This is a genomic window from Paenibacillus sp. J31P13 (assembly GCF_056269295.1).
This window is the reverse complement of record NZ_JBWDNR010000003.1, coordinates 288,358-403,700: the sequence shown is the minus strand read 5'-3', so window position 1 is coordinate 403,700 and position 115,343 is coordinate 288,358. Positions and strand designations below refer to the sequence as shown.

Here is a 115,343-nt window from a genome sequence, read left to right as displayed (position 1 = left end):
CTTCCATAATTGCAACGACAGTGACGAGCGTTAATCCGATTGTGCTTTCCATTTTTAATTGAATACTTAAAAGGATTACGATTATACATACAAGCCCTACAGCAATCGGGGTATGCCCGAAAATTCTCACAGCAGCTATAGCAATGAGAGCACCTACCAAATTTGCCTGTACCTGATCAGCTACATTTTGCCAAGAGCGATAGATAGATGGCTGTATGGTGAATATCGCAGCTACTGCAGCCATTAGCGGAGAAGCGAAGCCAAAAATACCGCTCAAATAGATGGCTAGTGCGACTGCCATACCTGTTTTCAAAACCCTTGCACCTATTGTCATTATAATTCAGTCTCCAATCTAAACCCTCTACGCCTACAACAACGATTATAAAGATAATGGCTAAGGACCCTTTGGACATATTCTAAAACATGCACTCCTGCAAAGCAATTATTAGACAATAATCCCGTGCAGCAACGAGACAGTGAATAAGAAAAAGGGTGTTCCCCATCTCTTAATCTTCCGCTATTATAATAGAATAGACCTGATAGAGCCGGGCAATACTAGAGGTTATAAGCTTAAGCTTAGGAGGAATCATATTGAAAATTGTTCAAGAGTTTAAAGAGTTTGCAATGAAAGGCAACGTCATCGATCTGGCAGTCGGGGTCATTATCGGGGGAGCATTTGGCAAAATCGTCAGTTCCCTAGTGAACGATATTATAATGCCGCCTATCGGCAGAATTTTAGGAAAAGTAGACTTTAAGGATTTGAAAATCTACTTGGTGCATAAAGATGAGTGGCTTGCTAGTAATGCTGATCTAAGCGCAGCACCCGCCATTGCCTATGGTCAATTCATTAACGTTATGCTGGACTTCTTGATTGTTGCTTTCTGTATATTCATGCTTGTTAAGGTCATTAATATTCTACGTCGCAATGAGAAAAAAACAGAGGCGCCTGTCGAAGTGACAGAAAAGGATTGCCCTTACTGCTTGTCCAAGGTGCCCATCAAAGCGACACGCTGCAAGCACTGCACTTCACAGCTAGAGGCTGCAGCGCATGGCTGAGGAACTGTTCGACATCTATGACGAACAGCTCCATCCGCTAGGCACCGCAACGCGCGCGCAAACACATGCGAACGGCTACTGGCATCGCTCCTTTCACTGCTGGCTGACGCGCCGCGATGGAGATCTTCGTTTTGTGAGCTTCCAGCTGCGTCAGACATGCAAGGACACCAATCCCGGCTGCTACGATATCACCGCTGCCGGACATTTGACAGCTGGCGAGACCATTCAAGAAGCGGTTCGGGAGCTTGAAGAGGAGTTGGGCATAGCAGTCGATTTCGAGCAGCTAATCCCGCTGGGACAAATCCGCGAAGATGTCAGCGGCGTTGTGAAAGGCGTTCCCTTCATTGACCGTGAGGTCAGCGATGTCTTCGGCCTCGTCTGTTCAGTACCGCTCGACGAGCTGCGACTGCAGCCAGAAGAAGTGGCCGGTGTGTACGAGGCTGACCTTGATGAGCTGATCGCGATGTTTGAAGGCCAGAGGGTCCAGGTCGCTGCAATTGGCGTTGAGCTTTCGGAGAAACCCGGCGAGCTGCAGCAAGTCCAGCGTTTCGTACAGGCGAACCAATTCGTGCCGCGCGACCCTTCTTATTACGTGAAGATACTGCGGGCTTTGCACGAGTGTACTTAATCTGGACGCCGTTACTAGTTGATGGCTCTCGCACTCCCCAAGCCTGTTCCCAATTGGTATACCATTGATCAATAAGTCCATGAATGTTATAGAACTGCGTATGTCGCGGCGCGAGATCAAAGTCATTCAGCTCCGGCTGATTATAGATCCGCGCCGCCATTTCGTGGAAGCAGCCATGAAGATTCATTTCAATAAAGCTCCCAAGCTCATCTCTCGTAGCAAATGAACGTGGATTATACATCACTCTCTGCTCCGCAGCAGGATTAAAGCAATACGATCTCCGAATACCATCCGGAATCTGAGTCCAAGGCGCGATTAATCCCCTATCCATTCCCTGACTGTCATACCAGTTATATACACGATTGATAAAGTCACGATGAAATCGCAGGAAACGTTCTCCGTATCCCGGCGGCGGCATCGTCCCTGGTGTCAAATGATACGTATGATGCCAAATACGATGCTCATCTAATAGCGCTTGTGGAAAATTCGGTATATACGACATCCTCGACCCCTCCATGCTTAGTCCATTTTCACTCCAACTCCTTTAGCTTATGCAATAAACAGTAGGAAGGAACCTATTCCTGAAATAGAAGAGCAAGCCCTTTCGACAATAGGCTGTCCCTTTTGACAATCATCGGTCTACGTCTGCAAATCCTGTCATACATATGGATAAAATGATTTCCGTTGAAAGAGGTGAGCCGACTCGTGATTGAACGATTGAATCGACTTCAAATAGAGCTCCCCCCATCCCCGTATGCAGATGCGAATGCTGCGGCGGCTGTTCAAGAGCTGCTTGGAGGAAAATTCGGTGAAATGTCGACGTTAAACAATTATATGTATCAGTCTTTTAACTTTAGGGAGAAAAAAAAGCTTAAACCCTTTTATGATCTTGTATCGAGCATAACAGCTGAGGAATTCGGCCATGTCGAGCTTGTTTCCACAGCTATCAATATGGTATTGACCGGTACGACAACCCCTGGCGATCCGAATTCGGCCCCGCTTCAGGAAGGAGTAAACAAGCGAAACAGCTATTTCTTCATCAAAACAGCTCAAACGTCTATGCCTGGTGATTCCATGGGACGCGCTTGGACAGGTGATAATGTATTCAGCAGCGGCAACCTTGTGCTCGATCTGCTGCATAACTTTTTCTTAGAGTGCGGCGCAAGAACACATAAGATGCGTGTCTACGAAATGACGGATCATCCGACTGCACGCGCAATGATCGGTTACCTGCTCGTACGAGGCGGCGTGCATGTATTGGCTTATGCAAAAGCACTGGAGATTGCGACAGGCGTTGATGTGAAGAAGATGATTCCCATACCGGACCTTAGCAACAATAGCTTTGAAACAGCACGAAAATACGAAGCAATGGGACTTGGAAACAAACTGTATACGTTCAGCCCTAATGACTACAAAGATATTGTCCTCATCTGGAATGGCCAGAATCCGCTGACCGGAGCTCCGCTTGAGGTCATTCAAGGAGCACCGCAAGGTGCGCCTATGCCCGACTTAGGCGAACTGCCAGAAGAGTTCGCTCCCGGCATCTCACAAGAGGATTTCATGGAAATCGCGCGCCGTCTTCAGAAGAATGCCGGCCTATAGCAAAATAATTAGCAACGGAGACCTCCTAATTCGCATAAAGCGATTTGGAGGTCTTTGTTGTCCATAACATCTATTGGGCAGGCAACTGCTTGTTTCACATTTTGATAAGCGTGGTAAGAGCTTTTATGAAGAAAAGATTATATACCACTCCTATCCTCAATATGTTAGGAAATTGTAAGCAATATAAACAATATCCTTACGAGGGTTTCATAAGGGGCTAAAGGATTTACGTTAGAATGGGGGAAATCGATCGGAGGTGTTATAGGAAATGATGAAAATCGTTACCTTCAAAAGTCGTTCAGTCCCTGTCTACTACCCTAGCGAACAATCTGCATCTTTAGAATTGCTTAATCATAAATTGTACGAAATGGAATTAGATTTTGATTTCCGTAAAAAATGGAGACGTATTAAATCAGTCGAAATGGTGCGTGATGTCGCTATTTTCCAATATAACGACGGTACAAAGCTTTATCTGGAAGTATCCTAATGACTCGACACAGACACAAAAAGATCTGAGTTCACATGCAGCATGTGAACTCAGATCTTTTTCATTTAAGCATATATGTGAATCGGGCTGAGCCCGCATTGCAGCTACATCCACTACCTGCACACTGTCATGGTATACTCGGGTTGGCTAATTAACGTTAAATCAAGTATGTCTTCAGCTTTAGGCTCACCGCATAGGAAGCCTTGCACAAAGTCACAACCCCATTCCTTCAATAACCTATATTGCTCCTTATTTTCCACACCTTCTGCTATAACCTCAAGACCGAGCTTGTGTACCAGCTTAATAACATCCTCTACGATGATGCGCTCACTGCTCTTTAAATGAATCCTTTTGATAAATGATCGATCAATCTTCAAGCATTGCATCGGCAATCGTTTCAAATTCACAAGGGACGAGTAGCCTGTGCCAAAATCATCAATGACAATTCGCACACCCGCCGCATGCAGCCAGTTAAGCGTCGAAATCGCTACACTAGAGTTGTAGATCAAGCTATTCTCTGTAATTTCAAGCTCAAGAGCGCTAGGCTCAAGCCCAAACTCCTCCAATACATGAAGGACCGTACGTGAAAATGATGAGTCCTGTAATTGCAGCGGCGAGATATTAATGGACATGATCAGACCGCTTAATCCGTCTTCCCCCATACTCGATAGCATTCTGCACGCTTCACGCAGCACCCATTCCCCAATAGGAATGATCAGACCATTTTGCTCAGCAACAGTAAGGAATTCAGAGGGCTTGACCTCCCCAAGTTTCGGGTGATTCCATCGAATCAATGCTTCAAAGCCTCTCAGTTTGCCTTCCTCCATCCTGTAGATAGGCTGATAGCTAAGATGGAATTGACGCAAGTATAAAGCTGGCCTAAGCTCCGCTTCAATATCAATACGACGGTTAAGGCGAAGGGTATCTTCTGTATTATAAAAAAGCGCTCGATTGCCGCCTTGTGACTTTGACAGATGAAGAGCAGATTCCGCACGGCATATAAGCTGTTCACTCGTTCTTCCATCCTGCGGGTATAGTGTTGCGCCTATGCTTGAGGTCAAATAAAGCTCAGTTCCTTCAACGTCAATGGGGCGCTCAATAGTATTTTTGATGACTTCTACCGCTTGAAAGCCGCTGTTATCGCTGTGTTCGACAGGCATGGCCACCAAGAACCTATTTCCTCCAATTCGACTCACTGTCGAGGCAGCGGTTCTTGCAGCTGCTAGTCTCTCATTCATGATGTGGAGCACGTGATTTCCGAAGTCAGTGCCCATTTTTTCATTTACGCGATAGAAACGATCCAAATCGACCAAAGCTACTACCATCCGCTTACCCGTGGCACGTACAACATTTACCGCTACTTCAAGCTGTGCAAAAGCTTCCATGCGTCCAGGCATACCGGTCAACGCATCCATTTTGTTGGATCACCATCCCAATCTTTGTTTATTTAAATTAATTTTCCCATATAAGTATTAGATAAATTAAGAAAATATGTTTAGATCATTGTTAGATATCTTAATAAGGAGTTTTATATACTTACATTTGCAAAAAAATCCACTTCAGCAATGGAGTGGACCTACGCTTGTTAATGAGCTTTAGCAGCTGTAATATACATGTGATTAATAAAAAAGACGTACAAACTGTTGTCAGTTTGTACGTCTTTTTCATTATTCCATAACCTCTTGCCCTTAGCTTTGGCTCGCGCTCGTATGCTGGGCTGTGTACTTGTAACCAAAGCCCCAAACCGTACGAATCAGGCGCGGCTCCTTCGGGTTCTGTTCAATCTTCTTGCGAAGATTGACAATATGCACGTCGATCGCGCGATCTGTAACAAAGGAATCAAACCCGCGTATCGCATTTATAAGCTCTTCTCTACTAAATACCTTTCCGGGATAAGCAAGAAATAGCTTCATAAGTTCATACTCTGAAAATGTTGTTTCAACAAATTGACCACGAACAAGTAATAGCCGTCTCTCAAAATCAAGCTGGATCGGCTCTCGTTCGTCAGCCGTTTCGACCGTCACCGCAATCTGCTGCGCCGTCTCTGCCTGCATCGTATTCGAACGGCGTATTAAAGCCTCCACTCGAGCTGTCATCTCATGCATGCTGAAAGGCTTGCACATATAATCATCCGCTCCAGCTTTCAAGGCTTGCACACGTTCGGATACCTCACTCTTCATCGACAGAATCATAATCGGCACATTAGAGCGCTTACGAATGAGCGCACATACTTCCATCCCATCTAAATCAGGCAATATTAAATCCAGCAGCACTAAATCAGGATTGAATTCGGCAGCCAGCCGCAAGCCATCGTCAGCACGATTCGCTTGCATGACAGAATAGCCCTCTTCCGATAAATACATGGAAAGCATATCACTCATCATGACGTCATCTTCGATTACCAGCACTTTGTACATTGTCGTCACCCTTTTTGAGGATTGAAGATTGCTGTCGGATTTTGACTCTAACTCTTTCTCTACTATACAATAACGACTTCAAAGGGACAACAATTTGTTAGAAAATTGTTAGGAATATTTGTCAAACATATTTTGAACGCTGCGGATCCCATTCAACAGATTCTTTAATACTCTCTCCAGTTGAATATTTGCCGTCATTAGCTCATCGAGATCAAGATCTGGCTTCTTCACGATTCGCTCTACTTCGCATACCGCCTCTAGCAATTCATAAGCCGATAGATAGCCGGCTGCACCTTTAATGGTATGAACCGCACGCTTAATGGTTGATAGCTCCGCTTGCTCTGTCAGCTTCCTTAAATGGTCGCCAAACATGTCGTAATCAAGCATGAACTGCTCCATCATATGCAGCAGAATGGGCAGCTTCCCATTCACACGCGCAAGAGCGCTCTCCACATCCATACCCTCTATCCCCGGCAATAATGGCTGCTTTGCAGCTTCTTCCTCAGAAGACTTACCATCCGTTTGGATAGTATCGAGATTAGCTGCTAGATTTATTGTCGTATTCTTCATAGTCTCTTGCTTCAACCAGTAAGAAATGACGGTATGAAGCCTCTCTGATGAAATCGGCTTCGTCACTACATCATTCATTCCAAGCTTGAGATAGCGCTCATGATCATTACGCAGCACATTCGCAGTAACTGCGATAATAGGAATATCATTATAATGTGATTGACTGCGTATGATTCGAACAGCTTCGGAGCCATCCATCACGGGCATATGAATATCCATTAGAATAAGATCCCACTTCTCTTCCATTAGCTTTTGCAGCACCTCTTGACCATTCTCAGCCAAGCCAACCTCATAGCCTCGCTCCTTCAAGATTTCGATAGCGACGAGCTGGTTAATCTTATTATCCTCCGCAAGTAAAATACGCGTACTTACATCGGATTGAGGCATTTTCGTAATCAGAACCACACTCTCCTGTCCCGTTCCATCGATCGACCTTTGATGGAGTGCGCTATCAAGAGCTCTAAGCATTCCCGAACGCATAATCGGCTTAATTAACAACGTTAACGGCCTTTGCTCAGCCGTTAGCTGCATCATTTCATCACGGCCGTAGGAAGTTGTCATAGCAATGGTTTTCACACCTGCTGCTTCAGCTACTTGGTGGAAATCCATCCAGGTTTCCGCGCCGTACATATCCGGCATCTCCATATCAAGCACAATCAGCTTCGGCAATGCCCCTTCACCAATTCGACGAAGGCGGTCCCTTGCCATTTTCCAAGAGGAGAACACAATAGGAGTTAGGCCAAAGTCCTCAATAATACCGCTCCAATGCTCGCGCATATCCTTATCGTCTTCCACGATCCATACGGGCAGCTCTCTCCATTCCTGCTTTACCTGAAGCAGCTGCTCACTGTATTTATGAAGGACAGCAAACGGAAGCGTGAAATAAAATTGACTGCCTACAAGCGCCTCACTCTTCACCTCGAGCTTCCCGCCCATAATTTCAACAAGCGATTTCGAAATAACGAGTCCAAGTCCGGTACCTCCGAATTTACGTGTTGTAGAACCGTCTGCTTGAGTGAATGGCTTAAATAGCTTCTGAACCTGCTCCTCGTTCATACCGATTCCCGTATCTGATACGAGGAAGCGAATACTGACCGTATGATCCGACTCCTCGACAAGTTCCAGTTGGAGCTTCACGCGACCTCTATTTGTAAACTTAATGGCATTCATACATAGGTTAAGCAGCACTTGCTCCAGTCTCATGGCATCCCCAATAATGGTTTGCGGCAAATGAAGAGGCGTATCAATAATGAACTCAAACTGCTCCTTGCCGCCCATAAATACGCTTAATTGATCGGTTACGCGATGCAAGAGCTCGCCCGGCTGGAAAGGCAGCCGTTCAACATCAACTTTACCCGCTTCAATTTTGGAGAAGTCCAAAATATCATTAATAATCCGCAGCAAAGATTCAGATGAAGTGTGCATCTTGTCCATATAATCCTTTTGTGATGCAGATAGACCTGTCTTGCGCATAAGCTGTGCCAATCCAATAATGCCATTGAGCGGCGTCCGTATCTCATGGCTCATCAGCGCAAGGAAACGGCTCTTCGCTTGATTCGCTTCCTCAGCTTCAAGCGTTGCTCGGACCAGCTCCTCTTGCACCAACTTTTGTTCGGTAATGTCACGCGCTATACAGGAGTAAAATTGCTCCCCGGTATCCTCATCTTGATGCGCAACGACAACCATAGAGACATGCACCGGCTCGCCATTGCTTTTAAGAAGCTGTGTGTCACTTTCCCAAAATCCTGATTTCCGAGCCTCTACTGCCCCTCTCACTAGCTCTGCATACATCTGCGGATGTGCATGCTCCTCAACCGTATGCATATCATTGTCCTTGCTTTCAAGGCCTAACATCTCTCTGCCTGCCCGATTCATGTAGACGACCTTGCCGACGGAATTAACAGAAGCGATTAAGTCTTTAGCCGACTCTAAAATATCAAGCAGCCGATTGCGTGTCTTCTCCATTTGCTTTCGATCAGAAATATCGAGAACCATGCCGACCACGCCCGAGAAGCGTCCGTTGCGATCTCGTAAACCGTTCGAGCTATGCAAGGTTGGAATACGTGTGCCGTCCTTATGGATAAAGGTCCATTCCCGTTCATAGGCAAAGCTCTCGCTTCGGAGCTCCTTGAAAACCTCAAGCCCAGGAGGCACTGTCCGCCCAAGCTTGATAGACAGCTGCCTTGCCTCTTCCTCATTCTCATCCAAATCCATAAACAAGAGCGGAGTTGCTACTCCTGCCAGCTCCTCCGTTTTGTATCCGAGCATATCCTCTGCAGTTTTGTTCAGATAGGATACTTTATACTCATCATCCAACACGATAAAAGCGTACTGATTCTGATTAATTATTGCCTCAAGCCTATCAAACATGTCTTGCAGGTGCAGCATCATCCCATTTACGGAATGCGCCAGCTGCCCGACCTCATCATGTGGCTCAACCGCCAAATGCTCCGCTTCGAAGCGTCCAGCAGCTGCTTGCTCCGTAACCGCAAGAATCCTTACTAGACGCTGTATGATCCTCTCAAAATACAGAAAGAAGAAAATGACAATGATAATCTCAGACAGCGCAATCGTCGAAAATATACGCCAAAAAATAGGGGTTAGCCTCTCTTCGAGCATTTCCGCTGACATTTGAAGGGCAAATCGCCAAGGCGTCCCTGACACCTTCGTATGGAAGATGGCAAATTCATCTCCGTCTACCTTTATGCGGTTCATGCCGCTTTCCGTTTCCAGCATCTTCACTGCAATCATGTTGAGTGAAGAGTCGTCGTCCTTGATATTCGCAGTTTCCAAGCCCGCCGAAAGCCCATTTGACGCTGTGCTCGAATCTGCAAAAGTATCGCCATCCGTTCCCAAGTGGGATTTCGTCCCACCAGCATAAGTAGACTTAGAGCTATAGATCAAACCACCGCTATCATTAAATAAGCGCTGAATGACTCGATCATCATGCAACTCAATATTCGTCTGCAATTCCGAGAATAGGATGGACGCGTAAACGACTCCGATTACTTCTGTCTCTGCCCCATAAACAGGAACAACAATTAGCATTTGACGCTTGTCAGAGAACGACGGCGTATAGGGATCAGTGATGACGACTTCGCCATGGATTGCTTTTTGGAAAAAAAGCTCATTGGTCATATCCATCCTCGGCCCGTCCGTACGCATGACTTGTCCATTCTTATCGATGTATCCAATAGAATTGTAAATGTAGTTGCTGCGGACAAGCTCTCTTCCAAAATAGAATAGGCGCTCCTGATCCGACCCAAATCGGACCAATTCCGTTCGGCTTATAACAAGCACCTCAGCCTTACGTATACTCACCCAATTCTCCAAAATATTAGCACGATTCTTCTGGAAGCTCGTTGTCTCCTTAATAGCAGATTGAACTATGGCTTTCTTTACTGCGGTATAATTGCCAATTCCAGCAATAAGCAACGGAATAAACGAAATAAGAACAATGAATACCAAGCCTTTTGTTCGTAGCGACATCCTATTCAAGCTGCTTTCCCCTTTCAAAACGCATTGACTGTTAATGTCGAACTTTGACAATATTATACTCCTTCATCGTAAATAGGAATAGCAAAAAACGCTAGAGCCGGCTGCTTTCTAGCAGTTCCTTGCTCTAGCGTCTAATAAGTTTAAAGTGAAGCCCCGCTTATCGCTTATTTAGCCCCAAGAATAGCTTCTATCCGGTTAAGCTCCTCGTCCGAAAAATCAAGTCGGCTCAGCGCAGCAACATTATCATCAATTTGATCTACACGGCTTGCACCGATCAAAGCAGAAGTTACTTTTCCGCCTCTCAGTACCCAAGCCAGAGACATTTGGGCCAGCGATTGTCCCCGTTCCTGCGCAAGCTTATTCAGTTCATTGATCTTGTTAAGCTTGTCCTCGGTAATTTGATCGGTCTTCAAAAATACGCTTGGACCAGCTGCGCGTGAGTCAGAAGGCACACCATTCAAGTAGCGATTAGTCAACAAGCCGCCAGCAAGCGGCGAGAATACGATCGAGCCGATCCCTTCCTCTTCCAGCACATCCTGCAAACCATCCTCAATCCAACGGTTGAACATGGAGTACGAGGGCTGGTGAATGAGACATGGCGTACCAAGCCCCTTCAAAATTCGGGACGCTTCTGCTGTTTGTTCTGCTGAATAGTTCGAGAGCGCGATGTATAGCGCCTTTCCTTGACGAACAATATGATCAAGCGCACCCATTGTTTCCTCAAGCGGCGTCTGTGGATCGGGACGGTGATGGTAAAAAATATCGACATAGTCCAAATTCATACGCTTCAGGCTTTGATCAAGGCTTGAGATCAAATATTTGCGTGAGCCGTAATCCCCATAAGGACCATCCCACATTGTATAGCCTGCTTTGGTGGAGATGATCATTTCATCACGATGCGCTCCGAAATCCTGTCTCATAATTTGACCGAAGGTTTCCTCAGCCGAGCCTGGAGGCGGTCCATAGTTATTGGCAAGATCGAAGTGAGTGATACCCAGATCAAATGCTCTGCGCACCATTGCACGTCCGTTCTCAAGCCGATCAACGCCGCCAAAATTATGCCATAAACCAAGGGATATCGCGGGCAGCTTCAATCCGCTGCGTCCTACACGGTTATACTTCATATTCTCATAACGATTATCAGCTGCTAAATAAGTCATATTCTTGTTCCACCAGCCTTCTATTTAATGGATTCCCTCTACCTTGCCAGCTTGCGCTCTAATTTTAGATGCGGGCTGTTACGCACCGTCTCCGCAAAAAACTCAGGCTGTTCAAAGACTAACTGCTTCCAGGCTTGTACGCAAAGCGGATCAAAGTGGCGACCGCTCTCATTCAAAATGATCTCCATCGCTGATTCATGCGACATCGCTTTGCGATAAGAACGAGATGATGTCAGTGCGTCGTAGACATCCGCTACAGCTGTCACTCGCGCTAACAACGGTATTTCTTCTCCCCGAAGCTTATCGGGGTACCCCGTACCATCCCATTTCTCATGATGAGACCGAATAACCGACAGTTCCTCTGGCATAAAGCCAAGCCGCTTGCACAAATCATAGCCCGAAACAGGATGAACCTCAATCACTTTTCGTTCTTCTTGCGTAAGCTTATCTGGCTTGTTCAGGATTTGATCAGGAATGCGCAGCTTGCCAACATCATGTACGAGACCGCCTTGCGCAATAGCTCTAAGCTCATTTGAAGATAAGGAGAGCTCCTCGCCTAATTTTAATGCATATAAGGCTACTCGGTAGTTATGCCCAGCTGTGTAAGAATCACGTGCTTCCGTTGTCATAACCAGCTCACGAACGCTGTTTGACATATAGGTGTTAATCCAATCCATCGGATTTGCGCGAAACATCAGCTTGATCGAAGAAGTTATCGATCTTGAGCTGACATACTGATTTATGATGCCTGCAACCATTACAATCGTAGAAGCCAGCAACAGGAAATGGTACATCCACCAGCTGATGTTCCAGGTTTCTCCACTCACAATAATAAACTGTGCAAGAATCATCCACCCTGAGCTATAAACAATAGAGAGCTGCAGCGGGAAACGAGAGGATAGATAGGTCTGCATATAACGGTACATGGTCCATCCATTCATACCTACGATAAACAAAGTCGCGATCCATTTCATCGGGTTTTCTTTCAAGTGAAAGAAATGAGTTAACTCGGGGTATTGCCATAGTGTGCCGCAAATGACTAGCAAGATGAGCACCCATACTGGAAGAAGCAGGCGCTGCCACATTGCGAACCATTTAATCAACGGCCTATCTACGGAAACGGATGAAAGACATAGCCATATGACAGCCACCAAGAGGCTAAGCTGAGCGGCATTGCTCGCAATACCGACATGGTCCATCAAAAAACCGGGGGTTGATAAACCATGAAGAATAAATAGCATGGCGAGTGATACATAAGATAACGATAGAAAACTAATCTTAATATTACGAAGCTGAATCGCCACAAAACCTACAGATATAGCGAGTATGAGTGCTAGTACAGACACGGCACTTACAATATAAAAATGCTCATGCGGCGCATTTATACTTCTGTCGAATGACGATCCTCGAAGCAGCAGGTAGCCAAGAAACGGCAGAATCATAACTAAAGCTAGACGTATGAAAACACCTGTATTTTTATGCAAGCCCGGATTCCTCCTAAAAAAATCAATCATAGTTATAGATAGTTAGCCTACTGCCTACTGGCAGATTGAAGTGTGTCAAGCTATGGCGAGGAATATGTAAATGTTTGTATTTACCAGGTTTCTTCGTAATTGATTGGATAAGAAACATGTAGGATAATGTTGGAATATGTACTTCCTATATAATAACATTCCACGCGTATTCAATAAATAGTGAAGTATTTTTATTTTAGATTAAGGTTTTTTCAATTCCGATTTGTTATAGTAGTTGAAGATATACAAAACCGAAGGGAGTTTATTTAATGAATAACAATGAATCGCAGTCCAAAAAAGACGCGGAAAACGAACTGACTGCGAACGAGGAGCTTAACACGCAGGACGAGCTATCTCAGCAGGATGCTGCAATTGAAGAGGAGCTTTCACAGGATTCTTCGCATGACAGCACTACAGAAGTAAGTCAAAACCATTCAAATAACGGTTATGTTCCTCCCGCTGCACCCGCATCTAAAGGCGGAAGCAGTATGGCATGGATCGCCATTTCCGCAGTTCTAGCTATTGCATTAATTATCGTGCTGATTAAACCGCCATTTGGAGGCAGCAATGAATCAGTAGCAACTGTAAATGGTGAGAAAATTAGCAAAAACGAGCTTTATGACGCATTAGTTACAGCAGGCGGCGCCGCTACAGTTGATAACTTGATCACTGAAAAGCTTATTCAACAAGAAGCTGACGCAGGTGGCGTTAAAGTAACGGATGCTGATGTAGATGCAGAGATTGCTTTAATTAAAGAGAACTTTGGTTCGGATGAGGCGTTTACATCCGCACTTGCACAATACAGCATGACGCTTGACAGCTTGAAAAAAGACACAAAAATCAACCTCACTATCCGTAAAATTTTGGAACCAAAAACGAAGGTAACGGATGAGGATATCCAAACGTTCTACGATACAAACAAAGCAGCACTTGGTACACCTGAGCAAATTCAAGCTTCGCATATTTTGGTAGCTACTAAAGAAGAGGCGGATGCGATTCTAGCTGAGCTTAAACAAGGCGGCGACTTCGCAACAATTGCTAAAGAAAAATCAACAGATACTTCGAAAGATCAAGGCGGCGATCTTGGTTTCTTCGGTAAAGGCGAAATGGTTGCTGAATTTGAAGAAGCTGCGTTCGCACTTAAAGTAAATGAAATCAGCGGTGTTGTAAAAACAGAGCACGGCTACCACATCATTAAGAAAACAGCTGAGAAAGCTGCAGTTGTTCCAACATTTGAAGAGAAAAAAGAAGAAATTCGCAAGCAGCTTGTTGCAACAGCAGCAAATGAGCTTTCACAAGACTGGATGACTGAAATTCGTGAAAAAGCAAAAATTACAAACACGCTTGCACCAAAAGAAGCAGCAGCTACGGATGCTGCAACTGAGTAATTAGCTGACACGACTTAGTCATTCGCTGAATAAGTAAGGGCAGTGTCTATTGGGTCTACCCGGCCCCATAGCACTGCCCTGTTTTCTACATATGGGAGGGTATAAAATGAGTACATTTGAAGTTCGCCATTATAAAGAAACGTATACCTTATATGAGTTAACGGAATCAAGTACTAATTCTCGTATTGTTGTATGTCCTGAAAGAGGCGGTATCGTAATTGGCTGCCAGCTTAATGGCGTAGAGCTGTTTTACTTGGATAAAGCAACCTTCGAAAATCCTACTGCTAATATTCGCGGAGGAAACCCAATCCTTTTCCCAATCTGCGGCCAACTTGAGAACCAAACCTACGAATGGAATGGACAAACGTACAAAATGGCTAATCACGGCGTAGCCCGTACGGCCGTTTGGGAAGTGGTCGATTCACAAACTGAAGGCGAGGCTTCCATCACCATTCGCCTCAGCAGCAATGAACAGACACTTCAATCCTATCCTTTCACGTTCGAGCTGCTGTTCACCTATGCGTTAAAAGACGGACAGTTGCATACGCGTCAACAATACCGCAATTTGAGTGAATCAGAAGCGATGCCGTTCTACGCTGGCTTCCATCCTTATTTTGCGATTGAAACGGATAAAAACATCGCCTATGAATCAGATGCTACACGCTATGAGGATTATAACGACTATGTAGTGAAGCCTTTCACTGGCAAGATTGATTTAGAGGATTTGGTTGAATCCGTCTGCCTGCTCGATTCAAAGAAAAGCGAGATCTCATTTCCAGTTTCGAAGGAAACTCGTGTTCGTCTGACCTATGATGACATTTTCAAATATATGGTGTTGTGGTCAGTTAAGGATCGTCCATTTGTTTGTGCGGAGCCTTGGATGGCTGCAACAGGCGAGCTTAATCGTCAAGAAGAGCTCGTCATGCTGGGAGCAGGCGAGGAGCTTCAGGCTAACTTTACGATCAGCTGCGAACAGGCCTAGACATGCAGGGTGTAAATATACAAAAAGGCAGTCCATCAAGGTTTAAATAACCTTGAGGACTGCCTTTTTTGTATGGGGTGATTTGAAATAGAAGCATTGCGTTCCTATTCCTAGTTTTAGTAGCCCTCGCCTTGACCGCCTGATACGATAGCGATACCTGAGCTTGCACCAATGCGAGTTGCGCCAGCTCCGAACATTTGCAAAGCTGTTTCGCGATCACGTACGCCGCCGGAAGCTTTTACACCTAGACCAGGTCCTACAACGCGGCGCATAAGTGCGATATCCTCCACCGTTGCTCCGCCCTTGCCGAAGCCTGTTGACGTCTTCACAAAGTCAGCTCCTGCTTTTTTGCAAATTTCACAAGCTGTTACCTTCTCGTCATCTGTCAAAAGGCCGGTCTCCAAAATCACTTTAAGAATTGCTTTACCTTTGACAGCTGCCGCTACGCCCTCAACATCACGCTGCACACCTGCTAGATCGCCTGATTTCAGCAACCCAATGTTCAGCACCATATCAACCTCAGTAGCACCATCTTCAATAGCAAATTTCGCTTCAGCAGCTTTGGATGCCGTTGTTGTTGCTCCAAGTGGAAACCCAACAACTGTCGTAATGCCTACTCCAGATCCCTTAAGCTCTTGAGCTGCTTCCGCAACCCAGCCTGCATTCACACAAACGGTTGCAAAATGATATTCCTTAGCCTCACGACAAATTTGCAATACTTCTTCTCTCGTTGCATCTGCCTTCAATATCGTATGGTCGATCATCGCTGCTACTTGTGCTGGCGTATAATTTGTACTACTGCTCATTATTATTTATCCTCCATTAGAAACAAGTTAGATTCGTCATTAGCAGAAAATGTACAGGCCGTGCTTCTCGTTACATGTTCCATTCAATCAAACAAAAAATTCTGCTTTAAGTTCCATTATACGAAGCTTTGAAGCAAACAACAATGCAGCCGTCTAGGATAGATCATTTAGTCTTAATCACTATTGCTCATCCAGTACGCTATAATTATGATCCCAAACATTAGGAGATATATCCATCATGGATATCTATTAAGCAAAATAAATGAAGCTGCAGCTTATTCAAGCGAGTTTTGACAGCACCAAAAGAAAGCGACCGCGGTCACTAGCCCTTATGGCTAAGAACGCGGTCGCCTTTTATTTTGATCAAGACAATGATTGATCCATAGTCAGCTCTAATCGTTTCTGCTTCAATTTGCGTTCATATATAAAATAAACAATCAAATAAACGATGAAAAATAAGGTGGACACCAAATACATCATTGCATAGTTCGACCATGTCGCAACTAAACCAAGCAGCATAGCCCCGCTCCCGATTCCGATATCAAAAGCATTATAAAAGGTAGCAGTCGCTACCCCTCTTCGCTGCGGTTCAACTCGGTCAATTACCCATGCTTGAAGCGCTGGGAAAATAGCGCCAAAGCCTGCTCCATAGAAAGCGGCTGCCACCAAGAGCATCCCTGTTGATTTTGTCAGGTAGAGCAGCACACAGCCTACAATACATAATAACGCTGAGGGAAATAGGACCCAAAATCTACCCATCGTATCGAATACTCTTCCGCTCACAAAACGAATGAGAAACTCACTAAGGGCTAAAACAAGAAAGAAAAAGCCGATATTTTGCACGCCAGTCTCTTTGCCGAACAGTGTAATAAAGCTAATAATTCCACCTAGTGACAAGCCGACTAGCGTTCCGAGCAAGGATGGCATAAGCGCTTTTGGTTCTATAAAACGAAGCATAAGCGGCATATGTGCAGACACGGAAGCCTTCGCCTCTGCTCTCTCTGCTTTGGATTCGCCTTTTACAAAGGATGTAAAAATAATCGCCAGCAGCAGAATGCATGCGCCAAAAATAAATAATGCCGTGAAACCATACTCCTCCATTAACCAGATCCCAATAAAGGGCCCAAGTGAAATGGCAACCGCATTCCCCGTTCCGAAGAAGCCCATCCCCTCGCCTCTGCGCGAGGCAGGTATGACGTCTGATGCAACCGTTCCGTACAGGGTTGTCGCAACACCGAAGCCTACACCATGCACAATCCTAAGCATAAGCATCATCGTAATCGTAACGGCGGCGTAATAGCTTGCTGTCCCAATTAGACATATGGCAACGCCCGCGATGAGCATCATTTTTTTGCCGAATCTATCCGATCCCATACCTACAAAAGGCCGAAGCAGTACCGCAGAGAAGGTGAAAAAGCCGATGATAAGACCAATTTGAGCATCCGTACCGCCTTTATCTGCTGCGAACACAGGTAACGTTGGCAAAAGCATTTCCAAAGATAGAAATAAAAATAAATTAGACAATAGAACTAAAATAAAGGGTTTCGTCCAAAGCGGTTCTTTCATCAAATGGATTCCTTTCTTGCTTGCTGAGGCTGTTTGTTTTTTTTTTTGCTTCATAATCTAATATACATTTTTCAAATGCCGATTAATACTGTAGGTACTATGTACTAGACCTGCATCTATCAAGGAAAAGGGGCTCCCATCTATGAATCCACCTAACAAGCATGATCAGCCTAAAACGAGCATATATGCCACTTTCCTTATTCAACTCATACGCAATTACTTATTTGGATCCATCGTTGCAGTTTTCGGCATGGGCGGCGTCATCATGTTCTCAACGCTTACGATTCCAAAAGAGGAACGTCTTGTCATGAGCGTTATTATCATTATTTCGATGATCATTATGCTTAGCTGCGAGCTATTTGTATTCTATCGGCATCTTCGTCCGATTCATGCAGTTTTCAAAGAGAAGCATTCAACCTCAGATGAGATCAAAAAAGCTTATCTTCAAACACATAAGTTTCCTTTATTAGCCGTTCTGCGTACATTCGGACCTCATTTTTTTGGCATGGCTATTCCCTTATTCACATTAACTTATATAAGTATAAAGCTGGAATGGGTTGCGATTCCTTACTATTTTCTTGTCATAGGCTGTGGAGGCGCGTTTATGGTCGCGTGCATGCATGCGATGATTGAATTTTTCTTGACCTCTAAAGCTATTCGACCTGTGATCATTTATATTCGTGACAAGCATGAGGAGCAATTCAAGCAGGATCTCACCCTTGAGGGTCGTGTTCTTGTTCCCATTCGTGTCAAGTTTCAGCTCAGCGCCTTCCTCATTGGCACTTTGCCCCTGCTATTATTCAGCTTAGCGTCTCAAGCTCGGCTAGACTATATGCCAGAGGCAGACACGGATTCTTATTGGAGATGGGCAGGCATTGTTCTCGTTATCGGCATCTCTTTTTCCCTGCTCTGCGCATTTCTGTTATCCCGAAATATTGAAGATCCAATCCATACGATTCAGAACGCAATGAGCAGAGTAGAAGCAGGCAACTTCGACACATGCGCTACTGATATTTATTCTGATGAATTTTCCAAGCTCGTTGCCGGCTTCAATCATATGGTTCAAGGTTTGAAGGAGCGTGAGCAGCGCAACAGCCTGTTGCAGGAAAGCTACTACATGACGCTAGCTGCAGCACTTGATGCACGAGATACCTATACATCAGGCCATTCCACAAGGGTCGCCTCATATTCCGTACAAATTGCAAGTTTGGACAAGTGGTCCGAGACCGAGCTTAACCTGATTCACAAAACGGCACTGCTCCATGATATAGGTAAAATTGGCGTACGAGATGCGGTGCTATACAAAGAGGGTCGGTTAACCGACGAAGAATTTGACCAGATTAAGCTGCATCCTATTTTGGGAGAAAATATATTAAAACGCATCGAGCCTGCTGATGCCATGGCTGATCATCTACCAGGCGTTCGCTCACATCATGAGCGTTATGATGGAAAAGGTTACCCAGATGGCCTAGCTGGCACCGACATCCCTCTAGTGGGGCGTGTCATCGCGATCGCAGATGCATTTGATGCTATGACCTCCGATCGGCCTTATCGTAAAGGCATGACACAAGAGAAAGCATTGTCTATCCTGAATGAGGGTAAGGGGACGCAATGGGATCCTAAGCTTACCGAGCTGTTTATAAGATCCTTTGATGATAAGAAAAATGAAAAGATCTCATAAGCAGAATAAGAAAGAATAATAAAGACGATAGTTAAAAGCCATCCAAACGGGGTTGTCCCCGGAAAGGATGGCTTTTTTTCTCGTACTGCCTATCGTTTAATGAGCATAAAATCATCATAATGGAAGCCTGGTGCAACGACACATGAAACAAGTACAGGCTCATCGCCAAGCACCTCAGACATTTGCCATTCCGTAGCCGGTACAAGTGCCTGCGGCTGATGGCCTGCCAGCACATCTGGTCCGACAATGATTTCTTTTCTTTTCTCTGGTGCAGATTCCGTTCCGCCTAAAGTAAGCAGCAGAGGACTTCCTGAGTGCCACATCCATAGCTCGTCCGAATAAACGGTATGCCAATCTGAGAACTCTCCCGGATGAAGCAGAAAATAAATCGAGGATGCCGCAAATCTAGGACCTGAATAGGGGGCGCCAAGAACTTCTTGCGGAATTTCAAAACCAGCCTTCCAAATCTCCTTATACCATCCGCCTTCGACATGCGGCTTTAATCCAAGCGCCTGTACGATCGGGGACAGCTGTTCCACCAATGCTCCCATCCATCTTCCTTCTTTCTCTATTATGCTAATTTTCTGTAGTAAAAAACGTGTTTACTCATTTTATAACGCTTCTCGGGTATCGTCAATTATGTAAATAGGTGGGAATAGTCGGTGAAAATTCACCTTTTCTACTTATCTAATATATGGAACTTACTTTTTTTATTCACAATTATAAGTTATACTTATATTATCAAACGAATTGGAGGTGGACAGATGAAAAATAATACGTATGCTTATGGTCGAGTTAATCGTAATCGTTTTCTAAACCTGCTTATTATTTTTCCGCTGCTTATTGCCGCACTGTTTGCCTACGAAGCAGGCAATGCCTTCGAGCTCACTGCCGGCCCCAATCGCGTTCTGATATCAAAATCCTCCTATAAAGCAGTTTGCAACTCCAAATCAACTACAAAAAGCTTCTTGCCTGAAAACGTTTATTTAATCGCCTATAGCCATGCGCTTTTTATTATTTTCATATTGTCTATCGGCCATTCCGCCCTTCGAACCACCGTACCGCAACGACTGCGAGATCTATTTTTGTACCCCATTAAGTTCACCTCCCATTTTGTGGGCCGTCACTCTCATTTTGTTTAAGCACAACCAACAAATGAGGAGGCTACACTATGAATATAAGAGAATCTGATTTACCCGGCATCGGCCGCAAATACCAAATTATTACGAGAAGCGGAGAAAAGTTTGTCATTATCATCCATGATGACGGACGCCGTGAAATGTACCATTTTGATTACAATGATCCGGATGACAGCATTTCAATGGTTACGCTAGAGGATGAAGAAGCAAGACAAATAGCCGCGATCATTGGCGGTATGACTTATAAACCAAAAGCGCTAGAGACGATTGAAGTCGCGCTGGATGACTTGACGATTGAATGGTATAAAATCGAACCAAACGCTGCATGTCTTGGAAAAACGATCGGTGAATGCGATATCCGTCAAACGACGGGTGCTACCATCATCGCTGCTGTAGAAAAGGAATCAAAAAATATTAACCCAGGCCCCGACTACGTCTTTAAAGCTGACACGACCCTAATCGTAGCTGGAGAACGACAGCATTTGAAACTTCTGAAGCGGATGCTTCAGAACGGGAGCCAATAATCATGGATCACATGGTGCTGGAAATCGGTCTTGCTGTTGTCCTTATTGCCTTAGTCGGGCTTTTAGCTGCAAAAATACGATTCTCCGTCATCCCGTTTTATATATTAATTGGTATGGCCGTTGGTCCCCATGCGCCGCACATTGGCAAATTGGACTTTAGGTTTATTCACAGTATGGAACTCATCGAATTCATGGGACGGCTAGGTGTGCTGTTCCTGCTATTCTATTTGGGTCTGGAATTTTCTGTGGGCCGATTAGTTAAATCGGGTCGCTCTATAGCGATTGGCGGTACCATTTATATTCTCATTAATTTTACACTCGGCTTGTTATTTGGATGGATGAATGGCTTCCCCGTCGCAGAAACGATGGTCATTGCCGGTATTACAACCATTTCATCCAGTGCGATTGTCGCGAAGGTGCTTGTCGATCTGAAGCGAACAGCAAATCCAGAAACCGAGATGATACTTGGCATTATTATGTTCGAGGATATTTTCCTCGCTGTCTATATCTCCGTCCTGTCTGGACTTGTTCTCAGCGATTCGTCCTCACTAGGCGGCGTGCTATTATCTGCTTTGTATGCATTAGGATTTATGCTCCTTTTCCTCATTATCGGAAGAAAAGCAGCTCCTTTGCTTAATAAACTTTTGAATATTCGCTCGAATGAGCTATTTCTGCTTCTCGTGTTCGGCTTCCTGTTCCTCGTGGCAGGCTTCTCCGAAACCATTCATGTAGCAGAAGCAATCGGAGCATTGTTAGTTGGCCTTGTGCTTGCTGAAACGGTTCATATGAAGCGGATTGAGCATATGATTCTGCCCTTCCGAGATTTTTTCGGCGCATTGTTCTTCTTCAGCTTCGGTCTTTCGATTGATCCGTTCGCATTAGGCGGAGCGGTATGGCTTTCTATTGGAGCTGTTGGCGTAACACTCTTCGGAAACTACTTGGCTGGAATGCTTGCCGGGAAAAGCGCTGGCCTATCACCAAAATCATCCTCAAACATCGGTCTGACTATCGTATCACGCGGGGAGTTCTCTATCATCATGGCAAACTTGGGCAAAGCCGGTGGCCTGCTTGAGCTTCTGCAGCCGTTCGCAGCACTTTACGTACTAATACTTGCCATATTAGGACCGTTGCTTACGAAGGAATCCAAGCACATCTATAAAGGCATGAATGCTATTTTCAAATGGGATAAACCGAAAAAACTGAAGCAACCGAAAAAGCCCTCACCTGCGAAGGATTTGAGTGGCGGGGGTTGATAATGAGCTAAGATGAAGTGGTTTCACGAAAAAGGCCTGATCGATCCCTATGCGCAGGGGATTAGTCAGGCTTTTTTTTGCTTAAGCAGCTGGGTATGTTGTGATTTGATAGATTTGATAGATTTGATTGCTTTGATTGCTTTGATTGCTTTGATTGCTCAACTGCAATAACCTGAAAAATTTAGTTTCGCCTTTTGAAATTAGTCTCTGCTGTACATGTTGTTTTTATCGGTTAGTTTCAATATTTTCAGCTAAATAGGTTCTCGCTTGATAATACTAGTTCCTCTAGTCCGATTAGTTTCATTTTATGAAATTAATGTACCGCAAACAGAAGAAATTTATCTTTTTATTTCAGATTTTGAAATTAGAATTAAACACATTGTTTGGAGTGGACTAACTTAATACTTTTAGTAAGGTCCGAGCCTTTCCAATCTAAAGTTTTGAATTTTTATTTTTGATCTGTGGGTTTTAGGCTCATCGCAATAATCAGTGCTCGACATGATAGTACTTCACCCTAACGGACACAGAAGCCGTTATTTGTGAATTTAAGGATCGAATTGTTTTTTTACAGACAATGGATACCTTATTTACCTGTTTTGGATTCAAAATGTATGTAATATGGTGAATTAAGGTCCACTGTGTCCCTAAGAATAAAAAAACAGAGGGGTAAACAGTAAATAAGGTCTCACATGTCCGATTGAAAAAATCAAAAGTCAACTGCTAATGATGGTCATGCACTGGTTTTGGTATTGAGCCGGATTTTGATTTTGATTTTGATTTCTAATCTATTATAGTTGGTTAGTTTACGCAGCTTGGTTTATTAGTGGTTATTGTTTAGTTCGAGATTTTTGGGTGGTTTAGTTTTTTTCCACTCCTACTGGATAGTTTGTGGTTCTTGGTTAGTTCGAGGATTTGGATTGTTTGTGATTCTTGGTTAGTTTACGAATTTTGGTTTATCAATGGTTATTGGTTAGTTTACGTATCTTGGTTTATTAGTGGTTATTGTTATGTACGAGTTTTTTTGGGGGGGTTAGTTTTTTTATCCGCTACTGCTGGATAGTTTATGATCCTTGGTTAGTTCGATGCTTTGGATTGTTCGGGATTTTTGTTAGTCCGAGGTTTTTGAGTGGTTTAGGCTTTTTCCGATCCTGTCGGATAGTTTATGGTTCTTGGTTAGTTCTATACTTTAGATTGTTTGGGATTTTTGTTAGTCCGAGGCTTTGGATTGTTTGTGATTCTTGGTTAGTTTACGCATTTTGGTTTATTTGTGGTTATTGTTTAGTCCGAGTTTTTTTTGGAGGTTTAGGTTTTTTTTCGCTCCCACTGGATAGTTTATCGCTCTTGGTTCGTTCGTTCGTTCTTCAGGTTATTTTCTATCTACTTTATCAATCCAAAATTTGATTAGTTTATGGTTGTTTATTATCCGAAGCTTTGGATTTAATCTATGTTTCAATCCCATCACCATTTGGATTTAATCTGTCTTTCTATCCTATCACCAGCTTCACCCTTACCGTAATCTGTATATATCCCCTTGGAAATTATTGAAGGTCTGGCTTATAATCGAACCATACGATGTAAAAAGGGAATACAGAAAGGAAACTTCCACCAATGAGCGCTTCACTGTTATATATTGAGGACGACCGTGAGATCGGCAGCTTTGTTTGTCGACACTTGCAAGAGCATGGCTATACCGTTAATTGGGTGATGAGCGGAGAACAAGCACTTGAGGCAGCGGGGGGTGCAAGCTACAAGCTCGTGATTCTCGACATTATGCTGCCGGGATTGGATGGATTTACGGTTGGGCATCGATTGAAAAAAGCTGCGCCAGACCTTCCCATTCTAATGCTATCAGCGCGCACGTCCATCGACGATAAGCTTCAAGGCTTGCAGTTTGCCGACGACTACTTGACCAAGCCCTTCCATCCCGACGAATTGACCGCACGTATTGAAGTGCTGCTACGGCGATTTGGCGCGCATACCTCAGAGCCTGTTGCGATTAAGCATCTGCTCATATATGAGGGGCAAAACCGAGTTGAGAATCAGGATACCGGCGAAGAGCTGACACTAACAGGCAAGCAATTTCATATTTTCAGCTATCTGCTTCGCCATCTCGGCCAAATTATGACCAAAGAACAAATCTACGAAGCGGTATGGGGAGAGACTTATTTGGATGGGGACAAAACATTAATGGTCCACATTCGTTATTTACGGGAAAAGATCGAACGCAATCCAGCAGCTCCTGAAATCATTGAAACGGTACGCGGTATCGGCTATCGGATTAGAGCATGAAAAAGCCGAAGCAGTTGAAAACGAGGGTTACGAAGTTTCGTAATACGTTGTTGTCCCGTTACTTGCTCATTATTTTATTCGCTTTTCTATTTATACCGATCATTTTCCCGCTGACCTCTATCTTCTATATGATCGTCAATAACTATCAGAACAACAATGATTCCTTAAAATATGGAAACACATCTGCCTTGACCACGATGGTGCATAAAGAAGCTGCTGCGCTTGATGAAAAGGCATCAGAGCATATCGATCAAAGACTGCAGGAGCTGAAAGTGAAATATCCGGAAGCCTCCTTCTTCTGGGTCGATGCAGATGGGAAAACAAGGCTGCAATTACCCAAACAAGATCAGCTCCCAGCGGAGTGGACACCCGCGGATGCCATTCATTTTATGAAGGACAATTTGAACGGCGATCCCTTTACCGTCCTCGCTTTCCTTGGAGCCAATAAATCAGGACCAGGCTTTCTTGTGATGCAATTGCCGCGTTACATTACACAGAGCTCATCACCCGCTGGAAGCGGAACGCCTTTCTATGTCGGTTTTCTTTTTGTTATGTTTGCTTTCTTCGTCCTCATATCCCTGCTCTTCTTCCGACATATTCGCAAACGTCTGCTGCACCTCCAAAAGGCGATGACACTGCACGGAGAGAATGGCTTGCCCATGCCGATCGCCTTGAAAAAACAGGATGAAATTGGTCAGTTGGAGGAAGCATTCAATGAAATGGTGGAACAGCTTCAAAATAGTAAGGAACGGGAACGTGCGGAGGAGGAGCTTCGGAAAAACCTGATCGCCAACCTATCACATGATTTACGCACACCTTTAACCATCATGAACAGCCATCTCTACTCATTGCGCAATGAGTCACTCAGTCCCTCCGGCCAAGCCTCTGTTAAGCAAATGGAACGCAAAATTGCTAGCGTAGGCGGTCTAATGGAAAATTTGCTCTCTTATACACTCATGACCAGCGGTCGCTATCCGCTTACGCTGGAGCGGCTTGATGTGCTGCGTTTGGTTAGAGAAAGTGCTGCTTCCTGGTACCCGCTATGGGAGCAGGAAGGCATGGAACCCGATATCCATTTGCCTAATGAGACGCTCCTTTGGAACGTAGATAAAGAAGCTTTTCGACGTGTGCTCGATAACTTATTTCAAAACGCCGTTCGTCATGCAGGAAGCGGACAATTTATTGGCATTTCCATTGAACCGTATCAATCCCAAGCTGCTCTCCTGATTAGTGATCGCGGCCCTGGACTATCAGGAGATACTAACGGCAAAGGAGCTGGCATCGGTCTCGCCATCGTCGACTATCTCATTAATGAGATGGGGCTCGCTTGGCATATGGATAGCTCAGACAAAGGAACGCGCATTTATATGTATAGCAAAGGAACCTGATTCTGCATCAGGTTCTTTTTTTACACCTATTACGTTATTACAAATCATCCACCTTTTTGTTCACTTTCTTGAGAAGCTTAAAACCTAGCCTATTCATATGTTCCTCATTCTTAACCAGTACTTTATATGCTTCTAATAAGGATGAGGTGCGAATTAATATATATACGCCAACAACAATCAAAACTACACTAACTGGATAATAAGGCACCAACACTCCTAAAGCCACATTTTTCTTCTCTAACAAAAATGATAATCCACCTACTAGAGATGAACAAATCCCAACTATCATTACAAAAGCATACTTTTTCTTGATTTCTTCATATCTAATCGTCAATTCTTGAAGATAGTTCTGATCAAACATCAAAGCTTCTTTCTTAAGTATTTTATATCTGTCTTCTTCAATCACTCCTGCTGTCACAAGCGTTCCAATCCCCAACATTGCAATTATAATAATAAGAGGTGTATAAATCGCCGGATCATGTTTAAAGACCAAATAGGGTACAGTTGATAAAATAAGCAAGCTAAATCCCAAAGCTATATATTTAGCCGTTTTATTTACAGACATCAAATACCCTTCTGTCATTTCTTTACTTGCATAATATCCTCCTTCATTTTCAACTCTTACTTCTACCGTTTCTTTTAGCAAATAATCAACAGACACTTCAAAAATGTTTCCAATCATTAGAAGTTTTTCTGTTTCTGGATACCCTTGATTATTCTCCCACTTACTAATAGCCTGCCTTGAGGTATTCAATTTTTCAGCCAATGCCTCTTGCGTAAAACCTTTTTCTTTTCTTAACTTATAAAACTTTTCACCGAATGTCATAAGAAAGCCTCCTTTGTTTTGAATAACTAAATAGTATGAAAATAGGGCTCTTTGTTCTATCTTATAAAGAATGCACTTTGTCAACTTACAGTTGCATTTATGTTTTCCCATTTATATTATCTTCAATATCTCCTATTTACTTTAACATAAGTATCCAATTAACCATTAGCGACTCTTAAACATTCACATTGAAAATAGTAAATCCCATCAATCAAATTAATTACTATTTATCTCCCTTGCCTTCGGCATCGATTTTTTAAACAAAATTTAAACTTGCCGTACCTTGGATTTAACCTTCGTCCGTTAAAGTAGTTGATGAGGTGATTAACGTGAGTGAATGGGTAATTGAAACAAAAGGTCTCAGTAAGCGTTATAAAGGACGTTATGCTGTTTCCAATCTAAATTTAAAAATTGCAAGAGGAGATATTTACGGATTTCTTGGACCGAACGGCGCTGGTAAAACAACCACGATCCGGATGCTGCTCGGCTTAATCAAGCCGTCAAATGGGTCTGTTCATATTTTCGGCAAACCGCTTAACAAGGAGAAGCTTTCCATTTTGCGTAGAATAGGCTCACTTGTGGAATACCCGTCGTATTACGGCCATTTGAGCGCTGTAGATAATCTGGAGGCGATTCGTCGCATCATTGGCGCACCAACTGCCAGAATTGCTGAGGTGCTGGATATCGTTGGGCTGACGAAGGAAGCTCGGCGTCCTGTCAAAGGCTTCTCTCTCGGGATGAAGCAGAGGCTTGGCATAGCGAGTGCTTTGCTCGGCAACCCCGAACTGCTCATGCTGGATGAACCGACAAACGGGCTAGATCCTTCTGGTATTTTGGAAATTCGGGAATTAATCAAACAAATGCCGAAGCAGCATGGGATTACCGTACTCATATCCAGTCATTTGCTGAGCGAGGTCGAGCTCACAGCTGGAACAGTAGGGATTATACGACAAGGCGAGCTAGTGTTCCAAGATACGATCGAGAATCTGCATCAGCAAGCAAAAGGCTCTATTTTACTTGGGGTATCCGAACCAGAGTTGGCTATGAAAACATTGCAGGAGCACGGTATGCAAGCAATCTTGAAGGAATCCGCCATCCTGTTCGAGCAAAGAAACAATATGGAAATTGCGCGCATGGTAAAAAGTCTCGTAGAGCGTAATCACTCCGTCTACCGAATCGAAGAAAAAAGAAAATCATTAGAGGATCTCTTCCTTGAAATTATCGGGGAGGGAAAACCGTCATGATGGGCAGAGCGCTCTCATCCGACTTTTTGAAAATACGGGGCAAGGGTTTATGGTTTCTAGTCTTTCTCGCTCCCCTTGGTCTCATCGCTATGCAGGCGCTCAACTTTGGGCTTCGTTATGATTATATGACGAAAACGTATGCCGGTAAGCTATGGGAGACGCTGCTCGAAAATATACAAATGTTTGTGCCGCTTTCCCTCTTTCTCGGTGTCACACTAATTGCTTCTTTGCTTGCCAACGTGGAGCACAGTACAAGCGCTTGGAAGCAGCTGCTTGCACTGCCTGTGTCCAGAAGCACGGTTTTTAGCGCCAAGTTTACACTATGTGTCATCCTGCTAGCTATTTCATGCGCTTTGCTAGCCATTGGTACGACCGTGTTAGGCTTATCACTGAGATTCGGAAGTGATATTCCAATCCTAGATATATTAAGGCTCTGCTTCATGCCCTTCTTGGCAGCCTTCCCGGCACTAGCGTTGATGCTATGGCTATGCCTGACAATCAAGAATCAAGCTATGCCGGTTACTATGGGTATCGTAGCCGCTATGACCTCTCTATTTTCCGGCAATTTATCGGAATGGTTTCCTCTAAATTGGCCTACTTTTGCATATACAGGACCGAATGAATGGATGTTCGTTGGAGGAAGCTTGCTGCTAGGAACGATTATCCTGATGATGGGTTTGATTCATTTTAACGGAAAGGATGTGAGCTAAGATGATAGGCTTTCTACGACTGGTTGCTTCCGAGCGCCTAAAGCTGTCCAAATCCTTCATTTGGCTGCTCGTTCCGTTAAGTCCCCTGCTATCCTTACTCATAGGTCTACTTGTTTCATTGGACTCTGTTGATACGGCAGCTGAATCTTATATGGGTTACGCTATTATGCTCTCTTCAATGGCATCCTTTCATTCCATGCTGTTCCTGCCCATATTAACGGGTGTCTTCTCCGCCTTCGTATGCCGATATGAGCATGGCGGCGGAGGATGGAAGCAGCTCCTAACGCTGCCTATATCCCGAACCGGGCTTTATTGCGCCAAATTCTTCACTGTTGCTACGCTGCTAGCCTTCACACAACTCCTGTTTCTGGGGGCTGTGTACATTGCTGGAGCCTACCAAGGCATTAATGGCAGCATCGAATGGGATATGCTATTGAAGGCGGTTGGCGGCGGCTTCATCGCTTGTCTGCCGCTTGCGGCATTGCAGCTGCTTGTTTCTGTTAGCTGGAGCAGCTTTGGCGCTCCTCTTGCTATAAACGTTATGCTTACCGTTCCCAATATGCTCATCGTCCAATCAGAGAAAATCGGGCCATTCTATCCCTGGGCGCAACCGATGCTGACTATGCTTTCCTTCAGTGATGAGAATTTTAACGTGTTGGTTCCTTCGCTTACGAACATGTATATTACGATTTTGGGGAGCTTTCTGGTCTTCTGGGTGGCTGGTCTCATCTATTTCAATCGTAAAGAGGTTTAATGCCATTAAAAAAGGCTTTCCCAAAGGTCATATTCGACCCCTTGGAAAGCCTTTTTCATGTATTGCTGCTGCATTTAGAGGGGCAGCACGACAACCATCGCCGCTTTACCGCTGACCTGAATACCAGACTGCTTCTTGCCGCTCTCCGCTAGATCCTTCAGCATACGCTCCAAAAGCTCCTTCGCCTTTGGACCTTCCTTGCCCTTAAGACGTACCACAAGCTGTACTGCATTGCCTGAGGACAACAGCTTTACCGTCTGGCGCAGCTTCGTATCATAATCATGCTCTTCAATATGCGGCGTCAATCGCAGCTCCTTCACCTTGCCGGGCTGCTCTTTCGTTTTCTCATCGCGTTTCTCTTGACTGGCTTGCTTCTTCGCTTGCCCTTTGCCTACCAGCTTGCATGGAGGCGGACTGCTCATAAGCGAGGTGCAGACCAAATCAACCTTCAGCTCTCTCGCTTTAGCCAGAGCCTCATCTCTTGAGATGATACCGAGATCCTCACCTCGTAAACCCGTTAAATGCACTTCTGAGGCGCGTATTTTTTCATTCATAATAACCATTGATGCCATAGTTCTTACCCGCTCCTTATATATCAATACTGATTACATCGAGGATGATGCATTTCCGTCTTTTTGAGCAGCAACTGCCGGCTTTTTGCCCCAGCCCGTAAGCAGTTTACCCAGCTTTATAGAAGGCAGCTCGACCCAATAGTAGCTCATCGCTCCTACCACGAAGGAGCAGACAAAAGCAATTAGAACGATAAACGGGGTGTCCATCACCCCATTTAGCAGATGAACCAGCGACAATAATACTATCATGTGGTACAGGTACAAGCTGTATGAGATCTTCCCTAAGAATACTAATGGCTTACGTTGCAACAGCTTAGATAACCATGCTGACGATACCGCAGTCACGATGAAGATAGAAGCGCCGAGAGCAGTCAACCAATCTCCTCTATTCGGCATGAACACTTTTTGGAAATCTTCTCCGTAGCCGATCCATTTGAATGCATATAGGCATATGGCAACGATAAGAAGCAGAGCTGACCACCAGCCGTTCAAACGTGAGAATACAGACTTCAGTTCAACCCGGTATCTCGCAAGCAATGCTCCAATAATGAAGAAAGAAGCATAGTGAAGCGACACGACGAAGTTTGTCATATAACGTGTCTTTATATTTTCCAGCAATATTTCAGAGCCAAAGGTTAAAACAAACGCCAGCGGCAAGCCAACCTTCCAGCCGCCTTTCACAATAATAAACATGACGAATGGGAATAGAATGGAAATCCGCATCTCATGCACAAGTGTCCATAGAATGGGATCATATCTTGTTGAATTATAATTCCCGATAAATAGCAGATGTTGAATAATGGATTTCATATCCGGAGGTATGACCCACAGGTTGTTGTAATAGGAGGTTAAATTCGTCAACTTCGACACATAAACCATATCCCGAATGAGGATAGCAGCAAACAAGGCAATGATAAATGGCACGTAGATACGACAAATCCGTTTAATCAAATACTTCGTATAGGACTGCGTACGATTACTATAGAAGGGCAAGGATAGCACAAATCCACTGAGCAGAAAGAACATAATGACAGCTTCATGCCCGCCCCAAATGGCGTGCAGCGGTGTATACTTCAGAAAGTTAAGGGGATAATCCAGAAAACTTATGTTATACGTATTTTGAACAATTGGTGTAAACACCATTAAGAAATGCCCCATCATGACCGCAAGTGCTGCCAACCCTCTAAGTGAATCTAATTCCTCGTACCTTTGCAAGCTGGACTCCCCCACGTATAACGAATCTATTATTAATTATTCGATTATATAGGAAAGCCCCTGCCTTTGTCCGCTACTTTTTATAGATGAGTTCCATATTTTTTAATGTTTTTTTCTTCTAAATAGCTTAATGATTCCTAGTATACAGATGCATATGAATATCCCAACACAGCCGCCTGTAAAATCAAGCAGTACATCTGTGGCATTCCCCGTACGCCCAGATGATCCATACTGGTTCCATTCATCCAGCGCAGGTATAGCAAACGCAAAAACTAATGTCATTAAAAGTGCAAGAAACCAACGTTTACGGTTAAATGATCGCATCAGCATGAATACAAGCGCAGCGAACACGGCATAGACAAATAAGTGCGAGCCTTTGCGGAACAGAAACTCAAGAAATTGATAGGGATTCGTCAGTGAATGCAGTGTCTTATGTCGATACGTAATGGATAGATCAGGCAGCCATCTTATCAAATCATTATAGTTTAAATACTTGCGCAATAATGGCTGAATACTCTGCTGCTCATAGGTTTGTGAGGACAGCGTAAAAAGTAGAATCAGCCAAGCTGCAAGCAGTAATCCCCATAAAAGGGAAGGCAACCACCTGTATGTATTTCTCATATGTTCTAGCACCTCCGATAGCAAAGCTATTGTACTATCATACTAGAATTTAGGTCGTAAACAAAATTTGACTAATCTAACCCCGAGAATATCCCTCTCATATAGTCTTCCGTTATGATAAAAATTTAAAAATATCAAATAAAAAAAGTTGCTCTCCGACTAATTGAATAGGCGGAGAGCAACTTTTCATTCATCCTTCTTACGGTTGTGCTGGTGTATCATAGAAGACAAAATAGCCTAGCGGAGTATCATATTTGTCATAGAAATAGATCGTATAGTAGTTGCCTAACTCATTTGCATATACGTTAAACGTAGTCGTTCCAGAGTTCGGAACCATTGTTGTCGTACCGTATGGAATAAGCTGATCAATAACATACTCTCTCTCGTAGTTGGATTTCGACCATGAATATCCAAAATATGCGTAATCCTTAATTGATTCAGGCAATAGATCATTATTGAAGATCATTGTAAAGCCAGCATTTGCATCAGTGTAGCTTGTTTCATTATATTTTGCAATTTCTGCTTCGGTAAATAATCTGAAATTCAAGCTTTCAATATTAGTGATTTTTGGAACAGGTGTAATGTTATAACGAATCGCAATTCTCTCTGATTCACCTGTTAATGGTTCATTCCATGATACCCATATCGTGCCGATTAGCGGTAATTCTTTTTTCATATTCACATAGGCGTAACCTTCAGCTGCACTATTTGAATCCGTAGGATAAGTAGCACTGCCAAGCAGATCATTACCCGTTTCCGATCCGTATACACTTGCTGTAGCACCTTGCTTCACATTTCTAAATGTAACCGTGTATTTGGATACGATAACATCTGTTGGATCTAGCTTATTAGGCACATCTACTGGCTGCTCACCACGGCGTTTTACCCATACGCTATATCCTTGTCCACCCATAGATTCCAACTGCGGAATAATAAGCATGTTGTTTTGCGTTCCAGTAGGAATGCTCAATGTTATCGCTTCTTCGTTTTGAATCTGATGCTCTTTCATACCATCTAAAACCTTTAGTGTAGCTTTTGCATTTGAAGCCGTTGCAGTCAAGACAACCTCTTCCACAGCGTTTGGAATAATAACCTCATAAGAGTGGACATCCGGATTAAACCCTGTGCCAATCACTTCGCCTCTGTTCGAGCGCTGCTTCAGTTCGTAGCCGCCAAAATCAATAGAAGCTAACGACGTATCATGTGCTTTCACAGTCATCTCAGTGCTTTCAAGCACTACTTTATCGTCTTCTGTATCTACAAGCTGCAGCTTGATTGTATAAGTTCCTTCTTTCGCAAACAAATACCATTTATTCGCATTACCCAAATCATCAATTAATGAGTCAATGGTTTGTCCCTCAGCAGCACCGAAGCCTGCTTTCAATACATCTGTCCAAGAATCGTTCGCGTCGTTATAAGCAAACCATTGAATGCCCTCAGAAGTACCACCGTCAGTTGTTTCTATGATCGACGCTTGAATTCTCACATTCCCTTTATATGCAATGCCATTGTTAGTATCTAATGCTAGTCCAACCACATAGTAAGGCTTATCGCTAAAATAATACGGATCAAAAACAACTTCATTCGCTTGATCCACTGCTTGATTATTCGCGTTTACGTTCACCATATTTCTAACAGCTGTCATCGAAATCGTATCATACAGATCAAAACGATACACATTATCCGTTGGTTCTGTTGGTTCTGTTGGTTCTGTTGGTTTTGTTGGTGGCACTACTTCTGGTGGATCCGTTGGTGGAGTAACGCCGCCGTTTCCATTTCCGCCTGAACCGCCTGATCCACCGGAGCCTCCTCCTGTTGATGGTACTTCAGGGTTAACAGCTGGTGCGCCATCGCCAGAAACCTGAACCGGTTTCTTCTCGAATGTTGTACTACCAGCGTCTTTGTTAATAACAGCATTCTCAATAGCACCTTGACCCATCAGCTTGGCTGCCGCATCCAAAACAAGCTGAACAATCTTTGCAGCTGCATTCAGGTCAATGCTAACAGCGAGAGCTGATTTATCAACGGACAAGCTGCCAATTGAACCGCCCGCTACATCGAGACGTATCGATTTTGCCAAAACATTTACATCCTCAAAGGTTCCCAAGAATTTAACTGTCGAACCCTCTGGAAGCTCACTTGCAAGCTCAACCTTTGTGAAGCCAACTCCTGAAACACCGTCTTCCTCTAACTTCGCAGAAGATTGAATGGTGACCGACTTCACAGAGGTCGCGCCCTCAGCCACAATTCGAATCGTACCATCCTTCTTGTTCACGATAATTTGGACGAATATAGAATCCTTTAAATGAATCGAGTTTTCTCCTCCGCCTGCTATCGAAGTTTTACCTGATACATTTACTTTATTTAAATAGATATCGCCTTCACCAACAGCTGCCGTAAGCGTCAGATTACCTTCAATAATAAGGTTTCTTAGCGTAACGCCAGGTGCAGATACTACAACATTGCCTTTGATTGTCTCTGTACCTGTCTCCGGCCCATAAATCCCCGCAGTGCTGTAAGTTTTCACTGGCTTAACGATATTCAGAGCATTTTCAAGAATGGTAACTGTTTCAGCTCGCGTAACCTTACCCTTCGGAGCGAATGTACCATCCAAATATCCTTTAATCACTTTTTCCTTCACAAGAGCAGCAACCGCTGTCTTGCTCCAAGCAGAAATAGAAGCCGCATCTTTGAAAGCATCCAAGCCTTCCTCTCCGCTTAGCTCAAGCTCAAGAAGATTAGCAACCATACTTGCTGCTTCCTCACGTGTCACTGGTTTATTCCAGCGAATAGAGCCATCTTCGTAGCCCTTTACATAACCAGCTTGAACAGCAATAGCAATTTGATCATATGACCAATTCGAGCTTTCAAGATCAGAGAATGAAATCTCTGCTTTCTCTTTCAACTGGAATGAACGGTTAATTAATGAAATCATTTCCGCACGTGTAATTTGACGATCAGCTTTATAAGTGCCATCCTCGTAACCCGTTAACAATCCTTCCTGAACCCATTTGCGGAGATTAGCTTCCGCCCAATGTCCTTCCAGATCATCCTTTGGTGACTCTGCCGCCCATACCGTACTAAAAATCGATAAAGACATTGCTAGCACAGTAATGAAGCTCAAAATCTTTTTTGATTTAACAAATAAATACATACACTCTCTCCTTTATAGCAAATATGTATTAACCATTTTTCCTATCTGATCTCAATAATAAATAGATTTGAATGATTTAATACCTATATTCAATCATTATTTGAGCTATATAGGACAAATGTCATACTCTATTAGTATAGTTAAATTGGAGTATTATTGTAAAGTTTTTGTTAAAATTTGTAGTTTGTTGGTCGATTTACTTCGAAAACAAGGACTTTACACATACTTAACAGTTACTAAAGTCCTATTTTCTTATGGAAAATAATTAAATAATTTGGTATTATTATTATTAACTGATTTAAACCGAGGTGATTAACGTGTCAACCTATCTTATGTTTACCGAAATAGCCACGCCCTTAAAGATCTTTGGCATTCGTATATTTAAGGATGAGCATGGCCGATACTGGTATAAATTTAGAAGTAATAGAAGAAAACGAATTTTTTAAGTTTTAATCCAATCGCCTACCCATTTCACCTCATTCAGCTAGATATACGAAATAAAAAAAAGGCACCTTAACGGGTGCCTTTTTCATATCATTTACTGAAGTACCTTACTAAACGCCTACCTCAAAGAAAGAGTATAAGCCTTGAGCTCAGCAAACGGAATTGTATAAAATGCCAAGTTATTCGTAATAGATTTCGTTGAATCCGGCAAATTCTCGAATTTAGAGAACAGCCTTGCAAGCGCTCCTTGATCCGCAGCTGTCCAAAATTGAACCTGCGTGACATGAGGATTTTCCCCAGCAATCGAATGAATGAATACTTTCAAGCTCTGTACAAACAAAGAGGTCTGGCGATGGGCCTTCTGCAAGAAGGCCACCTCCAGCTGACAAATCTGCTTGTCCTCATACTGATTCGCGCTTGTTCCATACACGTAGCCGGCAGCTCCAACCATGTCATAAGAGTCCTCATCAAACACCATAAGCACTTTACCCAGGACTAGCGGGCTACTTAGAAAGCTTAGCTTCGTTGCAAACGAATAAGGAAGATTTAGCTCCGCATGATGTTTGACCAAAAACGCCAGATACGCATCCGAATCCATTTCCATACTATTGACGCGAAAAAGATAGGAATGCATTACGCTTGTGCTCTAGCAGTATCATTCATAATTACGATTTTGAGAATAGTTTTATCATTACCTTTTTGTGGTCTAGGCATTACTGGAACCATTGCACATACCTCCTTTTTTAATAAAAATGTATATTCCTACCAGTTATTATATCCTACTAAAACGTGCTAGAAAAGACTTTAATTCGTCAATTTCTGCTATAAAAACATATTCTGGACCTATTTCACCCTCGTATGTATGACTTAAAGTAGCAAACTTACTATACAAACGTTGCAAATAGGTATTTTCAGCTAGAGCATGAAATGTAAATTGCTTTACTCCTGGGTTCTCCTTTAGAATCTGGGTCAGTAAATTTTGAAATCCGTTTACAAAGATACGGCTCTTTCGATGAGCTCGAACCAAAATAGCAGCATCTACTTGTACCACTTGATCCTTATCCTCGAAATCATTCTCCTTTGTACCATGATAGTAAGCATTTATTGCTATTATCACACCGCTAGCATCCTTAACTAGAAACAGACCACCTTTGGTGATATAGCTGTGAAGGAGAGTAACCATATCAATAGCTGTAAAGCTTGGATGCAGCTCTCGCTTATGTTTCAACAAAAATAAGCTGGCTTGCGCATAATCCTCATCAGTATTTGCGTATTTGCATTCTATGATCATGGTTAATGATTATGCTCCCTTCCTATTTACATCAATCACATACGCGCTTGAAGTGTACGTTCCAATACGAGTGAAATCTGAGGATAAACCTTTGTTAATTCCAGAAAAACTTCACGCCTAACAGACAGCAGCACCGAATGACTTAATGCCTTGACCGTAGCCGTTCTTGGAATGCCTCTCAATAATGCAATTTCACCAAAATGATCTCCATCCTGCAATACCGCTACTCGCTTCGTTTTATTGTTTAATTCCTTCTTCAAAATTTCAAACTGACCTCGCACGATAATATAAAATTTATCCCCGAGATCGCCTTCCTCCATAATGATATCCCCATTTTTAAAAGTCTCCGTAGAGAACAGCTTAGAGATATCCTCCAGTAGAGCAAGCTCAATCCCATTAAAAAATGGCAGCTGCTCCAATCGATGTCCGTCCACCTTCGCATGCAGACCGTCCTGTGACAACAGAAAACCATGCTGTTTATCCCACATTTCATAGTAATTGCCTCTCTGCTCCATAAGGGACTCATGCGTTCCGGTCTCGATGATCCTTCCAGCCTTAAAAACATAAATGATATCCGCATTCACAACAGAGGATAAACGATGCGTGACTGAAATAATCGTCTTCTCATGTCGAAGCTCCTGAATAGATTCATTAATATCAGCTTCTGCAGCAGGGTCTAGCGCAGATGTTACCTCATCAAGCAGGAGCAGTTGTCCATTTTGCAAAATAGCCCGAGCAATAGATAAACGTTGTCGTTGACCACCTGAAAGTGATGCCCCTTCGTTCTGAATGAGCGTATCATAGCCCGCCGGCCAGCTCATTATGCTGTCATGCATATGAACAAACTTTGCTGCCTCCATCATATCGCTCTCTGAGATTGCGGGATTGCCGAGAAGCAGATTCTCTCTAATCGTTGTATTGAATAGAAAAGAATCTTGGGATACGATGTCCATTTGTCCTCTTAATGAAGACTCGCTGACATCACGCAAATCATAATCGTCAATCATGACAGTACCAACTCTTGGATCATAGAAACGCGACAACAGCTGCAAGGCTGTGCTCTTGCCAGAGCCGCTCGAGCCAACGAAAGCTGCATAGCTTCCTTTTGGAATAGTTAGACTGATCCCGTGTAGTTGATCGGATTCTACTGTATAACCGAAGGATACATCATTCATCGCAATGTTTTTGGTAACTGGCGGCAAATGAAGAGGTTTGGCAGCTTCCCGCACAGATGGCTCGTGATCCAATATTTCATTAATGCGCTGAAAGCTTACATTAGAGTCGATAATACTAGGGATAAGATAAGTTAGATTAGAGGCAGATTGCCCTACCGTCATAAACAATGTGAAAAAGGCTATAAATCCGCCTACACTCAGCTGATCATGCAGAATCAAGTAACCGCCAAAGCCGATCATCGTACCATTCAACAGCAGAAGCACACTTAGCGGCACGCGCTCCATTAGAGAATTAATAAAATTCAATCTTAATCCTAGAGTAAACAAATGATGAATTTGCTGTTTAGCTTTCAGGAGCAATCTTGGCTGCTGATGCATCGCTTTAATCGTTTTATGACCTTTCACCGATTCATCGATCATGTTGGAGAATTGCTCCTGCGCTTCTTTGTACTGAACATTGCTGGTTACTGCACGTTCCTGCAGCAGCTTCGGTCCAATGAACATCAGCACAGAACCGACTAGCATCGCAAGCGTAAGCTTCCATTCCAGGGTAAAAAGCAGAGCAAGTCCCATTATTAAGCTAAATGCTTCCTTCAAAAGAGTAGGCATCGACATGATAATAACGCCCTCAATGGCTCTCATATCTGAGGAAAACCGAGAGAGTAAGTCTCCAACCCGGTAACGCTGGTAAAAGGTAAGGGACTGCTTTTGCAAATGAACGAATAATTGGGTTCTAAGCTTTTCAATTATACGTCCACTAAGCTTGTTGAGCGCATGCTCTCCGCCAGCGCCTGCGATAATGCTAAGCGTTCCTCCAACTAATAGAATACTTAATATAAGGTAAAACATTTGAAAATCTTTAGGGGTGAAAGCTTCATCAACGAGATATTTAAGACTCAGGGGTGCCGCTACAGCGTAGGCGACTTCTAAGATAAGTCCTATTAGAAAAACAAATCCAAGCAGCTTATGCTCTAACAAATACCGCATAATTGTACAAAGAAAATACAAAAAAATCTCCCGCCTTTCTATTACATTAAGATTATCTTAGTTCTTTATACCTGTAAACAATTGGTTTTATTGGAAACCTGCATTTGAGGAGTAATCATTCATTCATAATACGACAAAAACCCTGACCTTGAGGTCAGGGTTTGGAGTAAGTATTGGATCTCGTATTCTAGTGAGTTTGGATTACTAGGCTAAGCTGCCCGCAAGCTCTCTACCAGCATCCATCTCCGCTTGGAAGGACGCACGATATTCCGCAATAATGGCTGTACTGTGGCCATTTGCTGTCAGTTTCGCTGAGGCTGCTGCAATAATAACCTCAAACTTAGCTGTACAATTATCAATTTCTTGAAGACCTTTAGCTTTCAACTGTGCTTGAACAGTCGTATCTGTAGCCGCTACATATGCTTTAGCTATCTCCCAAAGAGCTGCTTTGCAGCTATCTTTCAAAGCATAGAGCTTCGCATCCGTCTCAGCAGTAATAGTTGCATAAGGAATCTTCTCTGTGTTGCCCGTTCCAGATCCCCCGTTGCCTGAACCCGTTCCTCCTGTACCGCCGCCAGTTCCTGGAGTGGTTACTCCACCACCGCCAGCATGCTCAGCACGATAAGCTGCAGATTCACCGCTAACCGTCTTCGTTACAGCATCCCAGCCAATCTGAGTTCCAACAGACTCAGACAGGAAGCGAAGTGGAACATAAATAGAGCCACCGTAGCCATAGAGTGATTGTCCTGCTGGCAATACAGCAGATTTACCATCAAACTCTAATGATGCTTTAATAGGTTGGATTTTGATTTCCACGCTTTTTTGCGGTTTCGTATTGCCACTTACTGCAGCTTGCAATTGTTTCTTCAAAGCTGCGAGCTGAGCTTCTGTCGGCTCAGAAATAGTAGCTTTCGATTTTGCACTGTCCCAGTTCACCGTTTTTAACAGTGCGTAGGAGATATAACGAATTGGCACATAAGTACGTCCTTGATAGATGAATGCGTACTGCCCATCAGGCAGTTTAAGAGCTTGTCCATCAAAATTGAGATTAATCGGTTGCGTCTTAATTTTAATCGTTGAAGTTGTTGCTGCTGTTGCAGCGGATGCCAATAGAGTAGATAGCATCATAACGACTAGGAATAGAGAGATTGTACGTAATTTCTTCATTTTGTCTCCTTAAGAGCTGTTATTTGAGAACACTAGCAATTTCATTTAAGGCATTGGAACTAGCCTTTTCCTTGGCAGCTGCATATTGCGAGCTCCAATCCGGCAGCTTGTCATGACTGATATCAGATTTACTGTACTCGCTTTTTGCTTGGCTAAGCAATTCATTAAATGATGCATCACAATTAGCCTCTGCAGTTGCGATCTTAATCAGATATTCCTTCTGAATCGTCTTAATAGAGCCATCTTCTGAAGAACTAAGTTCTTTCTTGATTTGTTGAACTAGGTTGTTGCTGGATGCTGTGCACGAGCTCTCCAGCTTTTTCATCTTGGTAGAAAAATCAGCATCAATTTCTTTCTTGCTACGAGGTTTTTCTGTCGGCTCATCCGGATTGCCTGTAGGGTTATTACCACTATCTGTATTATTAGACGTTGGTTCTGGGCTAGGAGTTGCGGTTTCTGTAGGATTTTCTCCATCTATTTTACCAGGATCATTCGAATTCTCCGGTGATAATGGTTCGGAAGTAGGAATTGAGGGAGTATCAGTACCCGTTGGAGGCTCAGAGACATGACCCTTTCCACCTTCAGCTGTCTCTTCCAGACGATCAGTCATTTCATTGACTTTGTTTAGTTTGGAATTGAGATTAATAACGCCAATGATGATAACTGCGATTAATAGAAGAGAAGCGGCTGAAATAATCAGCAGCTTCAATTTGTTGTTTTTATTGTTATTTTGTTGGTTTGTATGTGTCATTGTGTCACCTGCTTGTGGGATGATTACTGTTTTAAAACAGTTGAGTTATCCATTATTTAATGTTTTCTACCGATTTCATCCACTCAACAAACTTACTAATACCATCTTCAAAATACCATGATGGATTATATCCCAAAACTTTTTTCGCCTTACTTACATCTGCAAATGTTCGATTTACATCTCCAGGCTGCATAGGCATCTTATTAATCTCAGCTTTCTTTCCTAGCGCATCCTCAATAGCTTCTACCATTCTTTTCAAGCTAATTGTATTTGATTCTCCTAGATTAAACACTTCGTATTTTCTTTCACCTTCATTTGCCCACTCTACCGCTTTTGTGACTCCATCGATAATATCTTCTATGTATGTGTAATCCCTTTCAGTTGATCCATCACCATAGTAAGGAATAGGTTGTCCTTCTGATATCAACTTTGTAAACTTATGTATAGCAAGATCCGGTCTTTGTCTTGGTCCATATACAGTAAAGAACCTCAAACATGCCATATTAATATTGTAAAGACTATGATAAGTATGGCACAAAAGTTCCCCCGCTTTTTTCGTAGCTGCATAAGGAGAGATAGGAAAATCAACAACATCTTCCTCCGAAAATGGAACCTTCGTATTATTACCATAGACAGAAGAGGATGAAGCAAATACAAAGCTTTTTATATTAAACTTTCTGCTCATTTCTAGAAGGTTAACGGTTCCATTAATATTAACATCCGTATATAGAACAGGATTCTGAATGGACGGTCTTACGCCTGCATAAGCTGCAAGATGTACAATTGTATCCACTTTATTTTGTTTAAACACACGATTTAAAAATTCGATGTCGCGAAAATCTCCCTCTTCTACTTTATAGGAATCATCATCGAGCTTATACTGCTTAATTAATTCTTGTGTTTCCTTTACATTGTTTCTTTTTATAGCTGGGTCATAATAATCATTAAAGCAATCTATATTAATAACTTTATGTCCTTTTTTCAGTAAGGCTTCGCATAGGTGGGAGCCGATAAACCCGGCTCCTCCCGTTACAACAATGATGCTCATTTATAACACTCCCCTTTATTTATTAATTATAAAATGACTATATAAAACCCATAGAACACAAAGCATAATGAAGATCGGATCTTTCGTATTGACAATAAACACTATTACTAGTTACACATTGAAATTCACAACTTATTTTTTTATAAATATATTAAATAAATCTTTTCTTTGAAGAATAATCATTTCTTTCAACGGGATACCTGTTTTAAGTTTAAAATAAATTAAAAACGAGAATCCGCATAGTAAATATGATATGACAGAAGATATCGCCGCCCCTTCAATTCCATATTTAGGTATTAAAATCAAATTGCCAATAACATTAATTAGAGCAGAAATACCCAAAAGGTAAAAATTTATGGCTACATTCCCATTTACAACGTTATATGAATGTACCATTTTATAAAATATCATACCTACAACTCCAAAAAGTATAATTACAGTAATTTCAAATGTTCGTTCAAATTCGCTTCCAAATAATAAGTTTATGATAAATTGACCAAATATAAGTAATAGCAATATAGTAAACAAACCTAAAAATAAACTAGTTCTAATTACTTTAGCTACTTCATATTCCTTAGCACCTTTAGATAGCCGAGATACTAATATGTCTTTAAGAGCATCTGGAATGAGCCAAACTCGTTCGGCTAAATTAACACCTAACGCATAAATACCTATCTCCACAGAACTAACCTGTCTGTCTAACATCAGTAAGTCAATTCGATAATTTATAGTCATTAGTAATAATGTAACCATAGGAATAAATCCATATTTTATATACTTCACCAAATCAGAATATTTCGCTTTAATACTAAATATGTTTATTTTAAGATTAAGAAGAGCAATAATTAAGTAGATTATCTCTTTCGTGATCAAAAAAGAAACTAGTACTAAATAGTTTGCTTCTGTAAAAAAAGGCAATATACAAAGTAATATTATATCTATAATATTCAAAGTGATTGAGGCTAGGTTTCTACGTTTTGGATGCTCTACCAGAACAATGTAATTTAATTGTCTAATAAAGATAGTTATAGGAAAAAGAATGATGACTGTTCTAATGTTTGTATCTACAGGTAGTACGATGGCTGCAATAGCAGCAATAACACAATAAACAATAAACATACCTTTTACATTCCCAAAAAAACCTTTTAATATTTCTCCCTCCAGTTTTTTAAAACGGGAATATGCTTGATCAACACCCAGACCCATCATAATAGATACGAGACTTAGATAATTTAAAATTACAGCAGATTTACCCATTAGCTCAGCACCCATATATCTGGTAAATATTATAGTATATAATACGCCAGTCAATACACCGATAACTTTTGATATAACAGAAAATAAATATTCATTATTAGTTACATTGATAATCTTCTTCTTCAATTTCATTCCTCTTTCATATATCAATCAAGAATAATAATTAGTTTCTGAATCAATTAAATTAAAATTAATATATTTAATGAGTTGTATATTATTTCGAATTGAAATGTCCCTGTTTTAAAATATACTTGTTTTGATTTTGGGATTTCACTTTTTAACATTACAAAATATATAAAGATAAAAAATGCTAAGTTTTATGTTCAATAGTCTTTTCACGATATAGGATGCGTTCCAAGAGATACACAAAAACCATACTTAATAATAAATGTTTTAAGAAAGGAGAAAATATATTTGCTAAATCAGCTCTAATTGCGTACATATACAACGGTATAGTATACAAATATATTACAAAGTAGTATTTATTTTTTTTCGAGAGTGAATATAATATTTTTATAAAGAGAGCAACTATTATAAATAATATTATTACACCGCTATAGCCCCAGTTGATATAACCTTGTCCAACAAGAGTAAATCCATATTGTGTCGTTGTTGAACTAGGAAAAAAAGTATCATTATACCACTTTCCATTTGAGAACCCTGTTGATACAAAGATTCTAATAAAATCATTTATTATAGTATACCCTCCAAATAACCCTTTGGTATATTCGCTACTATTTAATAATATTTGTAGGTTTTTTGAGGCTGAAATAAACTCACCATCTAAGAATTCAAAGAATATTGTATTGAAATTAAATATATTGGATTGGCTTGTAGCTCCAGTTAGGAAATAATACTTGTAAATATGAGTCATTGGCAATCCAATAACAACTACAGGTATTAATAGTAATAAATGAATGTTTTTAATCTTTTTAAATGCATAAAGCACTAATACAGTTACAACTAAAAATCTAAATAAAATATCTCTTTCTCCAGAAAATAGAGTAATCATTATAAGCGAAATTGCTACTTTGACTATTAATCTCTTATCTATTTTACCAGAATTAATTGTATTATTAATTAATTGGTACATATATATGATTGTCAATATTACAGCTAAGCTAAAAGATGTTATTAGTAAAATGTTATTATCAGAGTAAATTTCTCTTTTATTACTATAACCACTTTGTGATATAAAAATTGACGAAGAAATTACTAGCAAGCATAATAAATTAACTGTGAATTTATTTAGTATTGATGTTCTTGTTACGTTTAATATTTCAATTTGTTCCGCCTGCTTAGGTGAAACCACACATAGAAATACTACCAATGCAAGCCATTGTAGTATCATTAATTCCTTGCTATATCCAAACTGAGTAACAACATTAAATTTATACAATATAGGATAACTAACTGAGTACAAAGTAAATATAGTAGAAAACCAAAAATAGGGATGTAGCAAATTAAAACCAGATATTATCACTGCACCTATACATAGAAATATCATCGCTAATATATGAGCATCAATATTGCTTGAAGAGCTAATCCAGAGCATTATTCCAGTCAAACTTATCAAAAATAGTAGTTGTGCATATTTGATTAAAATACTTTGATTCAATTAATCTCCCCCCTTTCTTCCTTAAAGGAGTTATGTAACTTATAACTCATTTTATTCTGAAGCATCTTCAAAACTTAAAATAAATTCTTTAAAAAACCCCCGTCGCCGATCTTCAATAATATCCTTATCATAATATTTTGATTCATTATAATTCCTTTGAGCTTGAGAAAGCATATCCTTTATATTAAAATCAGAAATTATTTTGCAAATTTCACTAATATTACTTCTCTTATTACTAAATATATATCTGTCTTCTAAAAGTTCAGGAATTCCACCTGTCTTTGCACCAATTGCTGGTAACCCTCGGCTCATAGCTTCAATTAAAGCACGAGGTAATCCCTCTTGACGACTTGGTTGAGCATAAATATCAATGGTTTCCAACCATTTAAAAACTTTACTATGAGGCATTGAGCCTAAAAATTTCACTTGATTGCTTACATCAAATTTTTCAGCAATTGAATTCAAATAACGTTTGTCTCCAGCACCAACAAGTTGATACTCGTAATTTGAATAACCTTGTTTCTTAAGTTTTCCTAGCGCTTCAATTACATACTCTTGTCCTTTAAATTTCACGTCTATTGCAGCAGTCGTACCAATAATAATTTTATTTTCACTATTTATTATCTTTTTCATTCTACTTTCTAATACTGATTCATCAAATTCAGTGAGAGCAACGTTGGAGCAGTTTATATTTACACCATTAGTTGGATATCTATCTTGCAGAAAATTATTCGTAACATACAATACATGTGATGCACTTTTGATATTCACTTTAGTAGCTAATGTCATATAGGGGGCAATTACTTTGCCCTTATAACTATGATTCCACAAAGAATCCCACGGGCAGGCCACCAACTCTATTAAAAATGGTTTTTTTAACTTTTTTGCAAGTTTAATAACCTTTAGTCCATAAAAACTAGGCATTCTCGATATAATACAATCTGCATCCGCTACTTCACGAAGAAAGCCATCACTACTTAGTGTAAGTCCATTTATAATTTCAATATTATTATTTTTAATTTCAGAATACTTATCTTTTGCACTTTCTTCTGTAATTACTCTAGCAATTACAGTAGTTTTTCCGAATACACTCGTATATCTCATCAACGCTTCCTCAGAAAGTCCACCTGTTGAATAAATTTTTCCATTAATAGATCTAAACTTATGATCATGAACAAATAACAATTTCATAATACTTACCGTAAGCTTTTTAGAGGTAATCCAAAACGCTATTTCCTTTCCTTGAATTTGCTCTTAAGTAACATTACTCATTATTCCCTATACTTTATTAATTTTGCCGGTATACCACCAACAATAGAGTTTTCCTCAACTTTTTTTGTTACAACGGCCCCTGTGGCGATAATTGAACCATGTTCCACAGTTACTCCTGCTAGTATTGATGCTTTGGCTCCAATCCAAACGTTTGATTTTATATTCATTTCTTTATAAATCATACCCTGGTCTTTAATTGGAACACTTATATCTGAATAATTATGATTTTCCGATAACAAGGTAACTGCGTGAGCAATAGACACATCATCTCCAATATTTATACCACCTCTTGCTTCGATATAACACATTGGATGAATACTTACATTACTACCAATAGTTAGATTTTCAACATTGAATATATATACATCAGGTGCAATCGAAACATTATCACCAAGTTGCTTCGCGATAGATTTTAATAATACGTAACGTATTAATAGTCCTTTCCTACCCTTTGTCTTACGATAATGTTCAAATAGCATAACTCTTAATCTTCTAGGTAAGAAAGAATATAACCTTACTATTAGATTTATAATTGACTTATATCTACTAAACTTTACTCTTCCTCTTTCCATACAACTAGTTCACCTTTCTTCTGTTATAACACTATAGAATTAATCATCTTGCTTTTTAGCGTTACTACATTCATACCTTCTCAATTTCATTAATATAATTGTTTATTATAATCTCTCTATTAAATTCCTTCTCAACCTTAGTACGACCAGCTAAACCCATATTTTTTTTTTCTTCATAATCTAATCTCAAGAGCTTCTCAACTTTTTTAATTAAATCAAGACTACTACCTGTCTCAAATAAATAACCTGTCTCTCCCTCAATCACAACATCTTTTGAACCATTAATAGCGGAAGCGATGCAGATTCTTCCCATTGCTGCCGATTCTAAAAGCACATTTGGTACTCCTTCTCCTCCATGGGAAGGAAGAATTGTGCAATGACACTTTTCAACCCAAGTCTTAATGTCTTTTTGAAACCCTATATAATTAATTAATCCTTGTTTATGATAATCTTCTATAATCTCTTCATAAATACTTTCTTCTATAAATCCAGCAATGTAAAAGATTGTATTTTTATATTTTCTCTTAATTTCTTTAGCACATTCAAGATATTGGTCTATTCCCTTTAGTTTCATCACTCTTCCTATGAATATAAAATTCACAGTATCTTCAGATGGAAGATCACGCACAGTAAACTGTCTTAAATTCACTCCAGATCCAGGAAGCAGTGCATAGTTAGCTCCTATCATTTTGTTCTCTAAAAAAAAGCTCATATCTCCATCATTTTGAAAAAATACTTTATATGATCTTTTTATGGATAATTTGTACAACATTTTTGCAATTATGCTGACAGGGCTCTTATTCATGAAAGTCGCACCTGTTCCTGTTATATTACTAATCTGAACATTTTTCGTAATATTTGATGCAATACAACCATAAATATTAGGTTTAACCGTGTAAGAAAAGATTATGTCAGGTTTTAGATGCTTCATTAATTTAATATAACTAAGAATTAATCCTAAATCTCTAAAAGGATTAATCCCTCTACGGTCGATATTTGTTTCTATAATTTTGCATCCCAGATCACTAAAGTACTTATTTTCATCAGATTTTGGTAATGATATATGTACATCATAGCCTTCTTCTAAAAGTTTAGTTATTAATTCTTTTCTAAAAGCAAAAACAGTAATAAAATGATTTGATAATATTAAAATCTTCTTCACTTTATTTTCTAGTTTCATAATTATTAGCCTCTTAACTATTCTTTATTTAATCTAATGTTGTTGCCAGGGTAGACTTTTCTTTATCCGGTTCTTTTGTCCTACCTTCTACAACACCATCACTTTTAAGAACACTAACTATAGTTCCAAAAAAACACTTAATATCCATAATTATTCCAATTTTTTTCGCATATTCACCATCAAGTTTTGCTTTGTCATAAATACTTAATTCATCTCGACCATTAATTTGAGCCCATCCTGTAAGTCCCGGGATTATATTATTAGCACCATATTTCTCTCTCTCTGCGATCAGATCATATTGGTTCCAGAGAGCAGGTCTTGGACCAATAATCGACATTTGGCCTATTAATATATTCAATATTTGAGGGATCTCATCTAGTGAAGTCTTTCTAAGAAATCTGCCAACTCGGGTAATATAATGATCAGAGTTGGAAAGTAGATGTGTCGGTGTATCCTTAGGGGTGTCTATTCTCATAGTCCGAAACTTTAGAATATAAAAATATGTTGTATTTATTCCTACTCTTTTTTGTTTAAATAATACAGGGCCCTTTGAGTCAATCTTAATTGCTACAATTAAAGTAAAGAAGATAGGTGATAAAATAATTAAACCAATGATTGATATGAGAAAATCAGCTATTCGCTTCAATTTTGAATAAATCATCCTTCTTATACACCTACCTCAAAGCTATATCCTAAATCTTTCAGATCATTATTCGGCTCATCTGTATCTATATTGCCTACTACTACATTAGGCCTTCCAATAGATGAATACGTAAAACCGTTCGCTTGCATAGTTACTGGATCAAAGCAATTCCTGCCATCAACAATAATAGGCTGCTTCAGTAGGCGTTTGATCTGACCCAGATCCATAGACTTAATTTGTTCCCATTCGGTTAGTATTAGACAAATATCACAATTCATTACCGCTTCATATGGATCATTCTCATATTTAATTTTATCACCAAAATGGATCTTAGCTTCTTTCGTAGCTATCGGATCATATGCTTTAATCTTAGCTCCCTGTTGCAGTAGCTTTGGAATAATAGAAAGAGAGGGAGCATCACGCATATCATCTGTGTTCGGTTTGAATGCTAGTCCGAGGATACCAATAGTCTTTCCTTTAACATCTCCAACTAACTCTTTAATTTTTTGTATAACTATAACGCGCTGCTGTTCATTTGTTTCTATTACTGATTTCATAAGTTGAAAATCATAACCTGCACTTTCAGCGATATGAACAAGTGCATGAGTATCTTTAGGAAAACAAGATCCGCCATAACCAATACCTGCCTGAAGAAATTTAGAACCAATTCTGGAATCCAGCCCCATACCAGCCGCTACTTCTGTTACATTAGCTCCTACCCTTTCACAAATATTCGCAATTGAATTTATAAATGAAATTTTCGCAGCTAGAAACGTATTCGATGCATATTTAATCATCTCTGCACTTTCTAGATCAGTTATGAGGATTTTTGTATCAAACGGCTCATGAAGTTCTTCAATAAGCTTTGCAGCCCGTTCACTGGTAGCCCCAATAACAGCTCGCTCCATATTCATACAATCCTCAATTGCTGAGCCTTCCTTCAAAAACTCAGGATTAGAGACGACATCAAACGTAATAAATTTGTTTTGTAAATTTTCTTTAATAATTCTCTCTACTAATCTTCCTGTACCTACCGGCACAGTACTTTTGTTTACAATTACTTTATATGTATTAAGATTAATACCAATGGTTTGAGCAACTGAAGTTACATAACGCAAATCTGCTTCTCCCGTAATAGACATAGGGGTCCCGACCGCAATATAGATAATATCTGCCGTCTTAATAGCAGCAGGAATATCTGTTGAGAATGCCAATCGCCCTGCCTCAACATTTTCCTTAACCATTTCTTCCAAACCCGGCTCATAAATAGGTATAATTCCATTTTTTAAATTGTTAATTTTTTGTTGATCAATATCGCAGCATATTACATCGTTTCCTATATGAGAGAAACAAGTTCCCGAGACTAGTCCTACATATCCCGTTCCTATAACAGTTATTTTCTTCATTGACGGTGACCTCCATCACTTACTTCACTATTTTAAGGAAAAGACTCCTTATTAACGTTGGACTATTAAATCTTTTTGAGCCAACTGTTTAAGATATTCCATAAGCTCATCTCGTAAATCCTCACGTTGTAATGCAAACTCAAGCTGAGTCTTAATAAAACCCAATTTCTCTCCTACATCATATCTAGTTCCAACAAAATCATATGCATAGACGGCTTCGGTTCGGTTTAATTCCGCAATCGCATCCGTTAGTTGAATTTCTCCACCAGATCCTGGTGTTTGGTTTTCCAATATTTCAAATATTCTCGGATTCAAAATGTAGCGTCCCATAATAGCAATATTGGAGGGAGCGTCATCTTTCTTTGGTTTTTCCACTAAATTATGAATACTAAATAGACGATCATGAATTTCCTTCCCATCTACAATCCCATATCGATAAACTTCATCTTCTTTAACACTTTGTACACCAATAATCGATGATTTGTAACGATCATATTGCTCAATCAACTGCTTTAAGCAAGGTTTATCCGCCTGTACTATGTCATCGCCCAATAATACTGCGAATGGTTCATTTCCAATGAATTTTCTAGCACACCATATGGCATGACCCAAACCTTTTGCTTCCTTTTGTCGGATATAATGAATATCCACCATTTTGGATGATTTTTGGACCTCACTTAATAGCTCAAATTTCCCTTTATCCAGCAAGCTTTGTTCAAGCTCAAAAGAATTATCGAAGTGATCCTCAATCGCTCTTTTACCTTTCCCCGTAACAATAATTATATCTTCAATTCCTGATTCTATGGCTTCTTCTACTATATATTGAATTGTTGGTTTATCAACGATAGGCAGCATCTCTTTGGGCATAGCCTTTGTAGCCGGCAAAAATCTAGTCCCTAACCCAGCTGCTGGTATGATAGCCTTACGAACTTTCACGTAGAATCCTCCTATATAATCTGTTATTATGTGTATTTTCTAAATTTATTTTTCTTTCTTCACATCATTATACGACTTACCTTGACTCATTCCATACTTCTTAGCCACTTGAATCAATTCATCATATTGTTCAGCAGATAGCTTATCGAGAATAATGCTGCGTGCTTCCTTCTTTTCCTCAACACTCAATCCACCTTTAGCAAGGGCTTGAAGTTCTTTAATATCAGACATGCTCAGTTCTTTCAATAAAACGCCCGTAACTTGAGCTTTCTCTCCAACGGTTATCTTCTCTTGTAAATCCTTCGCTTTATCTACGGATACTTCAGCACTGTATCCATCGGTTTGCTTGTCATTATCTGTTTTATTTGTAGATTTATCTGTAGAGTTATTTGCTTTATCAGTTTCGTCCGTTCCATTTGCCTTTTCTCCATCTGGAGATGTGCTTTCTTCAGTACCTTGGTCAGTCGGTTTATCCGGATTATTCGTTTCATTTAATACATCCTCAACCAATAAATCATTCTCTAAATCTGCTGCCAATGTAGAAATGAGCTTATCCACAGCATAGTTTGCTGCAAATAAGCCCCCGATTCCTAGAATAACAACTATAGAAGCAACCCAGATTAACACCTTTTTCCATTTCTTCATACGCATATTAATTTCCTCCGCTCTCATTATCTGTTGTTAGGACACATGTGAATAGAAAGGGACTAAGCGCTCAATAACATCCTTGATGGAGCCGCGGCTCTCTCCTAACACTTTCTCTATTTGCTTGAACTGAAGCTCGAGCTCTAAGCGATTAATCATCATTGGTTTACCTACAAAAATTCTCTCATGCTGAGTTGAGGATAGTGATTCTTCATCTGTCAATAACTCTTCAAATAGCTTCTCACCTTCACGCATACCGCTATATTGAATATCAATTTCAGTTCCTGGTTCATAACCCGATAATCTTATTAAGTCCTTGGCTAAATCCAATATACGGACTGGTTTACCCATATCAAGAATAAAAACTTCTCCACCTTTGGCGAAGGCACCGGCTTGAATGACAAGCTGCACAGCTTCCGGAATTGTCATAAAATATCTGACCATATCGGGATGAGTTACTGTTACTGGACCACCCGCAGCAATCTGCTCCTTGAATCTAGGAATAACGCTGCCTCGGCTACCAAGAACATTGCCGAATCTAACAGCAACAAATTGAGTCGTGCTTATCGTATTAATGCTCTGTATATACATCTCTGCAAGCCTCTTCGTTGCTCCCATAATACTGGAAGGATTAACTGCCTTATCTGAAGAGATCATAACAAACCGTTCGGACTTGTATTTGTCAGCACAATCAGCAACATTTCTTGTTCCAAATACATTGTTTTTGACAGCTTCAGAAGGATTACGCTCCATAAGCGGCACGTGTTTATGCGCGGCAGCATGGAAGACAACTTGCGGTCTAAAGCTATTGAAAACATCATCCATTCGGTTGCGATCTTGAATATCTGCAATAATGGTTTCAATTTTCACTTCAGGAAATTTCTTTCTAAGTTCCATCTCAATCGTATAAATGCTGTTCTCTCCATGACCGAGCAGTAAAAGCCTAGACGGTTGAAATGAAGCGATTTGACGTGATAGCTCTGAGCCAATCGAGCCTCCAGCACCCGTTACAAGTACTACTTTGCCTGACACGTAGTCAGTAATACCAGCCATGTCTGTTAAAACGGGATCTCGTCCCAACAAATCTTCGACCTCAACATCTCTTAATCTTTGTACCGCCAACCGTCCTGTTATGAAGTCATTAATGGATGGTATGATCTTTACTTTCGCGCCAGTAAGCTTACAAATATTTATAATATCCGATATATCCGTCTTCTTTGCAGATGGCATCGCGATAATAATATCCTGAATGAACTGTTCTCGTACGATCTCATCAATGTTGGTTCGATTACCAAGTACTCGTAAGCCAATTACCTGCATATTGCGTTTTTGAGGATCATCATCAATAAAGCCTATAATATGATTCCCCTTAAACTTATTACTCGTCATCATTTCTTTAACTATTAACGCACCACAATCTCCAGCGCCTATCACTAATACATTATTTATTAAATCAGCCTTTTTGGTTCTGTTTACTCGGATTAGTCTCCAAGTGAAACGTGATCCACCCATAAAGAGCAGCATCAGCTCCACAGTACGAGAAGTAATGGAAATCGGAACCCTTGTCCCATAGGCTAAATAGGTTACAAAATAGGATAAGAGCATTCCCAATAGAATGGCTTTGACAAGATCGATGATTTCCCCAATGCTTGCATACTGCCACATCTGTTTGTACATACGGAAATAATAAAGACTAACTCCACATATTAGTGTCGATATTAATGAAAAAACTAACATTTGCGACTCGTAGAATGGAGGGATATTTCCGTTAAAACGAAATAGATAAGATATTGCTATGGCCGCCCATATTATGACTACATCTACCACCAGTATGACTAGCATTCGGTTTCTATTACTCACTATGCTTCTCCCTCCACTACAACTGCTTTCTACGATTCAATACCTCTCTATTTCTCTTGTACACCATAATAATAATAATAGGCTTCTTCATTCGCCTTACGTTTTACATTATTGAGGACAACGCCCAAAATACGCGCATTAACATTCTCTAAATTCTTAACCGCTTTTGCCGCAATATCACGTTTCACTCTTCCTTGATCAACAACAAGAATAACGCCATCGCTCTTAGTCGCTACAATTTGTGCATCGGTTACTGCTAATAATGGAGGTGTGTCGATTAGGACGATGTCATACATTTCTCTTAGTTGTTCAATAAGTGCTGACATTTTCCTTGAACCCATCATTTCTGCTGGGTTTGGCGGTATAGCGCCTGAAGTCATGACATCTAAGCTAGGTATATCCGTCCCTTGAATCGCTTCCTCAAGAGTGCATTGCTGCGATATAACCGATGATAAACCCATACGATTAGAGATAGAGAAGGTATGATGAGCGGTCGGCTTACGAAGATCGGCATCAATCAACAGAACCTTCCGATCGGATTGTGCGAATGTAACGGCTAGATTCGTAATCGTGGTTGACTTACCCTCACCCGGTCCCGCTGAAGAGACCATTAATACCTGAAGCTTCTCATCAATAGAGGAGAAATCTATATTCGTCCTTAAAGCACGATATGATTCTGATATAGGTGATTTAGGGTTTGTTAACGTTATGATCTGACGTTTATTTTTCGATCGAGACACGGTCTAGCTCACCTGCCTTATATGTTTGTTTATTCTTGCTTGTTTGGCTGGCATCCGCATCATCAAGATTCATTCTGGAAATCATGGCCAGCGTTGGTTGACCCAAATACTGCAAGACATCTGCCTCAGTCTTTATCGTATCGTCTAGATATTCAAGCAAAAACGCTACTCCAACAGCCAACATAAGTGATACAACAAAGGCAATCGCGATATTAAGCGGTATGTTTGGCGACACGGGATTTGGTTGAGCATCTAGAACAGCTTGATTCAGAATAGATACATTCTCAACCTTGAATATATTTTGGATTTCCACTTGGAATACTTTTGACACAGCATTAACCATTTCAGCAGCCTTACGGTAGTCTATATCTTGTACAACAAGTGTCATAACCTGCGTATTATTAACCGAACTTACCTGGATTTTACTCGATAGGACATCAATCGTTAGTCCAAGCTCAGGATATTGCTCAACCACTTTAGCTAAAATAGCAGGTGTCTTAATAATCTCTTTATATGTTTCAATCATTCTAATATTGGAGTTAATCTGATTCAGATCTAGCTGCCCTGTCGTTACCTGTGATGCGGTCTGATTAACAATTATTTTAGTAGATGCTTCATACACAGGGCTTTTCAGAAAGATACTATAGACGGCTGCTAACGCTGAACAAAGGAATACAAATAATACGATTAGAGCTAGTCTTTTTCTAATGATCGTCATGTACTGTCGTAAGTCTAGTTCGTTTGACACGGAATACCCTCCATTAGATCTTGAACAAAATACTAATCATCATTCCGAATTATAATATCTCATCCTTTATATCCAATATTGTGAAATTTTTTTGGTTATTTTCGCAAAAAATCTTCCTCCCATCTGCATGAGAGGAAGACTATTGCTATTTATATTGTATTATTCGAAGTTAACAGCACGGTAGATGATAACAGCTGCTTCGGCACGAGTCGCTTTGCCATTAGGCAAGAACTTACCGTTCGAACCAATAACGATTCCTTCGCTTGCTGCAAATGCTACTCCAGCAGTAAGTGATGGGTTGATTTTAGCTGCATCAGCAAATCCTTTAAGTGCAGCTGCTTGATCCGCAACGTCTTTCGCACCTGTTGTTAATTTGAGTGCGCGAGCGATCATTGTAGCCATTTCAGCACGAGTAATCGTTGCATTAGGGTCGAATTTGGAAGCTGAACGTCCATTGATGATACCAAGGTCTGCTGCAGCTGCTACATAAGGAGCAAACCAATCACCAGCTTTCACATCATCAAAGTTTTCTGTTGCAGATCCATTATCAAGATCTAAACCGCGAACAAGCATTTTCGCAAACTCAGCGCGAGTTACGTTATCTTTCGGTGCAAATTTGCCAGCAGATTTGCCTTCAATTGCTCCTTTTGCTGCGATCACTTCAATTTCGCGACCCGCCCAAGCGTTAACAGAAGCGATATCAGTAAACGATACTTTATTCTCTACAACAACATAAGAAGAGAAAGTATCACGCGGTTCAATAATGGAGCTGCCTTTTACACGGCCGCCGTGGAATTCAAGCTTGCCATTAACGATTTTCGCAACAGATAGAAGCTCTTTATCAAGTCCATCTAGGTTGCCTAGCGGAATGCTAACTACAATCGGTTTGGAGAAAGTAGTCGTTGCGGTTCCACCAACTGTAAGCGTGAAATCATATACAGAAGAAGCAGATTTCAATGCGCCTACAATAGCCTCAGTAGCTGCACTTGTCTTAGCTGTCAACGAAAGCGCAGATGAGAACGTTCCGCCAAATGGAAGCGTTACTTCAAATTTATCAACGATAAATTTGGAGCCAGTAAGGTTTGCAGATGCGCCTGCTTTAACAACAGCATCTGAAAGATTGAGAACAAAAGCATTTTGCGTAATAGCACCCAAGTTGAATGTTAGACCTAAGCCCGTAAGCTCAGCTTTCGGTGCAACTTCTTTCACTTTCTTTGAAAGCTCAGAGATACCAGCAATAACAGACAATACGGATGAATCATTAAGCTTCAGTACAGCTTGTCCATCAACAACCGTCAGGTAGCTAGAAGCATTAATGACTGAAAGTGTATTAATAAGTGCTTGAGCATCCTTCACAAACTTCTCGATGATTGCAGCTTTCTCAGCATCTGTCGCTTTTTCAAGCGCAGCCTTAAGGCTATCTAGCAAATTCGAAACGGATGAAGGCAATACAACAGTTTCAGAACCGCCACCGACAACACCGCCGCCGTTATTTCCACCTGATGGATTTGCAATTTTATATGCTGCTTCCAAAGCGATGAAAGCTTTCAATGCAGCTGCTTTAGTAATCGTTGCGTCAGCAACAATTGCTTCATAAACCGCAACGAAATCATGTCTTTCAACATCATAGAAAGCTTCGAAAGCCACAACATTAGCATTAACCGCTACAGCGTCTTTAACTAGTTTTTGAACTTGTGCACTAGTTAAATCAAGAACGTTATAGGAAAGTGCTGCTACTTTCGCTTCTAATTCAAATACAACTTCAGCAATGTCATCAATAGTTAGTTCTTGACCAGCAGGAACCAATGATTTCAAGAAATCACCATATTGATCACGGGAATCTTTCAACTGTTGTTCCCAATCTGATCCAACTGAGATGCTTACAACAGATTTGAGCATATCTTTGAATTCTGCTTGTTTGTCAGCCGGCAATACTTGTACGATTGGGTCAAGTATTGCAGAATTACTAGGATTATTAAGTACTGCAGCTACTTGTGCTCTAAATGCATTTACATCAGCTACACCATTAGACACTTGTTCAAGTGCGGCATAAAACTTTCTTGCCTTCTCCAAATAAGACGCATGTGATTCAGAAAGGGCTGCATAAGCTACATTACTAACCCCGAGCTTTTCTGCTAGACCTTTGTTGCTAAGTGGGATTCCTGCAAATGCGGTTACTGCTACGCTAGCCGCGATTGTAGTCATCGCTAATTTTTTCCTTAAAGTCACTGACCATCCACCCCTATGATTAATAGTTTGCATCGCAATGAAAAACGATGTCTAGTACTGCCACTTTGTTAAACAATAGAATTGGTCCCCTATTTTACAATGGGGAATAATGTAGGAGAAATATATCAAAATATGTAACTTTTTGATTATAGATCTCGTATAGAGAATATCTATATGTATATCGGTTAGAAGGCTGCGGTATTATAGACCTAAATTACTTTCTTTAGTATATCCTTGATTTTACATAAAAGTAAACTATTTTTTTGAAAATAATTCACTAGACTCATTGCAAATGAGAATATAGCAACAAATGTAAAAGTTACATTCCTTGTTACTATATCTCATTCTAATACTTATATTTACTTATATACCCTTATTTGGTATATAGTTTTTATTATTTATTTTTTGCTGAAAAGGGAAAGAATACGGCGCACTGCGCCTTTGGATGAAGTTTGTAAAGCGGGTTGTATATCGAATCGTGTATTGTTGATGATGTGAGCAGCGTTGCTTTGCAAATATTCGACCCACTCCGCTCCCATTCGAGCTCCAATAAGCTCATAGGAATCAAGAAGCCGAAAACCGCGTTTCTCAATGTGATGCGCGTCAGAGGATACAAGGTGGATATGACCGCTTTTAAGCAACGACCAAGCTGATTGCTCGATCCGTTTGCCAAAGCCGCCTAATAGGGAATGAGAGGTTACCTGTGCGAATGCTCCAGCTTCAACCAGCTCCGCTAGTCTCTCGGGATGCTGCACGACCTCTGCATTTCGTTCAGGATGAGCAATAATAGGTTTGAGGTTTAATATCTTTAGCTCATGTATAAGCTCCATCATCGTTTTCGGGATACGTGAGGATGGCATTTCTATCAATACATAATTAGAATCACCTAATGTAAGTAATTCCTTCCTATTCCAAGCATCTAGCAGATCATCATGAACACGAATCTCTTGTCCCGCGCGAATAGTCACAGACACACCCGCCTCCATTAACCGTTCGTTAATAGACCGAGTGTGCTCTGTGACGTCATCGGCAAAATTGATATAAGTTCCATTGGCATGATGCGGAGTTGCAATGATGGTTGTTATCCCCTCTGACTCAGCCGCTCTGGCCATGTTCAAAGTATCATTCCAATCCCCCGCACCATCGTCCAAACCGGGCAAGATATGTGTGTGGATGTCTATCATACTGTCGTTCACTTCCCTGTAGAATTATTCAAAACCACCCCAAAAGGCAAGTTTCACCATATTCTATCACACAGAAGAACAACAAACAGCATTTCTCGCTACATTCCGACAAGTTCTATTTATCGCCACACCTTTAGATACTTTATTTCATCTAAAGGCGGACGATCATTATAGAAATTTATCGATCACTTTTTTTATAGAATCCGTTTATAAAAGTTCTTTACGAAGATCTGCTGCCGATTTTGGCGAAAGAAGTCCGAAAGGAATATCGAATACTGTTTTTGCTCCAGCTTGGCCCTGTTGAGCAAGCTTAAACGCTGCTCTAGCATAAGCAACTAGAACACTAGCCGTAAATTCTGGATTGCTGTCAAGCTTCAATCCGAATTCGATAATTTGAGTGCTGTTCTCGCCTGTTTTGCCACTGCGAAGCACCGTACCGCCGTGAGGCATTGCTTGGTGCTCTGCTTTCAACGTCGCTTCATCAATAAAATGAACCGTCGTATCATAATCTGCAAAATAGTTAGGCATGGTCCGAATCTCTTCAGCAATCGCCTCTTGATCAGCGCCTTCCTCCGCAACGATATAGCAATCGCGGATATGCTTCTCTCTAGTCGTCAATTCAGGGTTCTCACCGCTCCGTACGCGATTCACAGCAGCTTCACTAGGAATCGTATACTGAACACCGTTCTTAACGCCCTTCACACGTCGTATTGCATCAGAATGGCCTTGGCTTACGCCTTTGCCCCAGAATGTATACTCCTTGCCCTCTGGCAAAATCGATTCTGCCAGCAAACGATTCAAGGAGAAGAGGCCTGGATCCCAGCCTGTTGAAATGACACTTACTTTGCCGCTTGATGCTGCAACTTTGTCCACCTGCTCGAAATATTCCGGAATACGCGCATGCGTATCGAAGCTATCGACTGTATGGAACAAACGGGCAAAAGCAGGACCTTGTTCTGGTAAGTCCGTAGCTGAGCCGCCGCACAAAATCATTACATCAATATCATTAACGAAGCGTTCAGCATCTTCAATCGAATACGCCTTCGTCTCAGACGGAATGGAAGCTGGGTCTCTACGAGTAAAGATAGCATCCAATCTCAAATCCTGATTTTGTCTGATCGCGAGCTCTACACCGCGTCCTAAGTTACCATAACCTACTATGCCAATACGAATCTGTTCTCCCACGATGTCGTCACCCCTTTATATAAAATAAGAAAGATTTCTTAGATCCAGCCTCTTGCTTCCATCGCTGCAGCAATACGTTTAATGGAGATCATGTATGCTGCTGTACGAAGGTCTGTTCCATGCTCTTCTGCAAGGTCACGAACAGCTACGTAGGAAAGAATCATGTTCTTTTCAAGTTTCTCAAGTACTTCAGCTTCGCTCCAGTAGTAGTTAGCAAGGTTTTGTACCCACTCAAAGTAAGATACCGTTACGCCGCCCGCATTAGCTAGAACGTCAGGAATAACAACGATGCCTTTGCTTGCAAGCACGCGGTCTGCTTCAGGTGTAGTAGGGCCGTTAGCTGCTTCAGCAATGATTTTCGCTTTGATGCGGTCTGCGTTAACAGCCGTAATAACATTCTCAAGAGCCGCTGGCACTAGAATGTCAACATCAAGCTCAAGCAATGCTTCATTCGAAATGGCATATTTTTCGCCATATTCGCTGATCGATGAACTATCTTTTAGTCTGCCGATTTCTTCAATATCCAATCCATTAGGATCGTAAATGCCGCCTTTGGAGTCACTTACTGCAACAATTTTGCAGCCTGCTTCGCTCAATAGACGAGCTGCAATTCTACCTGCATTACCAAAGCCTTGAATAGCTGCTGTTGCATTTTGAACTGGCAAATGCTTGTCATTCAAAGCTGCAATAATCGTGTAGACACAGCCTTGTGCTGTAGCTTCATTACGGCCTTTTGATCCGCCAATGATAAGCGGTTTGCCTGTAATAACACCAGGGGAGTTAACACCTTTCAGCTTGCTGTAAGTGTCCATCATCCAACCCATGATTTGAGGAGTCGTGTAGACGTCTGGTGCAGGAATATCTTTGTCCGGTCCTACGAAATCAGCGATAGCTTCCATGAAACCACGGCTTACGCGCTCGAGTTCACCTTTGCTAAGCAGATGAGGATCACAGATAACGCCGCCTTTACCGCCGCCATATGGCAAGCCAACTACGCCGCACTTGAAGCTCATCCACATCGATAGAGCTTTAACTTCATCAAGCGTTACGTCAGGGTGAAAGCGAATGCCGCCCTTAGTAGGTCCAATAGCATCATTGTGCTGTGAACGATAACCTTCAAACACACGAATCGAGCCGTCATCCATACGAACAGAGAAATTCACGGATAGTACACGTCTAGGTTGCTTCAGAATTTCAGTTACATGCAAAGGCAAATTCAAATGAGCCGCTGCTGTATCAATTTGTTGTTGAGCGATTTTGTACGGGTTTAACGTTTCTTGGACTACACTAACTGTCATTTCGTTTCAGTCCTTCATCTTAGATTCCGACTCCGTCAAGATTTTCAGTAAATGAACTATATCTTATCTTTTAAAAAAGCCGCTTTCATGATTTTAACTGTTTCAAAACAAATTTAAAAGATTTTTTTAGTTATAAAATGCAAATTTTCTACCTTTTTGTCCATTTTAACAATGCATTTCATAGCATGATAGTTAAAATAACATATCTGTGTAATTGTAAAATACTCAATATTTTTCTAACATTGAAGCCTCTTTTCATAAAAAGAAACGTAGAATATTCAAAATACCCTCATTTCTTATCATTTGTACTATTTGCATGAAAGTTTTAAAGATAATTGTGCAAAGTATACAATTCCAACTCATTACGTTATACAATACCCCAAACAAATAAGTCTAATCCGCTACACCGGCATATATGTGCTTTTAACATCTACACTTCTTCATTTGCACTTTATACTATTTCCTTTCTCTCTTAACGCAATATAACCTCCATTTCAGATAGCAATCGAGTTGTAAAAACCTCTTCGAAGAGGGTTATCAATCCCTCCAATTATCCTTGATAAACAGTCGTAAAAAGCTATCTATTTCTTTGTTGTAACATAACCGTTTGTGTAAGGTTTCACTTAATAGACACTTTTGTGTTCTTCACTTCCAGTGCTCCTTTTTTGCCTCTTATATGCTCTATTCACCATTCGGAATATGGTTTTTCTGTTATGTGACGTTTCTTCGACCTCAAATTACCATTCTCATTCTTCAAATTCATTAGATAAAACTGCCCTTAACTTTATCCCGAAACGTCTTATATGGTCATCTGCAACGAGATCTGCAATACGTTTCAGACGGGTTATATAAAGGTTCCTTTAGAAAACAGCGAGCATCGTTTTCTTATATCCATTTAATAGTCATAATTTTCAGTTAATTATATCAACAAGACAGTCCCCTTTGAAGGAACCGCATGCTCTAAAGGAATACAACTATACTATAGCTTGCCGGCAATCATCTTTTGAAAGTCGATATCGATCAATTTCTCCACGTGGTAGTAAGCTGGAGACTGCTCAAATACCAGATGTTTCGTAAGGGCATTAGGGACTACAATGCAGGACATACCTGCTGCTGCGGCTGCAAGAGCTCCATTTGGTGAGTCCTCAATGGCTATCGCTTCACTTGCTTGCACACCAAGACTCGCCAACGATTGTATATATAGCTCTGGATCAGGCTTCACCTTCGTAACATCATCAGATGTACGAATGCTGTCAAAATAGTGGGCGATATCAAGCTGAGCTAAATACTTATCGATCCATGCTCGATGCGAGCTGGATGCTAGGCCGATTTTCAGATTAGCTTCCTTGGCGAGCTTCAGATAATCGAGAATCCCTTCTCGAATAACTTCCTTTTCCATAAGCGCAGCATATTGAAGCTGTATGCCCTCTTTAAAGGTTTGCCGATCAATGGGCAGCTTTAATTCTGTCATTAGATATTCATATGGATTAAAGGCTTGGAAGTTCGTCCCGAGGCACAAGGAGTATTGCTCTAATGTCAATTCAACTCCGTGTTCCATATAAGCATCTCGGCAGGCAGTGTACCAAGCGGTCTCAGTGTCAATAATGGTACCATCAAAATCAAAAATAATAGCTTTAATCATCCATATGTCTCCTTTCAAGAGAGCCGATGTAAGATTTACAAATAAAACCGTATCATACTTCAAAGTTATGGGTCAATCCATCCTCTTTCTAGCAAGCTTTTAGCAAGCATCCATCCCATTTTATTACATTATTTGGACATTTGATAGACAATCTGTATAGATTTTCATTAAAATCATGATCTCATTCACCTTTATTTTAACGATTAACTGCATTTAAATGAATAATAAAAAGTCATTTTATGCAAACGCTTTCGAATTAAAAGAATACGTAACATGAGATGCTTACGGAGAACGAGGACAACGCACATTGCCCAGCAGATCAAGTGTTTCCAAACAAATAAGACCTCACTCATCCTATCATGAGTAAGGTCTTCTTCTGTTTTAATCGAGCTATATAAGCTGTTCTTTCATACAAATCAAAATCAAACGCTATTTCTTATGCATTTTAAATTCAAGGAATAGCTCGTTGTAATGTGCCAGCATTCTTTTGCCGAGATTGTCGTAAACCTCCAGCTTAGAGGTCAACTCTTTATCCGGGTAGAAGCGCTCATCACTTGAAACCTCTTCAGGAAGCAGTTCCAAGGCTGCTTTGTTTGGAGTCGAATAACCGACGTATTCCGTATTTTGCGCCGCAACCTCAGGGTCGAGCATGAAATTAATAAATTGATGCGCTCCTTCGATATTGCGAGCCGTCTTCGGAATAACCATATTATCGAACCAAAGGTTTGAACCCTCATCCGGTACTTTGTAGTCAAGCTTATCATTCTCACTCATAATCTCTGAAGCATCTCCCGACCACACTAGGCCGACAGCCGCCTCCTCGTTCGCAAGCAGCAGCTTGATCTCATCACCCACAATAGCCTTCACATTCGGAGTCAGCAGCTTCAGCTTTGCTTTCGCTTCCTGCAAATGCGTCTCGTCAAGATCATTTAGGGAATAATTCAAGCTGTTAAGCCCCATCCCAATAACCTCGCGCGCACCGTCAAGCAGCAAAATCTGATTGCGGAGACTCTCATCCCACAGATCATTCCAGCTGGAGAAAGTAAGATCTCCTACAAGCTCAGGGTTATAAACAATGCCTACTGTACCCCAGAAATAAGGGATGGAGTACTTATTGTCTGGGTCAAATGATAAATTCATAAAGCTCGGATCAATGTATTTCAGATTCGGAAGCTTTGAATGATCCAGCTCAAGCAGCAGATTGTCATCCTTCATCTTGCTGATGGCATACTCAGAGGGGATGCTTACGTCAAACGTTGTTCCACCCTGTTGAATTTTGGTCATCATCGCTTCATTCGAGTCAAATGTCTGGTAAATAACTTTAATGCCTGTTTCCTTCTCAAAACGGTCCAACAGATCCGGGTCGATATAATCGCCCCAGTTGTATATCGTTAATGTGTTCTTGCCGCTGTAGCCTTCACTTGAATTCAAATAGGCCGTCAAATAGAGGAGCCCCATCGAGACAACAACCACGACGACGAACATGCGTACTAACTGTTTCATACGGCATCCTCCTCATAGGTTTTGCCCTTTGAAGCATTCTTGCCAAGTCCTCGTTTGGTGGATGGCTTCGTGTTTCGTTGATTAACGAAGTAGTAGCCAACGACCAATACGATTGTGAATAGAAATATTAGTGTCGACAAAGCATTAATCGAAAGCGATACGCCTTGGCGAGCGCGGGAATAAATTTCTACCGACAATGTCGAGAAGCCGTTGCCCGTCACGAAAAAGGTTACCGCAAAATCATCAAGCGAATACGTCAGCGCCATGAAAAAGCCTGCAAAGATGCCTGGTTTAATGAAAGGCAGCACAACTCTCGACAGCACCTGCCATGAGCTTGCGCCAAGATCGCGCGCGGCATCCAGCAAAGTCGAACTCATTTCCTGCAGCTTCGGCAGCACCATAATAACGACAATCGGTACACTGAACGCGATATGCGACAGCAGCACAGAGAAGAATCCCAGCTTGATGCCGACAATCGTGAACAGGATAAGAAAGGATGCGCCGATAATAACGTCTGGGCTTACGATTAGTACGTTATTGAGCGAGAGCAAAGTCTGCTTTGGACGATGCGTCCTCACATGATGAATCGCAATCGCGCCCATGACACCAAGAATGGTCGAAATCGCAGCTGAGAGCAACGCGATAACGAATGTATTTAATACAATAATCAGTAAGCGAGTATCCTCAAACACTTCTTTATAATAATCCAGCGTAAAGCTCTCGAAATTCCGCATAGAGCCGCCGCTATTAAAGGAGTAAAACATCAAATAGAAAATCGGTGCGTATAAAATGGCAAACACAACGATCAGATAGAGATTGGACCACTTAATTTTTCCGCTCATCGGTTAACCCTCGCTTTCGATTCCCGGTCAGCAGCATCATAATACCCATCGCGATAATTAAGAATACAGCAATCGTCGCACCCATACCCCAGTCCTGCGTCACGAGAAAATGCTGCTCAATAGCAGTACCCAGTGTAATAACACGGTTACCGGCAATCAGTCGTGTAATCATGAATAGGGAAAGCGCAGGAATGAACACAGCCATACAGCCCGACTTCACACCGCTAAGCGTAAGCGGAAAAATAATACGCCGGAATGTCGTCCAAGCTGATGCTCCTAAATCACGTGCCGCATAGACAAGCGAAGGATTCATCTCTTCAAGCGCATTGAAGATTGGCAAGATCATGAACGGGATAAAGATATACACCGATACGAAAATAAAACTAAAATCGGTAAATAGAATTTGTTGCGTACCAATACCAAACAGTTTAAGCACAGCGTTGGCAAAACCATGTGTACCGAAAAGGCCAATAAATGCGTATGCTTTTAGAAGTAAATTAATCCAGCTTGGCAAAATAACAAGCAGCAGCCATAGCTGCTTATGCTTTGTTTTTGTTAAAAGGTAGGCCGTTGGATAAGCCACCAGAATAGAAATGGCTGTGATGAGAAACGCATACCAGAACGAGCTGATTGTCATCCGTAAATACACCGGTGTAAAGAAATTGGCATAGTTGCTGAATGTGAAATTACCCTCAACATCAAAGAGCGAGTAGTATACAATCAACAGAATCGGAGCAACAACGAACAGAACAATCCACAGCAGGTATGGAACTAAGTAGATGCTGCGCGCTTTATTCGTCATCGGCGGCCTCACTGTAAGCTTCTAGACGCTTATCGAATTCTTCTTCCGTCTCATCAAGTCTCATTACATGAACGGCTTCAGGATCAAACGTCAGCCCGATTTGCTCACCGACTGTTGCTTTGCGCGTAGAATGAACGAGCCACTCGTTGCCAGCCTCATCATAACCGCAAATTTCGTAATGTACACCGCGGAACAGCTGAGAATCAACCTTCACCTTAAGCTTACCGTTCTCAGAGGAGGTAATTTCAAGATCCTCAGGTCTTATGACGATATCTACAGGCTCATTAGGATGCAAGCCTTGATCGACGCACTCAAACTTATGGCCAGCGAATTCAACCTCGAAGTCGCGAGTCATTTTGCCAGGCACAATGTTTGATTCTCCAATAAAATCAGCGACAAAACGATTAATCGGTTCATCATAAATATCTGTAGGCGTTCCGCTCTGCTGAATTGTCCCTTCGTTAAGGACGAAGATTTCATCAGACATCGCGAGCGCTTCCTCTTGGTCATGGGTAACAAATATAAATGTAATGCCAAGGCGGCGCTGAAGCTCGCGCAGCTCGTATTGCATTTCCGTACGAAGCTTCAAATCAAGCGCAGAAAGCGGCTCATCCAGCAAAATAATTTCCGGCTCATTCACGATCGCTCTAGCAATCGCAACACGCTGGCGTTGTCCGCCCGACATACCGGTAATCTCCCGTGATTCATAGCCGTGTAAGTTAACGAAGCGAAGCGCTTCCTTCACCTTAGCGGTAATATCAGCATTCTTCAGCTTTCTGATACGAAGACCGAATGCGATATTCTCGAATACATTTAAATGAGGGAACAATGCGTAATCTTGAAACACAGTGTTCACTTGACGCTCATTCGCAGGCACGCGATTAATCACTTTTCCGTTAAAATATATATTCCCTGCTGACGGCTCCGTAAAACCTGCAATCAGCCTAAGTATCGTCGTTTTGCCACATCCCGAAGGACCTAGAAGCGTATAAAACTTCCCTCTTTCAATGGTAAAACTTACATCTTTCAATATTGTATTTTCATTATCGTTATATTGCTTAGTCACATGCTCAAAGCGTATAATCGTTTGATCTGGCATATCCTATTCCCCTTTACTTAATGGAAGAAACACTAGTGATTATACAGCATTCACGATATTGTTCAATAGCTAGTCTCAACTAGGGGTCTCTTATGAAGAAGCCTTTACAAACCAACATCTCCAATAAGTGATCGGACCAACCACTTTCCTCCAAAAAAATGTTTACTGTTATTGGCATATACTCATAAATTGACTGCCCTTTTCTTGCCTTTTTGCATCCTTCAGACGATCTAAGGTGATTTACTTTGTTAAAAGAGATATAATACTTGTACCACAAATGAATTCATCATTAACTGCTTAGCAGAAAAAAAAAGGAGTGTTCCAGCTATGCCATACAGAGAAATTACGACTATTGAAGAGTGGAATAACGCTTATGAAGGCTCTGCTACCCGCCCGCTCGTCGTTTTCAAGCACAGCACAACTTGTCCCGTTAGCGCAAATGCGTATCAAGAGTTCAATCAATATCTAGACGGCAAACCAAGAGAAGACGTGGACTACGTTCTCGTTAAAGTAATCGAGTCTCGTCCTGTTTCCAACCAAATTGCTGAAGATACATCCGTGAAGCATGAATCACCACAAATTATTTATTTTGATAAAAAAGAAAAAGTTTGGTCAGCTACACACTGGTCAATCACAAAGGCACATATTACAGCGGTACTCGACTAGAACCGTCTTGAGTTAATAAAAGTGAAAGCTCCTTATCCTTCGCCGCCGCGCGAGAGATTGGGAGCTTTCTTTTATTAATTAAGGTTAAAAGACTATCTGCATGATACTTTTAGAAAGAGTTACTTATAAGGGGAGACCGGTTGTACTGCTGACTTAAACGAGAAGCCGCTTATTCTTGTTCTGTAATCTTGAAATACTCAGCCCATCCCGTAATAATATCCCTGCTGTTGATTCTCACAATATAGTACCATCGAAATAATTTATTCGTATCATAAAGGTCAATATACTGAGGATTTTGCTCTGAAAATCGGTTGTAAAGCTGAGATTGAATGGAAACGCGTGAAACGGCTTGTCCTGCCAACAAGAGCATGACCATCACTAACGGAACCACAACAAATACCACACTCCGCCCCTTCCTCCAAAACAAATGCAACAGCAGGCCTATCGCGAAAATAACTGTAATTGCACCATCTGCCGCATCTATAATACCAAACCTAACCTCACTCTTCATAAATGGATAAAATAGTCCGTTACCGTTGCCCATCACATCTATCATCAAATGGCCTAAAATAACGGTTAAGGTAGAAGACGTAAATGCACTCATATAACTAACGTCTTTGACTGTTTTAATTATGAAAAGGGCAAAAAACAATCCTAGCAAGGGGGATATAAAAATAGAATGAAGCCAAATATCGCCGAAAATTTTAGTCACATCTGGAGAAATCGCAACACATGCTCCCCAGAACATAATAAACGCTTTATTATAGAAGGATTTATTTTGCCGGAATAAAAAAACAGATAATAATACCGCCCCAACGATCATATGAAAAAACGAATGAAATAAATAATGCAATTTATCAATATAAAGCAAGCTGTAAACCTCCAAACCATAAAAAATAGGCAAAACAATTTTCCCCATTATATGCCTCAACTATTTTATCATATTAGCGTCGTTAATATGGCCTTATTCCAATATTTAAATTAGATTTTTTTACCAATTATTGTTCGCTATTGTTCTTTATTATTGGGTGTGCTCCCTACCCACAGCATTATGAGAAAATCAAAAACTCTAATACACGCTTGGACTTTTCAAGTTAAAGTAGTTCTTGAGACTGCCCCCTTGAAATTAAGCATGTCTTTCAGCCCATTCTCAATAACGCATTTGTGTGGTTATCTAGATATTGTCGGAATATATCAGTTTTTCAAATTTAGGGGGATACTAATGAAGCTTTCTGCTCGAATTTTACTGGTAATGACGCTTTTTTGTATGACATTGTCGAATTCATTTTTATATGAAAAAGAAGCAGCAGCGGCAGCGACTACAGCCCCTGTATTCAAGGATATCAAAGGCCATTGGGCTGAAAAAACGATTACCGAAATGGTCAAAAAAGGAATCCTAGACGGCTATCCGGACGGAACATTTAAGCCGCAAGAACCTGTTAAAGTAGATCAATTCATAAAAATGCTCATTCTCTCCTATACGGACCTGCATCAAAACGGCTCTCGCAGCTGGAACAGCACCTTCCTTCAATCACTGAGCGTGGATAATCAAGCGATTTTGAAGCAGGATTACCGCTATTTTGATTTCAAGCCAAGCCCTGCTGGTTATTGGGCGAAGCAGTTTATTGATGTGGCAAGTGATCTTCATTTTCTAAACAAAGATCGTTACAGCGACTTTCAAGCCAACATGACACGTGAGAACGTGGCTGAGATTGTATATTACACCCTTCAAGAGATCGAATTTCTAGAGGACGGCTTGTTCGGGCAAAAGATGGCCCAATCCTACGGCGACCTTATGGGCGCCTCTGAGCGTGAACAGAAATTCATTGCAGAATCGCTTGTAAAAGGCATCATGCAAGGCTATCCAAACGGCTTCTTCGGTGTTGGCGATACAGTTACGCGTGCAGAATCACTGGTCATTCTTAACCGATTGACTGATAAATCTAAACGGCTCGCTATTAAAGTGTCACCAGAGAAGCTTGAGCGCATTGTCCCAACCGCAAGCGGCGGCAAAAAAATTATCGTGTTCCCCGACAAACGGATGTGGGATACCTATGAGTCCCTCATTGTAGCTGGACAGCTTCGCGGAACTAACCATGATCTTTACGAGACAACACTTCGACTCTACAAAGATCAAGCTGAGAAGGACAGTGTGAAGAACCGTCCATCCGGATCTACTGCCATCAATGAAGAAGGATCTATTTGGCTCGATCCGCAATATAACACATACGGTGTGACACTGAGACTTCGTGAGGGGACCCTGGCTCGCAACAAAGAGGTCATCGAGCAATTTGCTAATCAGCTGTTTGGTTATAATGCATCCGCGTTTAAAGAGCTGTTTAACAACATTTGCACACAAGTCGAGGCCGGCAAGAAGGTAGCCTCCAAGCAGCAGTTGATCGGCACGGACAATGTGAACGTTCAAATTGATGTCGCCGCCAAAACGGTTGTATTCTCGATTGCGACAAAGAAATAAAAACTACTTATTCACATATGAAGCAATATAGGAAAAAGGTCTCGACAGACCGCTGGAATTCCAGTCGTTGTCGAGACCTTTTTTTATGAGGGATAGTGTGCCAGTCTTATTCCCCACTCTTCATACTCCGTTAACCACACAATCTTAACTCACTTTCTACCCCGAGCAACTCTTACTCTTCCGGCTCTAATTGACATTCATCGAGAGTCAGCATCTTTGTGCGGTGCTTCCACTTGTGCCCGAGAAATATAGCTAGGAACAATGGGATACCAACATAGGATGCGACAATGTATGCCCAGTCGATGCGACCGTTGTTAAGCGCCCCAATAAACTGTCCACCAATTACAATGATACATAGGATCATTGCGAGAATGGGACCGAAGGGGAACCATTTTGCACGGTAGGCCAAATCATTCAGACTATAACCTTGATGAAGATACGCTTTGCGGAACCGATAATGACTAATTGCAATGCCTAGCCAGACAATGAAGCCCGACATACCGGAGGCATTAAGCAACCATACATATACGACCCCGTCTCCAAAAAAGGAGGCTAGAAAGGCCAGCATACCAAGCGCAGCTGTCGCCAGTAATGCGAATACTGGTACACCGCGTTTATTAAGTCGAGCTAGAAAGCGAGGTGCCTTGCCATCCTTCGCAAGCACCCAAAGCATACGCGTGGATGCATACATCCCAGAATTACCCGCCGATAGCACGGAAGTAAGAATAACCGCGTTCATGATGGATGCTGCAACGGCAAGTCCTGCTTTTTCGAAAATGATCGTAAACGGACTAGTCGAAATATCACCGCTCGCCAATTGACTATTCGTATGCGGAATAAGCAAACCAATCAACAGAATCGCAAAAATATAAAATAAAAGAATGCGCCAAAAAATAGTTTTAATCGCACGCGGAATATTTTCACGAGGATTCTCACTCTCCCCCGCCGTAACACCTATGAGCTCCGTTCCTTGAAAGGAGAAGCCCGCCGCCATAAACACCCCTAAAGTAGCTAGAAATCCAGCTGGGAAAGGATTGTCCGTTAAGTTTTTGAAGCCAACAGCCTCACCGTTCCAAATGCCGATGACCATCAAAAGCCCGATAACGATAAAAATAAGAACCGTAATAATTTTGATCATTGCAAACCAGTACTCTGACTCACCGTAGCTCTTTACAGACAAAAAATTGAGTCCCAGCATCAATAATAAAAACAGTCCGCTCCACAATATCGAAGGGCTGTCAGGAAACCAAAATTTCATAATTAACGTCGCCGCTGACAACTCAGCTGCAATCGTAATCGCCCAGTTATACCAATAATTCCACCCTAATGCAAAGCCAAAGGACGGGTCCACAAAGCGGGTTGCATACGTACTGAACGTCCCCGATACCGGCATATGGGTCGCCATTTCGCCTAAACTTGTCATTAGAAAATAAACCATTACCCCAATAAGCGCATAAGCAAGTAAAGCTCCTCCTGGACCAGCAGAGTGAATAGCCCCGCCGCTAGCTAGAAATAACCCGGTTCCGATTGAACCTCCAAGTGAAATCATCGTCATATGACGCGCCTTCAGCCCTCTATGCAGCTTTACCGAGCCTTTATGTTGCTTTTCCAACTGTAACACTCCATTCTATATCGCAACATTTCCCCTGAACACATACGCATGCTTTCAGTTTGTTAATTTTTGCGTATTTTATCCATCCGCGCTATCCAAATAGCAACAATGCCAAAAATCATTATATATGATGAGGGATACGATTCAAAGGAAATCAGTTGGAAATGGGATGCAGATGAGATGAATCTCATAATGGTTCTTTGCTAAACAGCCTATGCTTCTCTGCTCTCGCCAAATAGAGCTAGAAACTAGCTCTATTCTCTACAAATTAACCAATTCCATGTCTTTAGAGCTAAATACTAGCTCTATTTCCGCTATAATTGCCGCAAAGTGGCATCATTTTGCGTTTATCAACCGAATAGAGCTAGAAACTAGCTCTATTCTCTACAAACTAACCAATTCCATGCCTTTAGAGCTAATTACTAGCTCTATATTTCTCCACTAGGTACGAAGCAACCTTATTTCGCATCCACAAACCCCGATCTCCCCCAAAACACACTAAAAACAAGTCTGCGAAATTACGCAGACCTGCTATTAAAGTTACTCCCAAACCCATAACAAACTATCGCCGATACCATGATACAACTAACAATCAGCCACTACATTCCATAAACATCCATAGCCGCCTGTAAGCCTTTGCCCGCTTCCAGCTTGTGGCCGTGGCGAAGCAGCACTGCTTCCAGTGCGCCGAGGGTTAGGAGCACGTTGCGTTTGCTGCAGCTGTAGCCCATTGTACCAATGCGCCAGATCTTACCTTTCAGCGGACCGAAGGAGCTGGCAATTTCGATGCCATAATGGTCGAGCAGCATCGCTCTAACCGATTCCCCATCTACTCCGGATGGAATCTCGATACAGGTAACAACATTCATTTTACAAGCGGGTTCACCATATAACTTCAAGCCCATCGCGTCTATTCCAGCTATGAGCGCCGCCTCATGCTCACGGTGCCTAGCAAATCTCGCTTCAAGCCCCTCCTCCAGGACAAGGCGAAGACCTTCGCGCAGCGCATAGAGCATAGAGGTTGCTTCTGTATGGTGATTGAGCCGAGCCGGACTCCAGTAATCCTGAAGCTGGCTCAAATCCAAATAGTTGCTCTGGATTGGACGCAGCAATGGATCATCTTCCCCATCAGCGAGCAGCAGCCCTCTTTCGATTTTTTTGCGGGACTGAAGCTTAGCTTCTGCTCGTTTGTTATACGTAATCGGCGCCATACCAGCGGGGACCGAGAGACATTTCTGCGTACCGCCGATGACCGCGTCGATGAGCCACTCATCTGTCGCCACTTCAATTCCGCCAATTGTCGCAACGGCATCGACTACAAATAACGCATCAACTTCCCTGCACGCTTGTCCAATACCCACAAGCGGCTGCATCCTACCGGTCGAAGTCTCGCCATGCACAATAGCAACGATTTGCGGCTGATGCTCCCGGATGGCGTTTACGATTTCCTCCGTCTCAAAAACACTTCCCCATTCCGTCTCCAACTTCACAATCTCAGCGCCGCACCGTCCTGCAATTTCAGTCAACAGATGACCAAAACGACCATAGATAGGTACAAGCACCTTATCTCCTGGCTTAATAAGACCAACAAGAACGGCTTCAATACCGGCACGCGAAGTTCCGTCTACAGGAAAAGCCCACTCATTCTCCGTCTTGAAAAGCTCTCTCAACATCCCCATGGTTTCATTCATAAGTGAAGTAAACTCAGGATCAAATTGACCTAATATCGGAAAAGACATGGCTCGCAGCACACGCGGATCAACCTCTACCGGTCCCGGCGTCATAATTGTCCTTGGTGATGGCGATAAGTCCTTATATGCTTTCATCATCATTCCTCCTCATACCCCAATCGATATAACAGCTCCGTCAAAACAAGCACGCCCACCGCTAGCTCACCTGGATTCGTATATTCCTCCGGTGAATGCGAAATGCCTCGTCTGCTCGGAACGAACAGCATCGCTGTCGGACAAATATGCTCGAACATTTGAGCGTCATGCCCCGCTCCGCTCACCATTCTTTTGGAGGATACGGTTAGGTGATCACATACGTCATCCATCATTGTTTTGAGACGATCATCCATCGGGGAGGGTTTCTCCTGAAACCATTCGGTACCATGAACAGCTAATCCTCTTCCCTCTGCAATTGCACCAAACGCTGACTTGATCCAATTACAAAAGCTTTGAAGAGCTCCATCATCAGAATGGCGTGCATCCACCGTAAATAACACTTTGCCTGGGACGACATTCGCAACATTAGGCTGTACCTGTAGATTCCCGACTGTCGCCACTAGAGGAGCACCCAACCTAATGGCTTCTTGTCGAAGCGCTAGAATCATCATACTCGCACCCTCAAGCGCATCTCTTCGCATATGCATCGGCGTCGTTCCCGCATGATTGGACTCCCCGATAACCTCAAATTTCATCCTTCGCTGTCCCGCAATCGCATCGACCACACCAACAGCGATACCCTCCGTTTCCAGCACAGCTCCTTGTTCAATATGAACCTCCACAAAGGCACCAATGTCCGTGCGTTGACTCTCCCGTCCTCTACCTTTACCAAAGCCGCAACGACTCATTGCATCTCCAAAAAAAACCTCCTGAGCATCCTGTAAATAAACAATTTGCTCAAAACTCCGTTTTCCAGCTATGCTGCCTGAGCCCCAATAAGCGATCGGAAAACGACTGCCCTCCTCTTCGCATAACGAGACGACTTCAAGCGTTCTCCTCGGCTTCCCGAATCGTTGATGCAAATATCGAAGCGCGAGCAAGCCGGCCGCAATTCCGTAAGCTCCATCATATTTCCCGCCCTGTACAACCGTATCGATATGAGAACCCGTTATAATAGAAGACGCACGCGTATCCTCGCCTTGTAATTTTCCAAATAAATTGCCTACCTCATCAAAAGCCGTTTCCAGACCTTGATTCTCCATTTTAGCCGCTAAAGCATGCTGAGTCTCCAGCCAGCCATCAGAGTACAGCAACCGCGTGACACCGCCTTCTTCATCCAAGCTGAATGAAGCGAGCCAATCCAACAGCTGCATAACCTCTGTCTCAAAATAGTTGAGCAGCAGCTCTTTCTCCTGCGGATGCGTCCGAACACTTCTCCCCATTGCTGCTCCCCCTCTCTAGATGTTGCTCTATTAACGAACCCACTGTCCGCTTTTTTGCTCACTTAATCCCTCTTTTTCACTGTATATCTGTTGTCCAGCAAGATAGGTAGCTGCTATTTTGCAATGCAATGTCTCTCCAATATAAGGACTATGCTTATGCTTCTGATAGAGATGACTAGTCTCTAAAATATAAGGTTTATTCAAATCGATAAGAACCAAATCGGCATCTGCTCCTAATCGAATTTCGCCTTTCTTTTCTTGCATACCAAATCGTTCGGCAGGTCCGCCAGATAAAATACGACTCAATAACGTTAGCGGAATACCACGCTTCACATGTCCTTCACCCACTATAAGCTCCAATGAGCTTTGCGCCCCAGCTATACCGCCCCATGCGTCGAAGAAATCATCCGCCTCCTTTAATGAAGCCGGACAAGGTGAGTGATCGGACGAAATGATATCAATCATCCCTTCAGCGACTCTCTTCCACAGCTTTTCCCTTTCCCCTTCTTCACGCATTGGCGGAGAGCACTTTGCGACCGCTCCTTTATGAGTCATATCCTCGGCTGATAGGGTTAAATAATGCGGACATGTCTCCACCGTCACATTCATGCCTCGCTTCCGCGCCTCTGTAATTGCCAGCACGCCAGCTTCACTGCTAATGTGGACAAAATGCAGGGCACAGCCTGTTTTCTCAGCGAAAAACAACGCACGGTTTATCGCTTCAAGCTCTGCAATAACAGGTCTAGACGCTACATAATCCGCAGCGGTATGACGTCCCTCCGCCCGCATCGCTTGACCAAGTATGGATACAATAGGCTCGCTTTCTGCATGCAGGGCAAGCACCTTGTTCAAGCCAGCGATAATTTTCATACCTTCCAGCAGTGTGTAATCATCCACCTCGCGAAAAGCATCCTCACTAGGATCACCCGGCGATGACATGAATGCTTTAAATCCCACTACTCCCGCTTCAGACAATGGCTTAAGTTCATGCAGCTTCCCAGGCACGAGTCCACCCCAAATGGCGTAATCAACATGTGATTTTTCCTTTGCCGCAGCGAGCTTCAATTCCATAGCGTTAACCGTAACAGTGGGAGGAATGCCGTTGAGCGGCATATCCACATAAGTTGTGCAGCCGCCGGCGGCAAGCGCGGCAGAACCACTCTCGAAACCCTCCCACTCGCCAAGTCCGGGTTCATTAAGATGTACATGCACATCGATCATACCCGCCATAACTGTTAGGCCCGATGCATCCACTACCCTCTCAGCACCCGCAGCATTTAGCGATTCTTCAATCTGCACAATCTTTCCCGCCTTAATGCCAATATCAAGTATCCTTACCTCATCCTTTAACACGACATTGCCACTTTGAATGATTAAATCCAGTTTTGCATGATCCACCATCGAATTTCCCCCATCTCTCCCAAAATGCCGCATCACTCTAAAATTGGTTATTCAACTAACTAAGGCTTTCGCACTCCTTTACGTAGACGAGCTAAAATCATAATCGTGGCCGCTTCAGCCACTTTGGTTAACAGTAGTTACTCTAGTAGGCTATCTTCATTTGATTCATTAGTGTCACTTTAGCGGGCATATCGTCTCTTGATTCGTCTTTGTCACTTTAGGGGCGTATCGTCTCTTGATTCGCCTTTGTCACTTTAGTGGGCATATTGTCATTTGATTCGCCTTTGTCACTTTAGTGGGCATATTGTCATTTGATTCGCCTTTGTCACTCTAACAGGCATATCGTCTCTTGATTCGCCTCTGTCACTTCTGTAGGTTATCGTCCCTTGATTCGCCTTAGTCACTCTAGTGATCCATCGTAACTTAATACGCCTTTGTCGCTTCAGTAGCCACATGCTTTGTTTCACTCATCAATAAGTAACATTTTTATGAGCTAACTTCACAAATAGTGAAGTCAGCTTCACTAGCATTCCTTGTCTGCTCAACAAACTTATTGAACAATGAGCCTAAACTCATTCGCTATGAGGCTAGCCTCACGGGTAATGAGCTTAGACTCACTAATCACTGGAACATCCACTTAACCATCGAAAGGAGTGAGTTTCCCCTCATTATCTAGTGAATTTTCCTCACTATTAATCACCAGCCAGTTAGTAGTCATATTGTCTCTTGATTCGCCATTGCCACTCTAATAGGCATAGCGTATCTTAAGCTCAACAAACTTATTGAACAATGAGCCTAAACTCATTCGCCATGAGGCTAGCCTCACGGGTAATGAACTTAGACTCACTAATCACTGGAACACCCACTTAACCATCGAAAAGAGTGAGTTTCCTCTCATTATCTAGCGAGCTATCCTCACTGCTAGTTACAAGCTAGTTAATCGAGACAGCGAGCAGCCTCACATAATTTAGTGAAATAATCCCACTACTAATCACCAACAAGTTAGTCAAACGAGACAGCGAGCAACTTTACTCGTCTGCATCATAACTATCAACTAACCTCTATTAAACCAGCCGCGACTGGGAGGTCAGCGGCCTGTTTAATTGTCGTGGTGCATTTTTTATCACAGTATATTCATTGTCACAGCGCATCAACTCAACTTAATCTCAACTCTACCTACTTCAGCTCCACCGAGACTAGACTAGCATCGACCTCTTTCAGAAGGCTCAGGTCGTGGTACGTATTTGGTGCAGGAACGGATTTGATGTTGCCCACTGACTTCAGATATTCACCAACTGCCGGTCCGTTGCTTCCATTCACATAGGTGTCGCTCACTTCCATAGAGTAGACATTGCGGGTCATAATTTGTGTAAGCTCTTCTTCGCCGAGGTGCAGCTCAGGAGCCAGTATTTTGATCGCTTCCTTGCGGTTATCATTGATATAATCCGTTGCTTTCTTCAGAGCACGGAGCACTGCTTTCAGCATATTCGGATTTTTCTTAATAAAGTCATCCGACACTTGAATGGTCGTATGCACACTCATCCAGTTCACATCGCCTTGCTTATCCGGCAGCTCGCTTTTCGTACCGCTGAATAGGAATTTGCCGCCGCCTTGAATGGCTTTCGTTATGAACGGCTCCCATGCGGCCAGTGCGTCAATATCACCCTTCTCCAACGCAACGACAGCGTCACTCGGCGCAAGATTTACATATTTAATTTTGCTGGCGTCTACACCAAGCTCTTTTGCCATGTTGTTTATGGCTATCATTACGTCAGCTCCGCTTGGAATGCCGATTGTTTTCCCTTCGAGATCCTTCGCGCTTTTCAGCTCAAGCCCTTTCGCACCGACAACCGCTTGTGTACCTGCAATTTGCGCTAATGGCGCTATGATTTTAACCGGAATATCTGTCGATTTAAGTATAATATCCATGAAATTCGTTTGAATGCTCACAGGCGCGCTGCCGCCGGCAACCATTGGTCCGATATCAGGGCCGCTCTCAATGAGCTGGCTCGTTACGTTCAATCCTTCTTCTTTGAAATAGCCGAGCTTATCGGCAATGATTTGTTGGGAGGAAATTTGAGCGTCACGGACACCCACTAGCGTAAGATCAACCTTCTCCAGCTTCGTTGACGCCTCCGTATTAGCAGGTGTATTCGTCGAAGCATTGCCGCCAGAAGCTGGCGCATTATTATTACCTCCACAAGCTGCAAGCACAAATGTGAACGACATCAAAACCATTGAAGCTTTGAACCATTTTCCCGATCTTTTCATAGGAATTCCCTCCACTTTTTTATCTATTTCTACCCCTCTATACTCTTGATGTCTGACCGCCCCAACCTGCCAACTACTATGCAGCACTCGCTACTTTTCGATGGCATCCCGAAGTCCGCCTTTGCGCCAAACCATAACCCTCTTCTCCACCAGCTTCAATAAATAAGATAGCAAGCTGTATTCTAAGCCAATCAAAATGATGGCAACGAACATATTCGTAATTTTAAAATAGTTTCTAGCGTCTACGATGATATAGCCGAGCCCTGACTTGGCGCCCATCATCTCAGAGACAATGAGTGCCGAGAACGAAAGTCCCAAGCTCACTTGCGCTCCTACGAGAAAGTTCGGAATAGCAGACGGCAGCATCACTCTCGTAAAAACCTGCCGTTCCGTCGCTCCGAGACTAAGCGAGGATCGAATCAAAGTTGAAGGCACAGACTTGAAACCATCGAGCGTGTATACCAATACGGGAATAAATGTTGTCCAAGCAATAAGCAGCACCTTCGGAAATTCTCCAATGCCAAACCAGATAATGAACAAAGGCAGCAGCGCTAGCGCCGGAATCGGTCCTACTAGATTGAGAATTGGCGAAAACCAACGCTCAACCGCCTTGAATTTGCTCATTACAACGCCTAGCCCAACCGCCACTGCACTGCCTATGACAAACCCAAGCAATATACGAATCGTACTGGAGAGAATACTTTCGGCGATGATACCCGTCTTCGCGAGCTCCCAGCCTTCCTTAAGCAGCACGGTAGGTGCCGGCAGAAAGTTTGGATTAAAGAACCTCGCACTTTCATTCACTCTAGAGAACAGCTCCCAAAGTACAAAGAACAGAAGTGATGGGAGCACGTTATATTTTTGAAAAAATAGACTAATCGCAGAAGCTCGTTTCACCACTCTCTTATTCGCAGCAATCGGAACAGCAGCTCCTGCAAGTGTCTGCCCCCCTGCATCCTTAACCGTTGACCAATTCGCCCGACTCATTACGACCCCACCTTTGCCGGAGCCAGCTCTAGATGCTCTTCATCCATTAGAACACGCTCGATCCTGCTCATCATTTCACCAAATCCTGAAGAATGAGAAGCTCGCGGATGCTTTATGCCTACCTCGAAAATCTCAGCAATCTCCCCATGCTTCATCACAACGACACGGTCCGCCAAATAGACGGCTTCACTGATACTGTGCGTTACAAACAGAATCGTCGGCTTCAGCTGACTGCAAATCTTCTGGAGCTCCACTCGCATCGTTTCCCGTGTCAGCACATCTAACGCACCAAATGGTTCATCCATTAGCAAAATATCCGGCTGACTCGCAAGCGCTCTTGCGATTCCAACCCGCTGCTTCATTCCGCCTGATAACTCACCGGGATAATGTGAAGCATAGGATTCGAGACCAACCAGCTTTAGAAACGCCATCGCCGTCTCTTTCGCTTTCGCCTTCGGCATCTTCTGTACCTCAGGTCCGAATGAGATGTTCTCAAGGATGGTCATCCAAGGAAATAACGCATGATCCTGAAACACCATTCCCCGTGACTTCGAAGGGCCTTTAATGGGCTCCCCATCCACCGTTATTTCACCGCTGTCGGGTAAGAGGTAACCCGCAATCATATTTAAGAGCGTCGATTTGCCGCATCCGCTATGGCCTAATATGCAAATAAACTCGTGTGAATGCACCGTAAGATCTACATTTTTCAAAATAGTTCTGCTTCCAAAGCTTTTTCCGACTTGATTTACTTCTAACTTCATTTTACCAGCCCCAATTCATTTGTTTGTTAACTTATATAACATGTATCGGCGGTGTATATCCTCATCATAGTCGGATTCTAAACCGTTGTCATTGTGCGCATTAACTAAAATTAGCCCGCAATCATTGAATAGACTGAACAATTTGGTATTTACAGGTCCCGATAAAGGTGATATAAATATGTTATATTAACTAACATTAAAAATGAGGATGATGCTGTTATGCTGCTCCACGAGCTCATATCTCTTCCCGTTTATAAAAATGCCAAAATTCTTGCCGGACGAGACGGCATGACAAATAGCGTCCAATCCGTCAATATCATGGACGCTCCCGATATTATTCAATATTTAAAACCGCAAGAGCTCTTGCTCACAACCTGTTACGCTATGAAGGATCAGCCAGGCGCTCTCCTTTCTCTTGTCACCAGTATGGCAAGCGTTGGCTGCGCAGGCTTGGCCATCAAGACAAAACGTTTCATTCATGAGGTTCCCGCGGATGTGCTGGAGCGCGCAGAAGAGCTGCAATTTCCCATTATTGAGCTATCCTTGGAGCAATCGCTTGGAGACATCTCCAACCACTCCTTAAGCCATATCTTGGAGAAGCGAACAGATGAGCTGCATTACGCCCTGTCTACACATAAGCAGTTTTCACAAATGATTATGCACGGAAAAAGCACGCAGGATGTCATCGAAGCGCTGGCACAGCTCATTGACTCGCCGGTTCTACTGATGAATCAGCACTTGGATCTCCTCTTTCATTCCAGCAGTTTGACGGATAAGATGTATGATGGCATGCTCGCACAGCTTGGACCGCAACTATCTGCTCTCACGCCTACAATCCCCCTTACACTGCCGCTTTCTCTGGATCAGCAGGCTGCTTTGCCCTATTCAACAGCTGAGCTGCATCCCATTGCTACCTTTCAATTGGAAGGCTTCTTAATTGCGCTTAGCAACCAGATCAGCAATCAGTTAACTAGCTTAACGAAGCATGCGATGGAGCAGGCTGCCAACGTCATCGGATTAGAGCTAATGAAGAAGCAGGCTGTGAAGGAACGATCACGCCGTTACAAAAATGAGTTTTTCTCTGACTTTGTCGATGGTCTTATCACATCAGAGCAGGAGCTCACACACCGCAGCAAAAACTATGATTTAGTCAATCATCCTGCCTATGTCTGCATAGTCGCCAAACGGGATACATCCTTTGATATGCTGCGCTCCTCAAGCGCAATGGAGTCCGATGGACGCTTTATATCCGAGCGGGATCGCCATTACAATGTGTTGAAAAGTGAATTTTCCAAGCTGGATCTGCGCTTTGTCCTTTTTACCAAGACAGAATATTTCTGTTTTCTCATCGCCCTTCGCGGCAATAAGGATGTGGTGGAAGGCAAAGAAAGTAAGTTTGTAGAGCAATTGAAGCGCATGGTGAGCAGTCTAAGCGAAACACATGGCATTCCCATTTCAATCGGCATTGGCAATCCCGTATCGCAGCTGCCTGACATACCCGTTTCTTACAAAGAAGCCATTGAAGCACTCCAAGTAGGCTATGATGCCCGCAAGAAGGGGTTCGTCCAGCCTTTTCGCGCCAAAAACTTTAATAATCTGCTGAGGATGATTCCGAAGGAGGAACTCAGGGAGTATTACGAGGAGACATTCATGGACCTATTGCATGTGGAAGGGAAGGAACGGAGTGATTTACTCAAAACGCTCAGCACCTTCTACGATACACATTGCCAACTTGCAGAGACGGCTAAGCAGCTATTCGTCCACCGCAACACCGTCACCTATCGACTCGAAAAATGTGCCAGACTCACTGGACGCGACCTCCGCGACCCCATCGAGAGTCTGCGCTTCCGCACCGCTTTCTCCATGGAGTCACTCGTCTTCTCCGACTGACTCCACTAGTTCTTAACGTATAAATAATATAACCTCATTATACTTTCCCAAAAGAAAAAGCCTTCAAGTCGGATTCAATTTTTGCATATTTGTACTCTCGCTAATCAGACAACTCCACGCTTTGCCTTCTTGCAAACCAGTCGATACGTCTTGCCGTAGGCTTTCCCGTAGCGGATGATTTTACGGAGCATGGATGGGTCTTGAAGAAGCGCAAAAGGACATGGATCTGGAATGGTATTCACCTCTAGAATCCATGGCTTCAGCTTACGATCCATCGCAATGTCTAAGCCAATTTCCAAAATACCAGGATAGGCATGTTGAAACCGTTTAGCCACCCTCACTCCAATCCGATTCATCTCGTCCAATAAAGCCTTTCTCCTCGTAGATGATGTGTAGCGCTTAAGCAAAAGCGCTGTAGGATAAATGGTCCCGCCTTGGCTGCCGTTCGTAACGATTTTGCGAGGATGCGCGGCTCTCCCCACTGTACCCGTTGCTTCCCACCCACCGTGCGGAGCTCTTTGCACGACGAGCCGAATGTCAAACCTCCGTCCCTTATGCTTCAAAAGATGAATGCCTTTTTGTATAATATAAACCTTTCCGTTTGTATCCTTTAGAATAGATCGATAAGCCGCATCATACGTCGAGTAGGTCGACTTTTTCTGCCCAATCTGATACATATACTTATATTTAGGGCCTTTCGCCCCCTTCACTTCGGTTTCCTCCACTCGCATTACCCCGCGACCAATCGATCCATTCGTCGGCTTAACGTATACCATTTTGTACATTTTCAACATTTTTTTCAGACTGTTTTTCTTCAATAGATGTGTTTCAGGAATATACCCCCGCAGATTAGGGTCTGCCAACAGAACAACCGTTTTGGCCCATTTTCCTTTTGAAAAATGACTGCGGCTTTTCGATTTCGAGCGCCGCCTGTGAACCATGCCCTTGCCAGCGCTTATCTCCAGCATCTCGCATTTACACTCATGAGCAGACAGCTTCAACACCTTGTTATTACACTCGTTCAAACGCAATTTCTTCCCCTGTTCCTCCCTCGCCTTCATCCGATCCCTCCGCTCTCATTCTCACCTTACTAGCATATTATCCTTCTCTGAAAATGGATGTAGGCCGCTGCCACATACATTGAACCATCAAGCTAGAGCCACATATGCTTAACTAACTAGACAAACGATATGTTAGCCCAATAGGAGGCTTACTTTGCATGATGACAGCAAACTCGTTACAGGGACAAGTAAATCAAATTTGTCGATTTCACCCCTGGTATACTGCATTGCTTAAGCAGCACGGGGTAACCAATATTCCGACTGAGCTGGCCAAAATAGCGGAACTGCCGCTTATGACAGCGGAAATATTGGAGCAATTTTATTTTACGCAGGAGACGAGAACAGAAGCAGGGTTATCTGTATATAGAACCTCCGGCACTTCATCTGGCATTCGGAAGGCGATTTATTACTCTGAGGCGGATGATGAACGCTATATCGCCCGAAAAGCCGCATGCTTTCGAAATTGGCTTGAGGGAGGGTTGCCCATATCGGGAGCCCCAGCAGGGTTCACACCATCCATTCATAAAGCTTTGGCGGACATGGGTACCGGGCATGCGGCAAGCACAGCCCTAACCATTTTCGAACAATTAGGTCTGGAAGCAGATTCCTTGTCTTTCGCGCTCCCCATTGAGGAGCATATCGCTAGGCTAACAAGATTCAAGCCAGAGCTTCTCTATACCATGCCATCCATCTTGGATGCCATTGCTGCCGCAGCGCCGCAGCCTCAGCAATTCGGCATTCGCAGAATCATACTTGTTGGAGAAGTTGCTCCCTTGCAATGGCAGGCTAACATCGCGAAACGATTTGGCATCCATACAGACGATATTTTGGACACCTACGGTTCGATTGAGATTGGCGCCATTGCCTCCTACTCCCACAAGCTAGGCAGGTATGTTCTCGATGAAACCATTCATGCCGAAGCAATCCCGGCGCATCTGATAGACCCCAGTCTGGACCCGTTGCCTAATAATGAAGCCGTCCTCGTCCTCACCTCTTTTGCGCGAACATTGTTTCCTGCTATTCGTTACGTCACCTATGATGTCGTGAGAGATTTTGAGACCATCATGATTGACGGACAACTAAGGCAATCCTTTCGCTGCATTTCGAGGCGCATCGGCACTGACCTCAAGCATGGGGAAAAAATTAGCCTCTATGATATAGAAAGCGTCGTAAATGAATTCCTTCCTGATGCAGAGCTTCGCGTACATCTGCGCGAGAATAAATTATCCATACACATTCGAAGTCAATCCTTAAATGAAGCGATGCTTGTTCATATCCAGCATGCAGTAGAGCATAAGATAGGAGAGATTGGACAAATGATTCAAAATAAAATGCTGGCTGGCTTTGAGGTAACTCGCGCAGAGGAAAACGAGACTTTAAAGCGTGGGGCGGTGAAATCAAAAAAACTATATACGTGAGAGGTGTTCAGAGTCTGTGGGGAGAAATTGGTTGTCTATTATCGGGAACACGCCGCTTGTACAGCTAACCAAATTGTTCGCAAATGATCGAGGCATTCAAGTATACGCCAAGCTCGAATTGCTTAATCCCAATGGAAGCGCCAAGGACCGTTCCGCAGTTCGCATCATTAATGAGGCCTGGGACAGCGGGAAGATCGGACCCGGCTCGGTCATTATTGAATCTAGTTCCGGCAATATGGCTATAAGCCTTGCTGCTATTTGTTCTTATCTTGGCATGACATTCATCAGTATCGTCGATCCGAAAACAACGCAGCAGAATATCCGCATTATTCAAGCATACGGCGCTAGGATCGAGCTTGTCGAAGAGGCAGACCCAGAGACTGGCGAGTTTTTGCCGGCAAGGCTGAACCGAGTTCAGCAACTGCTTGAGCGGATACCGAATAGCTTTTGGCCAAACCAATATGCGAATGAAAATAATTACTTATCCCATTACGATGGAACGATGCGAGAAATAGTCGAAGAGCTGCATCATGTCGATTACGTAGTCGGCGGGGTTAGCACTTGCGGTACGATGCTTGGCTGCGCCAGATATGCGCGTGATCATGAGCTGACTACCAAAATCGTTGCTGTCGATGCCGAAGGCAGCGTTATATTCGGAGGAGCCAAGGGCAGCCGTCGCTTTCCCGGCCTCGGAACAGGCATTGTACCTCCTTTTGGTCAAACCAGATTTATGGATTATGCCATTAATGTAACAGATCGGGATATGGTTGCTGGCAGTCGTATGCTTGTGTCACAGGAGTCTATTCTTGCAGGCCCTTCATCGGGCGCCGTGATTGCCGCCTTAAAATCCATGGAGAACGTGCTGCCGGATGAGTCAGTATGCGTTGTCATTTTGCATGATCGAGGCGAGCGGTATATGGATACGGTGTTTAACGATATATGGGTGGAGGAACAGTTCGGGACTATTCTTTAACAGGGAGAGGATCATGTCTGTGCTATACCTCGGTGATGAACATATTCGCAGAATCGGGCTGAACTGGGAAGAGCTTGTCGACAGCGTAGAGGCCGCGGTGCGGATTATCGACTCCGGTGATTTCGCGCAGCCATTGAAGCCTTATTTACGTTACAAAAATCCACTCAACCGCATCATTGCGATGCCCGCCTACGTCGGAGGTGCTGTTCAGACAGCAGGACTGAAATGGATCGCCAGCTTTCCCGGCAATTTAGATGCCGGTTTGCCGCGAGCTCATAGCATTACACTTTTAAATAACGCGGACACCGGTATTCCCTATGCCATGCTGAACACGCCATTGCCAAGTGCTGCCCGTACGGCAGCTGTCAGCGGTCTCGTCATTCGTCATTATCTCAATACTCATAGAGCAAGGAAGCCATTCCGTCTGGGGATCATCGGCTTTGGTCCAGTAGGAAGGCTGCATTACGACATGTGTGCCAGGCTGTTTGGCGAGCATCTTGAAGCTGTTCGCATATTCGATATTCGCGAGCCGGAGCTGGATAGTCCCGATTTGTCAGAGGTGAACAGTGAAGTTCGTAATCTCACGATATTCTCTAACAGTTGGCAAGAGCTATACAGCGAATGTGACCTCGTCATTACGTGTACAGTGAGCAGCCAGCGATATATTAATATCCCTCCGTTAGCTGGAAGCCTTCTGCTTGATGTGTCTTTAAGAGATTACACTCCCGATGCCATAAGCGGGGTTCGAGCCATTGTAGTCGATGATTGGGATGAGGTATGCCGCGAAAATACGGACATTGAGCTTCTTCACCGCCAATGCGGCTTACAGAAGCAAGACACTCGCTCATTAGGAGATATCGTTTGCCGCTACGCGTTCCGTGACTTCAAGGCCGATGAGCCCGTGTTATTTTGCCCGATGGGAATGGCTGTCTTCGATTTGACCGTTGCGCATTATTTGGTTCAGCGTGCGGAGAAGCTTGGTATCGGTATTGCGGTTAAATAAAGGCAAAAGCGTTTCTGCAGCTTCCTTCAAATACAAAAAAGACGCACAAAACGGTAATCCGTTTGCACGTCTTTTTTTCGGCGTCCGCTTGGGACATATTTTAACGACCCACTGGCCCTAAACGGTTATTCTGGTTGCGATAGTCATCGGAAGAATTGTTCAAATTGCTCTCTTCCATCTCAACAGACTTCAGTCTGTTGGTCAGCTCCATAAACCATGCTTCATCTCTTGTCGCAAGCGCCAAATCTATTTGATTTTGAATAAGAGCAATGTCTGCTGATGGGATATCTGGAATGAGCTTCATCCATTGCTGGCGTACAACAATGTTTTTCCCTACAATTTTCTCGTTATCGGATTCCACCACATGCACAGTTACGATACCGTGAAGGATATCCGTTTTCTCGATAAAACCGCTTATAAGCTCACCATTTTTGGTGTTGCTTCTTACCCAATCACTAATGTTGAATTTCATTCTCTGCACCACCTATCCCTATAATAAGAAAGCATGCAAAACTGTAACATTTTCGAATACATTTGATGTAAAAAAGTAGACGTAACACCATTACTCTCGCGCGCCGTCCTATTTACAATTTCCATACTCATACTGTAAGTATATTAATTACAGTTATTTTTGTCAAGTTTTTCAACTGCCAGCTAGCTCCAGCCCCAAAAGAAGCCGTCTCTCTCCCATGCAGCCTTGCCTTTATGAAGCTTGCGGAACGCTTTCTTCACTTCTTTATCAATGGATTGATTTCCTTGCTCATTAACGTAAATAAACGATTCACCAAAGTGGCTCTTAATATGCTCAACAGCGGCGCTTTGATGCAAAATGCCTGCTGATTTCACTTCATTCAGCATCCACTCTGCTACATCATCAGCGGTATATGTCATTCTCATCACTCCTTCATCCAATAAACGCTGTAACTATAGCATACTTTATCACTTGTCACAATCCATCTCCCTATGCTTCACATTGACAGTGCATGTGGATATCCTCTACTATTGTATTTATCACAATTTAATTTCACTAAATAAAATAACCTTCCTCTGGAGGACAACATGGATACTAACATCGATATTCTTAAACTAGACAATCAAATATGTTTTGCCATTTACGCCTGCTCTCGCGAAATAACGAAGCTTTACCGTCCGATGCTTGAGGAGATTGATTTAACCTATACGCAATATGTAACAATGCTCGCTTTGTGGGAGCAGGATTGCGTCACTGTAACAGCGCTAGGCAATAAGCTTTATCTCGATTCCGGCACCTTAACCCCTCTTCTAAAAAAGCTGGAAGCAGCCGGTCATATTACGCGTACACGTGATCGCAAAGACGAACGGAGCGTTATTGTCGAATTAACTCCGCAGGGCAGAGCATTAAGAGAAAAAGCAGTCAGCATTCCCGAACAATTAGCCTGCAAGCTTGGAGCGAATGCCGAAGATGCCGGCCTTGTACTTCAGCAGATGCAGGAATTGCTGCATAAATTGCAGCAAAGCTCCGCTAAAGAATAAGCAAGAATAAAATCAATTAGCCCTTTCATTGAATCAGGAGGAAATCGGCCATGTCTGAGTCTCTGTACCGCCCTTTTGGTCCTACAAATTTACGTCTATCCCCACTTGGACTTGGCTGCTGGCAATTTAGCAACGGCAAAGGTCTTGTCGGTAAATTCTGGCCTGTCATGCAAGGTCAAATCATCAATGACATCGTAAAAACAAGCTATGAAGGCGGCATGAACTGGTTTGATACAGCTGAGGTTTACGGCAACGGACAATCCGAGCAAGCGCTCGCCCGCGCACTTCGAGAAACGATTTCTCCAAATGATCCCGTCATCATTGCTACGAAGTGGTGGCCGATTTTCCGCACAGCAAGCAGTATAGGGAGCACGATCGACGAACGAATTCGTTTGTTAGAGGGCCGAACCATCAACCTTCATCAAGTGCATCAGCCCTACTCCTTCTCCTCTGTTAGAAGCGAGATGACGGAGATGGCAAAGCTCGTTGAAGCCGGCAAAATACAGCATATCGGAGTCAGTAATTTCTCCGCCAAACAAATGCGTGAAGCAGACAAGGTATTGCGTGAGCATGGTCTTCGGCTTGCTTCCAACCAAGTGAAATATAATCTGCTCGATCGACGCATTGAGGAAAATGGCATTTTGGAAACCGCTCAAGAACTAGGTGCTGCTATTATTGCTTATTCACCGCTTGAGCAAGGTATACTAAGCGGCAAGTTCCATCAGAACCCCGCATTAGTGAAAGCAATCAGCGGTCCGCGCAAATGGAGCTCGCCATTTCGTTCGCAAGGGCTAAGCCGTTCAAAACCGCTCATTGAAGCGCTTGAGCAAATCGCTATTCGTTATGATGCTACAGCCACTCAGGTTGCGCTTAACTGGCTCATTAACGCACACGGTGAAACGGTTTTTGCTATTCCCGGCGCTTCCAAGACTCATCATGCTGAGCAAAATGTGAAGGCTATGCGCTTCAAGCTGACTACAGATGAAATCAATGAGCTGAGCGAGGCTTCGCGATCAGTATCGAAATAAATTGACACCCTCATTTAAATTGAGTACAATTTAATTATGCTAAATTAATTGAAATGAGGAGGTTCTCCATCATGTCCATTTATAATATAGAAGTGAACACCATTAAAGGCGAAAAACAAACGTTAGCTCCCTACAAAGGCAAGGTAATGCTTATCGTTAATACCGCTACCAAATGCGGTTTTGCCAATCAGTTCTCAGGACTTCAAAAACTTCATGATACTTATAAAGAGCAAGGCTTTTCTGTTCTAGGATTTCCATCTGGCCAATTTGCCAATCAAGAACCGGGCAACAATAGTGAAGTGGCAGAAGCTTGCCAAATTAATTTTGGCGTCAACTTCCCTCTTTACGAGAAAATAGATGTAAAAGGCAGCAATGCACATCCGTTATTCCAACACCTCACGAATGAAGCCCGCGGATTTCTAGGCTCCAAGTCCATCAAGTGGAATTTCACTAAGTTTCTTGTCGATCAGAACGGAAAGGTTCTGAAGCGATTTGGCTCCAAGGATACGCCCGCGCAAATTGATAAATACATTCAAAAGCAGCTCCAAGCTCCTACACACGCATAGTAAAGTATTATTGTGCCGCATTAAACTTCTATTAATCCACCTAGCAAGAAAGGGGGAGGAACTTAAAACCCTCCCCGATCCGCTAGTAAATATACCGCTTCATCAAGGGTTACTTCGAGTTCAGTTCTTTCATTCATATCCTTTAATCGAACCTTTCCCGCCATCCACTCGCTCTCACCGAGCAGCAGCACATACCTGATGCCGCTTGCCGATATCGTCGCTAAACTATTTTTCAGCTTGCGTCCGCTCATGTCGAGTCTGACTCGCAATCCATTCTCCCTGAAAACAGCTGCTGCTTTCAGCATCTCCACAGCCGTAACACCAACAGGAATAATGACAACAGATGCCCCAGCCCTTTGAAGGGACCGATTTTCGAGCAGCGCCATAATCGATTCCATGCCAAATGACAGCCCTACTGTCGCATACTCCTCATCTTCTCTGCCCACTAGTTGTCCTATAATGGCATCATACCGTCCACCCCCGCCTAAGCTGGACGTATAGCCATTCGTTGCATCAAATATTTCATACACTGTTCCTGTATAGAAGGACAGGCCTCGTGAGAGGAATGGATCAAACACACAAATCCCTTCAAGACCAAGGCTTCTTAATATATTTTGCAAAGCGAGAACTTCAAGCGTACCTGCGCCATCTCCTATGCCATATTTGATCGCGAGCGCTTCTGGTGACGGTGTATTCATTTCAATCAAGCTCACAATAGCATCGGTTACACCAACATTCATACCCTTCTCTGCCAGTTCCCCAACTACTCCATCCACACCGATCTTAGCAAGCTTATCCAGTGTCAGCATGACCGATAATGATTCCGAAGCAGGCACGCCAACTGCGGCTAACAGCTCCCCTAAAAATCTACGGTTATTCCATTTCAATACGATAGGAATATCAAGCCTTCGAAACACATCAACCGCCAGCTGCATTAACTCCGCCTCAGCTCCAGGACCTTTGATTCCTACAACATCAACGTCACATTGCAGAAACTCTCGCAGCCTCCCCTTTTTCACAGGACCATCTCGAAATACCTTTCCCATCTCATATCGTCTGAACGGCAGCTCAATACCAGGACTCAGCGCAATGACTTTGGCAAAAGGAACCGTTAGATCATAACGCAGTCCAAGCTCCCGCTTGCGCTGATCATTGAACTGATACATTTCCTTTATAATTTCATCCCCGCCCGCATACTTCGAGGTTAGAAAATCAAGCTCATTAATGATTGTCGTCTCCATCTCATCAAAATCATACAGCTCGAACACCTCTCGCAGCGTTTCTTGAATCCCTCTCCGAAGGGCTTGCTCCTTGCCGTAATAATCATAAGTACCTTTAACATTTTGCATATCGACCATTCCTCTCGTTTTTTAACTCATGGAATAAAAAAAACGCGCAGGACCTCATGGTCCTGCGCGCATCGTATGCTGCAGGGAGGCCAACGCGAGAAGCGCTAGCCCACCCTGAATGTTGATCAGGTGTGCTAACGCTTGGTGAAATGATGAAGTTGATTCATTTGGATGATGTACATGCTATCGAATCCCTTCAAATAGATTACAGCGATTATAACGAAACTTATGAGCCGGTGCAAGTGACATTTTCATCACTAAAGTCATAGTCAGGTTTTAGAAGCCTCTCTCATCTGGTAAAATTTAGATATATTTTATAATTATCATCTTATATAACGTAAGGAGATCCTTCATGAATGCTGCCCAAATCCGAAAAGCAATCGCATTGTTCCCATGCTTTTCTTGCCTGTCCCAACAAGATTGGCAATACGCTCAGTTTATGAACGTCACTCCTTCCACACCAATCGCCATTCGAGAAGGACATGTTTTGCAGCATGCCATTTTTATATTAGAGGGCTCTGTCCGTGTCTTTAAAATCAGTGAAACAGGCAGAGAGGTTACCCTTTACCGGCTGCAAGGCGGCGAGTTTTGTGTGCTCATGATGGCGAGCCTATTAGGAGAGACGGAATATGAGGCTTCTGTTCAAATCGAAGCCAATACCGAAGTTTTGATATTTCCTGTCCATTCTTTTAAGAGCTGGATGAATGACCATAAATCTATTAATCAATTGATTTATAGGCAGTTTGTTCTACGCATAACCAATGTGATCAATCTGGTAGATCAAATTGCTTTTCAATCCATTCATAACCGCCTATCCGCCTACTTAGTAACAAGATTGGATAGCATGAATCCCGCCACCAATAGAATCAAAATTACACATGAGCAGCTAGCTATTGAACTAGGAACAGCGCGCGAAGTCATAAGCCGAACATTAAAGGATTACGTAAATAGAGGTGCGCTCCTGTTAAAAAGAGGTGAAATCATTGTGCTTGACGTCAAGCTTTTAAGAAATGAATCTATCCCTATGTGACTTAATCACAGAAGAGCTGCTCCCAAGAAGCTAAGATGAGGATAGCAACTACTTTATGAGTTTTGGGAGGTAGCCTTACATGAACCACTATTACAATCGTTCGAATCTGAGTAAAATCTCCGACTTGGTGAAGCTTGCACCCGCCGCTTCTGCCGCCTTCTTTTCTTTTGAAAATGAGATTTTCATCCACGATGGTGCTGTTCCCTTGAAAACAAAGGAATTGATCGCAATAGCTGTTGCCCATACGGCGGGCTGCCCCTATTGCATCGACGTTCACGTCCGTAAATACAAGGCTCTCGGGGGAAGCCGTGAAGAAATGATTGAAGCTGTCTTAGTAGCAGCCTCCACAAGGGCAGGCGCTGTTCTCAGTCATGCTACTCATGCCTTGCTCTCGTATGAGGATCATGATACTCGCGCTGACAAGCCAAATAAGAGTACACCATCCTCCTCAGAACCTGAATGCTTTTGCTAGCAGGCCTTATTGCGCCACAGTAAGATTGTTTCTACTCCATTAAGGGACTTCACAACAAAATAGTGAGGAAAGCTCCGTTCCCTATGGGGAATGAGTTTATCCTCACTATTTAGAATGCATTGATTTACATAACCGATTGTTTATTTTGTAACATTTTCCATATGGTAATCGTAAGTATTAGTAAGGAGATGATTACTATGGTGATGTTCGCTATTCTTTTTGTCCTCATTTCAATCCTTAATATTTTCTTCCCTAAATTCGGATGGTATATGAGATATGGCTGGATGGTCAAAGGCAGGTCTGAGCCTAGTGACGCTTATATTTTAATGAGCAGGATTAGTGGTGTTATTGTACTTGTGGTATTTCTCTTTGTTATTCTTCCTATGATGAATTAATGAGCCGCAGCAATTTCCCTAATTAAGCGCGGGAGCCAATCTTCCAGCTGTTGAAACGTATAGCCTGCTGATTCGGCTTTGGATGTCTCCATCACCCATGATTCGGGTATGCCAAAAGGTGATTCATGCTCTTTCTCCGTTTCGTTAAGCATAATCGCCTGTCTACCCACTGCTTCCGATATGAAACTGACAATCCTTTCAGGCGTTATTTCGCCCCTGGAGCAGGCATTGACCGGTCCAGTTAGTGAAGACTTGCCGAGCCAGAAGAGAAATGATGCAGCCTCATCCGATGGAATAAATGACAAAGACGCGTTCGGATTCGGTATGCCCAGAGGATGCCCTTCCTGTATATGCTCAACGTGAAAATGCAATCTTCTCGTATAGTCGTCATGACCCAATACTATTGGAAAACGAACCGCGGATACCGAAAATGGCGCTTGTTGGAACAATACCGCTTCCACAAGCCGTTTTCCTTCTGCATAATCAACCTCTGCCGAAGAGTGTTTTGGGACAGAGTAGTTATAGGGATCGAAATCCGTTTCTTTCTTTTCAGGACCCCCAAAGGGATATACACTAAGAGATGACGTGACGACATATTTTGGAGTTCGATTCGAAAATAACTGTACCGCTTCCTCCGCTTCTTTTGCAGAATAGCAAATATTATCATAAACAATGTCGAATTTCTTGTCTCCAAGTACATGCCTTAGAGCATCTATATCAGTCCGATCCGCATGCAGACGCTTCACGGAGTCGCCAAAAGAATCCGCTCTTTGTCCCCTCGTCAAAATGGTAATATCCGCCCCTTCGCCAATCCATTTCTCAACCAGCCTTTTACCAAAAAACCTTGTGCCTCCCAAAACAAGAACCTTTGTCATTCCCTAACCTCCATCCACTTTTTTATATAAATATTCTATTATTTCATGAAATAACCTTTTCTCTAAGCGCCTATTCGCATTAGAAACGAACGATATGCTATTATACTAGTTAGATAAAAAAAGCGGATGCTATAGCAGTCATCATGTATTCGCATAATTTAATTGGAGGCTAATAACATGTTACTTAACAAAAAACGTTTTGGAGTCATGCTTCTCCTCATCTCTGCTATGCTTATTGTCCTAGCGGGCTGCGGCGCAAACAGTTCTGGGAATAACAAGACAGACAACAGTCAAGGTGCAACGGAAGATGATGGACCGAAGCTCCTGGGCAAGGACAAGCATCCCGTCGTCACTATCGAGCTTAGCAATGATAAAACAATCAAACTGGAACTTTATCCTGAAGTTGCTCCTAATAGCGTTAACAACTTCATCTCTCTCATTAACAAAGGATTTTATGACGGCGTCATCTTCCACCGTGTTATTCCAGGTTTCATGATCCAAGGCGGCGACCCCGATGGCGTAGGCACTGGCGGTCCGGGCTACAGTATTCCTGGAGAATTCAGCAGCAACGGCTTCGAAAACAAACTGAAGCATACACGCGGCGTCCTTTCCATGGCACGTTCCTCAGATCCTGATTCAGGCGGCTCACAATTCTTCATCATGGTTGCCGACGCACCTTCACTAGATAAGAATTACGCATCATTCGGCATGGTAACAGAAGGAATGGATGCGGTTGACGAGATCGTTAACCAAAAAAGAGATTCGAGCGACAAACCCGAAACACCAATCTCTATGAAAAAAGTATCAGTAGATACTCTTGGCATGACATTTGAAGAACCCCAAAAAACAGAGTAAAGAGAAGGGCTTAGCCCTTCTCTTTTTTTATATTGTATAATATAATAAATGTATTAATCGGTTAATATATTTACAAATGTATTGCTAAGCTAAGGGGGAACTCCGATAGTGAAGAAACAGAGTATTATTTTGCTGACCGTATGTATGATGACTCTCATGAGTGCATGTAGCGACCAGAACGGGAGTAATAAAGCAGCTCCAACCTCGAGCACAGTGCCTGCCGCCAGTAATGATGCAAAAGGAATGAACGAGCCCAATGTTACGGAAGCGGTTACAACAAAAGAACCTGTTTTTGCAAACGTTTCCGTTCATGATCCTTCCATTATTAAAGTGGAAGATACGTTCTATGTATTTGGATCACATCTTGCCGCGGCAAAGTCAAAGGACCTGATGTCATGGGAACAGATCAACTCCAGTGTTTATGAAGGAAACCCCATTATTCCTGATGTGCTGACTGAAATGAGCGAAGGGCTTGAGTGGGCTGAGAGTGATACCTTCTGGGCGGGCGATGTGATTCAGCTTCCAGACGGAAAATATTATATGTATTACAGCATTTGCAAAGGAGATTCTCCACGTTCCGTACTCGGCATTGCCGTTGCGGATAAGGTTGAAGGACCCTACAAAAACAAGGGCATTATTTTGAAATCCGGCATGTGGAATGATATTGGCGAGGATGGAACCTTGTATGATGCGACCATTCATCCTAACGTAGTTGACCCCAACGTATTTTACGACAAAGACGGCATCCTATGGATGGTATACGGCTCTTACTCCGGCGGTATTTTCATTATGAAGTTGAATGCGGAGACAGGACGGCCTTACCCTGACCAAGGCTATGGCAAAAAGCTCCTCGGCAATAATCACAGCCGAATCGAAGCCCCTTATATCATGTATAACAAGGAAACGGATTATTATTATTTATTCCTCTCCTATGGCGGATTAGATTCTACTGGCGGCTACAATATTCGTGTTGCACGCTCCAAAACGCCAGATGGTCCTTATCTAGATTCAGAAGGCAAAGAGATGATCGATGCATTTGGCGCTTTCGGCACCTTCTTTGATGATGCTTCTATCGCACCTTATGGAGCTAAGCTTATTGGAAATTTCCAAATGGATAATGTAGAAGGTGAAGTCGCCAATATTGGAACAGGCTATGCTTCTCCAGGACATAATTCAACATACGTTGATCCCGAAACCGGCAAAATGTTCAATATCTTTCATACACGCTTCCCATCACGCGGTGAAGGCCATGAGCTGAGAGTTCATCAAATGCTGATGAACACCGAAGGCTGGCCCGTTATCGCTCCGCATCGTTACGCAGGAGAAACAATCGCCAAAGTAACCGAGGAAGAGATTATCGGCGACTATAAATACATTAATCACGGCAAGGACATCACTGAGGAGGTAAAACCGGCTAGCCTCATTACGCTTAGTGAAGACGGTAAAATATCTGGAAGTGTAAGCGGCACTTGGAAGAGCACAGGTGAGCATACACTGGACCTTACAATAGACGGAAAGATCTATTACGGCACCCTGCTGCGTCAATGGAATGAGGGAACATTGAGCTACGTCATGACGTTTAGCGCTTTATCGATGGAAGGCGTGGCAATCTGGGGCAGTCATGTGTCCAAAGAATAAGCCACAATAAGTCATTTTCCGTAGAAATATCGCTTCATAGCTTATATTCATACAAAAGGACAGCCAATTGGCTGTCCTTTCCTTCCTTTATGCTACATCTACTTTCTCAATATTCCGTATTGACCACCATGCCAGCGCAACCCCAAAGCATGCTAACACCATTGGAATATAAATAACCGAAGCGAGAGAAAAGACAGGATTATGTGAGCTGATCACCGCAACAATTAAGAATGAAGATGTGATTGTAGCGGGAACTGAATACTTTCTCATACCGAAGTATAACGGAATTAGACTCGTTCCTGCTGCAGCTATGCTGAATGCAAGGATACTTATGAACTGCTGAGCATATTGATCAACAGACGGATCACCAGCAATAAATTGTACGTAATGATTAATGCCGAAGAAAGCAGCAACAATAAAAATATTTGAAAGCAGCATGGATACAAATGTCATTCCTGCGACAAGCATTAATTTTGAAGCAATAATTTTCTTCCGATTGATTGGGTACATAAACATCACAAATATTGTTTTGTTTTTATACTCATCTATAACGAGCTTACTAATGAGAACCGCAGCAAATACAACAAACGTCGCTCTTACCAAGGAGCCTTGAATGATGAACATCTCATCAAAACTGCTTACCGCACTGCGGCCTTCTAGTTTTTCAACATAACAAATCATGAATAAGAGCGATATCATACAGAGATTTGCGATAAGAACGCCTTTTGTGTACCATCCCATCTTCGTTTTCATCAATTCCAATTTCATAAGCTTCAGCATCCGTTCAACCTCCTTCCGCTTGCACTAAATCGAGGAAATATTGCTCAAGCGACGTATATTTTCGAGTCAATGATTCTACCTCGATATCGTTTAACGCCAATGATTTGGAGATAACCTTTTGAACGGCTCCTGATTCAAAGATGCGAATCATATTTTCGTTTATGATTTTAAAATTAGTAAGCTTAAGCTCATCCGCAAGAACGGCACATGCCCCCGTACGATTTGGCGTTACAAGCTCAATATATTCCGCATTTTCCCCTCTAATGGCTTCCATCGATACTTGCTTGATAAGCTTCCCCTCATGTATAACACCAATTGTATCGGCAATTTGCTCAATTTCATTCAGAATATGACTGGAAATAAGCAGCGTAATACCGTAATCCTTACTTAGGGTTTGAAATAATTCTCTCATTTCTTTGATTCCTGAGGGATCAAGACCGTTGATCGGCTCATCCAAAACGAGCAGCTCAGGCTTCGTCATTATCGCTCTAGCTATCGCCAGCCGCTGTTTCATCCCTAGCGAAAAATCTTTCACCCTTTTATTATCGGTATTTTTCAATTGAACCATATCCAGCGCTTTGCTAATCACGCTCTTATCATGATAGCCCATATATTCGCAATGAAGATCCAAGTTTTTCCTCGCACTCAGCTTCTCATAAAATACAGGATACTCGATGATACTCCCCATTCGCTTGAACATGTCATAGCTGGAATCTGTTAAAGGTTCATCAAATAGTACAATCTCACCCTGTGTTGGCTTTACTAAATTCGCAATCATCTTCATAAGGGTTGTTTTTCCCGCACCATTCGGTCCTAGAAAACCGTAAATCTCGCCCCGTTGTACGGTCATGTTAACATCAGACACAACTTCCTTGCCCTCATAACATTTCGTTAGTTGATTTGTACTTAGAATACAGTTCACCGTCGTTCCCCTTCCCAATCGTTTGTTAATCTTATTCTAAGCGATAAAACTCTCTTATTTGTCGCGCGTTTCTTACATAAATCTTAAGTTCTAATAATTGATCCGCTTCAATCGAACCATGAAGACTGTTTTCTGGAAAGGCACACTCTTCAGCGTAATGTCTCCTCCCATTGCTTCAACAAGCCGTTTCGTGATCGTAAGACCTAAGCCGCTTCCTTGAAAGGCTTTGTTTCTTGACTCCTCCAATGTAATCATCCGCTCGAAGACAAGCTCTTGGTCACGCGCATTTATGCCTTTGCCGTTGTCCCATATCTCGATAAATATGGATTGTTCATCATAAGTTAACGTAACGCCAATACGGTCACCATCACTTCCGTACCGAATGGCATTTGACATTAAATTATTGAAAACTCGCTCCAGCGCCTCTTCATTGGCTAGAGCATAAAGCGGCTGATCCGGCAAATCAATCTGTGCTCGAAAGCCTTTGGCCTCTACTAATTCATAAAAGGAAAGTATGCTTTTTTTGATGCATTCATTAATGGGTACTCTTGCAAGCGGAATAGCCTTATCACCAGACTCCAGTCTCGCCAGATCAAAGAATGTATTCATGAGACTAATGATTTCATAGGTTTTTTTATGGATGAGGGAGAACAAACGTTGTCTCTCTTCATCGCTGATGGAAGGTTTGTTTTGAATCATTTCAATGTAACCCAGCACAACAGTCAATGGTGTTTTCATATCATGCGAAATATTAGCCAGCATTTTTTTCATTGAGCTCTCTGTTTTTCTGAAATCAGCCATTATTTTCTGATTATGATCCAGCAGCTCGTTTAAGATTACAAGCAATGCTTGCAGCTCTCGATCATCTGTCATAAGCAATAATTGCTGGGACGAGTTCTGCTTCATAATTTCACTTAGTTTATTTGACATATACTCTATGCGATTACTTCTATTTCGTCTCATTTGATATTGTGTCAAATTTAATAGAGCAAGAAGGACGACTAGGACGATGAGCAAAATCATCATATCAAAATTGACCCAGCTTATAGCCGATTCCCCATAATGTCTTGATATATTGCGGTGAAGATGGCTGATCTTCGATTTTTTCTCTCAGCCTGCTCATATGTACGTTTATTATATTTTCGTCTCCATAATAATCATTTTCCCAAACGGTGTGATAGATTTGCTCCTTTGTGAACACTCTTGTCGGGTTTGCAGCTAACAGCTTTAGAATTTTCCATTCTTTTAGAGTGAGCTTTAGCTCTTCCCCTCTCTTTGTAGCATGAAAATTCTCCGTATCAACCGTCAATTCATGGATATGAATAAGTGTAGACTTCATTTCCACCTGTTGGCTTTGCCCCGAATACTGCGTCGATCTTCGAATGATCGCCTTCACCCTTGCAATCAGCTCCAGCATGGAGAATGGCTTTGCTATATAATCGTCAGCGCCAAGCCCCAGACCGAGCGCTTTATCCACGTCGCCGTCCTTGGCAGATACAATGAGAACGGGAACTGTGCTCTGCTCTCTCATTATTTTTAAGAACGCTATGCCATTGAGCTTCGGCAGCATGATATCCAATAAAATCAAGTCGAATCTGCTCTGACGAAACAGCGCAAGAGCTTCCTCGCCATCTGCTGCATGCACAACGTCATAGCCTTCCATTTTCAAATAGGACTGAACCATCTCGCTAATTGACGTATCATCTTCTACAAGCAGTATGCTATGCTTCATTCCTTACCACCGCCATTTTATATTTCTTTCCGTATATGAATTCCCATCTATATCCTACTATATCATTCGGTTATACCGCCAAAAAAATTAGATTAACCCCTCCGATAACCAGTTAATATTATATTTATTCTAGGCGAGCTTGATATTTCAAGCCTCTTACGATTAGAATGTAGCCAAGTTCCAATACTAGATACATTAAGAAGCTTTATTGATCCATTTATTGATTTCACATAAAAAAAACTCAATGAAAAAGGTGCTTGATACATGAGAACTCATATTTTAGTCGTTGATGATGATCCTCACATTCGGGAGCTTTTGCGGTTTCTTCTAAGCAAGGAAGGATACACCGTATTTGAAGCGGAGAATGGCGAACAAGGATCCCTTCTTATGGAGAATGAATTAATCCATTTGGCTGTCGTAGATGTCATGATGCCAATGAAAAATGGTTGGGAGCTTTGCCAGGAAATCCGGCAGTATTATGATATTCCGATCATTATGCTCACTGCCAAAGGAGCAATAGAAGATAAAGAAAAGGGCTTCTCGTCCGGAACGGATGATTATATGGTTAAGCCTTTTGAACCGAAGGAATTATTGTTTCGCGTAAAGGCTTTGCTCCGCCGCTATCAGATGGTCTCTTCTGATTTGATTCGTTTAAACGATGTATCCATCGACCGTCAAAGCTACGAGGTAACAGCAGGAGATGAAGTTCTCGTATTGCCATTGAAGGAGTTTCAACTTTTGTCTCAACTAGCCGGTCACCCCGGACGCATATTTACTCGAGAGCAGCTTCTTAAGCTTATTTGGGGAGAGGATTTCGAAGGAGACAGCCGAACCATTGATGTCCATATCAAAAGATTGCGAGATCGCTTCGCCTCGTTTAACGATGATTTCATCATCTCTACAATTCGAGGAATCGGCTATAAGCTGGAGGTTCAAGCCAAATGAGGACCTTATATTTTCGTATCGTCTTTATTTTTATATTGATTTCCTTCGCCAGCATGGTACTAGCACTCTTGCTCACAAATATTTACTATGCAGAGAACGTACGAGAATATAACGAGCAAAAAATTATGAATATTGGTGAAGAAATTCAGACGCTGTATGAAAAGACGAGCGAGATTGAGCTGGGGGAATATTTGACCCATATCGGCAACATCGGATTTCAAATCTATGTGGTGGATAACGAGCTGCAAGGAACCTTTTACGGGACGCCTTTTAGGCATCAGGAGATTGACAGCAAATATGTCCGGGAGGTACTGAACGGAGCAACCTATAACGGAATTATGGAAGAACGTCATCTGCTTGCGGTATTCAGCCTATTTGAAAGCAGCATTCAGAATAGTATCGGACTGCCTATAACCGTCAAGGATAAGCCTTACGCCATGTTTATACGCCCTAACCTGGAGCAGCAATTCGGTGAAGTGCGGATTATTGTAGCCGTTCTGTTCGGCCTCATTTTTGTTCTCAGCATATTATTCATTATCATCACAACGCGATTCATTGTGAAGCCCGTGAAAAACCTTACTGCAGCGACCAATAAAATTGTTAACGGCGACTATGATATAAAAATGGATATTACACGTCGGGACGAACTTGGAAATCTCGCTCGTCATTTCACTCAAATGGCTTCATCCATTAAGCAGCTGGATGAGATGAGACAAGAGTTTGTCGCTAACGTCTCACATGAATTTCAATCTCCCTTGACGTCCATCCAAGGCTTCTCCCAAGCTATTTTGGATAAAAAAACGACGCCCGAGGAAGAAGAACGCTACCTGCAAATCATCGAGAAGGAAAGTAGAAGACTCTCTGTGCTTAGCAAGCAGCTCCTAACGCTGGCAGCTCTCGATAAGGAAGAAACGGTGATGAATGTCACTTCCTTCCGGCTTGATGAGCAGATCAGGCAAGTATTGATCGCAACGGAATGGCAGTGGACAGAAAAACAATTGCTATTGGAGCCTGAGTTGCTCGAAACCACGGTGAAGGCAGACGCTGGACTGCTCTATCAGGTATGGCATAATCTGATCACGAACAGCATTAAGTTTTCTCGGGAAGGAGACTCGATCCGAATTGGGATCACGGTAGATCATAGCATTACAGTTACGATCAGCGATACTGGGATTGGCATACCGGAAGATGAGCTGCTTCATATCTTTGATCGGTTTCATAAAGTTGATGCCGCTAGAAGTCGAACGAACTCAGGAAGCGGATTGGGACTTTCCATTGTGAAGAAAGTGATCGATATGCATAGGGGAACCATTACGATCAACAGCCGCCTCGGAGAAGGAACGACTATTATCGTAAGGCTGCCACTAATTTAGAGCGTTATAAATAATAATAGCAGTTTAACCTCATCAAACATGCACCCGCTGAAATGCTGAAACACACCCTATAGAGCATAAATTGGAAGAACCCTTAAAAGGGAAAACCAATGAAGCTTTGTAGGGTGTGTTTTTGATAAAAAAGAGCAGCAAGATAAACCGTATGAAAAAAAGAGTAAGCAGGAATCTGAATTGCAGCGGAAAATCATCTGAATTGGGGTTCGCTTCAGAATTCCTCTACCTTAGTTTTAACGCGACTATCCACTTCATGCGTATTCCTATCTGATTTAAACGTTTTAAACGTCCAGAAGGCTCTTAAAATGCGTTAAAAATCGTATTTTATATACATTTTACGTATGTTATCATAGAGATCCTAATGAAGAGGAGGGCTTTTTTGAATTATATTAGTTCCAATACTATATCATCATCTTCACAACAGCTAATCGATTTCTTGGACGGAAGATTACCATGAGCAGTTCACTTATTGCACTGGTAGTTGTTGCGGTTTTTGTTGGTGCCTTGATGAAATCGATGTTCGGCTTTGGGGAAGCGATAGTGAGTATGCCCTTACTTGCACTGCTGCCGCTCCCTCTACATACTTCGGTTTCTCTGATTGGGTTAGCGGGGCTAACCGTCGCTTTACTAACTGTATTCAGCGGTTGGCGTCATGTTGAACGCCCTGTTCTGATCCGATTAGCTGTTTCAACCGTTATCGGAATTCCTGCAGGACTTGTTTTGCTTCAACTGGCTCCTGCAATCGTCATTACGTCTGCACTTGGTATTTTCCTTATTGCTTTTGGATGTTACTCTTTGATCAAAAAAATGGTCTCACGAGCAATCGAACGTCCATTGCTTAACAATCGCGGATGGGTATTGCCGTTCGGATTTGCCTCTGGAGTACTTGGCAGCGCTTATAATTTCAATGGAGTGCCGGTTGTGATCTACGGCACCTTAAGGCGTTGGAACCCCGATCGTTTTCGAGGAACATTACAAGCACATTTTCTTATATCTGGCGTTCTTGTTGTCGCAGGACATGCTCTAGGCGGATTATGGACGTCTGACGCATTCATTTATTACGCCTACTCACTGCCGGCAATTCTAGCAGCTACCGTACTCGGGGTTTTCTTAAATAAGCGAATTCCTGCAGCGAAATTTGAACGTTACTTATTCATTATTATAATTGCACTAGGCATTCTATTATTATTAACCCGCGGTTCAAGCTAAGTATTTTAGCGGCACTGACATGCTTTTAAAAAAACCAAAGGCCTTCTCGATGATTAGAGGCTGCCTTTGGATTCTTTTTGGTAGTACCTTTAATAATACTAGATGAATTGCCCCTGAGTGACCGGTCGCGCATTGCGGAAATGCCCTTCACTTGGACGCGGAAGGCCAAGGTGATCGCGAAGGGTATCTCCTGAGTAGTCTTCACGGAACAATCCGCGCTCCTGCAAGATAGGAACAACATCATTAACGAAATCATCCAGCCCGCCCGGAAGAACAGGAGCCATGATATTGAAGCCGTCGCAGCCGTATTCCTCGAACCAAAGCTGAATGAGGTCAGCAAGCTGAACTGGCGTGCCAACAAACTGCAAATGGCCTCTTGCACCGAGTATTTTGCTGCCAAGCGCCCGCATGGATAGCTTCTCATTGCGCGCCAAATCCATAATAAGCTGAACACGGCTTTTCATACCATTGGAAGCTTCCACAGGGTCTGGAATATCCGGAAGCTGCTCATCCAGTGAATAACCGCTTAGATCAAAGCCCAGAAAACCAGATAAAAAGCCAACAATATGTGCATCAGGGATGAGATCCTGCAGCTCTTGATAACGCCGCTTCGCTTCTTCCTCTGTTGCTCCAAGAACAGGAGATAGACCAGGCATAATTTTCATACTGCCGCGCTCTCGCCCATAATCGGCAAGCTTGCCGTTCACGCTCTCATAGAATGCTTTTGCAGCCTCTAATGATTGCTGCGCGGTAAAGATTACCTCACCGATGCTAGCTGCAAAGTCCTGACCGGGAGCGGAAGATCCCGCTTGAATGAGTACGGGATATCCTTGCGGCGATCTCGGAACATTAAGCGGTCCTTTCGTAGAATACCACTCGCCGCTATAATCAACCGGCTGTACCTTCGCCTCGTTTGCGAACTGACCGGACTGCCTATCAAGCACAAGAGCGCCATCCTCCCAGCTATCCCACAGGCGCGTTACGACATCAACGAACTCACGTGCCATTTGGTAGCGAAGACCATGCTCAGGGTGCTTGGGCTTGCCGTAATTATGCGCTTCAATATCAAGCTGCGAAGTGACAATATTCCAGCCTGCACGGCCACCGCTAATATGATCCAAAGTAGAGAATTTGCGCGCTACGTTAAATGGCTCGTTGTAGGTAGTAGATACCGTTGCCGTCAAACCGATCTTCTCCGTCGCTGCCGATAAAGCAGACAGCAGCGAGATGGGCTCTAGCATACCAGCTACCGCTCCACCTACATTTGTTGCGTATAGCAAATCTGCAAAAAAGATCATATCAAACTTTCCGCGTTCCGCTGTCTGTGCCAGCTTGCGATAAAATTTTATGTCAAACATGCCTTCAACGCCCGAATCCGGGTGACGCCAGCCTGCATGATGATGCCCTGCATAATAAATGAATGCTCCCAGATGGAGCTGATCGTTCCGTTTTCCCATATCCCGATTCCTGCCTCTCTCAACTATATCGATGTCTTTACCCTTTGAAAGTATCCCGCCAACGAAGCCATTTTGTTTCCAGCAGCCGAACTGCCGAATCAGACAATTTACCGAATACAGCAAACAGGATAATCCCTGCAAACACAATTTCCGTTTGAGAATAGGCTCTAGCATCCTGAATCATATACCCTATCCCTGCACTCGTTCCCATCATTTCCGCAACAACAAGGAGCAGCCATGAAGCACCGAGTGAGAGTCTAATGCCAAGGAGAATATTCGGAAGCGCAGCAGGTATGATAAGCTTCGTCACCTGCTGAAGCTTCGTATATTGGAAGATACGCGATACTTCATACAGCTTTAAGTCCGTGCTTCGAGTACCCAGAAACGTATTCACATACACAGGAAAGAAAGCGCCAAGACCTATTAACAACACCTTTGAAAACTCTCCAATTCCAAACCACAAAATAAATAATGGAATCACAGAGAGAAGCGGTACAGTCCGCAGCATTTGCAGCGAAGGATCAAGCGTCTTCTCTACGATCTTGCCTAGTCCCGCAGATAATCCGAGCAGTAAGCCAAGTGTACTTCCGAGAAGAAAGCCTAAACCTGCACGGTAGATGCTTATACTCAAGTGCTTAACCATTTCTCCGCTCTGGCATAGCTCAATAAAGCTTTTTACAATATGCAGCGGAGTTGGCAGCAGCGTCTCGGATAATATGCCAAGTCCACTGACGGTTTGCCATACGACCACAATAATGACAGGAACAATCCAGCCATGAAGCGGCTTCGGAATACGACTGAGCCAATCCTGCTGCGCTGTTTTGATGACCATTTCTTTCGATGCTGCTCCTTCACTCATGACGGCCCATCCCCCTTGTAGCTGTCCTGCCACCTAAGCAATCTTTTCTCCAGCAGCTTCACAAGAGAGTCCGTTAGCTTCCCAACAGCGGCGAAAATAATAATGCCTACAAAAACAACGGAAGTAATCATCAAATAACGAGCATCATTGATTAGGAATCCAATTCCTGAGCTGGAGCCCATCATTTCAGCAACAACCAAGCCCAGCCACGCCACCCCAATCGAAAGACGTACACCAAGGAATATATTAGGCAGCGACGCAGGAAGCACTAGCTTCGCAATCATTTGCCAGCGGCTGAACTGAAGCACCCTAGCTACATCAAACAGCTTGCCGTCAACCGAACGAATTCCAAGAAACGTATTCACATACAATGGGAAAAACGCGCCTTTTGCAATGAGTAACACCTTCGATGTCTCATCGAATCCAAACCATAATATGAATAGCGGCGCAACTGCCAAATGAGGCAGCGTGCGCAGCATTTGCAGCGATGGATCGATGAGTCTCTCCGTCTTGTAAGAAAACCCGACCCACAAGCCTGCAGCAAGACCAAGCCCTCCGCCAAGCAGAAACCCTAGCAGCGCACGCCAAGTTGAGATGCCGAGATGGTGAATCAACTCACCGGATAACGTTAAATTAACGAACTCTTCGATAATTAAGCCCGGCGTTGGCAGCAGTGTCGGATTGAGCTTGCCCATCATCCCCGCAATTTGCCAGACCGCTAATAGGCTGACTGGGAGCAATAGACTGAGCAATAGGTTGACGGTCTTGATGGAGAGACGGCTTCGAGGCCGTCTCTTCTTTACCTTGATGGGATTTAACAACACGCTTTCCGATACTGCACCAGCCATAATGAACGCCTCATTCCCTTTAGATCTCTGTGTTATTTCAACGCTTCTTCTATGAATTGGTTATCAAACACTTCAGATACATCAATTTTCTTGCGAATGGTTTTTATTTCGTATTGGAAGTCTGCTGTTTTTTGCTGCTCAGCAATAATCTCGTCACTTACAGGAATGCTAATTGCTTTCGAGCGATCCGAAATCGCTCTAATAAGAGGAGCTGGAACATTTCTTTCCTTCGCATAGCGCTCAACCGATTCATCATAGTTGTCATTTTCCCAAGCTAGCGTTTTGTTCCATACTTTCAAATAAAGCGTAACAAGCTCAGGATAATCATCAGCTATTTTCTTCCTCACAATGTTAAAGGATGGAGATAAAACGCCTAACTGTTCACCGTCAGCCAACACTTTCGCTTTATCCTGAAGCGTGTTAAGCGTGATGTTAGGATCCCAAGTTGCCCATGCATCGACTTTCCCTGATTCAAAAGCAGGCTGCGCTTCATCCGGTTGAAGCTGAATAATTTCCAAATCCGATGATTTCAGTCCCGCTTGATCCAGGCCGCGATACAAGAAGTTATAGGCATTGCTGCCTTTGGCAACCGCAACCTTCTTCCCTTTGAGATCTTTAACCGATGCGATGGTGCTGTTCTTTGGAATGATAATGGCAACATTGTTTTTACCGCTTAACGCTTGAGAGATTACTTTAAATTTAATGTCAGCAGCTTGCGCCGCAATAATTGGCATATTGCCAAGCCCTGCAAAATCCAGACGATTAGATGCGATCGCTTCCGTCATAGGCGGTCCGCTTTGGAATTCTGCATACTCCACTTTCACGCCAAGCTTGCCGAATTCATCGTCAAACCATTTTTCTTCAATCGCTTTACCCATCAATCCCCCACTGCCCTGATAGCCGATTGTAATGGTAAGTCCGTCATATTTTTTTGCATTATCTCCGCCCGAATTGCCTGATTTCTCATTCTCTGCCTTTCCATTGCCGGAAGCCGCGCATCCGCTTATAAACACCGCTAATATCAAAATAGCTGCCGTAAGCCATCGTAAATTTCTCATCCCTAATCTCTCCCTATTGATCTTTTTATTTTTCATTTCAGTTCCACTAATGCTGTATTTCTCCGTTAAATACCTGCACCTTCATCCACATGGGGCCCTTCGACCTTCTCGAATTCATTAAGCACCTTATGCCGCAGCTCTTGAAAAGAATGCCCAGCTCTCTTTCGTGGATAGGGAAGATCAATCGGTAAAATATTTCGAATATGCCCGGGACGAGGATTCATAATTACGACCCGTTCTCCCAAAAATACAGCTTCATCTAAGTCATGTGTGACGAATAGCATCGTCGTCCGATTCTTCTGCCAAATATCGAGAAGAACCTCTTGCATATGCGACCTCGTAAAGGCATCAAGCGCCCCAAAAGGCTCATCAAGCAATAGAATATCAGGGCTGCGAAGCAATGCTCTTGCTATAGCTACCCGCTGCGCCATTCCCCCTGACAACTCCCTTGGATAAGCGTTCTCGAACCCTTTCAATCGAACCAGCTCAATTAGCTCATCCACTCGTTTACGAACCTCGGGTTTGCGAAGCGATAGATTAGCGGCAATATTTTTCTCCACCGTTAACCAAGGAAACAATCGCGGCTCTTGAAAAATAAATCCTTTTTCTATACTAGGTCCCTCGATCGGCTTACCATTCAGCAAGACTGTTCCTTCATAGCGGGTATCTAGTCCTGCCACGATTTTAAGCAACGTACTCTTGCCACAGCCGCTCGGCCCGATAATGGTAATAAATTCACCTTGTTTCACCTGAAGCCCAATACGATTTAACGCAATTACATCGCCTGACGGTGTAGCAAACGTCTTATTAAGCTCTTGAACAACGAGCATTTCTGCAGCCATTTGCCTTTCCCCCTCTACAAACATATTATTAATACCTGTTTACTCGGATTTATGGTAAAATAAAAAGACTTAACGCGTAAAAGGTACGAACGTTAAATCTCCAGTGGTCTGGTCGATTTGGTTATAAGATTACATATTTCACAATTTGAATATGAGTTCGGTTTGTTATGTTGCTTATTTTGCAACATCAGCTAATCTTTGTCAATCTTTTTTTTCAAAGTCAATTCATCGATTCCCTTAACCTCAAAAAGCCGTATTATGGCTTCCACACTCATCTCCACTGGCACCTCATAATGGGGTGGACGCTGCAGCGTCAGACCTTGAATAAGACTCACAAAATAAAAAGCAAGCTGGAGCGGATCTTCATCAACGATTTTACCGTCAGCAATACCCTCTCTCATAATGTCTGCCACAGGGGCTAAGTTGGCGGTGAAACGCTCCGTCACGAGTCTTTTGATATCCGGCGGCGTAGATTCTGATAACCTTGCCGTGTGCATGAGAATCGTAAAAGCCCAATTGGAGTGCGCTGACAGCCAGGATGAGAGAATAATTCGAAGCTTACTAATCGGACTCCCTTTCATTGCTGCAACTTCTGTAACATACATCCCATAATTGGTCTGTCCTGAGCGCAGTACCTCGTTAAATATCTCTTCCTTCGATGCATAATAATGATAGACATTGCCAACACTGACTCCCGCTTCGTTCGCAATATCTTGAATGCTCGTTAATTGAAAACCATTAATCGCCATGACCTTCAGTGCACTGTCGAGTATGTGCTGCATACGCTGCTGACGCATTTGTTTATCTTTCTCTACATTTCTTGGTGACAAGCCTGTTCCTCCTTATGCATAACTGCTGGTCTATGTATCTCTCACATTCTGCCATTATACATGGAAAACGGTTTTGCAGCGATTTCGAATAAATACAAAAAAAAGGAGCTATCCCAGCAGTTTGGAAAACACTGCAGGAATAACTCCTGTTTTATCTACCTTGCAACTTATTTAACCTTCAACATCTTACTGATCACTGTAACGGCTTCCGCACGCGTTGCAGTCTCATTTGGCGCGAACTCGTTGCCAGTGCGGCCTTGAATCAGACCCTTCTCGAAGACAGCCTTCACAGCACCCCTTGCCCAAACAGGAATATCCCCGTTATCAGCAAAGCTAGTTTCTGCACCAGTCTCCACAGTCAATCCGATTGCTTTCGCAATCATCGCTACCATTTCGGTGCGAGAAATGTTAGCACTTGGACGGAATGTACCATCCGGGTAGCCTGTAACAATTCCCGCTTTAATTGCACGGGCGATAGCTTCCTCAGCCCAAGCCGCTATCTTAGCATTGTCTCCAAAGGCTAGCGAAGCCCCTTCACTCTCATCCTTCAATGCTCTAATCAAGATTACAGCGAACTCAGCACGTGATACGGTATTATTCGGTTTAAATGTTCCATCCGGATATCCTTTCACAATACCAGCTGCAACAGCTTCATTAATTTCAGCTTCAGCCCAGTGGTTTTTTGTATCCGCAAATGATTCAGTACCACCTACTGGAGGGTTAACCTCTTCAGTTGGCGTTTCTGGCACGCTAGGCACGCTAGGTTCACCTGGAACACTTGGTACTTCAGGCACAACCGGACCTTCTACAGTAATATCCTGCGTGCCAACTGTCTCAAACCAACCTTTAATCGTATTAAAATCATTGGAAAATGCGAGCGACAACATCAGCATAATACGTGCATGCTGCGCATTAAGATTGTCTCCGGCAATAATGCCGTTGCTGCTGCCAGCAATCGTACCTGAGCCTGTTCTCGTTGTCGATACAAATATAACACCGTGATCCTTAATGGCCGCTGATCGCGCTGCGCTCATTTTCGACGAAATACCTGCTGCACCGGTACCAGCTGTGACGATTCCTTTTGCCCCCTCCTCTACCAAGACACGAATAGCGCCTCCGCCAGCCTCTTGATAGCTATAGGCAATCTCTACTTTTGGCATTTGAGTCTTTGAAATAGTTTTCAAATTAAACGGCGTCTTCCAATCCGCTTGACCTGCTTTTAGAGCTCTTGCATTAAGACGGTAAATGCGAACCGCTGGATCATCAACATAGCCGAGCGCACCAAACATCGGCGTCTCAAAGGTATCCATACGATGTGAATTAGATTTCGTTACTTCGCGAGCTCCATGAATAACATCATTAAGCATAACAACCGTACCAAACCATTTTGTTTTGTTGCTGCTTGCTACCTTAATCGCTTGATAAAGATTAGCAGGACCATCTGTACCAATAACATCCCATGGTCTCATCGCCCCGGTAACCACTACCGGCTTCTCACTTTGAACAGTCAAATCGAGAAAATAAGCAATTTCCTCCATTGTATCCGTTCCCGTTGTGACGACAACACTATCATAGATTTCAAGCGCTGTATCCACAGCGAGTGATAGATCATATAGATCCTGCATGGAATAGCCGGACGATCCTTTATTTCCGAATTGATACGTAGATACATCCGCCGTCTTATGGGTAGGCAAGGAAGCTACCATGTCCGCCATTTTATACGTTCCTGCGGAATAGCTTTGAAAACTAGTTTTGTCTCCTTTTGAAGCGGCACCCGCAAGCGTTCCCCCAGTTGCTACTACCAAGACATTAGGAAGCGGAGATGCAATATGCTCTTGAGACAAAGCAGGAATGTTAAAGGTCGGCAGCTGCGGCAGTGTCGTCTCTGCACGTACTGAACTGGAATAGCCAGTCCAGAGGGTGCAAAGAAGCGCTACTGCTAGTAAAGGAGCAAGAATTCTTTGCCCCATCTTATTATTGCTTTGCATGATCATAAGTATCTACCTCCCAGCCGTTACGGCGTCACCAAGACTTCTTCAGACGTTGGCTCGGTTACAATCGGCACTTCTGTTGCTTCAGGGGCAGGCTCCGTTACAACTGGCTCTACCTCAACTTCCTCCACAGATGTAGTCACGACTGTGTTTTCATCTACTGAGATCTCTACATCCTGTGTACCGAAAGTTGTAAACCAGTTTCTAATTTTACTTACATCATCAGTAAATGCTAGGGAAAGCAACAACATCATGCGGGCATGAGCCGCATTCAAGTTGTCACCGCCAATTGTGCTTCCGCTTCCGCTATCATAAATAGAACCAGAACCTGTTCTTGTCGTTGATACGAATACCACACCATTTTCTTTAATCGCTGTTGAACGTGCAGCACTTAGCGCTGAGGATATCCCGCCCGCCCCTGTTCCTGCTGTTACAATGCCTTTGGCTCCATCTGCTACAAAACCACGAATGGCACCGCCGCCAGCTTCTTGGTAGCTGTACGCAATCTCCACGATAGGAAGACTGTCTTTGGAAATCGTTTTAAGATCAAATGGTGATGCCCAAGCAGCTGTTCCCGCTTTTGCAGCTCTTGCTGGTGCACGGTAAATGCGTACAGCTGGATCATCTACATAACCAAGTGCTCCAAACATTGGTGAATCAAATGTATCCATACGATGCGAGTTCGTTTTTGTTACTTCACGAGCTGCATAAATCGTATCGTTAAGCATAACTACTGAACCAAACCATTTTGTTTTGTTGCTGCTTGCTACTTTAATAGCTTGATAGAGGTTGGCAGGACCGTCAGTACCGATAACATCCCACGGTCTCATCGCACCTGTAACTACAACCGGCTTTTCACTACGAACAGTCAAATCAAGAAAGTACGCAATTTCCTCCATTGTGTCTGTTCCTGTCGTTACAACTGCGCTGTCATATATTTTCAACGCCTCATCAACAGCCAGTGAAAGGTCATAAAGATCTTTAATACTGTACCCGCCTGAGCCTTTGTTGCCAAACTGATATGTAGCTACATCAGCCGTTTTATGTATCGGCAATTCCGATACTAGCTTTTCCATTGTATATGTTCCAGCGGCATAGCTTTGAAAATTCGTTTTATCACCGTTTCTTGCAGCGCCTGCAAGTGTTCCACCGGTTGCGACTACGATAACATTCGGAAGAGTGGATGCCTTATGCTCAGCGGATAGTGCTGGAATAGCAAAGGTTGGAAGTACAGGAGCTCCTTCAGCTCGAACAAGATCCGATTTCGCTAACACTCCTATCATCGCTGCCAAAAGAGAGAGTACCAAAAGTGGAATGAGAACTTTCTTAGATAGTGCTTGCTTCGTCATTTGTGTCATGTTTAATATTCCTCCCATGTTATACAATTCTCTATTTATAACAAAATTGTATTTCATGTCAGAATAGTTTACAAACTCAAATTCACTCAAAATAACGTATACATCATATAAATGCTCGTTTTTTCTAGAAATATCAATTACTACCTCGTTAAATTAACTTTATTCATGTCAGGTTATATAACATTAACAAAAAACGAGTACATACCTTTTTTATATGTGTATTTACATAGCTGACCGTGTCCAATGTTATTACATATTTTGTATATTTTTTATTTCCTTCCTGGATCTTTTCAAATGCTTTTTCAGGGCAGGTTGACACCCCTTACATGCAATGCTATGGTGGTGTTTGAGCAGGCATTTCGCGGCATCGCGGAGTGCCTCTCCCTATATTTAATACGGGGGGTGAGCACCATGATACAAGTCAAAGAATTCATTGACACAGATACTGTATTTGCAGAAAAAAGAGCGAATGAGTTTCTCGCTGAGCTACAGGACGAGCAGGTTATTAACATCTGCTATGGCTCTATGATAAAAACCGCCACATCAGGAAACGCCTATCAAAGAAGCACGATCTTAGTCGTTTACAAGCAAAGTGTGGAAAATAATAAATAAAAGTAGGTGATCCCCCATCAACAAGCCCCGTCAAAACCAAGGTAAAACGCCTGTGACGAAGGGGAAAGTGACAAGGGACAATCGAGGTAATAAAACGGATGGTTATGAATTGCTTTTTAAAATCATTTCATATACCGCAAGCGTTTGCTTGATTGTAATGGGTATAGGTTATGCGGCCTATTTGCTATTTAAGTAATTTCAATAAATCATCTGTTGCCGTAACTACCTATCATACATGGAGGTTACTATGAAATTAATATCACATGATCGATTGTATATGTTAAAAAGCGGAATATTCACGAAACCGTAGCCTCCCTTTCCACTCCTTTATATATTTTCGAATAAGCAAGCTGTTTTCGTCTGCTCGGCGAATATCGCTTGCTTATTTTATTTTTTGATGAGAAACAAATAAGACGCCTGCCGACCAAATGTCGGGGCGTCCTTGTGTTTAGATTTATTTGTAATGTTATTTCTTAGCCAAAAGAATGGCATCTATTTCACTCTTCAACAAAAGATAGCGGTGTACATTTCTCAAAATAGGCACCTTGGTAAGCTTATTTTTATCCACATAAACCTTCATTTGGTCTTTAGACAAACCAAATAACTCTCCCGCTTCAGAAATCGTTAATACCTCTTCATTGCTTGTCGCATTAAACGTTTTCTTTACTTTCTGATTCCAGTCCTCAGATACAAACATATACCCGCAACCCTTCTTCATCTCAACCATTGATCTATATTGTTGTTATTCCTTTATTATACCACCAAATGCATAAGAATGTTTGTACATCCGATAAATCAAGGAGCATTTCTTAAAATTAATCTAAAAAAACAAGCTTCCAAGCGATTCTGCTGTTAATGATGATGTCAAAATCAGCTCGGGTTCTTAATATGTGTCTCAATGGGCATTCGTATTCACAATCAGGAATCAAACAGGGTTAACCCCCGTTCAATACAATGGGTTAACCCTGTTTGGACTCCAATATGTTATACAAATGATTTATATATGATTACACTGCCTTACTTCACGCCTAATCGCATTCGATAATTGAACATCACATGCAACGAACGACCTGCAAAGTAACGCTCTACAACGCTGCGGAACTGCTGAAGCGGCTCATCAAGCTCATTTGAACCAAGCTTAAATACAGCTTGCACACCGCCTTGACTAACAGCCAGCCCTATATACCTCTGCGCATCACAAGACTCCATGTTATGAAAGACAATCTCCCTCGAATAGCGAAATAAGTTACTGTCTCTTATTTGCTTCAGATGCTGCTCTTTGTCTCGCTTAACAGCTCGATCTTCTTCCGCCACATATTTAGCAATAAGCGCTTCTGATTTCTTAAGCAGCTCGTCATAAGCTGCCTCGATCTCCCAGTGCAGTGTCGGCGGCCAATCGCAGTCATAAGCAGCGAAGATACCTCCATCCTTCAACACACGAGCGAATTCGTTAAGCGTGCTAGTCGGCTCCATCCAATGGAACGACTGCGAGCACGTTACAATATCAACGGAACCAGATTCTAGCTCCAGCTGATCAGAAAAGCCCCTCACAAAGGCAATATGATCTTTATCCGACAGTCTATCTAGATGCTCAAGCGCTTTGCTGCGCATATCATCATTAGGCTCAAATCCTATAATTCGATCCGCGCTTTCCTTCCATACGAAGGTGGACAGCCCTGTACCGCAGCCGACATCAATGACAAGCTTCGGCTTATGACCAAGATAATTGCTCAATAGATCAACAACAGTAAATGGCGCTTGAGGTCTATTTTGATCATATTGATTTTGATAACCAGAAAAACGGTCGATGTTGTTTTGCAAATGATTTCCTGTGCTCATTTTTCAGCCTCCAATTCCGTTCCATATGGATTGAATCGTTATGCGTTATGAACCGCTCTCTATAACTATAGCATTATATTCCTCGTCTTGAGCAATAATAAAGGACGCAGCATCTTCTAAATAGCTAGCATCTACGTAGATGGAGCCATTCACAAGCACAACTGTGCGTTTCGCATTAGCCTTCAACACAAGCTTCCAGTCGCCTTTTGCCAAATGAACTTCCTTCGTTGCTGCTTGCCATTTCACACTTGCTCCCCATGCTAGAAACACATCCCTGACAGGCAAATACGTTTTGTCTCCACTCTTATAGGGCTTCTGAGTTGTCGAGAACTTCAATGGCTTGCCATCCAACCACACTTGCGTTTCTTTACTTGGAGCAGCAAGCTCAGTCCCTGCAAGCAAATCCTCTTTGGTCACAATCGCTTTAAGCGATTTAGAATCTAGATCCAATACCTTAACACTGTTGTTTAATGTGTCTGATACATATAGCTTGCCTGTCTTATACAGCAAGGATGATGGTTGGCTGAATTGAGCTTCCTCTAGCGTCCCCACCCTATTGCCCGGCGTACTCTGTCCCGCAACCGTTATCACCTTGCCGCTTGTTTGCAATGCACGAATTCGATTATTGAGACTGTCCGCAATAAACAATACACCATCTGTATAAGCCAATCCGCGAGGTCGATTAAATCGAGCTTCTCCACTCGAGCCATTGGCATAACCGCCTATCATATAACCGGTTTGAGCATCCTTAACAGTT

The 115,343-nt window shown here is 42.7% G+C and carries 104 protein-coding genes (2 of these 104 only partly in view); 34 read left to right on the top strand and 70 right to left on the bottom strand.

Translation table 11 applies throughout. The annotated features are described in order from the left end of the window. Nucleotides 1-334, bottom strand: partial view of an FUSC family protein gene (locus AC0YOD_RS12700; protein WP_475799664.1) — the beginning only. 740 nt of this gene lie to the left of the window's left edge; 334 of the gene's 1,074 nt are visible here — the first part of the coding sequence; the start codon lies at nucleotides 332-334; the stop codon falls past the left edge of the window. 290 nt (nucleotides 335-624) lie between these two features. Between AC0YOD_RS12700 and mscL the strand changes: the two genes are divergently transcribed. Continuing rightward, complete coding sequence (gene mscL, locus AC0YOD_RS12695; RefSeq protein ID WP_475799986.1) at nucleotides 625-1,056, top strand: large conductance mechanosensitive channel protein MscL; 432 nt, start codon at nucleotides 625-627, stop codon at nucleotides 1,054-1,056. A gap of 37 nt (nucleotides 1,057-1,093) precedes the next feature. Here mscL and AC0YOD_RS12690 read toward each other — a convergent pair whose 3' ends face one another. Then, complete coding sequence (locus AC0YOD_RS12690) at nucleotides 1,094-1,261, bottom strand: hypothetical protein (protein WP_475800002.1); 168 nt, start codon at nucleotides 1,259-1,261, stop codon at nucleotides 1,094-1,096. Here AC0YOD_RS12690 and AC0YOD_RS12685 point away from each other — a divergent pair. The 3 genes from AC0YOD_RS12685 to AC0YOD_RS12675 all read left to right on the top strand — a co-directional run bounded on the left by AC0YOD_RS12685 (nucleotide 1,190) and on the right by AC0YOD_RS12675 (nucleotide 3,773). After that, the gene (locus tag AC0YOD_RS12685; RefSeq protein WP_475799985.1) at nucleotides 1,190-1,684 is read left to right on the top strand and encodes an NUDIX hydrolase; all 495 of its coding nucleotides are present in this window, start codon (nucleotides 1,190-1,192) and stop codon (nucleotides 1,682-1,684) included. The two genes, AC0YOD_RS12690 and AC0YOD_RS12685, sit on opposite strands and share 72 nt — an antisense overlap. A gap of 705 nt (nucleotides 1,685-2,389) precedes the next feature. Continuing rightward, entirely contained in the window at nucleotides 2,390-3,286 is an 897-nt protein-coding gene (locus AC0YOD_RS12680; protein ID WP_475799663.1) for a manganese catalase family protein, read from the top strand. Between the two features lie 268 nt (nucleotides 3,287-3,554). Continuing rightward, nucleotides 3,555-3,773: a hypothetical protein gene (locus AC0YOD_RS12675; RefSeq protein ID WP_475799662.1), complete on the top strand. Its 219-nt coding sequence runs from the start codon at nucleotides 3,555-3,557 to the stop codon at nucleotides 3,771-3,773. Between the two features lie 113 nt (nucleotides 3,774-3,886). On the opposite strand, the gene AC0YOD_RS12670 is transcribed toward AC0YOD_RS12675, so the two are convergent. From AC0YOD_RS12670 to AC0YOD_RS12650, 5 genes are all read right to left on the bottom strand, one after another. Beyond that, the gene (locus AC0YOD_RS12670; protein ID WP_475799661.1) at nucleotides 3,887-5,188 is read right to left on the bottom strand and encodes a putative bifunctional diguanylate cyclase/phosphodiesterase; all 1,302 of its coding nucleotides are present in this window, start codon (nucleotides 5,186-5,188) and stop codon (nucleotides 3,887-3,889) included. A 273-nt stretch (nucleotides 5,189-5,461) separates the two neighbouring features. After that, entirely contained in the window at nucleotides 5,462-6,190 is a 729-nt protein-coding gene (locus tag AC0YOD_RS12665) for a response regulator transcription factor (RefSeq protein WP_475799660.1), read from the bottom strand. Between the two features lie 108 nt (nucleotides 6,191-6,298). Continuing rightward, nucleotides 6,299-10,249 carry a response regulator gene (locus tag AC0YOD_RS12660; protein WP_475799659.1) on the bottom strand — a complete coding sequence of 1,317 codons (3,951 nt, stop codon included), beginning with the start codon at nucleotides 10,247-10,249 and terminating at the stop codon, nucleotides 6,299-6,301. Nucleotides 10,250-10,422: 173 nt separating this feature from the next. Then, nucleotides 10,423-11,418 carry an L-glyceraldehyde 3-phosphate reductase gene (gene mgrA / locus AC0YOD_RS12655; protein WP_475799658.1) on the bottom strand — a complete coding sequence of 332 codons (996 nt, stop codon included), beginning with the start codon at nucleotides 11,416-11,418 and terminating at the stop codon, nucleotides 10,423-10,425. A 38-nt stretch (nucleotides 11,419-11,456) separates the two neighbouring features. Further along, nucleotides 11,457-12,902 (bottom strand): HD-GYP domain-containing protein, encoded by a 1,446-nt coding sequence (locus AC0YOD_RS12650; RefSeq protein WP_475799657.1) that lies wholly within the window; start codon nucleotides 12,900-12,902, stop codon nucleotides 11,457-11,459. Nucleotides 12,903-13,201: 299 nt separating this feature from the next. On the opposite strand from AC0YOD_RS12650, the gene AC0YOD_RS12645 reads away from it, so the two are divergent. After that, nucleotides 13,202-14,320, top strand: coding sequence for a peptidylprolyl isomerase (locus AC0YOD_RS12645; RefSeq protein WP_475799656.1), 1,119 nt, complete (start codon nucleotides 13,202-13,204; stop codon nucleotides 14,318-14,320). A 106-nt stretch (nucleotides 14,321-14,426) separates the two neighbouring features. Next, complete coding sequence (locus AC0YOD_RS12640; RefSeq protein WP_475799655.1) at nucleotides 14,427-15,302, top strand: aldose epimerase family protein; 876 nt, start codon at nucleotides 14,427-14,429, stop codon at nucleotides 15,300-15,302. Nucleotides 15,303-15,418: 116 nt separating this feature from the next. Here AC0YOD_RS12640 and deoC read toward each other — a convergent pair whose 3' ends face one another. Then, on the bottom strand, nucleotides 15,419-16,108 hold the full coding sequence (gene deoC, locus AC0YOD_RS12635) for a deoxyribose-phosphate aldolase (RefSeq protein ID WP_475799654.1): 690 nt from the start codon (nucleotides 16,106-16,108) through the stop codon (nucleotides 15,419-15,421). A 363-nt stretch (nucleotides 16,109-16,471) separates the two neighbouring features. Beyond that, nucleotides 16,472-17,728, bottom strand: a complete 1,257-nt coding sequence (locus tag AC0YOD_RS12630) for an MFS transporter (RefSeq protein ID WP_475799653.1) — start codon at nucleotides 17,726-17,728, stop codon at nucleotides 16,472-16,474. Nucleotides 17,729-17,816: 88 nt separating this feature from the next. Here AC0YOD_RS12630 and AC0YOD_RS12625 point away from each other — a divergent pair, with 88 nt between their 5' ends. Next, nucleotides 17,817-19,355: an HD-GYP domain-containing protein gene (locus AC0YOD_RS12625; RefSeq protein ID WP_475799652.1), complete on the top strand. Its 1,539-nt coding sequence runs from the start codon at nucleotides 17,817-17,819 to the stop codon at nucleotides 19,353-19,355. An 89-nt stretch (nucleotides 19,356-19,444) separates the two neighbouring features. Here the strand turns inward: AC0YOD_RS12625 and AC0YOD_RS12620 are convergent, their stop codons facing one another. Then, nucleotides 19,445-19,906 carry a cupin domain-containing protein gene (locus AC0YOD_RS12620; RefSeq protein WP_475799651.1) on the bottom strand — a complete coding sequence of 154 codons (462 nt, stop codon included), beginning with the start codon at nucleotides 19,904-19,906 and terminating at the stop codon, nucleotides 19,445-19,447. Nucleotides 19,907-20,119: 213 nt separating this feature from the next. Here AC0YOD_RS12620 and AC0YOD_RS12615 point away from each other — a divergent pair, with 213 nt between their 5' ends. The 6 genes from AC0YOD_RS12615 to AC0YOD_RS12590 all read left to right on the top strand — a co-directional run bounded on the left by AC0YOD_RS12615 (nucleotide 20,120) and on the right by AC0YOD_RS12590 (nucleotide 25,948). Beyond that, a complete protein-coding gene (locus AC0YOD_RS12615) occupies nucleotides 20,120-20,497 on the top strand; it encodes a hypothetical protein (RefSeq protein ID WP_475799650.1) in 378 nt (125 codons plus the stop codon). A gap of 29 nt (nucleotides 20,498-20,526) precedes the next feature. After that, the gene (locus AC0YOD_RS12610; RefSeq protein ID WP_475799649.1) at nucleotides 20,527-21,018 is read left to right on the top strand and encodes a cation:proton antiporter regulatory subunit; all 492 of its coding nucleotides are present in this window, start codon (nucleotides 20,527-20,529) and stop codon (nucleotides 21,016-21,018) included. Between the two features lie 2 nt (nucleotides 21,019-21,020). Further along, entirely contained in the window at nucleotides 21,021-22,271 is a 1,251-nt protein-coding gene (locus AC0YOD_RS12605) for a cation:proton antiporter (RefSeq protein ID WP_475799648.1), read from the top strand. A gap of 12 nt (nucleotides 22,272-22,283) precedes the next feature. Continuing rightward, a complete protein-coding gene (locus AC0YOD_RS12600; RefSeq protein WP_475799647.1) occupies nucleotides 22,284-22,442 on the top strand; it encodes a hypothetical protein in 159 nt (52 codons plus the stop codon). 1,437 nt (nucleotides 22,443-23,879) lie between these two features. Then, complete coding sequence (locus tag AC0YOD_RS12595) at nucleotides 23,880-24,560, top strand: response regulator transcription factor (protein WP_475799646.1); 681 nt, start codon at nucleotides 23,880-23,882, stop codon at nucleotides 24,558-24,560. Continuing rightward, entirely contained in the window at nucleotides 24,557-25,948 is a 1,392-nt protein-coding gene (locus AC0YOD_RS12590) for a sensor histidine kinase (RefSeq protein WP_475799645.1), read from the top strand. Before AC0YOD_RS12595 ends, AC0YOD_RS12590 begins: the two co-directional genes overlap by 4 nt. 37 nt (nucleotides 25,949-25,985) lie before the next feature. On the opposite strand, the gene AC0YOD_RS12585 is transcribed toward AC0YOD_RS12590, so the two are convergent. Next, the gene (locus tag AC0YOD_RS12585) at nucleotides 25,986-26,774 is read right to left on the bottom strand and encodes a helix-turn-helix domain-containing protein (RefSeq protein WP_475799644.1); all 789 of its coding nucleotides are present in this window, start codon (nucleotides 26,772-26,774) and stop codon (nucleotides 25,986-25,988) included. 329 nt (nucleotides 26,775-27,103) lie between these two features. Between AC0YOD_RS12585 and AC0YOD_RS12580 the strand changes: the two genes are divergently transcribed. The 3 genes from AC0YOD_RS12580 to AC0YOD_RS12570 are packed head-to-tail and all read left to right on the top strand — an operon-like array spanning nucleotide 27,104 to nucleotide 29,482. Further along, nucleotides 27,104-28,018, top strand: a complete 915-nt coding sequence (locus tag AC0YOD_RS12580) for an ABC transporter ATP-binding protein (RefSeq protein WP_475799643.1) — start codon at nucleotides 27,104-27,106, stop codon at nucleotides 28,016-28,018. After that, complete coding sequence (locus AC0YOD_RS12575; protein WP_475799642.1) at nucleotides 28,015-28,728, top strand: ABC transporter permease; 714 nt, start codon at nucleotides 28,015-28,017, stop codon at nucleotides 28,726-28,728. Before AC0YOD_RS12580 ends, AC0YOD_RS12575 begins: the two co-directional genes overlap by 4 nt. 1 nt (nucleotide 28,729) lies before the next feature. After that, the gene (locus AC0YOD_RS12570) at nucleotides 28,730-29,482 is read left to right on the top strand and encodes an ABC transporter permease (RefSeq protein WP_475799641.1); all 753 of its coding nucleotides are present in this window, start codon (nucleotides 28,730-28,732) and stop codon (nucleotides 29,480-29,482) included. A gap of 74 nt (nucleotides 29,483-29,556) precedes the next feature. Here AC0YOD_RS12570 and infC read toward each other — a convergent pair whose 3' ends face one another. From infC to AC0YOD_RS12415, 31 genes are all read right to left on the bottom strand, one after another. After that, entirely contained in the window at nucleotides 29,557-30,045 is a 489-nt protein-coding gene (infC, locus tag AC0YOD_RS12565; RefSeq protein ID WP_475799984.1) for a translation initiation factor IF-3, read from the bottom strand. A gap of 42 nt (nucleotides 30,046-30,087) precedes the next feature. Beyond that, complete coding sequence (locus AC0YOD_RS12560; RefSeq protein ID WP_475799640.1) at nucleotides 30,088-31,269, bottom strand: acyltransferase family protein; 1,182 nt, start codon at nucleotides 31,267-31,269, stop codon at nucleotides 30,088-30,090. A gap of 102 nt (nucleotides 31,270-31,371) precedes the next feature. Then, entirely contained in the window at nucleotides 31,372-31,890 is a 519-nt protein-coding gene (locus AC0YOD_RS12555) for a VanZ family protein (RefSeq protein WP_475799639.1), read from the bottom strand. Nucleotides 31,891-32,089: 199 nt separating this feature from the next. Then, nucleotides 32,090-34,990, bottom strand: a complete 2,901-nt coding sequence (locus tag AC0YOD_RS12550) for an S-layer homology domain-containing protein (RefSeq protein WP_475799638.1) — start codon at nucleotides 34,988-34,990, stop codon at nucleotides 32,090-32,092. A gap of 616 nt (nucleotides 34,991-35,606) precedes the next feature. After that, on the bottom strand, nucleotides 35,607-36,092 hold the full coding sequence (locus tag AC0YOD_RS12545; RefSeq protein ID WP_475799637.1) for a hypothetical protein: 486 nt from the start codon (nucleotides 36,090-36,092) through the stop codon (nucleotides 35,607-35,609). Between the two features lie 168 nt (nucleotides 36,093-36,260). Next, the gene (locus AC0YOD_RS12540; protein WP_475799636.1) at nucleotides 36,261-36,779 is read right to left on the bottom strand and encodes a hypothetical protein; all 519 of its coding nucleotides are present in this window, start codon (nucleotides 36,777-36,779) and stop codon (nucleotides 36,261-36,263) included. A 35-nt stretch (nucleotides 36,780-36,814) separates the two neighbouring features. Further along, nucleotides 36,815-38,941: an ABC transporter transmembrane domain-containing protein gene (locus tag AC0YOD_RS12535; RefSeq protein WP_475799635.1), complete on the bottom strand. Its 2,127-nt coding sequence runs from the start codon at nucleotides 38,939-38,941 to the stop codon at nucleotides 36,815-36,817. Between the two features lie 204 nt (nucleotides 38,942-39,145). Further along, entirely contained in the window at nucleotides 39,146-40,108 is a 963-nt protein-coding gene (locus AC0YOD_RS12530) for a copper amine oxidase N-terminal domain-containing protein (protein ID WP_475799634.1), read from the bottom strand. 19 nt (nucleotides 40,109-40,127) lie between these two features. Then, nucleotides 40,128-40,859 (bottom strand): hypothetical protein, encoded by a 732-nt coding sequence (locus AC0YOD_RS12525; protein ID WP_475799633.1) that lies wholly within the window; start codon nucleotides 40,857-40,859, stop codon nucleotides 40,128-40,130. A 52-nt stretch (nucleotides 40,860-40,911) separates the two neighbouring features. After that, nucleotides 40,912-41,907, bottom strand: a complete 996-nt coding sequence (locus AC0YOD_RS12520) for a GDP-mannose 4,6-dehydratase (protein ID WP_475799632.1) — start codon at nucleotides 41,905-41,907, stop codon at nucleotides 40,912-40,914. Between the two features lie 132 nt (nucleotides 41,908-42,039). Further along, entirely contained in the window at nucleotides 42,040-43,290 is a 1,251-nt protein-coding gene (locus AC0YOD_RS12515; protein WP_475799631.1) for an MATE family efflux transporter, read from the bottom strand. A 184-nt stretch (nucleotides 43,291-43,474) separates the two neighbouring features. Then, nucleotides 43,475-44,782, bottom strand: coding sequence for an O-antigen polymerase (locus AC0YOD_RS12510; protein ID WP_475799630.1), 1,308 nt, complete (start codon nucleotides 44,780-44,782; stop codon nucleotides 43,475-43,477). Nucleotides 44,783-44,833: 51 nt separating this feature from the next. After that, nucleotides 44,834-45,973 (bottom strand): glycosyltransferase family 4 protein, encoded by a 1,140-nt coding sequence (locus AC0YOD_RS12505; protein ID WP_475799629.1) that lies wholly within the window; start codon nucleotides 45,971-45,973, stop codon nucleotides 44,834-44,836. 80 nt (nucleotides 45,974-46,053) lie between these two features. Further along, nucleotides 46,054-46,626, bottom strand: coding sequence for an acyltransferase (locus AC0YOD_RS12500; RefSeq protein WP_475799628.1), 573 nt, complete (start codon nucleotides 46,624-46,626; stop codon nucleotides 46,054-46,056). A 70-nt stretch (nucleotides 46,627-46,696) separates the two neighbouring features. After that, nucleotides 46,697-47,806, bottom strand: coding sequence for a glycosyltransferase family 4 protein (locus AC0YOD_RS12495; protein WP_475799627.1), 1,110 nt, complete (start codon nucleotides 47,804-47,806; stop codon nucleotides 46,697-46,699). 28 nt (nucleotides 47,807-47,834) lie between these two features. After that, the gene (locus tag AC0YOD_RS12490; protein WP_475799983.1) at nucleotides 47,835-48,464 is read right to left on the bottom strand and encodes a sugar transferase; all 630 of its coding nucleotides are present in this window, start codon (nucleotides 48,462-48,464) and stop codon (nucleotides 47,835-47,837) included. An 8-nt stretch (nucleotides 48,465-48,472) separates the two neighbouring features. After that, nucleotides 48,473-49,855 (bottom strand): UDP-glucose 6-dehydrogenase TuaD, encoded by a 1,383-nt coding sequence (tuaD, locus tag AC0YOD_RS12485; protein WP_475799626.1) that lies wholly within the window; start codon nucleotides 49,853-49,855, stop codon nucleotides 48,473-48,475. 51 nt (nucleotides 49,856-49,906) lie between these two features. Continuing rightward, nucleotides 49,907-50,791, bottom strand: a complete 885-nt coding sequence (galU, locus tag AC0YOD_RS12480) for a UTP--glucose-1-phosphate uridylyltransferase GalU (protein ID WP_475799625.1) — start codon at nucleotides 50,789-50,791, stop codon at nucleotides 49,907-49,909. A gap of 45 nt (nucleotides 50,792-50,836) precedes the next feature. Then, nucleotides 50,837-51,436 carry a hypothetical protein gene (locus AC0YOD_RS12475; RefSeq protein WP_475799624.1) on the bottom strand — a complete coding sequence of 200 codons (600 nt, stop codon included), beginning with the start codon at nucleotides 51,434-51,436 and terminating at the stop codon, nucleotides 50,837-50,839. Between the two features lie 36 nt (nucleotides 51,437-51,472). Continuing rightward, nucleotides 51,473-53,296 carry a polysaccharide biosynthesis protein gene (locus AC0YOD_RS12470; protein ID WP_475799623.1) on the bottom strand — a complete coding sequence of 608 codons (1,824 nt, stop codon included), beginning with the start codon at nucleotides 53,294-53,296 and terminating at the stop codon, nucleotides 51,473-51,475. 47 nt (nucleotides 53,297-53,343) lie between these two features. Beyond that, complete coding sequence (locus AC0YOD_RS12465) at nucleotides 53,344-54,036, bottom strand: CpsD/CapB family tyrosine-protein kinase (RefSeq protein WP_475799622.1); 693 nt, start codon at nucleotides 54,034-54,036, stop codon at nucleotides 53,344-53,346. Beyond that, nucleotides 54,017-54,784, bottom strand: coding sequence for a YveK family protein (locus AC0YOD_RS12460; RefSeq protein WP_475799621.1), 768 nt, complete (start codon nucleotides 54,782-54,784; stop codon nucleotides 54,017-54,019). Before AC0YOD_RS12460 ends, AC0YOD_RS12465 begins: the two co-directional genes overlap by 20 nt. Before the next feature lie 159 nt (nucleotides 54,785-54,943). Next, the gene (locus AC0YOD_RS12455) at nucleotides 54,944-57,013 is read right to left on the bottom strand and encodes an S-layer homology domain-containing protein (protein WP_475799620.1); all 2,070 of its coding nucleotides are present in this window, start codon (nucleotides 57,011-57,013) and stop codon (nucleotides 54,944-54,946) included. 398 nt (nucleotides 57,014-57,411) lie between these two features. Then, the gene (locus tag AC0YOD_RS12450) at nucleotides 57,412-58,197 is read right to left on the bottom strand and encodes a tyrosine-protein phosphatase (RefSeq protein WP_475799619.1); all 786 of its coding nucleotides are present in this window, start codon (nucleotides 58,195-58,197) and stop codon (nucleotides 57,412-57,414) included. 207 nt (nucleotides 58,198-58,404) lie between these two features. Beyond that, nucleotides 58,405-59,382, bottom strand: a complete 978-nt coding sequence (locus tag AC0YOD_RS12445; protein ID WP_475799618.1) for a diaminopimelate dehydrogenase — start codon at nucleotides 59,380-59,382, stop codon at nucleotides 58,405-58,407. 38 nt (nucleotides 59,383-59,420) lie between these two features. Further along, on the bottom strand, nucleotides 59,421-60,680 hold the full coding sequence (locus AC0YOD_RS12440; RefSeq protein WP_475799617.1) for a Glu/Leu/Phe/Val family dehydrogenase: 1,260 nt from the start codon (nucleotides 60,678-60,680) through the stop codon (nucleotides 59,421-59,423). 979 nt (nucleotides 60,681-61,659) lie between these two features. Further along, on the bottom strand, nucleotides 61,660-62,322 hold the full coding sequence (locus AC0YOD_RS12435; protein ID WP_475799616.1) for an HAD family hydrolase: 663 nt from the start codon (nucleotides 62,320-62,322) through the stop codon (nucleotides 61,660-61,662). A gap of 429 nt (nucleotides 62,323-62,751) precedes the next feature. Further along, nucleotides 62,752-63,825 (bottom strand): ABC transporter substrate-binding protein, encoded by a 1,074-nt coding sequence (locus AC0YOD_RS12430; protein WP_475799615.1) that lies wholly within the window; start codon nucleotides 63,823-63,825, stop codon nucleotides 62,752-62,754. Continuing rightward, on the bottom strand, nucleotides 63,822-64,667 hold the full coding sequence (locus AC0YOD_RS12425; protein WP_475799614.1) for an ABC transporter permease: 846 nt from the start codon (nucleotides 64,665-64,667) through the stop codon (nucleotides 63,822-63,824). The genes AC0YOD_RS12430 and AC0YOD_RS12425 overlap by 4 nt, the downstream gene beginning before the upstream one ends. Continuing rightward, entirely contained in the window at nucleotides 64,651-65,469 is an 819-nt protein-coding gene (locus tag AC0YOD_RS12420; protein ID WP_475799613.1) for an ABC transporter permease, read from the bottom strand. Before AC0YOD_RS12420 ends, AC0YOD_RS12425 begins: the two co-directional genes overlap by 17 nt. After that, complete coding sequence (locus AC0YOD_RS12415; protein WP_475799612.1) at nucleotides 65,459-66,568, bottom strand: ABC transporter ATP-binding protein; 1,110 nt, start codon at nucleotides 66,566-66,568, stop codon at nucleotides 65,459-65,461. Before AC0YOD_RS12415 ends, AC0YOD_RS12420 begins: the two co-directional genes overlap by 11 nt. A gap of 327 nt (nucleotides 66,569-66,895) precedes the next feature. On the opposite strand from AC0YOD_RS12415, the gene ytxJ reads away from it, so the two are divergent. Beyond that, nucleotides 66,896-67,234, top strand: coding sequence for a bacillithiol system redox-active protein YtxJ (ytxJ, locus tag AC0YOD_RS12410; protein WP_475799611.1), 339 nt, complete (start codon nucleotides 66,896-66,898; stop codon nucleotides 67,232-67,234). 169 nt (nucleotides 67,235-67,403) lie between these two features. Here the strand turns inward: ytxJ and AC0YOD_RS12405 are convergent, their stop codons facing one another. Further along, complete coding sequence (locus AC0YOD_RS12405; RefSeq protein ID WP_475799610.1) at nucleotides 67,404-68,153, bottom strand: hypothetical protein; 750 nt, start codon at nucleotides 68,151-68,153, stop codon at nucleotides 67,404-67,406. A 303-nt stretch (nucleotides 68,154-68,456) separates the two neighbouring features. On the opposite strand from AC0YOD_RS12405, the gene AC0YOD_RS12400 reads away from it, so the two are divergent. After that, entirely contained in the window at nucleotides 68,457-69,710 is a 1,254-nt protein-coding gene (locus tag AC0YOD_RS12400; RefSeq protein WP_475799609.1) for an S-layer homology domain-containing protein, read from the top strand. 172 nt (nucleotides 69,711-69,882) lie between these two features. Here AC0YOD_RS12400 and AC0YOD_RS12395 read toward each other — a convergent pair whose 3' ends face one another. The 7 genes from AC0YOD_RS12395 to AC0YOD_RS12365 form a co-directional block, all read right to left on the bottom strand. Next, nucleotides 69,883-71,265: an amino acid permease gene (locus AC0YOD_RS12395; protein ID WP_475799982.1), complete on the bottom strand. Its 1,383-nt coding sequence runs from the start codon at nucleotides 71,263-71,265 to the stop codon at nucleotides 69,883-69,885. A gap of 656 nt (nucleotides 71,266-71,921) precedes the next feature. Beyond that, nucleotides 71,922-73,148, bottom strand: coding sequence for a pyridoxal-phosphate-dependent aminotransferase family protein (locus AC0YOD_RS12390; protein ID WP_475799608.1), 1,227 nt, complete (start codon nucleotides 73,146-73,148; stop codon nucleotides 71,922-71,924). A 2-nt stretch (nucleotides 73,149-73,150) separates the two neighbouring features. Continuing rightward, nucleotides 73,151-74,431, bottom strand: a complete 1,281-nt coding sequence (gene allC, locus AC0YOD_RS12385) for an allantoate deiminase (RefSeq protein ID WP_475799607.1) — start codon at nucleotides 74,429-74,431, stop codon at nucleotides 73,151-73,153. A 30-nt stretch (nucleotides 74,432-74,461) separates the two neighbouring features. Next, on the bottom strand, nucleotides 74,462-75,832 hold the full coding sequence (locus tag AC0YOD_RS12380) for an allantoinase (RefSeq protein ID WP_475799606.1): 1,371 nt from the start codon (nucleotides 75,830-75,832) through the stop codon (nucleotides 74,462-74,464). A gap of 1,176 nt (nucleotides 75,833-77,008) precedes the next feature. Beyond that, nucleotides 77,009-78,103, bottom strand: a complete 1,095-nt coding sequence (locus tag AC0YOD_RS12375) for an ABC transporter substrate-binding protein (protein WP_475799605.1) — start codon at nucleotides 78,101-78,103, stop codon at nucleotides 77,009-77,011. Between the two features lie 90 nt (nucleotides 78,104-78,193). Continuing rightward, nucleotides 78,194-79,090, bottom strand: a complete 897-nt coding sequence (locus tag AC0YOD_RS12370) for an ABC transporter permease (RefSeq protein WP_475799604.1) — start codon at nucleotides 79,088-79,090, stop codon at nucleotides 78,194-78,196. Continuing rightward, the gene (locus tag AC0YOD_RS12365; protein ID WP_475799603.1) at nucleotides 79,090-79,851 is read right to left on the bottom strand and encodes an ABC transporter ATP-binding protein; all 762 of its coding nucleotides are present in this window, start codon (nucleotides 79,849-79,851) and stop codon (nucleotides 79,090-79,092) included. Before AC0YOD_RS12365 ends, AC0YOD_RS12370 begins: the two co-directional genes overlap by 1 nt. 219 nt (nucleotides 79,852-80,070) lie before the next feature. Between AC0YOD_RS12365 and AC0YOD_RS12360 the strand changes: the two genes are divergently transcribed. Further along, entirely contained in the window at nucleotides 80,071-81,741 is a 1,671-nt protein-coding gene (locus AC0YOD_RS12360) for a PucR family transcriptional regulator (protein ID WP_475799602.1), read from the top strand. A 104-nt stretch (nucleotides 81,742-81,845) separates the two neighbouring features. Here the strand turns inward: AC0YOD_RS12360 and AC0YOD_RS12355 are convergent, their stop codons facing one another. Next, nucleotides 81,846-82,802, bottom strand: a complete 957-nt coding sequence (locus tag AC0YOD_RS12355; protein ID WP_475799601.1) for a YheC/YheD family protein — start codon at nucleotides 82,800-82,802, stop codon at nucleotides 81,846-81,848. A gap of 158 nt (nucleotides 82,803-82,960) precedes the next feature. On the opposite strand from AC0YOD_RS12355, the gene AC0YOD_RS12350 reads away from it, so the two are divergent. The 3 genes from AC0YOD_RS12350 to AC0YOD_RS12340 are packed head-to-tail and all read left to right on the top strand — an operon-like array spanning nucleotide 82,961 to nucleotide 86,196. Further along, nucleotides 82,961-84,220 (top strand): phenylacetate--CoA ligase family protein, encoded by a 1,260-nt coding sequence (locus AC0YOD_RS12350; protein WP_475799600.1) that lies wholly within the window; start codon nucleotides 82,961-82,963, stop codon nucleotides 84,218-84,220. A 31-nt stretch (nucleotides 84,221-84,251) separates the two neighbouring features. Further along, complete coding sequence (sbnA, locus tag AC0YOD_RS12345) at nucleotides 84,252-85,193, top strand: 2,3-diaminopropionate biosynthesis protein SbnA (protein ID WP_475799599.1); 942 nt, start codon at nucleotides 84,252-84,254, stop codon at nucleotides 85,191-85,193. A gap of 13 nt (nucleotides 85,194-85,206) precedes the next feature. Beyond that, nucleotides 85,207-86,196, top strand: coding sequence for a 2,3-diaminopropionate biosynthesis protein SbnB (locus AC0YOD_RS12340; protein ID WP_475799598.1), 990 nt, complete (start codon nucleotides 85,207-85,209; stop codon nucleotides 86,194-86,196). 100 nt (nucleotides 86,197-86,296) lie between these two features. Here the strand turns inward: AC0YOD_RS12340 and AC0YOD_RS12335 are convergent, their stop codons facing one another. Both AC0YOD_RS12335 and AC0YOD_RS12330 read right to left on the bottom strand, forming a co-directional pair. After that, nucleotides 86,297-86,668 (bottom strand): IDEAL domain-containing protein, encoded by a 372-nt coding sequence (locus AC0YOD_RS12335; protein WP_475799597.1) that lies wholly within the window; start codon nucleotides 86,666-86,668, stop codon nucleotides 86,297-86,299. Between the two features lie 182 nt (nucleotides 86,669-86,850). Then, nucleotides 86,851-87,087, bottom strand: coding sequence for a DUF6953 family protein (locus AC0YOD_RS12330; protein WP_475799596.1), 237 nt, complete (start codon nucleotides 87,085-87,087; stop codon nucleotides 86,851-86,853). 168 nt (nucleotides 87,088-87,255) lie between these two features. On the opposite strand from AC0YOD_RS12330, the gene AC0YOD_RS12325 reads away from it, so the two are divergent. From AC0YOD_RS12325 to AC0YOD_RS12315, 3 genes are all read left to right on the top strand, one after another. Next, nucleotides 87,256-87,708 (top strand): MarR family winged helix-turn-helix transcriptional regulator, encoded by a 453-nt coding sequence (locus AC0YOD_RS12325; RefSeq protein WP_475799595.1) that lies wholly within the window; start codon nucleotides 87,256-87,258, stop codon nucleotides 87,706-87,708. Nucleotides 87,709-87,758: 50 nt separating this feature from the next. Then, the gene (locus AC0YOD_RS12320; RefSeq protein ID WP_475799594.1) at nucleotides 87,759-88,736 is read left to right on the top strand and encodes an aldo/keto reductase; all 978 of its coding nucleotides are present in this window, start codon (nucleotides 87,759-87,761) and stop codon (nucleotides 88,734-88,736) included. A 71-nt stretch (nucleotides 88,737-88,807) separates the two neighbouring features. After that, a complete protein-coding gene (locus tag AC0YOD_RS12315; protein WP_475799593.1) occupies nucleotides 88,808-89,302 on the top strand; it encodes a glutathione peroxidase in 495 nt (164 codons plus the stop codon). Between the two features lie 62 nt (nucleotides 89,303-89,364). On the opposite strand, the gene AC0YOD_RS12310 is transcribed toward AC0YOD_RS12315, so the two are convergent. After that, on the bottom strand, nucleotides 89,365-90,651 hold the full coding sequence (locus AC0YOD_RS12310; protein WP_475799592.1) for a histidine--tRNA ligase: 1,287 nt from the start codon (nucleotides 90,649-90,651) through the stop codon (nucleotides 89,365-89,367). Nucleotides 90,652-91,003: 352 nt separating this feature from the next. Between AC0YOD_RS12310 and AC0YOD_RS12305 the strand changes: the two genes are divergently transcribed. From AC0YOD_RS12305 to AC0YOD_RS12295, 3 genes are all read left to right on the top strand, one after another. Next, entirely contained in the window at nucleotides 91,004-91,681 is a 678-nt protein-coding gene (locus tag AC0YOD_RS12305; RefSeq protein WP_475799591.1) for a Crp/Fnr family transcriptional regulator, read from the top strand. 79 nt (nucleotides 91,682-91,760) lie between these two features. Then, nucleotides 91,761-92,153, top strand: coding sequence for a carboxymuconolactone decarboxylase family protein (locus AC0YOD_RS12300; protein ID WP_475799590.1), 393 nt, complete (start codon nucleotides 91,761-91,763; stop codon nucleotides 92,151-92,153). A gap of 197 nt (nucleotides 92,154-92,350) precedes the next feature. Further along, nucleotides 92,351-92,548, top strand: a complete 198-nt coding sequence (locus tag AC0YOD_RS12295) for a DUF6199 family natural product biosynthesis protein (RefSeq protein ID WP_475799589.1) — start codon at nucleotides 92,351-92,353, stop codon at nucleotides 92,546-92,548. Here AC0YOD_RS12295 and AC0YOD_RS12290 read toward each other — a convergent pair. Further along, nucleotides 92,545-93,423, bottom strand: a complete 879-nt coding sequence (locus tag AC0YOD_RS12290) for an NAD-dependent epimerase/dehydratase family protein (RefSeq protein WP_475799588.1) — start codon at nucleotides 93,421-93,423, stop codon at nucleotides 92,545-92,547. The genes AC0YOD_RS12295 and AC0YOD_RS12290 overlap by 4 nt on opposite strands. A 177-nt stretch (nucleotides 93,424-93,600) precedes the next feature. Here AC0YOD_RS12290 and AC0YOD_RS12285 point away from each other — a divergent pair, with 177 nt between their 5' ends. Together AC0YOD_RS12285 and AC0YOD_RS12280 are read left to right on the top strand one after the other, a co-directional pair. Further along, nucleotides 93,601-94,278 (top strand): peptidylprolyl isomerase, encoded by a 678-nt coding sequence (locus AC0YOD_RS12285; protein ID WP_475799587.1) that lies wholly within the window; start codon nucleotides 93,601-93,603, stop codon nucleotides 94,276-94,278. Nucleotides 94,279-94,521: 243 nt separating this feature from the next. Then, entirely contained in the window at nucleotides 94,522-95,916 is a 1,395-nt protein-coding gene (locus AC0YOD_RS12280) for a glycoside hydrolase family 43 protein (protein ID WP_475799981.1), read from the top strand. Nucleotides 95,917-96,003: 87 nt separating this feature from the next. On the opposite strand, the gene AC0YOD_RS12275 is transcribed toward AC0YOD_RS12280, so the two are convergent. From AC0YOD_RS12275 to AC0YOD_RS12260, 4 genes are all read right to left on the bottom strand, one after another. After that, entirely contained in the window at nucleotides 96,004-96,696 is a 693-nt protein-coding gene (locus AC0YOD_RS12275) for an ABC transporter permease (protein ID WP_475799586.1), read from the bottom strand. Between the two features lie 4 nt (nucleotides 96,697-96,700). Next, on the bottom strand, nucleotides 96,701-97,618 hold the full coding sequence (locus AC0YOD_RS12270) for an ABC transporter ATP-binding protein (protein ID WP_475799585.1): 918 nt from the start codon (nucleotides 97,616-97,618) through the stop codon (nucleotides 96,701-96,703). 90 nt (nucleotides 97,619-97,708) lie between these two features. Beyond that, a complete protein-coding gene (locus tag AC0YOD_RS12265; protein ID WP_475799584.1) occupies nucleotides 97,709-98,644 on the bottom strand; it encodes a sensor histidine kinase in 936 nt (311 codons plus the stop codon). A gap of 1 nt (nucleotide 98,645) precedes the next feature. Then, the gene (locus tag AC0YOD_RS12260; RefSeq protein ID WP_475799583.1) at nucleotides 98,646-99,350 is read right to left on the bottom strand and encodes a response regulator transcription factor; all 705 of its coding nucleotides are present in this window, start codon (nucleotides 99,348-99,350) and stop codon (nucleotides 98,646-98,648) included. Between the two features lie 264 nt (nucleotides 99,351-99,614). Between AC0YOD_RS12260 and AC0YOD_RS12255 the strand changes: the two genes are divergently transcribed. The 3 genes from AC0YOD_RS12255 (at nucleotide 99,615) to AC0YOD_RS12245 (ending at nucleotide 102,892) form a co-directional block, all read left to right on the top strand. Further along, nucleotides 99,615-100,295, top strand: a complete 681-nt coding sequence (locus AC0YOD_RS12255) for a response regulator transcription factor (protein WP_475799582.1) — start codon at nucleotides 99,615-99,617, stop codon at nucleotides 100,293-100,295. After that, on the top strand, nucleotides 100,292-101,668 hold the full coding sequence (locus AC0YOD_RS12250; RefSeq protein WP_475799581.1) for a sensor histidine kinase: 1,377 nt from the start codon (nucleotides 100,292-100,294) through the stop codon (nucleotides 101,666-101,668). Before AC0YOD_RS12255 ends, AC0YOD_RS12250 begins: the two co-directional genes overlap by 4 nt. Before the next feature lie 468 nt (nucleotides 101,669-102,136). Further along, entirely contained in the window at nucleotides 102,137-102,892 is a 756-nt protein-coding gene (locus AC0YOD_RS12245) for a sulfite exporter TauE/SafE family protein (RefSeq protein WP_475799580.1), read from the top strand. A gap of 98 nt (nucleotides 102,893-102,990) precedes the next feature. Here the strand turns inward: AC0YOD_RS12245 and AC0YOD_RS12240 are convergent, their stop codons facing one another. From AC0YOD_RS12240 to AC0YOD_RS12205, 8 genes are all read right to left on the bottom strand, one after another. Continuing rightward, entirely contained in the window at nucleotides 102,991-104,349 is a 1,359-nt protein-coding gene (locus AC0YOD_RS12240) for an LLM class flavin-dependent oxidoreductase (RefSeq protein ID WP_475799579.1), read from the bottom strand. 37 nt (nucleotides 104,350-104,386) lie between these two features. After that, on the bottom strand, nucleotides 104,387-105,181 hold the full coding sequence (locus AC0YOD_RS12235; protein ID WP_475799980.1) for an ABC transporter permease: 795 nt from the start codon (nucleotides 105,179-105,181) through the stop codon (nucleotides 104,387-104,389). A 23-nt stretch (nucleotides 105,182-105,204) separates the two neighbouring features. Continuing rightward, complete coding sequence (locus tag AC0YOD_RS12230; RefSeq protein ID WP_475799578.1) at nucleotides 105,205-106,056, bottom strand: ABC transporter permease; 852 nt, start codon at nucleotides 106,054-106,056, stop codon at nucleotides 105,205-105,207. Nucleotides 106,057-106,088: 32 nt separating this feature from the next. After that, nucleotides 106,089-107,114 (bottom strand): aliphatic sulfonate ABC transporter substrate-binding protein, encoded by a 1,026-nt coding sequence (locus AC0YOD_RS12225; RefSeq protein ID WP_475799577.1) that lies wholly within the window; start codon nucleotides 107,112-107,114, stop codon nucleotides 106,089-106,091. Between the two features lie 65 nt (nucleotides 107,115-107,179). Next, nucleotides 107,180-107,956 (bottom strand): ABC transporter ATP-binding protein, encoded by a 777-nt coding sequence (locus tag AC0YOD_RS12220; RefSeq protein WP_475799576.1) that lies wholly within the window; start codon nucleotides 107,954-107,956, stop codon nucleotides 107,180-107,182. 191 nt (nucleotides 107,957-108,147) lie between these two features. Continuing rightward, nucleotides 108,148-108,786, bottom strand: coding sequence for a TetR/AcrR family transcriptional regulator (locus AC0YOD_RS12215; RefSeq protein WP_475799575.1), 639 nt, complete (start codon nucleotides 108,784-108,786; stop codon nucleotides 108,148-108,150). Between the two features lie 167 nt (nucleotides 108,787-108,953). Further along, nucleotides 108,954-110,780 (bottom strand): asparaginase domain-containing protein, encoded by a 1,827-nt coding sequence (locus tag AC0YOD_RS12210; RefSeq protein WP_475799574.1) that lies wholly within the window; start codon nucleotides 110,778-110,780, stop codon nucleotides 108,954-108,956. A gap of 20 nt (nucleotides 110,781-110,800) precedes the next feature. Further along, the gene (locus AC0YOD_RS12205) at nucleotides 110,801-112,135 is read right to left on the bottom strand and encodes an asparaginase (protein WP_475799573.1); all 1,335 of its coding nucleotides are present in this window, start codon (nucleotides 112,133-112,135) and stop codon (nucleotides 110,801-110,803) included. Between the two features lie 411 nt (nucleotides 112,136-112,546). Between AC0YOD_RS12205 and AC0YOD_RS12200 the strand changes: the two genes are divergently transcribed. After that, nucleotides 112,547-112,747: a sporulation protein Cse60 gene (locus tag AC0YOD_RS12200; RefSeq protein ID WP_475799572.1), complete on the top strand. Its 201-nt coding sequence runs from the start codon at nucleotides 112,547-112,549 to the stop codon at nucleotides 112,745-112,747. 466 nt (nucleotides 112,748-113,213) lie between these two features. Here AC0YOD_RS12200 and AC0YOD_RS12195 read toward each other — a convergent pair whose 3' ends face one another. From AC0YOD_RS12195 to AC0YOD_RS12185, 3 genes are all read right to left on the bottom strand, one after another. Continuing rightward, the gene (locus tag AC0YOD_RS12195) at nucleotides 113,214-113,444 is read right to left on the bottom strand and encodes a DNA-binding protein (RefSeq protein WP_475799979.1); all 231 of its coding nucleotides are present in this window, start codon (nucleotides 113,442-113,444) and stop codon (nucleotides 113,214-113,216) included. A gap of 320 nt (nucleotides 113,445-113,764) precedes the next feature. Beyond that, nucleotides 113,765-114,586: a class I SAM-dependent methyltransferase gene (locus AC0YOD_RS12190; protein WP_475799571.1), complete on the bottom strand. Its 822-nt coding sequence runs from the start codon at nucleotides 114,584-114,586 to the stop codon at nucleotides 113,765-113,767. A 45-nt stretch (nucleotides 114,587-114,631) separates the two neighbouring features. Beyond that, nucleotides 114,632-115,343: the 3' end of a stalk domain-containing protein gene (locus AC0YOD_RS12185; protein ID WP_475799570.1), read on the bottom strand. It continues 752 nt past the right edge of the window; 712 of the gene's 1,464 nt are visible here — the last part of the coding sequence; its start codon lies off the right edge, out of view — the gene reads right to left on this strand; it ends in the stop codon at nucleotides 114,632-114,634.

What these genes read in the sequence shown, in the direction of transcription:
- AC0YOD_RS12350 (WP_475799600.1), top strand. Translation starts at nt 82,961, where the DNA reads ATGATGACAGCAAACTCGTTACAGGGACAAGTAAATCAAATTTGTCGA.
- AC0YOD_RS12285 (WP_475799587.1), top strand. Translation starts at nt 93,601, where the DNA reads ATGTTACTTAACAAAAAACGTTTTGGAGTCATGCTTCTCCTCATCTCT.
- deoC (WP_475799654.1), bottom strand. Translation starts at nt 16,108, where the DNA reads ATGAGCAGTAGTACAAATTATACGCCAGCACAAGTAGCAGCGATGATC.
- AC0YOD_RS12235 (WP_475799980.1), bottom strand. Translation starts at nt 105,181, where the DNA reads ATGGTCATCAAAACAGCGCAGCAGGATTGGCTCAGTCGTATTCCGAAG.
- AC0YOD_RS12370 (WP_475799604.1), bottom strand. Translation starts at nt 79,090, where the DNA reads ATGAGTCGGGCGAATTGGTCAACGGTTAAGGATGCAGGGGGGCAGACA.
- AC0YOD_RS12475 (WP_475799624.1), bottom strand. Translation starts at nt 51,436, where the DNA reads ATGAAGAAATGGAAAAAGGTGTTAATCTGGGTTGCTTCTATAGTTGTT.
- mgrA (WP_475799658.1), bottom strand. Translation starts at nt 11,418, where the DNA reads ATGACTTATTTAGCAGCTGATAATCGTTATGAGAATATGAAGTATAAC.
- AC0YOD_RS12205 (WP_475799573.1), bottom strand. Translation starts at nt 112,135, where the DNA reads ATGACACAAATGACGAAGCAAGCACTATCTAAGAAAGTTCTCATTCCA.
- AC0YOD_RS12375 (WP_475799605.1), bottom strand. Translation starts at nt 78,103, where the DNA reads ATGAAAAGATCGGGAAAATGGTTCAAAGCTTCAATGGTTTTGATGTCG.
- AC0YOD_RS12230 (WP_475799578.1), bottom strand. Translation starts at nt 106,056, where the DNA reads ATGGCTGGTGCAGTATCGGAAAGCGTGTTGTTAAATCCCATCAAGGTA.
- AC0YOD_RS12415 (WP_475799612.1), bottom strand. Translation starts at nt 66,568, where the DNA reads ATGCCAGATCAAACGATTATACGCTTTGAGCATGTGACTAAGCAATAT.
- AC0YOD_RS12400 (WP_475799609.1), top strand. Translation starts at nt 68,457, where the DNA reads ATGAAGCTTTCTGCTCGAATTTTACTGGTAATGACGCTTTTTTGTATG.
- AC0YOD_RS12290 (WP_475799588.1), bottom strand. Translation starts at nt 93,423, where the DNA reads ATGACAAAGGTTCTTGTTTTGGGAGGCACAAGGTTTTTTGGTAAAAGG.
- AC0YOD_RS12575 (WP_475799642.1), top strand. Translation starts at nt 28,015, where the DNA reads ATGATGGGCAGAGCGCTCTCATCCGACTTTTTGAAAATACGGGGCAAG.
- AC0YOD_RS12690 (WP_475800002.1), bottom strand. Translation starts at nt 1,261, where the DNA reads ATGTCCGGCAGCGGTGATATCGTAGCAGCCGGGATTGGTGTCCTTGCA.
- AC0YOD_RS12520 (WP_475799632.1), bottom strand. Translation starts at nt 41,907, where the DNA reads ATGAGCATCATTGTTGTAACGGGAGGAGCCGGGTTTATCGGCTCCCAC.
- AC0YOD_RS12225 (WP_475799577.1), bottom strand. Translation starts at nt 107,114, where the DNA reads ATGAGAAATTTACGATGGCTTACGGCAGCTATTTTGATATTAGCGGTG.
- tuaD (WP_475799626.1), bottom strand. Translation starts at nt 49,855, where the DNA reads ATGAAGAAAATAACTGTTATAGGAACGGGATATGTAGGACTAGTCTCG.
- AC0YOD_RS12525 (WP_475799633.1), bottom strand. Translation starts at nt 40,859, where the DNA reads ATGACACATACAAACCAACAAAATAACAATAAAAACAACAAATTGAAG.
- AC0YOD_RS12435 (WP_475799616.1), bottom strand. Translation starts at nt 62,322, where the DNA reads ATGATTAAAGCTATTATTTTTGATTTTGATGGTACCATTATTGACACT.
- AC0YOD_RS12335 (WP_475799597.1), bottom strand. Translation starts at nt 86,668, where the DNA reads ATGAAATTCAACATTAGTGATTGGGTAAGAAGCAACACCAAAAATGGT.
- AC0YOD_RS12260 (WP_475799583.1), bottom strand. Translation starts at nt 99,350, where the DNA reads ATGAAGCATAGCATACTGCTTGTAGAAGATGATACGTCAATTAGCGAG.
- infC (WP_475799984.1), bottom strand. Translation starts at nt 30,045, where the DNA reads ATGGTTATTATGAATGAAAAAATACGCGCCTCAGAAGTGCATTTAACG.
- AC0YOD_RS12300 (WP_475799590.1), top strand. Translation starts at nt 91,761, where the DNA reads ATGAACCACTATTACAATCGTTCGAATCTGAGTAAAATCTCCGACTTG.
- AC0YOD_RS12630 (WP_475799653.1), bottom strand. Translation starts at nt 17,728, where the DNA reads ATGAAGCAAAAAAAAAAACAAACAGCCTCAGCAAGCAAGAAAGGAATC.
- AC0YOD_RS12275 (WP_475799586.1), bottom strand. Translation starts at nt 96,696, where the DNA reads ATGCTGAAGCTTATGAAATTGGAATTGATGAAAACGAAGATGGGATGG.
- AC0YOD_RS12365 (WP_475799603.1), bottom strand. Translation starts at nt 79,851, where the DNA reads ATGAAGTTAGAAGTAAATCAAGTCGGAAAAAGCTTTGGAAGCAGAACT.
- AC0YOD_RS12545 (WP_475799637.1), bottom strand. Translation starts at nt 36,092, where the DNA reads ATGGAAATGGATTCGGATGCGTATCTGGCGTTTTTGGTCAAACATCAT.
- ytxJ (WP_475799611.1), top strand. Translation starts at nt 66,896, where the DNA reads ATGCCATACAGAGAAATTACGACTATTGAAGAGTGGAATAACGCTTAT.
- AC0YOD_RS12325 (WP_475799595.1), top strand. Translation starts at nt 87,256, where the DNA reads ATGGATACTAACATCGATATTCTTAAACTAGACAATCAAATATGTTTT.
- AC0YOD_RS12420 (WP_475799613.1), bottom strand. Translation starts at nt 65,469, where the DNA reads ATGACGAATAAAGCGCGCAGCATCTACTTAGTTCCATACCTGCTGTGG.
- AC0YOD_RS12665 (WP_475799660.1), bottom strand. Translation starts at nt 6,190, where the DNA reads ATGTACAAAGTGCTGGTAATCGAAGATGACGTCATGATGAGTGATATG.
- AC0YOD_RS12530 (WP_475799634.1), bottom strand. Translation starts at nt 40,108, where the DNA reads ATGAAGAAATTACGTACAATCTCTCTATTCCTAGTCGTTATGATGCTA.
- AC0YOD_RS12505 (WP_475799629.1), bottom strand. Translation starts at nt 45,973, where the DNA reads ATGAAATTGTTATTTGTTCATGATCATAAGTTTAGATCTATTAATGGA.
- AC0YOD_RS12250 (WP_475799581.1), top strand. Translation starts at nt 100,292, where the DNA reads ATGAGGACCTTATATTTTCGTATCGTCTTTATTTTTATATTGATTTCC.
- AC0YOD_RS12340 (WP_475799598.1), top strand. Translation starts at nt 85,207, where the DNA reads ATGTCTGTGCTATACCTCGGTGATGAACATATTCGCAGAATCGGGCTG.
- AC0YOD_RS12645 (WP_475799656.1), top strand. Translation starts at nt 13,202, where the DNA reads ATGAATAACAATGAATCGCAGTCCAAAAAAGACGCGGAAAACGAACTG.
- AC0YOD_RS12550 (WP_475799638.1), bottom strand. Translation starts at nt 34,990, where the DNA reads ATGTCTTTATCGATTTTTAGTACGGTATGGGCGGCAGAGTCACCAAAG.
- AC0YOD_RS12450 (WP_475799619.1), bottom strand. Translation starts at nt 58,197, where the DNA reads ATGATAGACATCCACACACATATCTTGCCCGGTTTGGACGATGGTGCG.
- AC0YOD_RS12620 (WP_475799651.1), bottom strand. Translation starts at nt 19,906, where the DNA reads ATGGGAGCATTGGTGGAACAGCTGTCCCCGATCGTACAGGCGCTTGGA.
- AC0YOD_RS12380 (WP_475799606.1), bottom strand. Translation starts at nt 75,832, where the DNA reads ATGGTGGATCATGCAAAACTGGATTTAATCATTCAAAGTGGCAATGTC.
- AC0YOD_RS12405 (WP_475799610.1), bottom strand. Translation starts at nt 68,153, where the DNA reads ATGGGGAAAATTGTTTTGCCTATTTTTTATGGTTTGGAGGTTTACAGC.
- AC0YOD_RS12355 (WP_475799601.1), bottom strand. Translation starts at nt 82,802, where the DNA reads ATGAAGGCGAGGGAGGAACAGGGGAAGAAATTGCGTTTGAACGAGTGT.
- AC0YOD_RS12555 (WP_475799639.1), bottom strand. Translation starts at nt 31,890, where the DNA reads ATGAGAAATACATACAGGTGGTTGCCTTCCCTTTTATGGGGATTACTG.
- AC0YOD_RS12595 (WP_475799646.1), top strand. Translation starts at nt 23,880, where the DNA reads ATGAGCGCTTCACTGTTATATATTGAGGACGACCGTGAGATCGGCAGC.
- AC0YOD_RS12195 (WP_475799979.1), bottom strand. Translation starts at nt 113,444, where the DNA reads ATGTTTGTATCTGAGGACTGGAATCAGAAAGTAAAGAAAACGTTTAAT.
- AC0YOD_RS12295 (WP_475799589.1), top strand. Translation starts at nt 92,351, where the DNA reads ATGGTGATGTTCGCTATTCTTTTTGTCCTCATTTCAATCCTTAATATT.
- AC0YOD_RS12625 (WP_475799652.1), top strand. Translation starts at nt 17,817, where the DNA reads ATGAATCCACCTAACAAGCATGATCAGCCTAAAACGAGCATATATGCC.
- AC0YOD_RS12600 (WP_475799647.1), top strand. Translation starts at nt 22,284, where the DNA reads ATGAAGTGGTTTCACGAAAAAGGCCTGATCGATCCCTATGCGCAGGGG.
- AC0YOD_RS12540 (WP_475799636.1), bottom strand. Translation starts at nt 36,779, where the DNA reads ATGATCATAGAATGCAAATACGCAAATACTGATGAGGATTATGCGCAA.
- AC0YOD_RS12310 (WP_475799592.1), bottom strand. Translation starts at nt 90,651, where the DNA reads ATGCAAAATGTTAAAGGTACTTATGATTATTACGGCAAGGAGCAAGCC.
- AC0YOD_RS12390 (WP_475799608.1), bottom strand. Translation starts at nt 73,148, where the DNA reads ATGAAAGCATATAAGGACTTATCGCCATCACCAAGGACAATTATGACG.
- mscL (WP_475799986.1), top strand. Translation starts at nt 625, where the DNA reads ATGAAAGGCAACGTCATCGATCTGGCAGTCGGGGTCATTATCGGGGGA.
- AC0YOD_RS12240 (WP_475799579.1), bottom strand. Translation starts at nt 104,349, where the DNA reads ATGGGAAAACGGAACGATCAGCTCCATCTGGGAGCATTCATTTATTAT.
- AC0YOD_RS12315 (WP_475799593.1), top strand. Translation starts at nt 88,808, where the DNA reads ATGTCCATTTATAATATAGAAGTGAACACCATTAAAGGCGAAAAACAA.
- AC0YOD_RS12610 (WP_475799649.1), top strand. Translation starts at nt 20,527, where the DNA reads ATGAATATAAGAGAATCTGATTTACCCGGCATCGGCCGCAAATACCAA.
- AC0YOD_RS12535 (WP_475799635.1), bottom strand. Translation starts at nt 38,941, where the DNA reads ATGCGGTATTTGTTAGAGCATAAGCTGCTTGGATTTGTTTTTCTAATA.
- allC (WP_475799607.1), bottom strand. Translation starts at nt 74,431, where the DNA reads ATGGGGAGAAGTGTTCGGACGCATCCGCAGGAGAAAGAGCTGCTGCTC.
- AC0YOD_RS12320 (WP_475799594.1), top strand. Translation starts at nt 87,759, where the DNA reads ATGTCTGAGTCTCTGTACCGCCCTTTTGGTCCTACAAATTTACGTCTA.
- AC0YOD_RS12495 (WP_475799627.1), bottom strand. Translation starts at nt 47,806, where the DNA reads ATGAAACTAGAAAATAAAGTGAAGAAGATTTTAATATTATCAAATCAT.
- AC0YOD_RS12425 (WP_475799614.1), bottom strand. Translation starts at nt 64,667, where the DNA reads ATGAGCGGAAAAATTAAGTGGTCCAATCTCTATCTGATCGTTGTGTTT.
- AC0YOD_RS12660 (WP_475799659.1), bottom strand. Translation starts at nt 10,249, where the DNA reads ATGTCGCTACGAACAAAAGGCTTGGTATTCATTGTTCTTATTTCGTTT.
- AC0YOD_RS12200 (WP_475799572.1), top strand. Translation starts at nt 112,547, where the DNA reads ATGATACAAGTCAAAGAATTCATTGACACAGATACTGTATTTGCAGAA.
- AC0YOD_RS12430 (WP_475799615.1), bottom strand. Translation starts at nt 63,825, where the DNA reads ATGAAACAGTTAGTACGCATGTTCGTCGTCGTGGTTGTTGTCTCGATG.
- AC0YOD_RS12670 (WP_475799661.1), bottom strand. Translation starts at nt 5,188, where the DNA reads ATGGATGCGTTGACCGGTATGCCTGGACGCATGGAAGCTTTTGCACAG.
- AC0YOD_RS12570 (WP_475799641.1), top strand. Translation starts at nt 28,730, where the DNA reads ATGATAGGCTTTCTACGACTGGTTGCTTCCGAGCGCCTAAAGCTGTCC.
- AC0YOD_RS12590 (WP_475799645.1), top strand. Translation starts at nt 24,557, where the DNA reads ATGAAAAAGCCGAAGCAGTTGAAAACGAGGGTTACGAAGTTTCGTAAT.
- AC0YOD_RS12265 (WP_475799584.1), bottom strand. Translation starts at nt 98,644, where the DNA reads ATGATGATTTTGCTCATCGTCCTAGTCGTCCTTCTTGCTCTATTAAAT.
- AC0YOD_RS12305 (WP_475799591.1), top strand. Translation starts at nt 91,004, where the DNA reads ATGAATGCTGCCCAAATCCGAAAAGCAATCGCATTGTTCCCATGCTTT.
- AC0YOD_RS12245 (WP_475799580.1), top strand. Translation starts at nt 102,137, where the DNA reads ATGAGCAGTTCACTTATTGCACTGGTAGTTGTTGCGGTTTTTGTTGGT.
- AC0YOD_RS12640 (WP_475799655.1), top strand. Translation starts at nt 14,427, where the DNA reads ATGAGTACATTTGAAGTTCGCCATTATAAAGAAACGTATACCTTATAT.
- AC0YOD_RS12675 (WP_475799662.1), top strand. Translation starts at nt 3,555, where the DNA reads ATGATGAAAATCGTTACCTTCAAAAGTCGTTCAGTCCCTGTCTACTAC.
- AC0YOD_RS12395 (WP_475799982.1), bottom strand. Translation starts at nt 71,265, where the DNA reads ATGACGATGATTTCACTTGGAGGTTCAATCGGAACCGGGTTATTTCTA.
- AC0YOD_RS12190 (WP_475799571.1), bottom strand. Translation starts at nt 114,586, where the DNA reads ATGAGCACAGGAAATCATTTGCAAAACAACATCGACCGTTTTTCTGGT.
- AC0YOD_RS12330 (WP_475799596.1), bottom strand. Translation starts at nt 87,087, where the DNA reads ATGACATATACCGCTGATGATGTAGCAGAGTGGATGCTGAATGAAGTG.
- AC0YOD_RS12605 (WP_475799648.1), top strand. Translation starts at nt 21,021, where the DNA reads ATGGATCACATGGTGCTGGAAATCGGTCTTGCTGTTGTCCTTATTGCC.
- AC0YOD_RS12255 (WP_475799582.1), top strand. Translation starts at nt 99,615, where the DNA reads ATGAGAACTCATATTTTAGTCGTTGATGATGATCCTCACATTCGGGAG.
- AC0YOD_RS12615 (WP_475799650.1), top strand. Translation starts at nt 20,120, where the DNA reads ATGAAAAATAATACGTATGCTTATGGTCGAGTTAATCGTAATCGTTTT.
- AC0YOD_RS12210 (WP_475799574.1), bottom strand. Translation starts at nt 110,780, where the DNA reads ATGATCATGCAAAGCAATAATAAGATGGGGCAAAGAATTCTTGCTCCT.
- AC0YOD_RS12500 (WP_475799628.1), bottom strand. Translation starts at nt 46,626, where the DNA reads ATGGAAAGAGGAAGAGTAAAGTTTAGTAGATATAAGTCAATTATAAAT.
- AC0YOD_RS12585 (WP_475799644.1), bottom strand. Translation starts at nt 26,774, where the DNA reads ATGACATTCGGTGAAAAGTTTTATAAGTTAAGAAAAGAAAAAGGTTTT.
- AC0YOD_RS12360 (WP_475799602.1), top strand. Translation starts at nt 80,071, where the DNA reads ATGCTGCTCCACGAGCTCATATCTCTTCCCGTTTATAAAAATGCCAAA.
- AC0YOD_RS12440 (WP_475799617.1), bottom strand. Translation starts at nt 60,680, where the DNA reads ATGACAGTTAGTGTAGTCCAAGAAACGTTAAACCCGTACAAAATCGCT.
- AC0YOD_RS12280 (WP_475799981.1), top strand. Translation starts at nt 94,522, where the DNA reads ATGAACGAGCCCAATGTTACGGAAGCGGTTACAACAAAAGAACCTGTT.
- AC0YOD_RS12220 (WP_475799576.1), bottom strand. Translation starts at nt 107,956, where the DNA reads ATGGCTGCAGAAATGCTCGTTGTTCAAGAGCTTAATAAGACGTTTGCT.